This window comes from Marinobacter sp. CP1, from assembly GCF_001266795.1.
GTDB lineage: Bacteria > Pseudomonadota > Gammaproteobacteria > Pseudomonadales > Oleiphilaceae > Marinobacter > Marinobacter flavimaris.
This window is the reverse complement of record NZ_CP011929.1, coordinates 114,051-229,393: the sequence shown is the minus strand read 5'-3', so window position 1 is coordinate 229,393 and position 115,343 is coordinate 114,051. Positions and strand designations below refer to the sequence as shown.

General features: G+C 57.0%; 101 protein-coding genes and 1 pseudogene (2 of these 102 cut by a window edge). 59 read left to right on the top strand and 43 right to left on the bottom strand.

Annotated elements, in window-relative coordinates:
• The 3 genes from lon to ACP86_RS01045 form a co-directional block, all read left to right on the top strand.
• Positions 1–510, top strand: the final stretch of a protein-coding gene (gene lon / locus ACP86_RS01055; RefSeq protein ID WP_008174599.1) for an endopeptidase La. 1,908 nt of this gene lie to the left of the window's left edge; the window shows 510 of its 2,418 coding nt (coding positions 1,909–2,418); its start codon lies off the left edge, out of view; its stop codon occupies positions 508–510.
• A gap of 238 nt (positions 511–748) precedes the next feature.
• Positions 749–1,021: an HU family DNA-binding protein gene (locus ACP86_RS01050; protein WP_008174603.1), complete on the top strand. Its 273-nt coding sequence runs from the start codon at positions 749–751 to the stop codon at positions 1,019–1,021.
• 156 nt (positions 1,022–1,177) lie between these two features.
• The gene (locus tag ACP86_RS01045; RefSeq protein WP_014577520.1) at positions 1,178–3,022 is read left to right on the top strand and encodes a SurA N-terminal domain-containing protein; all 1,845 of its coding nucleotides are present in this window, start codon (positions 1,178–1,180) and stop codon (positions 3,020–3,022) included.
• 112 nt (positions 3,023–3,134) lie between these two features.
• On the opposite strand, the gene ACP86_RS01040 is transcribed toward ACP86_RS01045, so the two are convergent.
• Entirely contained in the window at positions 3,135–4,007 is an 873-nt protein-coding gene (locus ACP86_RS01040) for a MurR/RpiR family transcriptional regulator (protein WP_008174607.1), read from the bottom strand.
• A gap of 211 nt (positions 4,008–4,218) precedes the next feature.
• On the opposite strand from ACP86_RS01040, the gene zwf reads away from it, so the two are divergent.
• The 3 genes from zwf to ACP86_RS01025 are packed head-to-tail and all read left to right on the top strand — an operon-like array spanning position 4,219 to position 7,077.
• Complete coding sequence (gene zwf, locus ACP86_RS01035; protein WP_053112365.1) at positions 4,219–5,694, top strand: glucose-6-phosphate dehydrogenase; 1,476 nt, start codon at positions 4,219–4,221, stop codon at positions 5,692–5,694.
• A complete protein-coding gene (gene pgl / locus ACP86_RS01030; protein WP_082220609.1) occupies positions 5,687–6,400 on the top strand; it encodes a 6-phosphogluconolactonase in 714 nt (237 codons plus the stop codon). Before zwf ends, pgl begins: the two co-directional genes overlap by 8 nt.
• 17 nt (positions 6,401–6,417) lie before the next feature.
• Complete coding sequence (locus ACP86_RS01025; protein WP_176443034.1) at positions 6,418–7,077, top strand: bifunctional 4-hydroxy-2-oxoglutarate aldolase/2-dehydro-3-deoxy-phosphogluconate aldolase; 660 nt, start codon at positions 6,418–6,420, stop codon at positions 7,075–7,077.
• Between the two features lie 423 nt (positions 7,078–7,500).
• Here the strand turns inward: ACP86_RS01025 and pyk are convergent, their stop codons facing one another.
• Together pyk and gap are read right to left on the bottom strand one after the other, a co-directional pair.
• Positions 7,501–8,949: a pyruvate kinase gene (gene pyk / locus ACP86_RS01020; RefSeq protein ID WP_008174617.1), complete on the bottom strand. Its 1,449-nt coding sequence runs from the start codon at positions 8,947–8,949 to the stop codon at positions 7,501–7,503.
• Positions 8,950–9,017: 68 nt separating this feature from the next.
• Entirely contained in the window at positions 9,018–10,022 is a 1,005-nt protein-coding gene (gene gap / locus ACP86_RS01015) for a type I glyceraldehyde-3-phosphate dehydrogenase (protein ID WP_053112363.1), read from the bottom strand.
• 169 nt (positions 10,023–10,191) lie between these two features.
• Here gap and edd point away from each other — a divergent pair, with 169 nt between their 5' ends.
• A complete protein-coding gene (gene edd, locus ACP86_RS01010) occupies positions 10,192–12,012 on the top strand; it encodes a phosphogluconate dehydratase (RefSeq protein ID WP_053112362.1) in 1,821 nt (606 codons plus the stop codon).
• Positions 12,009–12,974 carry a glucokinase gene (locus tag ACP86_RS01005; RefSeq protein WP_053112360.1) on the top strand — a complete coding sequence of 322 codons (966 nt, stop codon included), beginning with the start codon at positions 12,009–12,011 and terminating at the stop codon, positions 12,972–12,974. The genes edd and ACP86_RS01005 overlap by 4 nt, the downstream gene beginning before the upstream one ends.
• 21 nt (positions 12,975–12,995) lie before the next feature.
• On the opposite strand, the gene ACP86_RS01000 is transcribed toward ACP86_RS01005, so the two are convergent.
• Complete coding sequence (locus ACP86_RS01000; RefSeq protein WP_053112358.1) at positions 12,996–13,736, bottom strand: nitroreductase family protein; 741 nt, start codon at positions 13,734–13,736, stop codon at positions 12,996–12,998.
• A gap of 92 nt (positions 13,737–13,828) precedes the next feature.
• On the opposite strand from ACP86_RS01000, the gene ACP86_RS00995 reads away from it, so the two are divergent.
• Complete coding sequence (locus tag ACP86_RS00995; protein ID WP_053112356.1) at positions 13,829–14,437, top strand: uracil-DNA glycosylase family protein; 609 nt, start codon at positions 13,829–13,831, stop codon at positions 14,435–14,437.
• A 51-nt stretch (positions 14,438–14,488) separates the two neighbouring features.
• On the opposite strand, the gene ACP86_RS00990 is transcribed toward ACP86_RS00995, so the two are convergent.
• Positions 14,489–16,240: an ABC transporter substrate-binding protein gene (locus tag ACP86_RS00990; RefSeq protein ID WP_053112354.1), complete on the bottom strand. Its 1,752-nt coding sequence runs from the start codon at positions 16,238–16,240 to the stop codon at positions 14,489–14,491.
• A 430-nt stretch (positions 16,241–16,670) separates the two neighbouring features.
• On the opposite strand from ACP86_RS00990, the gene ACP86_RS00985 reads away from it, so the two are divergent.
• Positions 16,671–17,738: a porin gene (locus tag ACP86_RS00985; protein ID WP_227507793.1), complete on the top strand. Its 1,068-nt coding sequence runs from the start codon at positions 16,671–16,673 to the stop codon at positions 17,736–17,738.
• 303 nt (positions 17,739–18,041) lie between these two features.
• Here ACP86_RS00985 and glpD read toward each other — a convergent pair whose 3' ends face one another.
• Both glpD and ACP86_RS00975 read right to left on the bottom strand, forming a co-directional pair.
• Complete coding sequence (glpD, locus tag ACP86_RS00980; protein WP_053112350.1) at positions 18,042–19,571, bottom strand: glycerol-3-phosphate dehydrogenase; 1,530 nt, start codon at positions 19,569–19,571, stop codon at positions 18,042–18,044.
• A gap of 180 nt (positions 19,572–19,751) precedes the next feature.
• Entirely contained in the window at positions 19,752–20,510 is a 759-nt protein-coding gene (locus tag ACP86_RS00975) for a DeoR/GlpR family transcriptional regulator (protein WP_053112348.1), read from the bottom strand.
• Between the two features lie 203 nt (positions 20,511–20,713).
• Here ACP86_RS00975 and glpK point away from each other — a divergent pair, with 203 nt between their 5' ends.
• Positions 20,714–22,186 carry a glycerol kinase GlpK gene (glpK, locus tag ACP86_RS00970; protein ID WP_053115430.1) on the top strand — a complete coding sequence of 491 codons (1,473 nt, stop codon included), beginning with the start codon at positions 20,714–20,716 and terminating at the stop codon, positions 22,184–22,186.
• Positions 22,187–22,211: 25 nt separating this feature from the next.
• Here the strand turns inward: glpK and ACP86_RS00965 are convergent, their stop codons facing one another.
• A complete protein-coding gene (locus tag ACP86_RS00965) occupies positions 22,212–24,092 on the bottom strand; it encodes a sigma-54-dependent Fis family transcriptional regulator (protein ID WP_053112347.1) in 1,881 nt (626 codons plus the stop codon).
• A gap of 333 nt (positions 24,093–24,425) precedes the next feature.
• On the opposite strand from ACP86_RS00965, the gene ACP86_RS00960 reads away from it, so the two are divergent.
• The 10 genes from ACP86_RS00960 to ACP86_RS00915 all read left to right on the top strand — a co-directional run bounded on the left by ACP86_RS00960 (position 24,426) and on the right by ACP86_RS00915 (position 36,712).
• The gene (locus ACP86_RS00960; protein ID WP_053112345.1) at positions 24,426–25,520 is read left to right on the top strand and encodes an ABC transporter ATP-binding protein; all 1,095 of its coding nucleotides are present in this window, start codon (positions 24,426–24,428) and stop codon (positions 25,518–25,520) included.
• Positions 25,520–26,620: an ABC transporter ATP-binding protein gene (locus ACP86_RS00955; protein WP_053112343.1), complete on the top strand. Its 1,101-nt coding sequence runs from the start codon at positions 25,520–25,522 to the stop codon at positions 26,618–26,620. The genes ACP86_RS00960 and ACP86_RS00955 overlap by 1 nt, the downstream gene beginning before the upstream one ends.
• Complete coding sequence (locus tag ACP86_RS00950; protein ID WP_053112341.1) at positions 26,620–27,486, top strand: carbohydrate ABC transporter permease; 867 nt, start codon at positions 26,620–26,622, stop codon at positions 27,484–27,486. Before ACP86_RS00955 ends, ACP86_RS00950 begins: the two co-directional genes overlap by 1 nt.
• A 10-nt stretch (positions 27,487–27,496) precedes the next feature.
• Positions 27,497–28,303 (top strand): carbohydrate ABC transporter permease, encoded by an 807-nt coding sequence (locus ACP86_RS00945; RefSeq protein WP_053112339.1) that lies wholly within the window; start codon positions 27,497–27,499, stop codon positions 28,301–28,303.
• Between the two features lie 11 nt (positions 28,304–28,314).
• A complete protein-coding gene (locus ACP86_RS00940; protein ID WP_053112336.1) occupies positions 28,315–28,590 on the top strand; it encodes a DUF2160 domain-containing protein in 276 nt (91 codons plus the stop codon).
• 220 nt (positions 28,591–28,810) lie between these two features.
• Entirely contained in the window at positions 28,811–30,553 is a 1,743-nt protein-coding gene (locus tag ACP86_RS00935) for an extracellular solute-binding protein (protein WP_053112330.1), read from the top strand.
• A 214-nt stretch (positions 30,554–30,767) separates the two neighbouring features.
• Entirely contained in the window at positions 30,768–32,774 is a 2,007-nt protein-coding gene (locus ACP86_RS00930; protein WP_053112328.1) for a methyl-accepting chemotaxis protein, read from the top strand.
• 163 nt (positions 32,775–32,937) lie between these two features.
• The gene (eno, locus tag ACP86_RS00925; RefSeq protein WP_053112326.1) at positions 32,938–34,239 is read left to right on the top strand and encodes a phosphopyruvate hydratase; all 1,302 of its coding nucleotides are present in this window, start codon (positions 32,938–32,940) and stop codon (positions 34,237–34,239) included.
• A gap of 23 nt (positions 34,240–34,262) precedes the next feature.
• A complete protein-coding gene (tpiA, locus tag ACP86_RS00920) occupies positions 34,263–35,069 on the top strand; it encodes a triose-phosphate isomerase (protein WP_053112321.1) in 807 nt (268 codons plus the stop codon).
• Positions 35,070–35,080: 11 nt separating this feature from the next.
• Positions 35,081–36,712 (top strand): NADP-dependent glyceraldehyde-3-phosphate dehydrogenase, encoded by a 1,632-nt coding sequence (locus ACP86_RS00915; protein WP_053115429.1) that lies wholly within the window; start codon positions 35,081–35,083, stop codon positions 36,710–36,712.
• A gap of 23 nt (positions 36,713–36,735) precedes the next feature.
• Here the strand turns inward: ACP86_RS00915 and ACP86_RS00910 are convergent, their stop codons facing one another.
• Positions 36,736–37,986, bottom strand: coding sequence for a substrate-binding protein (locus tag ACP86_RS00910; protein WP_053112319.1), 1,251 nt, complete (start codon positions 37,984–37,986; stop codon positions 36,736–36,738).
• A 401-nt stretch (positions 37,987–38,387) separates the two neighbouring features.
• Between ACP86_RS00910 and ACP86_RS00905 the strand changes: the two genes are divergently transcribed.
• Complete coding sequence (locus ACP86_RS00905) at positions 38,388–39,281, top strand: FAD:protein FMN transferase (RefSeq protein WP_082220608.1); 894 nt, start codon at positions 38,388–38,390, stop codon at positions 39,279–39,281.
• Between the two features lie 21 nt (positions 39,282–39,302).
• Here ACP86_RS00905 and ACP86_RS00900 read toward each other — a convergent pair whose 3' ends face one another.
• The 3 genes from ACP86_RS00900 to ACP86_RS00890 are packed head-to-tail and all read right to left on the bottom strand — an operon-like array spanning position 39,303 to position 44,610.
• Entirely contained in the window at positions 39,303–40,865 is a 1,563-nt protein-coding gene (locus ACP86_RS00900; protein ID WP_053112318.1) for a hypothetical protein, read from the bottom strand.
• Between the two features lie 12 nt (positions 40,866–40,877).
• On the bottom strand, positions 40,878–43,343 hold the full coding sequence (locus tag ACP86_RS00895) for a LamG domain-containing protein (RefSeq protein WP_176443035.1): 2,466 nt from the start codon (positions 43,341–43,343) through the stop codon (positions 40,878–40,880).
• 31 nt (positions 43,344–43,374) lie between these two features.
• Positions 43,375–44,610, bottom strand: coding sequence for a hypothetical protein (locus ACP86_RS00890; RefSeq protein ID WP_053112311.1), 1,236 nt, complete (start codon positions 44,608–44,610; stop codon positions 43,375–43,377).
• Positions 44,611–44,780: 170 nt separating this feature from the next.
• Between ACP86_RS00890 and ACP86_RS00885 the strand changes: the two genes are divergently transcribed.
• From ACP86_RS00885 to ACP86_RS00815, 15 genes are all read left to right on the top strand, one after another.
• Positions 44,781–47,483 (top strand): PD40 domain-containing protein, encoded by a 2,703-nt coding sequence (locus ACP86_RS00885; RefSeq protein ID WP_053112309.1) that lies wholly within the window; start codon positions 44,781–44,783, stop codon positions 47,481–47,483.
• A gap of 22 nt (positions 47,484–47,505) precedes the next feature.
• Complete coding sequence (locus tag ACP86_RS00880; RefSeq protein ID WP_014577485.1) at positions 47,506–48,258, top strand: SH3 domain-containing protein; 753 nt, start codon at positions 47,506–47,508, stop codon at positions 48,256–48,258.
• Positions 48,228–48,872 (top strand): outer membrane beta-barrel domain-containing protein, encoded by a 645-nt coding sequence (locus tag ACP86_RS00875; RefSeq protein ID WP_008174661.1) that lies wholly within the window; start codon positions 48,228–48,230, stop codon positions 48,870–48,872. Before ACP86_RS00880 ends, ACP86_RS00875 begins: the two co-directional genes overlap by 31 nt.
• A gap of 11 nt (positions 48,873–48,883) precedes the next feature.
• Positions 48,884–49,387, top strand: coding sequence for a TlpA family protein disulfide reductase (locus ACP86_RS00870; RefSeq protein WP_014577483.1), 504 nt, complete (start codon positions 48,884–48,886; stop codon positions 49,385–49,387).
• A gap of 18 nt (positions 49,388–49,405) precedes the next feature.
• Positions 49,406–49,642, top strand: a complete 237-nt coding sequence (locus ACP86_RS00865) for a DUF4266 domain-containing protein (RefSeq protein ID WP_039882064.1) — start codon at positions 49,406–49,408, stop codon at positions 49,640–49,642.
• A 43-nt stretch (positions 49,643–49,685) separates the two neighbouring features.
• Positions 49,686–50,789, top strand: coding sequence for a DUF3570 domain-containing protein (locus ACP86_RS00860; RefSeq protein ID WP_049784481.1), 1,104 nt, complete (start codon positions 49,686–49,688; stop codon positions 50,787–50,789).
• A 19-nt stretch (positions 50,790–50,808) separates the two neighbouring features.
• On the top strand, positions 50,809–51,360 hold the full coding sequence (locus ACP86_RS00855) for a hypothetical protein (RefSeq protein WP_008174668.1): 552 nt from the start codon (positions 50,809–50,811) through the stop codon (positions 51,358–51,360).
• Between the two features lie 8 nt (positions 51,361–51,368).
• The gene (locus ACP86_RS00850; RefSeq protein ID WP_227507791.1) at positions 51,369–53,312 is read left to right on the top strand and encodes a hypothetical protein; all 1,944 of its coding nucleotides are present in this window, start codon (positions 51,369–51,371) and stop codon (positions 53,310–53,312) included.
• Positions 53,305–56,190 (top strand): tetratricopeptide repeat protein, encoded by a 2,886-nt coding sequence (locus tag ACP86_RS00845; RefSeq protein ID WP_049784480.1) that lies wholly within the window; start codon positions 53,305–53,307, stop codon positions 56,188–56,190. Before ACP86_RS00850 ends, ACP86_RS00845 begins: the two co-directional genes overlap by 8 nt.
• The gene (locus ACP86_RS00840; RefSeq protein WP_053112302.1) at positions 56,177–56,746 is read left to right on the top strand and encodes a tetratricopeptide repeat protein; all 570 of its coding nucleotides are present in this window, start codon (positions 56,177–56,179) and stop codon (positions 56,744–56,746) included. Before ACP86_RS00845 ends, ACP86_RS00840 begins: the two co-directional genes overlap by 14 nt.
• A gap of 15 nt (positions 56,747–56,761) precedes the next feature.
• Positions 56,762–57,067 (top strand): hypothetical protein, encoded by a 306-nt coding sequence (locus tag ACP86_RS00835; RefSeq protein ID WP_053112299.1) that lies wholly within the window; start codon positions 56,762–56,764, stop codon positions 57,065–57,067.
• 139 nt (positions 57,068–57,206) lie between these two features.
• Entirely contained in the window at positions 57,207–57,914 is a 708-nt protein-coding gene (locus tag ACP86_RS00830) for a MotA/TolQ/ExbB proton channel family protein (RefSeq protein ID WP_053112297.1), read from the top strand.
• A gap of 25 nt (positions 57,915–57,939) precedes the next feature.
• On the top strand, positions 57,940–58,452 hold the full coding sequence (locus ACP86_RS00825) for an ExbD/TolR family protein (protein WP_053112295.1): 513 nt from the start codon (positions 57,940–57,942) through the stop codon (positions 58,450–58,452).
• Positions 58,449–58,949, top strand: a complete 501-nt coding sequence (locus ACP86_RS00820) for an ExbD/TolR family protein (protein WP_008174676.1) — start codon at positions 58,449–58,451, stop codon at positions 58,947–58,949. Before ACP86_RS00825 ends, ACP86_RS00820 begins: the two co-directional genes overlap by 4 nt.
• Positions 58,950–58,951: 2 nt before the next feature.
• Positions 58,952–59,953, top strand: a complete 1,002-nt coding sequence (locus tag ACP86_RS00815; protein WP_053112293.1) for an AgmX/PglI C-terminal domain-containing protein — start codon at positions 58,952–58,954, stop codon at positions 59,951–59,953.
• Between the two features lie 24 nt (positions 59,954–59,977).
• Here the strand turns inward: ACP86_RS00815 and ACP86_RS00810 are convergent, their stop codons facing one another.
• From ACP86_RS00810 to ACP86_RS00800, 3 genes are all read right to left on the bottom strand, one after another.
• Positions 59,978–61,342: a sodium:solute symporter family transporter gene (locus ACP86_RS00810; RefSeq protein ID WP_053112291.1), complete on the bottom strand. Its 1,365-nt coding sequence runs from the start codon at positions 61,340–61,342 to the stop codon at positions 59,978–59,980.
• A 99-nt stretch (positions 61,343–61,441) separates the two neighbouring features.
• Positions 61,442–63,244, bottom strand: a complete 1,803-nt coding sequence (locus ACP86_RS00805) for a PHA/PHB synthase family protein (protein ID WP_053112290.1) — start codon at positions 63,242–63,244, stop codon at positions 61,442–61,444.
• A gap of 9 nt (positions 63,245–63,253) precedes the next feature.
• Entirely contained in the window at positions 63,254–63,586 is a 333-nt protein-coding gene (locus tag ACP86_RS00800) for a phasin family protein (RefSeq protein ID WP_008174685.1), read from the bottom strand.
• A gap of 143 nt (positions 63,587–63,729) precedes the next feature.
• On the opposite strand from ACP86_RS00800, the gene ACP86_RS00795 reads away from it, so the two are divergent.
• The 11 genes and pseudogenes from ACP86_RS00795 to ACP86_RS00745 all read left to right on the top strand — a co-directional run bounded on the left by ACP86_RS00795 (position 63,730) and on the right by ACP86_RS00745 (position 76,894).
• Positions 63,730–64,050, top strand: a complete 321-nt coding sequence (locus ACP86_RS00795) for a TraR/DksA family transcriptional regulator (protein WP_008174687.1) — start codon at positions 63,730–63,732, stop codon at positions 64,048–64,050.
• 8 nt (positions 64,051–64,058) lie between these two features.
• Positions 64,059–64,790: an ABC transporter ATP-binding protein gene (locus ACP86_RS00790; RefSeq protein WP_053112289.1), complete on the top strand. Its 732-nt coding sequence runs from the start codon at positions 64,059–64,061 to the stop codon at positions 64,788–64,790.
• A 21-nt stretch (positions 64,791–64,811) separates the two neighbouring features.
• Positions 64,812–67,193 carry an ABC transporter permease gene (locus ACP86_RS00785; RefSeq protein WP_053112288.1) on the top strand — a complete coding sequence of 794 codons (2,382 nt, stop codon included), beginning with the start codon at positions 64,812–64,814 and terminating at the stop codon, positions 67,191–67,193.
• A 32-nt stretch (positions 67,194–67,225) separates the two neighbouring features.
• Positions 67,226–68,431 (top strand): efflux RND transporter periplasmic adaptor subunit, encoded by a 1,206-nt coding sequence (locus ACP86_RS00780; RefSeq protein ID WP_008174693.1) that lies wholly within the window; start codon positions 67,226–67,228, stop codon positions 68,429–68,431.
• 98 nt (positions 68,432–68,529) lie between these two features.
• Positions 68,530–70,278 carry an N-acyl-D-amino-acid deacylase family protein gene (locus ACP86_RS00775; protein ID WP_053112286.1) on the top strand — a complete coding sequence of 583 codons (1,749 nt, stop codon included), beginning with the start codon at positions 68,530–68,532 and terminating at the stop codon, positions 70,276–70,278.
• A gap of 20 nt (positions 70,279–70,298) precedes the next feature.
• Positions 70,299–70,904 (top strand): DUF2238 domain-containing protein, encoded by a 606-nt coding sequence (locus tag ACP86_RS00770; RefSeq protein WP_008174699.1) that lies wholly within the window; start codon positions 70,299–70,301, stop codon positions 70,902–70,904.
• A gap of 51 nt (positions 70,905–70,955) precedes the next feature.
• A pseudogene (locus ACP86_RS00765) lies at positions 70,956–72,070 on the top strand (SLC13 family permease).
• 203 nt (positions 72,071–72,273) lie between these two features.
• Positions 72,274–73,074, top strand: coding sequence for a C39 family peptidase (locus ACP86_RS00760; protein WP_053112284.1), 801 nt, complete (start codon positions 72,274–72,276; stop codon positions 73,072–73,074).
• A 53-nt stretch (positions 73,075–73,127) separates the two neighbouring features.
• Positions 73,128–74,138: a hypothetical protein gene (locus ACP86_RS00755; protein ID WP_053112282.1), complete on the top strand. Its 1,011-nt coding sequence runs from the start codon at positions 73,128–73,130 to the stop codon at positions 74,136–74,138.
• A gap of 38 nt (positions 74,139–74,176) precedes the next feature.
• A complete protein-coding gene (locus tag ACP86_RS00750) occupies positions 74,177–75,802 on the top strand; it encodes an OmpP1/FadL family transporter (RefSeq protein ID WP_053112280.1) in 1,626 nt (541 codons plus the stop codon).
• 36 nt (positions 75,803–75,838) lie between these two features.
• Positions 75,839–76,894, top strand: a complete 1,056-nt coding sequence (locus tag ACP86_RS00745) for a MalM family protein (RefSeq protein WP_053112278.1) — start codon at positions 75,839–75,841, stop codon at positions 76,892–76,894.
• 4 nt (positions 76,895–76,898) lie between these two features.
• Here the strand turns inward: ACP86_RS00745 and ACP86_RS00740 are convergent, their stop codons facing one another.
• The 3 genes from ACP86_RS00740 to ACP86_RS00730 are packed head-to-tail and all read right to left on the bottom strand — an operon-like array spanning position 76,899 to position 79,314.
• Positions 76,899–77,930, bottom strand: a complete 1,032-nt coding sequence (locus ACP86_RS00740; protein ID WP_053112277.1) for a polysaccharide deacetylase family protein — start codon at positions 77,928–77,930, stop codon at positions 76,899–76,901.
• A gap of 45 nt (positions 77,931–77,975) precedes the next feature.
• Positions 77,976–78,650: a DNA-J related domain-containing protein gene (locus tag ACP86_RS00735; RefSeq protein ID WP_053112275.1), complete on the bottom strand. Its 675-nt coding sequence runs from the start codon at positions 78,648–78,650 to the stop codon at positions 77,976–77,978.
• 19 nt (positions 78,651–78,669) lie between these two features.
• Positions 78,670–79,314, bottom strand: coding sequence for a TetR/AcrR family transcriptional regulator (locus ACP86_RS00730; protein WP_053112273.1), 645 nt, complete (start codon positions 79,312–79,314; stop codon positions 78,670–78,672).
• A 72-nt stretch (positions 79,315–79,386) separates the two neighbouring features.
• Here ACP86_RS00730 and ttcA point away from each other — a divergent pair, with 72 nt between their 5' ends.
• The gene (ttcA, locus tag ACP86_RS00725) at positions 79,387–80,301 is read left to right on the top strand and encodes a tRNA 2-thiocytidine(32) synthetase TtcA (RefSeq protein ID WP_053112271.1); all 915 of its coding nucleotides are present in this window, start codon (positions 79,387–79,389) and stop codon (positions 80,299–80,301) included.
• Here the strand turns inward: ttcA and ACP86_RS00720 are convergent.
• The 9 genes from ACP86_RS00720 to ccoN form a co-directional block, all read right to left on the bottom strand.
• Positions 80,298–80,987: a sulfite exporter TauE/SafE family protein gene (locus ACP86_RS00720; RefSeq protein ID WP_053112269.1), complete on the bottom strand. Its 690-nt coding sequence runs from the start codon at positions 80,985–80,987 to the stop codon at positions 80,298–80,300. The genes ttcA and ACP86_RS00720 overlap by 4 nt on opposite strands.
• A complete protein-coding gene (ccoS, locus tag ACP86_RS00715) occupies positions 80,984–81,244 on the bottom strand; it encodes a cbb3-type cytochrome oxidase assembly protein CcoS (RefSeq protein ID WP_041645284.1) in 261 nt (86 codons plus the stop codon). The genes ACP86_RS00720 and ccoS overlap by 4 nt, the downstream gene beginning before the upstream one ends.
• A 36-nt stretch (positions 81,245–81,280) precedes the next feature.
• Positions 81,281–83,728, bottom strand: coding sequence for a heavy metal translocating P-type ATPase (locus ACP86_RS00710; protein ID WP_053112267.1), 2,448 nt, complete (start codon positions 83,726–83,728; stop codon positions 81,281–81,283).
• Positions 83,725–84,240, bottom strand: coding sequence for a FixH family protein (locus ACP86_RS00705; RefSeq protein WP_014577454.1), 516 nt, complete (start codon positions 84,238–84,240; stop codon positions 83,725–83,727). Before ACP86_RS00705 ends, ACP86_RS00710 begins: the two co-directional genes overlap by 4 nt.
• 47 nt (positions 84,241–84,287) lie before the next feature.
• Entirely contained in the window at positions 84,288–85,718 is a 1,431-nt protein-coding gene (gene ccoG, locus ACP86_RS00700) for a cytochrome c oxidase accessory protein CcoG (RefSeq protein ID WP_053112265.1), read from the bottom strand.
• A gap of 128 nt (positions 85,719–85,846) precedes the next feature.
• Positions 85,847–86,737 (bottom strand): cytochrome-c oxidase, cbb3-type subunit III, encoded by an 891-nt coding sequence (ccoP, locus tag ACP86_RS00695; protein ID WP_053112262.1) that lies wholly within the window; start codon positions 86,735–86,737, stop codon positions 85,847–85,849.
• Positions 86,734–86,919: a CcoQ/FixQ family Cbb3-type cytochrome c oxidase assembly chaperone gene (locus ACP86_RS00690; protein ID WP_014577451.1), complete on the bottom strand. Its 186-nt coding sequence runs from the start codon at positions 86,917–86,919 to the stop codon at positions 86,734–86,736. Before ACP86_RS00690 ends, ccoP begins: the two co-directional genes overlap by 4 nt.
• 4 nt (positions 86,920–86,923) lie before the next feature.
• A complete protein-coding gene (gene ccoO, locus ACP86_RS00685; RefSeq protein ID WP_053112260.1) occupies positions 86,924–87,532 on the bottom strand; it encodes a cytochrome-c oxidase, cbb3-type subunit II in 609 nt (202 codons plus the stop codon).
• A 15-nt stretch (positions 87,533–87,547) separates the two neighbouring features.
• On the bottom strand, positions 87,548–88,978 hold the full coding sequence (ccoN, locus tag ACP86_RS00680) for a cytochrome-c oxidase, cbb3-type subunit I (protein WP_053112258.1): 1,431 nt from the start codon (positions 88,976–88,978) through the stop codon (positions 87,548–87,550).
• 220 nt (positions 88,979–89,198) lie between these two features.
• On the opposite strand from ccoN, the gene ACP86_RS00675 reads away from it, so the two are divergent.
• Positions 89,199–89,840: an alpha/beta family hydrolase gene (locus ACP86_RS00675; RefSeq protein ID WP_053112256.1), complete on the top strand. Its 642-nt coding sequence runs from the start codon at positions 89,199–89,201 to the stop codon at positions 89,838–89,840.
• Between the two features lie 9 nt (positions 89,841–89,849).
• Here the strand turns inward: ACP86_RS00675 and ACP86_RS00670 are convergent, their stop codons facing one another.
• Positions 89,850–91,691 carry a diguanylate cyclase gene (locus ACP86_RS00670; protein WP_053112254.1) on the bottom strand — a complete coding sequence of 614 codons (1,842 nt, stop codon included), beginning with the start codon at positions 91,689–91,691 and terminating at the stop codon, positions 89,850–89,852.
• Positions 91,692–91,803: 112 nt separating this feature from the next.
• Here ACP86_RS00670 and rlmM point away from each other — a divergent pair, with 112 nt between their 5' ends.
• Positions 91,804–92,880 (top strand): 23S rRNA (cytidine(2498)-2'-O)-methyltransferase RlmM, encoded by a 1,077-nt coding sequence (gene rlmM / locus ACP86_RS00665; RefSeq protein WP_053112252.1) that lies wholly within the window; start codon positions 91,804–91,806, stop codon positions 92,878–92,880.
• Here rlmM and ACP86_RS00660 read toward each other — a convergent pair.
• The gene (locus ACP86_RS00660; RefSeq protein ID WP_014577445.1) at positions 92,877–93,167 is read right to left on the bottom strand and encodes an antibiotic biosynthesis monooxygenase family protein; all 291 of its coding nucleotides are present in this window, start codon (positions 93,165–93,167) and stop codon (positions 92,877–92,879) included. The two genes, rlmM and ACP86_RS00660, sit on opposite strands and share 4 nt — an antisense overlap.
• An 86-nt stretch (positions 93,168–93,253) precedes the next feature.
• On the opposite strand from ACP86_RS00660, the gene tusA reads away from it, so the two are divergent.
• Entirely contained in the window at positions 93,254–93,493 is a 240-nt protein-coding gene (gene tusA, locus ACP86_RS00655; protein ID WP_053112251.1) for a sulfurtransferase TusA, read from the top strand.
• Between the two features lie 11 nt (positions 93,494–93,504).
• Here tusA and dsbD read toward each other — a convergent pair whose 3' ends face one another.
• The gene (dsbD, locus tag ACP86_RS00650; RefSeq protein ID WP_053112250.1) at positions 93,505–95,400 is read right to left on the bottom strand and encodes a protein-disulfide reductase DsbD; all 1,896 of its coding nucleotides are present in this window, start codon (positions 95,398–95,400) and stop codon (positions 93,505–93,507) included.
• Between the two features lie 187 nt (positions 95,401–95,587).
• On the opposite strand from dsbD, the gene ACP86_RS00645 reads away from it, so the two are divergent.
• Genes ACP86_RS00645 through pdxB form a run of 3 tightly spaced genes read left to right on the top strand, consistent with a single transcriptional unit; the run spans position 95,588 to position 98,601 of the window.
• Positions 95,588–96,142: an elongation factor P hydroxylase gene (locus ACP86_RS00645; RefSeq protein WP_082220529.1), complete on the top strand. Its 555-nt coding sequence runs from the start codon at positions 95,588–95,590 to the stop codon at positions 96,140–96,142.
• Positions 96,143–96,148: 6 nt separating this feature from the next.
• On the top strand, positions 96,149–97,432 hold the full coding sequence (locus tag ACP86_RS00640; protein ID WP_053112247.1) for a DEAD/DEAH box helicase: 1,284 nt from the start codon (positions 96,149–96,151) through the stop codon (positions 97,430–97,432).
• 17 nt (positions 97,433–97,449) lie between these two features.
• On the top strand, positions 97,450–98,601 hold the full coding sequence (gene pdxB, locus ACP86_RS00635; protein WP_053112246.1) for a 4-phosphoerythronate dehydrogenase PdxB: 1,152 nt from the start codon (positions 97,450–97,452) through the stop codon (positions 98,599–98,601).
• A gap of 50 nt (positions 98,602–98,651) precedes the next feature.
• Here pdxB and htpX read toward each other — a convergent pair whose 3' ends face one another.
• The 3 genes from htpX to ACP86_RS00620 form a co-directional block, all read right to left on the bottom strand.
• A complete protein-coding gene (gene htpX, locus ACP86_RS00630) occupies positions 98,652–99,533 on the bottom strand; it encodes a protease HtpX (protein ID WP_053112243.1) in 882 nt (293 codons plus the stop codon).
• Between the two features lie 95 nt (positions 99,534–99,628).
• Positions 99,629–100,099: a hypothetical protein gene (locus ACP86_RS00625; protein WP_053112241.1), complete on the bottom strand. Its 471-nt coding sequence runs from the start codon at positions 100,097–100,099 to the stop codon at positions 99,629–99,631.
• Between the two features lie 11 nt (positions 100,100–100,110).
• A complete protein-coding gene (locus ACP86_RS00620; RefSeq protein ID WP_053112239.1) occupies positions 100,111–101,325 on the bottom strand; it encodes a pyridoxal phosphate-dependent aminotransferase in 1,215 nt (404 codons plus the stop codon).
• A gap of 252 nt (positions 101,326–101,577) precedes the next feature.
• Between ACP86_RS00620 and ACP86_RS00615 the strand changes: the two genes are divergently transcribed.
• On the top strand, positions 101,578–102,069 hold the full coding sequence (locus ACP86_RS00615; RefSeq protein WP_053112237.1) for a glutathione peroxidase: 492 nt from the start codon (positions 101,578–101,580) through the stop codon (positions 102,067–102,069).
• Between the two features lie 9 nt (positions 102,070–102,078).
• Here the strand turns inward: ACP86_RS00615 and ACP86_RS00610 are convergent, their stop codons facing one another.
• Positions 102,079–104,406 (bottom strand): ATP-binding protein, encoded by a 2,328-nt coding sequence (locus ACP86_RS00610; protein ID WP_053112235.1) that lies wholly within the window; start codon positions 104,404–104,406, stop codon positions 102,079–102,081.
• A gap of 53 nt (positions 104,407–104,459) precedes the next feature.
• Entirely contained in the window at positions 104,460–105,227 is a 768-nt protein-coding gene (locus ACP86_RS00605; protein WP_014577434.1) for a hypothetical protein, read from the bottom strand.
• A 235-nt stretch (positions 105,228–105,462) separates the two neighbouring features.
• Between ACP86_RS00605 and ACP86_RS00600 the strand changes: the two genes are divergently transcribed.
• Entirely contained in the window at positions 105,463–106,473 is a 1,011-nt protein-coding gene (locus ACP86_RS00600) for a LysR family transcriptional regulator (RefSeq protein ID WP_039882066.1), read from the top strand.
• Here the strand turns inward: ACP86_RS00600 and ACP86_RS23400 are convergent.
• The 8 genes from ACP86_RS23400 to ACP86_RS23580 all read right to left on the bottom strand — a co-directional run bounded on the left by ACP86_RS23400 (position 106,462) and on the right by ACP86_RS23580 (position 113,511).
• Positions 106,462–107,427 (bottom strand): GNAT family N-acetyltransferase, encoded by a 966-nt coding sequence (locus ACP86_RS23400; protein ID WP_053112233.1) that lies wholly within the window; start codon positions 107,425–107,427, stop codon positions 106,462–106,464. The genes ACP86_RS00600 and ACP86_RS23400 overlap by 12 nt on opposite strands.
• 5 nt (positions 107,428–107,432) lie before the next feature.
• Positions 107,433–108,584, bottom strand: a complete 1,152-nt coding sequence (locus ACP86_RS00590) for a cupin domain-containing protein (protein ID WP_008174755.1) — start codon at positions 108,582–108,584, stop codon at positions 107,433–107,435.
• Positions 108,585–108,601: 17 nt separating this feature from the next.
• Positions 108,602–109,969 carry an adenylosuccinate lyase gene (gene purB / locus ACP86_RS00585; protein WP_053112230.1) on the bottom strand — a complete coding sequence of 456 codons (1,368 nt, stop codon included), beginning with the start codon at positions 109,967–109,969 and terminating at the stop codon, positions 108,602–108,604.
• Between the two features lie 87 nt (positions 109,970–110,056).
• A complete protein-coding gene (gene hflD / locus ACP86_RS00580) occupies positions 110,057–110,701 on the bottom strand; it encodes a high frequency lysogenization protein HflD (protein ID WP_008174761.1) in 645 nt (214 codons plus the stop codon).
• A complete protein-coding gene (gene mnmA, locus ACP86_RS00575) occupies positions 110,698–111,885 on the bottom strand; it encodes a tRNA 2-thiouridine(34) synthase MnmA (RefSeq protein WP_053112227.1) in 1,188 nt (395 codons plus the stop codon). Before mnmA ends, hflD begins: the two co-directional genes overlap by 4 nt.
• Positions 111,886–111,921: 36 nt before the next feature.
• Positions 111,922–112,386 carry an NUDIX hydrolase gene (locus ACP86_RS00570; protein WP_008169205.1) on the bottom strand — a complete coding sequence of 155 codons (465 nt, stop codon included), beginning with the start codon at positions 112,384–112,386 and terminating at the stop codon, positions 111,922–111,924.
• Complete coding sequence (locus tag ACP86_RS00565; protein ID WP_053112225.1) at positions 112,383–113,015, bottom strand: pseudouridine synthase; 633 nt, start codon at positions 113,013–113,015, stop codon at positions 112,383–112,385. Before ACP86_RS00565 ends, ACP86_RS00570 begins: the two co-directional genes overlap by 4 nt.
• 184 nt (positions 113,016–113,199) lie before the next feature.
• Complete coding sequence (locus ACP86_RS23580; RefSeq protein WP_014577425.1) at positions 113,200–113,511, bottom strand: cold shock domain-containing protein; 312 nt, start codon at positions 113,509–113,511, stop codon at positions 113,200–113,202.
• 306 nt (positions 113,512–113,817) lie between these two features.
• On the opposite strand from ACP86_RS23580, the gene clpS reads away from it, so the two are divergent.
• Positions 113,818–114,177: an ATP-dependent Clp protease adapter ClpS gene (gene clpS, locus ACP86_RS00555; protein WP_008169202.1), complete on the top strand. Its 360-nt coding sequence runs from the start codon at positions 113,818–113,820 to the stop codon at positions 114,175–114,177.
• Between the two features lie 18 nt (positions 114,178–114,195).
• A protein-coding gene (gene clpA / locus ACP86_RS00550; protein WP_053112223.1) for an ATP-dependent Clp protease ATP-binding subunit ClpA crosses the window boundary here: on the top strand, positions 114,196–115,343 show its 5' portion. The gene runs 1,123 nt beyond the window's last position; the window shows 1,148 of its 2,271 coding nt (coding positions 1–1,148); the start codon lies at positions 114,196–114,198; the stop codon falls past the right edge of the window.

The following is a 115,343-nucleotide window of genomic DNA, read 5'->3' as shown; positions in this document are numbered from 1 at the left end:
TCCATCCAGACGGCATTGACGGTGGTACGTAGCCGGGCACCCGGTCTTGGAATTGCCGACGATTTCCACGAGAAGCACGATCTGCACGTGCACGTACCGGAGGGTGCGACACCGAAAGATGGTCCCAGTGCCGGTATCGGTATGTGCACAGCGCTGGTTTCTTCTCTGACCAAGATTCCGGTTCGCGCCGACGTTGCAATGACCGGTGAAATCACTCTGCGTGGACGTGTTCTTGCCATCGGTGGGTTGAAAGAAAAGCTTCTGGCAGCGCATCGGGGTGGCATCAAGACGGTGATCATTCCGGATGAGAATGTCAGGGATCTCAAGGAGATACCTGAAAACATCAAGGAATCGCTGGAGATTCGTCCGGTTAAGTGGATCGACGAAGTGCTGGATATTGCACTGGCCTATCCACCCGAGCCCAGGGCTGAAGATTCATCTCCGGAAACGGGTTCTGGCAAGCCGCGTGACGAAGAAGGCGACGCGTCAGAGCGCATAAATACACATTAAAGCCTTGATGAGTTGTTGACATGCCTGAGAGCCCATTGGTATAACTGTTTCGCCGTGAAGCAGCCAATACCAAGGGCTCCCGCGCAGTCAGTCCCTATTCCGAATGCCGGTATAAAGCCGAAAGGAATAAGAAAAGTGAAGAATGGAATTCTCCGACCGCTTATGCGATAGTCGAGAACGTCCGAGAAAAAACAAACCAACCTATAACATCTTCAACCTGAAATCGAAGGGGTTTAGTGTGAACAAGTCCGAACTTATCGATGCAATTGCAGAGTCCGCAGATATCTCCAAAGCCGCCGCTGGCCGTGCTCTGGACGCAATGACCAACTCAATCACCGGTGCCCTGAAAAAAGGCGATCAGGTAACTCTGATCGGTTTTGGTACCTTCTCCGTAAAAGAGCGTGCTGCTCGTACCGGTCGTAACCCGCAGACTGGTGCCGAGATCAAGATTCCGGCCTCCAAAGTGCCTGGGTTCAAAGCAGGCAAGGCCCTGAAAGACGCCGTTAAGTAACGGTTCTTTCTCCGGTGGCTTCTGTCGCAGGAAGCCACCCAAGAAGAATTCAAGGCGCATTCCACACCGGGTGCGCCTTTTTACGTTAGGTCCGCCCTTCGCCGCGCGCTGAAACGAATAAAACTGCACTACCTTGAACAGGGATCCGGGAGAAACATGCTTCAAGATATTCGGAACAATGCCCAGGGCACGATCGCCAAGGTCATCATTGGTCTTCTTATTGTGTCGCTATCCATCTGGGGGATGGACGCCATTGTCGGCGGCTTCTCCGGCGAGCCTGAGGTGGCAACCGTCAACGGCGAGGATATTACCGAGCGGGAGTTTCTCCGCGTGGTCCAGATGGAGAGCCAGCGCCGGCTATCCAGAATGGAAAACCCGGATCCCTCGATGCTTGACGAAGACCAGATTCGCACAGACGTTCTGGATTCCCTGATCCAGGAGCAGGTCCTGATCCAGGATGCCAACGCTCAGGGACTGGAACTCAATGATGCTGATATCGATGCGTTGATTACCCAGATGCCGCAGTTCCAGGTGGATGGCCAGTTCAATCGCGACCGCTTTGTGGCCACAGTCCGTAATATGGGCATGGGCGTGGGCGAGTTTCGGGAAGCCATGCGCAAGCAATATGTGGTGAACCAGATCCGTGCGGGTATCGTTCAGAGTGGCCTGGTGGCGGATGAGAATGCCGAACAGCTGCTCCAGATTCAGAACCAGACACGCAGTTTCCGGGTACTGGATATTCCTGCCAGCTCAGTGGCGGACGCAGTATCGGTTTCTGATGCTGACGTTGAAGCCTTCTATGAAGAAAACTCGGGCGCGTTTCAGCAGCCAGAGCGTGTAGACGCTGCCTACATCACACTTTCGCTGGGTGCCCTTGCTGAGAGCATTGAAGTTGACGATGCGGAGCTTCAGGCCTACTACGAGCAGCAGGCGGCCGATTTGGCCAGTGAGGAGCGTCGGGCGTCCCACATCCTGATCGAAGAGGGCAGTGACGCGGACGAAACCATGGCAACGATCCAGGAGCGCCTGGCGGCTGGGGAGTCATTTGCTGACCTGGCGCGGGAGTACTCCATTGATACCGTTTCGGCCGAAGACGGCGGCGATCTGGGCTATGCCGGTCGTGGCATTTACGCCGAGCCCTTCGAGGAAGCTCTGTTTGCCCTTGAGGAAGGCGAAGTTTCCGAGCCGGTTCGGACATCGTTCGGGGTTCATCTTATTCGCCTCGAGGATGTCAGGGAGTCCGAGGTGCCGTCTCTGGATGAAATGGAAGACCAGCTCCGTCGTGAGCTGGCCCGTGAAAAGGCTCGTGAGCAGTTTGCTGAAGTCCGGGCAGAGCTTGCCGACTCCGCGTATGCCGCCGATGATCTGGCGGGCCCTGCCGAAGAGCTCGGGCTTGAGGTGCGGGAGGCCAACGGCGTTACCCGTGACGGTGGTCAGGCGCCATTTGACCACGCCGGTCTGGTACGACAGTTGTTTTCCGAAGATGTCCTGGACGCGGGTTACAACACCGAGTTGATCGATGTGGGTGACAACGTGTCTGTCGTTGCCCGGGTGAATAAGTATCATGAAGCCGAGCAGCTGCCCCTGGATCAGGTTCGCGATCAGATCCGGACGACGCTGGAGCAGCGCAAGACGCGGGAAGCTCTTTCTGAAAGGGCTGACGCGATTATCGCTGACCTTGAGTCAGGTCAGAGCCCCGAGGGTATTGGTGAGTGGTCCAGCTATGAAGGGCTGGCACGGAACGCCTCCGAGGCAGGTCCCGCCATTCTCCAGCAGGTGTTTTCTTTGCCGCGCCCTGCGGATGGCGCCCGGTTTGGCAAGGCTGTGATGGCCAATTCTGCCGCGGTGATCGCGCTGGACGAGGTCACGGACGGGCAGGTCTCGGAAGATGGTACCGAACTGAACCAGCTTCGGGAATTCCTGGCATCTCTCGAAGGCCAGAGGGAATACGCCGCGTACCAGCAGTTCCTTCGAAATCGGGCAGAGGTCGAGAGACCCTGATATCCGCGTCATGAAAAAGGCGCCGAATGGCGCCCCGCGATCAACGAAAAGCCCGGTGTGAATGCCCGGGCTTTCTTGTATCTGCTGACCTCTTCTATTGTGGCACTGAGGCTCAGGTCGGTGGGAAGCGGGTGGGCTTGAGGCTTTCCTTGATCTTCTTGAGGTGCCCGAGGAAATCCGCGCCGCGTTTGAGGGTTACGCCGGTTGCAAGAATGTCGATAACGCTCAGATGAATGATGCGAGAGGACATTGGCATATAGACCTCAGTGTCCTCCGGCGCGGTGACGCCCAGCACCACCGTGCAGCTTTCCGCCAGGGGGGAATCGGGGTTGGTGATACCGATCACCGTAGCACCGTTGGCCCGCGCAAGTTGCGCGATATCCACGGTTTCCCGGGTGCGGCCCGTGTAGGAAATGAGCACGATAACATCGCCCACGTTTGCCCCGGCCGCCACCATGCGCTGCATCAGGGCGTCGTCGTAGGACATGACCGGGATATTGAAGCGGAAGAACTTGTGCTGGGCATCCATAGCCACGGCAGCAGATCCGCCCATGCCAAAGAAATTGATCTGTTTGGCCTGGATCAGGTAATCGATGGCCGTTGCCAGGGCTTTCGGGTCCAGCGCTTGCCGAGCCTTGTCCAGGCTGGCAATGGTACTGAGCATGATCTTGTCGGCGAATTCGGCAACGGTGTCGTCGGGCTCCACGTTCTGGCCGATATAGGGGGTGCCGGTGGCGATACTCTGGGCGAGGCGAATCTTGAAATCCGGGAAACCTGTTGCCGAGAAACCCCGGCAGAAACGGTTAACGGTGGGTTCGCTGACGTCGGCGGCTCTCGCCAGGGCAGCTATGCTGTAACGGGTGGCCGCGCTTGGGTCACGGAGAATGGCCTCGGCCACTTTCCGCTCGGATTTGTTAAGGGTCTCCAGCCTGGACTGGATGTCCTCAAGCAGATTGTCGTCACGGTGCGCCTGGTTCGCGGCCATCAATGGTACTCCCTGAATCATGGGCGGTCGTTGTCTTGAAAACGCGGTGATTATACCGCTTTTTTACCGGTTTTGGGGTAGTAAAAGTATCACGAAACGCAGTTTTTTCTTGGAAAAACGATTTTTGGATGTCATTATTTGGTTAAAATTACTACATTGAGTTCTGTCGTCGAGTTTTTGCGACGGACTGCCCACCAGAGAGAAGGAACCAATGGTCAACAAGATCAATACCCGTTGTGACCTGATGCTCTTCGGAGCCTTGGGTGACCTTGCCCAGCGAAAACTGTTTCCGGCGCTGTACCAGCTTGAGCGCGCCAACCTCTTGGCGGATGGGAGCCGGGTTCTGGCCATTGCCCGCTCAGATGCCGATACCGAGACCGTGCGCCAGCAGTTGTTTGACAAGCTGAAGCAGCACGTAAAGCCGGAAGAGTTCGATGCTGGACTCGCCGAATCCTTCCTGAAGCGGGTCGATTACCAGATTCTGGATTTTAACGAACCCGACTCTTTTGGTGTGCTCAACGAGTGGCGTGATGATGCCAATAATGAGCTTATTGTTTATATGGCCACCCCGCCGTCCATGTATGGCGTCATAGCCCGAAATCTGCGGGCCGCCAGTTGCTGCACCGAGAAGACGCGGGTAGTGGTCGAGAAGCCGATCGGTCACGACCTGGAGTCGTCGAAGGTGATCAACGATGAGCTTGGCGAGGTCTACAACGAGAACCAGCTGTTCCGGATTGATCATTACCTGGGTAAGGAAACGGTCCAGAACCTGATCGCTCTGCGTTTTGCCAACAACCTGTTTGCCTCCCAGTGGGACCAGAACCACATTTCCCACGTGGAGATCACGGTGGCCGAGAGCGTTGGCATCGAGGGGCGGTGGGGCTATTTCGACAAAGCTGGCCAGATTCGCGATATGATCCAGAATCACCTGCTTCAGCTGCTGTGCCTGATCGCCATGGACCCGCCCTCGGACCTGTCTGCCGACAGCATCCGGGATGAGAAGGTCAAGGTTCTCAAGGCCTTGAAGCGCATAACGCCCGATATGATGGACAGTTACGTGGTGCGTGGCCAATACACCGCCGGCACCAGTAACGGCAGGCCGGTGCCCGGCTATCTGGAAGAGGAGGGGGCAAACAAGGGCAGCGCCACTGAAACTTTCGTTGCCCTGAAAGCAGAGATCGACAACTGGCGCTGGTCGGGTGTCCCGTTTTACATTCGCACTGGTAAACGCCTCCCCGAAAAGCTGTCCCAGATCATCATCCACTTCAAGCCTGCGCCGCATTACATTTTTGATCCGGACCAGAAGCACCTTGCCAACAACAAGCTGATTATCCGTCTTCAGCCTGACGAAGGCATGGCCCTGAAGATCCTCACCAAGGACCAGGGCCTGGATAAGGGCATGCGACTTCGTCAAGGCCCTCTGGAGCTCACCTTTTCTGAGACCTTTGTTACCGATCGGATTCCCGATGCCTACGAGCGTTTGCTTTGGGAGGTAATGAAGGGTAACCAGTACCTGTTCGTGCGCCGTGACGAGGTGGAGTATGCCTGGCGCTGGGTCGATCAGGTTATTCGGAACTGGAAGGATGGCGGCGAGCCGCCAAAACGTTACGCGGCGGGAACCTGGGGCCCCGTTGCTTCCATCGCCATGATTACCCGGGATGGCAGGAGCTGGTATGAAGATGTCTGATCTGCGTCTGCCCGAGGGTGTCAGTGATCGCTCAGGTGAAACGGCTGATGGCGTGGCCCTGGATCTTGCCGATGCCGTCGCGGGATTTCTGGCGGCCCGCCTGAGAGAGGCGCCCAGGGCGAGCCTGGTGGTATCCGGCGGTTCCACGCCGCTGCCATTTTTCAGAGCGCTGTCCGGCAAGGATCTGGACTGGGGCAGGGTAGACGTTCTGCTGGCGGATGAGCGTTGGGTGGAAGAAAACGATGACGCCAGCAATACCCGCCTGGTTCGGGAGAACCTGCTGCAGAATAAGGCGGCCTCGGCCCGGTTCCTGTCGCTCAAACAGCCTGGTGCGACACCCTCAGAGGGTCTTGAGCGAGTGAAGGCCGAGCTCGCGAACCTGGCCCTGCCCATCGACGTGCTGATTCTTGGTATGGGCAACGACGGCCATACCGCCTCACTGTTTCCCGACGCACCCGAATTGGAAAGTGCGATGAATCCTGGATGCCAGGAAATCGTTGCGCCCGCCACGCCCGCGTCGCAGCCGCAGAAACGCATCACCTTGACCTGGCCACCCCTTAGAGATGCCCGGTTCACCGCGTTGCATCTGAAGGGCGAGGACAAACTGCAGACACTGGACCGTGCTATGTCTGAACCGGACAAGGTGCTCGAGATGCCAATCAGAGCTTTCCTGAAACCAGGCCTCCAGGTGTTCTGGAGTCCCTGAAACGCCCGACATTTGTTATGGAGAAAACCGTGAGCCAACTTTCCGATTACCATCGCGAGCGCGTCAGGGCAGTACTGCAATCCTCACCCCTGGTGCCGGTCATCGCCATTCAGGACCTCGACGACGCCGTGCCCCTTTGCCAGGCTCTCGTTGATGGCGGCATCAACGTCCTCGAAATTACCCTGCGCACTGAACACGGCCTAAAAGCCATCGAAGAAGTCCGCAAAGCCATCCCGGATGCGTGGGTCGGGGCGGGCACCGTTACCAGCATTGCCCAGTACCGACAGGTAGAGGCCGCTGGCGCCCAGTTCGTAATCACCCCGGGCGTAACCGAAGCCATCCTGGAATTCGGCCTGACCTCCGAGGCCCCGCTGTTGCCAGGCATTGCCACCATCTCGGAAATGATGGTTGGCTATAACCTCGGCTACCGCGAATTCAAATTCTTCCCCGCCGAAGTCGCCGGCGGCATCCCGGCCCTCAAAGCCTTCAGCGGGCCATTCCCGGACGTCACCTTCTGTCCAACCGGCGGCATACGCCGCAACACCGCAGCCGACTACCTGGCCCTCGGCAACGTCCAGGCCGTTGGTGGCACCTGGTTGACCCCAGCGGACGTGGTGGCGGCCAAAGACTGGTCGCAGATTACGGAGATTGCGCGGGGGAGTCTGGCTGATCTCTGACTTCCGACTTGGTTTCCCAGACTGGAAGTTTTGGAGTGGACGCGCTTTGGGGCAGGGCTCCCGGGAAACGCTACGAGCACATCCATGTGCGCTTGGCGCTGGCCATCCTTGGCCAGAGACATTCCCGGAAACCCTGCCCCAAAGTGCTTGTCATACCTTCCGATAACGCCTGCGGTTAATCCGATCTACATCCTGCTTTCTTAATATTCGAGAAGCTGTCAGACCGAGATAACTGGAAAATTCTGAAGGAGGGAGTGGGGTTCCCCTTTCCAAAAATGTCTGTGGCCAAGGATGGCCACAGCCAAGCGCACATGGATGTGCTCGTAGCGGTTTTTGGAAAGGGGAACCCCACTGCCGCCGGCACAGACCCTCAGGCTACAAGGTCAAGCGCCAAGCGACAGAGGGCTGGAAAGAAAAAGAGAATCAGCGAATATCAGAACCAACCCGAACAATCTTCATAGTATTGGTCCCACCCTGGGCATTCACATAGTCACCCTTGGTAATCACCACCAGATCACCATCCTTGACTGCCCCGCGATTCACCAGCTCCGACACCGCCAACGCATTGGTCCGCTCGTTCGGAATCTTGGCTGAATCGAAAGGCACCGTCTGAACGCCACGGAACATAACGACCCGATGCTGGGTGGAGTGATGGCGCGAAAACGCAAAGATTGGCAGGCTCGACTTGATGCGGGACATCAACCTCGGCGTGGCACCCGTCTCGGTCATGCAGATAATGGCCGAGACACCCTCAAGGTGGTTCGCGGCGTACATGGCGGAAAGAGCGATAGCTTCATCAACTTCCTCCATGCTCTCGTGAATGCGGTGTTTGGACTGATGCATCGACGGATGCTTCTCTGCGCCCAGGCAAATGCGCACCATGGCTTCGACTGCTTCCTTGGGATAATCACCCACGGCCGTTTCCGCAGACAGCATCACTGCATCGGTATAGTCCATCACCGCGTTGGCAACGTCTGAGACTTCGGCTCGCGTTGGCATCGGGCTGGTGATCATCGACTCCATCATCTGCGTGGCCGTGATCACCGCGCGGTTGAGAACGCGGGCGCGGGAGATGATGTGCTTCTGTACGCCCACCAACTGGGCGTCGCCGATTTCAACGGCGAGGTCGCCGCGGGCAACCATGACCGCATCGGATGCTTCGATTACTGCGTCCAGGGCTTCCACATCATCGGCCAGTTCCGCGCGCTCAATTTTTGCGACCAGGCCTGCGTCGGAGCCGGCCTCTTTCAGCAGGCGCCGGGCGATGTGCATATCCTCGGCAGTACGCACAAACGAAACCGCCACGTAATCCGCGCCCAGTTTGGCGGCCGTCACGATGTCCTGTTTGTCTTTCTCCGTCAGCGCCTCGGCGGACAGGCCGCCGCCGCGCTTGTTCAGGCCCTTGTTATTCGAGAGCGGGCCTCCGATAAGCACGGTGGAAGTGATGCTGTGGTCGCTGACCGACTGCACTTCCATCTCAATGCGGCCATCGTCCAGAACCAGAATGTCTCCCGGTTCCACATCTTCGATCAGTTGCTCGTAGTCGATGCCGACCTTTTCCTCGGTACCCGCCTCCTTGTCCATGGCAGCGTCCAGGATAAACGTCTGGCCTGCCTTGAGGGTGACCTTGTTCTCCGAGAACCGTGCGATGCGCAACTTGGGGCCCTGCAAATCGGCCAGCAAAGCGACAAACCGGCCTTGGGCCGCTGCTGCTTCGCGAACCCGGCGAGCGCGGCCGATGTGCTCTTCGGCGCTGCCGTGGGAAAAGTTGAGTCGGGTGACATCCACACCGGCGGCGATAATGGCCGCGAGGGATTCCGGTGAATCGGTGGCCGGGCCGAGAGTGGCGACAATCTTGGTACGCCTGAGCATGGTTGGTGTCCTTTGGTTCTTCAAAATGATCTCGAAAAGAGTAGCGGAATCAGCTGAAACGGCCAGATTTACTGGCCGGCCTCGAAGAGGGCGAGGGCATTATCCAGCATACGATTCGAGAAGCCCCATTCATTATCGTACCAGGCCATGACTTTTACGTGACGACCCAGAACGCGGGTGTGGTTGGCATCATAGATGCTGGAAAGTGCGTTGTGATTGAAGTCGATGCTAACCAGTTTCTCGATATTATAACCAAGAACCGGATTTTTCTCGGCCGCTGTTTTTATCGCCTCGTTTACTTCGTCAACGGTCGTTTCGCGGCTGGCGATAAAGCCAAAGTCCACCAATGATACGTTGATGGTGGGGACGCGAACTGCGAGGCCATCAAGCTTTCCCTCAAGTTCCGGAATAACCTTGCCAATGGCGGCAGCCGCGCCGGTCTTCGTTGGAATCATCGATTGAGTGGCAGAGCGAGCGCGGTAAAGATCAGAGTGGTACACGTCGCTCAGTTTCTGGTCGTTGGTGTAGGAGTGGATGGTGGTCATCAGGCCACTCTCGATGCCGATGGCCTTGTGCAAAGCTTCAACAACCGGTGCCAGGCAGTTGGTAGTGCAAGACGCGTTGGAGATAATGTCGTGATTGGTGGTCAGGGTTTCGTGATTCACGCCGTAGACAATCATGGCATCCGCATCGGGGCTGGGTGCAGAGATGATGACCTTGCGCGCGCCGGCTTTCAGGTGAGCTGCCGCCTTGTCCCGTTTGGTGAAAAGCCCGGTGCACTCGAAAACAACATCGACACGGTGATCTTTCCAGGGCAGTTCTTCGGGGTTGCGCAGTGCTGTGATGGCAATGCGGTCGCCGTTCACTGTCAGCGATTCTGAGTCGTGGCTGACATCGGCCTCAAATCGACCATGAACACTGTCATACTTGAGCAGATGGGCGTTGGTTTCGGCGTCGCCAAGGTCGTTAATGGCAACAACCTGTAGCTGGCTCCGGTAGTTATTTTCATACAATGCTCTGAGAACATTGCGACCGATGCGGCCAAAACCGTTAATTGCGATACGGATTGTCATTGTCTGACTCCTTGGGTGGTCGTTTTTTGTTCGTTTTACCTTAGTAATGTAGTAAATATAACAACAAAAAAAGAAGAAATGAACGATACAACGGTGGAAATGCCAAAAAAAGGAAGTAAAATTACGTCTAAAAACGACCACTCTAATAAATTACGCAATGGAGCCCACCATGCACCCGACCGTAGATAAGGTTACCCAGAGAATCATCGAGCGCAGTCGCCCAACGCGGCAGGATTACCTGAACCGCATGAATGCCCTCAAAGCCCAGTCTCCACACCGGAGCTCTCTGTCCTGCGGCAATCTGGCCCACGGTTTCGCGGCCTGTAATCAGGGCGACAAAGACACCCTGAAATTCATGAACAAGGCCAACGTGGCCATGGTAACGGCCTATAACGATATGCTTTCGGCCCACCAACCCTACGAAAAGTTCCCGGATATTATTCGGGAGGCGGCCCGTGGAATGGGGTCGGTGGCTCAGGTGGCCGGGGGCACGCCGGCCATGTGTGACGGCGTAACCCAGGGCCAGCCGGGTATGGAGCTGAGCCTGTTCTCCCGGGACACCATTGCCATGAGTACGGCCGTGGCCCTCAGTCACAACATGTTCGATGCCACGCTGCTTTTGGGGATCTGCGACAAGATTGTGCCTGGCCTTCTGATCGGCTCGCTGAGCTTCGGCTATCTCCCTACCATTCTGGTCCCCGCAGGGCCGATGCCTTCAGGGCTCCCGAACAAGGAAAAGCAGCGGATTCGCCAGCTTTACGCCGAGGGCAAGGTTGGCAAGGAAGAATTGCTGGAGGCCGAGAGCAAGTCCTATCACAGCCCCGGCACCTGTACGTTTTACGGCACCGCCAACAGCAACCAGCTGTTGGTGGAAGTCATGGGCCTGCATATGCCGGGGTCTGCGTTTGTGAACCCCAATACGCCGCTCCGTGATGAGCTTACCCGGGCGGCGACCGAGCAGGTGATCAGGCTGGCCAAGCCTCACGGTGGCGAGCTGGGTCTGGGCGATATGGTGGATGAAAAGAGCATCGTCAATGCTCTGGTGGCGCTGCTGGTTACTGGCGGTTCCACCAATCACACCATTCACTGGATAGCGATTGCCCGGGCGGCGGGGATCATCATTGACTGGAATGACTACGCCGAGCTTTCCTCCGTGGTTCCGTCCATGACCCGGATCTACCCTAACGGGCAGGAAGACGTGAATGCTTTCCACGAGGCTGGCGGAACGCCGTTCCTGATCAGGGAGCTGCTGAGCGGCGGATACCTGCATAACGATGTGAACACAGTGGTTGGCTATGGCCTTGAGCGCTATACCGAGATGCCGGAGTTGTCGGATGAGCAACTGGTGTGGAAGCCCGCGCCGGAAAAAAGCCTTCGCCCGGATGTGCTCAGCCCGGTTGCCGAGCCGTTTGCACCCGATGGTGGGCTGAGGGTGCTTGATGGCAACCTCGGTCGGGGCGTTATCAAGGTCTCTGCCGTTGCCCCGGAGCACCGTAAAGTTGAAGCGCCGGCCGTTGTGTTCAACGACCAGAACGAACTCAAGGCAGCCTTTGAGGCAGGAGATCTGGACAGGGATTGTATTGTGATCGTGCGTTTCCAAGGTCCCAAGAGCAATGGCATGCCAGAGCTGCACAAGCTTACCCCCTACCTTGGCGTGTTGCAGGATCGCGGATTCAAGGTGGGTCTGGTGACGGATGGCCGTATGTCAGGTGCGTCGGGCAAGGTACCTGCGGCGATCCATGTCTACCCGGAGGCGCTGGACGGTGGCCCGCTGGCCAAGGTCAAGAATGGCGACATGGTTTGTCTGGATGCCGAAAGTGGTGTTCTTGCCATCCGCGTGGATGATCAGGAGTTCGCCGGCCGGGAATCTGAAAAAGCGGACCTGACCGGGTATCATCGCGGCTACGGTCGGGAGTTATTTGGCTGGATGCGACGTGCGGCCAGCAATCCCGAGGAAGGGGCCAGCTTTTTCTGGAATCATGAGGCATGACAGCAACACATTACTCACTGGTCGGTGACATCGGCGGCACCAATGCGCGTTTCGCACTGGTAGAGCAGGGCAGTGTGCAGCCCGGGGCCATCGAGATTCTGCCCTGCGGGGAGTACACCAATCTCGATGACGCCGTGCGGGATTACCTGGCCCGGGTCGGAGTTTCAGAGGTAGATGGAGCCTGTCTGGCCGTTGCCTCACCGGTCCGAGGCACCCAGGTTCGCATGACCAACAATCATTGGCGCTTTGATATCGAAGAGGTCCGGGCGCAGTTCGGCTGGTCCAGGTTCAAGGTGATCAATGACTTTACCGCCATGGCGCTCGGCGTTCCCCATGTTCCGGACGAACACCTTGTGCATGTGTGTGGTGGGCCGGGTGACAGCCGTCGCCCCCGACTGGTTATGGGGCCTGGAACCGGGCTCGGTGTTTCGGGCCTGGTGCCCATTGAGCATGGCTGGGTACCGTTGATGACAGAAGGCGGCCACGTGGATTTTGCTCCGACAGACGATACTGAAATGGCGGTGTTGAGGATTCTCAAGGCCCGGTTCGGCAGAGTGTCGGTAGAGCGGATTCTGTGCGGGCAGGGTTTGCTGAACCTGTATCAGGCCCATGCGGAAATCCAGGGCGTGGCTGCCCCACTGGATGCGCCGGAGAAAATCACCGCGGCTGCGGTAGAAAACACCGACAGCCTGGCTCGTCACACGCTTCGCCACTTTTGTGAAATACTCGGTCGGGTAGCCGGTAACGGGGTTCTGACCCTGGGTAGCACCGGCGGTGTTTACCTGTGCGGCGGAATCCTGCCCCGTTTTCTCGATTTCTTTCTGGAAAGTCCCTTCCGGAACGGCTTCGAGGATAAAGGGCGAATGCGCCCGTTGCTGGAGTTCACGCCGGTCTATGTGGTCACCGAGCCCTACACCGGGCTGCTGGGGGCTGCCGAGGCGCTGGGCAATCCGGAGGTTTGATGCCGGATTGCCTTTGCTGGATCAGAGGTAGTGGACCAGCTGGCTCTGATCGAAACGGTACTGGCGGTTATACACGCCGTTCTCTGCCCTCCGGCCGGCCGCCAGTACCATGGTCACTAGGCCCTTCCCGGGGAGGTTGAGCAACTTCTTCACCCTATGCTCGTCGAAACCCTCCATGGGGCAGGAATCATAGCCATGGGCCCGGAGCGCGAGCATCAGGTTCTGGGCCGCCAGGGCGGTGGATTTGGTGGCCCAGATTTTCATCTCGCAGGTTGAGTAAGGGCCCCGGGGCACGGGCCGGGTGATTCCCACGGCAAGGCCTGCCGCTTTCTTCGCTAAACCCAGAATCCCGAAGGGCCCCTGGTTGTAATGGATGGGGGCGACTTTTCGGTAGTACTTTTCAACGATCGGTGGCAGCGTTTCTTCCGGCCAGTCTGTGAGGGCTTGTTCTGCATGAGCTCGCCAGCTATCCGGTCGGGCCACCACCACGATCAGCGCCGCGGCGGTTTTCGCGGCATTCTGGCCAAGACAGGCGTGGGCGAGTTCTGCCTTGAGCTCCGGCGTGCGGACAACGAAAAATTCCCAGGGCTGAAGGTTACTGGAATTCGGAGCCAGGGTTGCCAGTTCCAGGCAATCTTTAAGCACGGCCTCAGGAATCGGCTCATCGGTGAAGCGCCTGATGGAGCGGCGCGTGCGAACAACTTTCCGGAACTCTTCGATATCGATTTCCGGCAGCGGGAGAGAGCCTGCTTTCGCATTCATGATGTGTCCTTCGAGACTTGTTGTGTCGTGATTGTGCCTCTATCGTTACGGGAAATGACGGTATATGCAATCACCCTGATAACGGAACGCTCATGACAGAGGACCTTTCCCGGCTTCCCTTCGATGACCTGGTTCGGCGCGTGCGGGCGTGTACGATTTGCGCCGACGTTCTTCCACGCGGGCCGAGGCCTGTCATACAGATATCTGAAAGCGCCAGAATTCTCGTAGTCGGGCAGGCTCCGGGTAGGCGCGTGCATGAAACCGGGCTGCCCTTCAACGATCCCAGTGGCGATAGGCTTCGGCAATGGATGGGGGTTACCCGGGATACCTTCTATGACGAGCAGAAGCTTGCGATCCTGCCGATGGGGTTTTGCTATCCGGGCACAGGCAAGTCCGGAGATCTTCCACCACGGCCGGAGTGCGCTCCAGCCTGGCGGAACCTGCTGCTGGATCGTCTGCCGCAGATTGGGCTCACGCTGGTAATTGGGCAGTATGCGCACGCCTGGCATCTGGCCGACTGCCGAAAATCCGTAACAGCCAACGTGCAACATTGGCAGGACTACTGGCCAGAGGTTCTGCCGATGCCTCATCCCAGCCCGAGAAACAACCTGTGGCTGCGTCGCAATCCCTGGTTCGAAAGTGACGTTGTGCCTGAACTGCAGCGTCGGGTGGCTCGTCTTCTCGCACTCGAGTACGGATAGCCGGTGTGCTCAACCGGCAACGTCCGCTGGAGTCTCTAGTTTCATCGGTGTTCATTTGGCAGCAACGTCCCACTGCTTGAGCAGATCCTCGTATCGGATGGTTTTGCCCGGCGGTTTCTCGTTGCGCAGACGTGGTTTGGGCGCGCCCGGCTGCGCCAGCCACCAGTCGGCGTCCTTTAATTGCTCTTCCTTTGCCATTTTCGGGCCGCAATCACCGGCCAGGAAATTACGCTCAATGACCGACAGAGTCCTGTCCTGCGCTGCGGCCAGGTTATCGAGCGCCTGCTGAGGAGTGACTTTGCCTGTTACCGCATCGGCGATGTTAGGCCACCATAGTTTGGCCAATCGGGGATAGTCTGGCACGTTCACACCCGTCGGCGACCAGGCTGTCCTGGCAGGACTCCGATAGAATTCGACCAAACCGCCCAGTGTCGGCGCTTTTTCTTGCATTTGCGGCGACTCCAGGTCTGAGAGGCGAATTGGGGTGAGGCCATAGAGGGTCTTCTGCAGTGATACCGTACGCGAGACGGTAAATTGGGCGTAAAGCCAGGCTGCTTTCTGCTGGTTCGAACCCATGGCCCTGGGTATGGTCCAGGCGCCAACGTCCTGGTATCCCAGTTTCATTCCCTCTTGCCAATAGGCGCCGCGAGGAGAGGGCGCCATGCGCCATTTCGGTGTGCCGTCTTCATTGACGACGGGTAAACCCTCTTTTGCCATGTCGGATGTGAAGGCGGTATACCAGAAAATCTGCTGTGCTACCTGGCCTCTGGCCGGCACGGGTCCGGCTTCTGAAAACGTCATGTTTGCGGCTTCAGGAGGCGCGAAGCGCTGTAGCCAGTCTATGTATTTTGCCAGTGCGTAGACCGCCGCAGGACTGTTGGTGGCGCCGCCGCGACTGACAGAAGAGCCAACAGGATGGCAGCTTTCCATACGAATGCCCCATTCATCGACGGGCAGGCCGTTGGGAATACCCCGATCACCCGCGCCTGCCATGGAAAACCAGGCGTCGGTGAAGCGCCATCCCAGGGAGGGATCACGTTTGCCGTAGTCCATGTGGCCGTAAACCCTTTCACCATCAATTTCCCGAACGTGTACCGTGAAAAACTCTGCAATATCTTCATAGGCAGACCAGTTGACGGGCACGCCAAGCTCGTAACCGTAACGCTCCATGAACCGAACCCTCAGTTCCGGGCGTTGGAACCAGTCGTATCGGAACCAGTAAAGGTTGGCGAACTGCTGATCGGGCAATTGGTAAATCTTCCCATCCGGCCCAGTAACAAATTCCAGCCCAATGAAATCTTCCAGTGACAGGGTAGGCAGGGTAAATGCCTCGCCCGCGCCCTCCATGTAATCGCTGAGCGCGAGAGCCCAGCCGCTGCGGGAGTGGGTGCCGATCATGTCTGAGTCGTTAACGAACGCATCGTATCGGCCCTTGGCAGCCATGATTCGCTGGAGATTGATCTGGCGAATGACTTCGCCCTCTGGCCTTCTATCGTGTGTTACCGGAATCTCCGTCAGCTCGGAAAAAGCAGGTGCCAGGACTTCTGCCTCGTAGTCGTGGGTCGGCAGTTGTTCGGACAGAACCGCGATCTCTGTTCCCTTTAGCTCAGAAGCTGCATGGGCAAACCAGGCCAGCTCTTCCGCCTGTTCATCCTCGGACAGAGTTGAATCCGGGAAATGGTCTTCGATCAGCGTGCGGATCTGCGACTGCTTCTCCCCAGAGAGCGACTCGAAAAGAGGCCCGGCGGTTACCGGTGGGCCAATCAGTAGTGTCAGTCCTATTAACAACGCGAGTTTGTTCATGATCGTCTCTTGTTTTTGTTGCTTTTCGTACAATTTACGATCATATGGTTCGCTAAAAGGTTCGTCAACGAAAAAATTTAGGATTAGGCTATTTGAGTTTTAATACTTTTAATACAACAAGTTAAAGTAATTAAATGGAGTTTTTGCCTATGTGCGGCACGTCTAAACGAAAATTTTTTCGATCATAAACTTTTCATTTGGAATTTTGGGCGCTAAATTTGTGCTGTTTCGAACTGTTTTGTCTTAAAGCGAAAATAAATCGGTTCGTTAACGCAGTTGGCTGCCACCCGCCTGGCCGGGGCTAAGGCTTTTGGCGAGGTGTTTCGGTTGGCTGGCTAAAGTTCAGCGCTAACAAAAACAGGAAATTAACATGATCGAAAATAACAACGTTTTTATATCGTCCAACAACCGCTCTTTCCGGAAAGCCCCAATGGCAGCCGCACTGCTATTGGCGGCAGGTGTCTCCTCTCCAGTCATGGCGGAAGTTTCTTTCGAGTCCGAAAATGGGTGGAAGGCGGGCTTCAACGGCCATATTCCGATCTTTGCGGTGTTCGGAAACTATGACGAGCCAACCGATGAGGATTCTTTCACCATCACAACCGGTTTTAACCCCGCAACACTGCAAACGAACATCTATGCGCCCACCCAGAACGGCTTGGAGGTGTCAGGCCACTTCCAGATGAATGCCAATCTTGCGCCCGGTGATGCCAATACGGAGTTCCGCAGTCGGGTCTCGGAGATTGCAGTGGCAGGTGATTTTGGCAAGGTTAATATAGGAAAAGGCTTCGGGATCTATGGGGTTCCTGCCATTGGTGATAACGGCAGCGCGTTGGGTGTCGGCCTCATTGGCGGGCCAGACCAGGTGGCGGCCACCGCCGGGCGCATCGGTAACGGGTACTTTTACGCCAACTTCACGCCCCGTGTGATGTACACCTCCAACAACTTGGGTGGCCTGCAATTCAAGGTTGGTCTGTTTAGCCCGTCGAAAGTGGATGGCGTTACTGATGCCGAGTACACCATGCCCCGCATCGAAGCGAACGTGGTCTATTCCGGCGACAACTTCTCCCTTTGGTCCAGTGGCTTTACCCAGGATGTGGACTCCAAAACCGGCACCTTCGATGACTACACTATGTCTGGTATCGATTTCGGTGGTTCCGTCTCGCTGGGTGGTCTGAGTGTTCGTGGCAACTACGGCATCACCCAGGGCACAGGCAACGGTGTGTTTGCCGCGCGCCTGGACCCGAACGAAGAAGACGCAAGCCAGTGGTATGTTGAAACAACCTATCAGATCAACCGGACCACACTGGGTGTCAGTTATGGTGAAGGTGAGGACGACTTCATCGCCGGTGATGGTGACGATACCGATCTGACCATGCTGTTTGCCCGCTACGCAGCAACAGACCACCTCACCCTGATGGCGGAATACACGACACTGGGCACGGGGAATGGTCAGGGCGAATACGATGCGATCATCTTTGGTTCGCAACTGACGTTCTGATTGTCTCAAACAGAGGCAAGCATCCTCGGAAGTCGGTGCTCAAAAGGTTGAGGTTAATTCCTCAACCTTTTTTATTGTCCGAGATTCCGGAAATGTATGGGAGGGCAGGCAGAGGAGACTCCTAAAACCGCGCGGAGCCATGGATGGCGGAGCCGAGCGTACAGGGAAGTATTTACAGCGTGTTTTAGGAGTCTCCTCTGCCTGGCCGACTTCTCCCAAGCCAAAAATCCCTAGCCGTGGAAGCGCCGAAAAAAAAGCTCCGGGCGGAATTATCCGGCCGGAGCAAGGATGCCTGAGAGAGCTTCAGGCGCTGTGGTGGAGAGCAGTTTTGCGAGTTTCAGTGGTGACAGTTTTCATCAGATAACGTTCCAGGGATTCGATATCGGAGTCGCTGGCGTATAGCCCCTGTTTGGTCCTGCGCCAGAGAATATCCTCAGACGTCATGGCCCACTCGTTCTTGACCAGGTGTTCGACCTCACGTTCATAGAGAGTTCCGGCGAAATGAATACCGAGGTCTTCCATAGACGTGCAATTTCTGAGAATGTCATAACTGGTTGTGCCGTAAGTGCGAACATAGCGGCTGATGACCTTCTCGGCGAGCCATGGATAGTCGCGACGCAGAGTTTCCTCCAGAGCCTCGTGATTGGCAAAGTCACCGCCTGGTAAAACCCCTTTCTTGGTCCAGCGTCCGCCGGCTTCGGGAAAGAACTGGCACAGTTTGTCAGTCGCGGCTTCGGCCAGCTTGCGGTAGGTCGTTATCTTGCCCCCGAAGACTGAAATCAGCGGTGCCTTGCCTTTCTCGCTGTTGATCTCAAAAGAATAATCCCGCGAGGCTTTCTGAGCGTTTTCCTGCTCATCATCCATCAGAGGGCGTACGCCGGAGTACGACCAGATCACATCTGAAGGTACAAGTTGTCGCTTGAAGTGAGAGTTCACAATGTTGAGAAGATAATCAGTTTCCTCGGGCGAAATCTTGGCTTTTTTAGGGTCACCCTCGTAGTCCACGTCGGTTGTGCCCACGAGCGAAAATTCATCCTCGTAGGGAATAACAAACACTATCCGCTCATCTTCGTTCTGGAGAATATAGGCTTCGGTTCCCTTGTTCAGCCTCGGAACAACGATATGACTGCCTTTAACCATGCGAATCATCTTCGGGGCGGGCATCGACAGCGTTTCTCCGAACAACTGGCTCACCCAGGGGCCCGAAGCGTTCACTATTGCCTTTGCCGAGACGGTTTTCTCGGTCTCATCGGTCATGTCACGGAGGGTCACTTGCCACTCTCGGGAGCCCTGTTCGGCTTTGACGCATTTGGTGCGTGTAAGAATCTGCGCACCGAATTGCTGGGCTTTTTTTGCGGTCAGAACCACCAGGCGGGCATCGTCAACCCAACCGTCCGAGTACTCAAAGCCCTTGGTGATATCGGGTTTGAGCGGATCGTCTGCCCCGAATTTGATCGAGCGAGAGCCCGGCAGGATCTCACGCTTTGCCAGATGGTCATAAAGGAAGAGGCCGGTTCGAATCATCCATGCCGGGCGCAGGTGAGGGCGGTGAGGTAGCCGAAAGCGCATTGGCCACATGATGTGTGGCGAGTTGCGAAGCAGAGACTCGCGTTCAGCCAGTGCCTCCCGGACCAGTCGGAATTCGTAGTGCTCAAGATAACGAAGGCCGCCGTGTATCAGCTTGCTGCTGCTGGATGAGGTAGCCGAAGCCAGATCATTCATTTCACATAGCAGGACTTTCAGACCTCGCCCGGCTGCGTCCATGGCAATGCCGGTGCCGTTGACTCCGCCGCCAACGACAATAACGTCAAACTGTTCGTGCTCCATAGTCATTGTTGGTCATCTCCTGACGCCACTGGAAAAGACGCTTTGTTGTGATGCGCACTTTTCAATGTTCAATAAGCGGTATGGAACTATTATGCGAAAGGCAAGGATATTCGTAAAGGAAAAAATAGAAAAAAAACGAAAAGAACGAGGCGATCACATTTTCGAACAGGAGGGACCGAAAAGAAATCAGACGATATGAAGCTGTACGTTATGCTCGGTCAGCAATTGGCGGATCTCGACAGGAGGTTGCTGGTCGGTAAACACGTGGTCAGCCTGGGAGATGCTGCCGAGACGGACCATGGCGTTGCGCCCGAACTTGGAATGGTCGGCGGCAAGAAGAACCTGGTTGGAGTTGGCAATGATTGCCTGGGCGACGCGGACTTCGCGGTAATCGAAATCGAGCAGGGAGCCATCGTTATGAATGCCGCTGATGCCGATAATGCCGAAGTCCATTTTGAACTGATTGATGAAGTCCCGTGTGGCTTCACCGACGATGCCGCCGTCGCGGTTACGTACTTCCCCACCGGCAATGATGACATGGAAGTCTTCTTTGGCGGAGAGAATAGATGCGACGTGCAGGTTGTTGGTGACGATCTGCAGGTTGTTTTTCTCAAGCAGTGCCTTGGCAATGGTTTCGGTGGTGGTGCCGATGTTGATGAACATTGAGGAGTTATCAGGAATAAGCTCCACGAGTGCTTCGGCAATTCGTTCCTTGGCTTCAAGATCCATGATCTTGCGGGCCTGATAGGCGGTGTTCACGGTGCTGGAGTCAATGCCGGCTCCACCATGGTGCCTGCGGAGTTTCTTCTGTTTGGCGAGTTCATTCAGGTCCCGGCGGATGGTCTGAGGCGTTACCTTGAACTGGTCTACCAGCTGTTCGGTGGTGACGAAACCGTTCTGCTGGATCAGCTCCATAATCAGATCCTGTCGGCGACGCTGTGCCATTAAAATCTCCTCCGCTTTGTCATTTTTCTCATGCGAAATGCTGTGCGTCCGAAAACAGTCTCAAAGTTTAGTAGTTTTCAGCGGGTTATGCAGCTTTTTTCAAAGGTTTGGCTAGTAATATGCGCGCTTGAGGTGAAAATTGCTTGGCATTTATGTTCAAAAAAGTAAAAATGCGAAAAAATAAGAAACCGAGGTCGAACATTATGAGCCAATACATACTTTCCATCGATCAGGGGACTACCAGTTCCCGCGCCATACTCTTTGACCTGCAGGGCAACATACACGCCACCCGCCAGCAAGAGTTTCCGCAACATTTCCCCGCCAGTGGCTGGGTTGAGCACAATCCGGAAGACCTGTGGTCATCGGTTCAGCAAACTTGCAACGCCGTCATGGCCGAAGAGTGTGGTGATCGTGGTGAAGTGGTTGCTGTAGGCATCACCAACCAACGCGAGACCACAGTGGTCTGGGATCGCAAAACCGGAGAGCCCGTCTACAACGCCATTGTCTGGCAGGATCGGCGAACGGCCTCCTATTGCGAGTCCCTGAAAAGCGAGGGCCTCGAACCCTGGGTCAACAGCAAGACCGGTTTGCTGATTGATCCCTATTTTTCGGCCACCAAGATTCGCTGGATTCTGGAAAATGTCTCCGGAGTAAGGGAGCGGGCGGAACGCGGGGAGCTCGCATTCGGTACCGTCGACAGCTTTTTGTTGTGGCGGTTGACTGGTGGTCGCGAGCATAGAACGGACGCCACCAATGCCAGCCGTACGATGCTGTTCAACATCCACAACCAGAAATGGGATCCTGAGCTTCTGGAACTCTTTGATATTCCCGAATCGCTGCTTCCTGAGGTAATGGACTCCGCCGATCAGTTCGGGCAGATCACCGAGGGTGGGGCTCTCAACGGTGCCTCTGTGCTGGGTGTGGCCGGCGATCAGCAAGCGGCCTTGTTTGGCCAGACCTGCTTTGGAATTGGCATGGCCAAGAGCACCTATGGCACTGGTTGTTTCCTGATGCTCAATACCGGTGACAAGGCTCTGCAATCTGAGCACCGCTTGCTTACCACGGTGGCATACAGAGTGAATGGCAAGCCTACCTACGCCCTTGAAGGCAGTATTTTTATCGCCGGGGCCACCATTCAATGGCTGCGGGACGGTCTTCAGCTTATTCGTGACGCCTGTGAAACAGAACCGCTGGCGGAGGGGACGCCCGTCGACCACGGTGTTTATCTGGTGCCGGCTTTTACCGGGTTGGGTGCGCCGTACTGGGACCCCAATGCACGGGGCGCCATCTTCGGTCTTACCCGCGATACCGGGATCAAGGAGATTGTCACGGCAGGCCTGCAATCTGTTTGCTATCAAACCAAGGACCTGCAAAAGGCTATGGAAAAAGACGGGATTCGGCCGGTCAACCTGAGGGTTGATGGTGGCATGGTGGCCAATAACTGGGTACTTCAGTTTCTGGCCGACATTCTCGGTGCCCGCGTGGATCGCCCGTCGCTGGTTGAAACCACGGCATTGGGCGCTGCCTATCTGGCTGGCCTGAAGGCCGGTGTCTATGGCTCTCTCGAGGAGCTTTCCGAACTATGGCGATGTGACCGGAGTTTTGAACCCGTCATGACGAAAGAGAAGCGGGACGCGCTGTATGATGGCTGGTTCCAGGCGGTTCAAAAGCTCTGACACTAGGCTTCTGCGGGTCTGGGTTTTATCGAACCCCAAGTTCCCGCAGACGCTTGTATAGCGTGTTACGGCTGATTGCCAGTTCTCTTGCGGCCTGGGATACATTGCCTGTGCACTTGTGATAGACCCTGAGCGTTCTGGCGAGTGTATCCTCGGGTTCCGCTTCAATGCCCGGAACAGATGGCTGCGGGATAGTCTGATCGGATTCCTCGCCCGAGCTGTTCTCGAATTCTGCAAGGAAGTCTTCCGGCAAATGCCACACCTGCACGTCCTCCCCGTCGGCAATGGCGATAGCCACCCGCAGCACGTTGACCAGTTGGCGAATGTTGCCCGGCCACGGGTGGTTTTCCAGGGCCGAGAGTACCTTGGGAGACAGCTGTTCTGATTGCCCCGGATCACGGTAACGGGAATAGAGTGTCTGTATCAGCAGCAATCTGTCGGCGCGGTCCCGAAGCGCAGGGAGTTCCACGCATAGCCCGTTGATCCGGTAATAGAGGTCTGCCCTGAAATGACCGCTTTCGATCCGTGTGCCCAGTGGTCGGTTGGTCGCCGTGACCAGCAGAATATCAACAGGGACGCTGTCGGTAGAGCCGACTGGAGTAACCAACCGTTCCTGGAGTACCCGTAGCAGCCTTGATTGGGCCGAAAGGGGCATTTCGCCAATTTCGTCCAGAAACAGAATGCCTTTATGGGCCTTTCGGATAAAACCCAGTGAACCTTGCGCTCGCGCGCCTGTGAAGGCGCCCGCTTCGTAACCGAATAATTCCGATTCGACCAATTCCGGGGGAATAGCCGCGCAGTTAACCGCCACCAGTGGTTGATCCTTGCGCGGCGATGCCCGGTGAAGCGCCTTGACCAGAACTTCCTTGCCGACCCCGGTCTCGCCGGTGATGAGAACCGGTAGCCCCCGCTGCAGCACTTTGAGACTCTGTGTCGCACACCGCTTTACGGCTGAATCGCCGTATTCGAGATTGTCGATGCCCAGCAATTCATCGGAATGCCTGCCCTCGTCAGGGAGTGGTAACGGATCATTTTGGGCGCTGTTGTCGACAACCCGGGTAGGGCGCTTGATCCGGGCGCTCAGTCGCACCTTGCTGCGGGTGGTCAGTTGCAGGGTTTCGGTTTCCGGATGGCCAAGAATGTGATTCCGACGGCCGTTGAAAAGCTCATCCAGACGGGCCTCCACGGTATTGATCCCCAGCAACTGGTCCGCTCGCTGGTTACTCGCAATGACCCGTCCGGAATCATCGCACACCAGAATCCCCGACCAGGGACTATCGAAGTTATCCGCCGTGGTATTCAAGGTGATCTGGAAATGATCGGGACCGAACTGGCGATTGATAAGCCGGTTCTCCACAGATTGGGAAAGCAGGCGAACCATGCCCAGGGTGTGAGCCTGGGGGAGGTACGCGTCGCTGAACACACTGAGAACACCGGCAATCTGCCTGTGGGCATCGAAAATCGGTGCCGCAGAACCAATGATGCTCCGGTTCGTTTTCAGGAAATGTTCGTTTCGCTGAATCTGAACGGGGGCGCCGACAGCAATAGAGGTGCCAATGGCGTTGGTACCGCAGTTCTGCTCCTGCCAGTTTGCGCCGGTCTGGAACCAGGGTTTCAGCCGGGTCTCGGTAATGCGTTCATCGCCCCAGCTGTTCAATACCGTGGCGTGCTGATCGGCGAGCAGAATGAGGCAGCGGCTGTTGGAAAGTACGTTCCGGTAGTAGGGCAGAACCTCAGCCTCGGTAACCGAGAGCAATTCGCTGTATTGGCGGTTTATTTCTTCCAGTCTGGCAGACTCCGGCACCAGCGGTGTTGGCTCATGGTCGTGATCAAGGCCCCAGGCAATGCAGCGGTCCCAGGAATCGGCAATAACGCTCCGGTAGTCCGAATATTCGTTTTTTCTCATCAGGCGTCACTCAGGTGTTCGTTTGTTGTTCTGGCAGACGACTCGAGCAGCTGACGTGGGCAACTGTGTCAAATGTGTTGCTCAATCATCTGTGCAAATCCTGTTCACGTCAATGTTCAATTTGAACAAAGTATTGCTAAACGAACATTATGATTTTCGTATAAGAAATTGTGCGGAAAATAAAAGGCTATATAAAACAGTGGAGTAAGTAAGATTACCTACGCAGACGTGCAAGCTGGTATAGCCTTTGCGTAAGGAGATTCGAAATCGAATTTCTGTGGCCGATGTAAACCGGCCCGGAGTGCGTTTCCACAAGAACAAAAAGGAAAGCCTATGTCCTTAACACTGGAGAATCTCTCCCGTGAGGTCGACGGTGTCGACTATATCCGGGATGCCAACCTCACCTTTGAGGCAGGTTCCTTTAACGTTCTGCTCGGCCGGACACTGGCCGGTAAGACCTCATTGATGCGACTGATGGCAGGGCTGGACAAGCCTGACAGCGGCCGTCTGATCTACAACGGTGAGGACGTTACAGGGCAGAGCGTGCAGAGCCGAAATATTTCGATGATCTATCAGCAGTTCATCAACTACCCCAACCTGACTGTCTACGAAAACATTGCCTCGCCCCTGCGGCTTGCAAAGATGGTTGAGTCCGAGATTGATCGGAGGGTGAAAGAAACCGCGTCGATGCTTCGGATCGACCCGTTGCTCAAGCGTTACCCGCTGGAGCTGTCCGGAGGCCAGCAGCAACGAACTGCCATGGCCCGGGCGCTGGTGAAGGATGCCACCCTAGTGCTGTTCGATGAGCCCCTGGTCAACCTCGATTACAAGCTGCGCGAAGAGCTCAGGGCGGAATTGCGGGACCTGTTCCGCGAGCGTCAGTGTATCGCGGTTTACGCCACCACAGAGGCCAACGAGGCACTGGCGCTCGGTGGCACAACCACATTGTTACACGAAGGGCAGGTTGTTCAGACGGGCCCGGTGATGGATGTGTACCGCGCGCCCGTGAACACCCTCGCTGCACAGTTGTTCAGTGAACCTCCGATGAACATGATTCGCGGACGTGTATCCGAAACCGAGGTGACCTTCGACGAGTATTCGCACCACGCGCTGACCCAGGAGCTGGCCAAGCTGCAACCGGGAGACTACTGGTTCGGGATCCGACCCAGCCATATCGGTCTTGTGCCGACCAGCGACGATGATCTGGAAATGTCCATGGAGGTGGAACTCAGCGAAATCAGTGGTTCTGAAACCTTCATGCATGTGGAGAACAGTCATTTCGAAATGGTGTTGCAGTTGATGGGGGTGCATCAGTACCACACAGGCTCACCAATAAAGGTGTACCTGCCCATCAATAAACTGTTCGTGTTCGATAACAACGAACAACTGGTGCACACACCGTCTCAGGTTTCAGGAGGGTCTGTCTGATGGCCGAAATTCAATTGAAATCACTCGCCCACAGTTACAGTGATATGCCCCAGGGCCCAGACGATTATGCCATTCGTCAGCTCGACCATGTCTGGCACAAGGGTGGGGCGTACGCACTGCTGGGTCCGTCCGGTTGCGGAAAAAGCACCATGCTGAACATCATCTCCGGGCTTGTTCAGCCCTCCGAGGGGGATGTCCTGTTTGATGGAAAGCGTGTCAACGAGCTTTCCCCGCGAGACAGGAATATTGCCCAGGTTTTCCAGTTTCCGGTCATCTACGACTCAATGACCGTTTACGACAACCTGGCGTTTCCGCTCAAGAACAACAAGGTTCCGGCCTCCAAGATCAAGGCCCGTGTTCATGAGATTGCCGAAGTCCTGGAAATCGAGGACAAGCTCTACAAGAAGGCAAAGAACCTGACCGCGGATGAGAAGCAGAAGGTGTCCATGGGCCGGGGCCTGGTGCGGGAAGATGTTTCGGCGATTCTGTTCGATGAGCCCCTGACCGTGATCGACCCGCAGCTCAAGTGGAAGCTGCGTCGGAAGCTCAAGCAGATTCACGAGCAGTTCGACATCACCATGGTGTATGTCACCCACGACCAGCTCGAAGCCTCCACCTTTGCCGACAAGATTGCCGTGATGTACGGCGGACAGATTGTCCAGTTTGGCACCCCGACCGAGCTCTTCGAACAGCCCAACCACACGTTCGTGGGTTTCTTTATCGGAAGCCCGGGGATGAATCTCATTGAGGTACAGAGATGCCCCCGCGGCGTGTGTTTCGGTGGCACGGTCGTGGCACTTGAGCCCTGGCAGGTTGATGTCCTGCAGCGGACCAGGTCCACCAACATCAAGATCGGAATCCGGCCGGAGTTTGTGGAAGTGTCCTCCGTAGCTTCAGACGACACCTTCGAGGCGGAGGTCCTGGATGTCGAAGACCTCGGTACCTACAAGATCGTTACCGTGCAGCTTGACCACGAGAAAATGAAAGTCCGGCAGAGCGAGGACTTCGCCGCATCGATTGGTAGCCGGGTTCATCTCTCGTTCCCGAAGCAATGGCTGAAGCTGTATGTGGATGAATTCCTGGTACAGGAGCAACAGTGATGCAAAAGGTACAAAACAACAAAGCCTGGTGGCTGGTGCTGCCAGTATTCCTGCTCGTTGCCTTCTCGGCACTGATTCCCCTGATGACCGTGGTGAATTATTCGGTTCAGGACATTTTCGGACCGGGCCAGGCGTTCTTCGTGGGCACCGAATGGTTCAAGGAGGTATTGACGGACGAGCGTCTTCAGGATTCCCTGATTCGTCAGTTCATCTTCTCCGGTGCGGTCCTGCTGATTCAGATTCCCCTCGGGATCGGAGTGGCGCTGATGATGCCCAAATCCGGTATCAAGGGGTCGCTGTGTCTGATTCTGCTGGCCATTCCCCTGCTGATTCCCTGGAACGTGGTTGGCACCATCTGGCAGATTTTCGCCCGCGGTGACATTGGTCTGTTCGGCTGGGGCATCAACCAACTTGGTATCGATTACAACTACACCGGTGACACTCTTGATGCCTGGTTGACGGTGCTGCTCATGGACGTATGGCACTGGACACCTCTGGTGGCGCTGCTTTGCTATTCCGGGCTGCGTGCGATTCCCGAGGCGTTCTACCAGGCCGCGGAAATCGATCGGGCTTCAAAGTGGGCTGTGTTCCGCTACATCCAGCTGCCCCGCCTCAAGAGCGTGCTGATCATCGCCGTGCTGCTGCGCTTCATGGACAGTTTCATGATCTATATCGAGCCGTTCGTGCTGACTGGCGGCGGGCCTGGCAGCTCGACCACCTTCCTGAGTCAGACGCTGACCACCATGGCGATAGGGCAGTTTGACCTGGGGCGTGCGGCGGCATTCTCGCTGATCTACTTCCTCATCGTGCTGCTGATTTCCTGGCTGTTCTTTACCGCCATTACGCACGCCGACAAAGAAAAATAAGGAGAATGTGATGAGACAGACACGTTCGAAAAATTTTGGGATAACCCTGTTTATCCTGCTGCTGCTGACGCCGATCTACTGGTTGCTGAACATGTCGTTCAAGACCAACCAGGAAATTCTGGGCGGTCTGACACTCTGGCCCCAGAATTTCACCCTGGACAACTATGCGGTGATTTTTACCGACCCGAGCTGGTACAGCGGCTATATCAACTCGATGATCTATGTTTCGATCAACGTGGTGATCACGCTGGTGGTGGCCCTGCCGGCAGCCTACGCTTTCAGCCGTTACAAGTTTCTCGGCGATAAGCACCTGTTCTTCTGGCTGCTCAGTAACCGGATGGCACCGCCAGCGGTTTTCCTGTTGCCGTTCTTCCAGTTGTATTCGTCCATCGGGCTGTTCGATACCCACATTGCCGTGGCCCTGGCGCACTGCCTGTTCAACGTGCCGCTTGCGGTCTGGATTCTGGAAGGATTCATGTCCGGCGTGCCGCGCGAGTACGACGAAATGGCCTATATTGATGGCTACAGCTTTCCCAAATTCTTCGTGAAGGTCTTCCTGCCGATGATTCGTTCCGGTATCGGGGTTACGGCATTCTTCGCCTTCATGTTCTCCTGGGTGGAGTTGCTCCTTGCCCGGACCCTGACGTCCGTGGATGCCCAGCCGATCGGGGCGATCATGACCCGAACGATAGGGGCGAGTGGTATCGACTGGGGCGTTCTGGCGGCTGCCGGTTCACTCACCATCATTCCCGGCCTGCTGGTGATCTGGTTCGTTCGTAACCACGTTGCCAAAGGCTTCGCCCTCGGACGCGTGTAAGGAGACGTTCTATGATTGCCTGGATGAACTGGACACCGACCGTCGCCATCTTCTTTGCCGTGATTGCGGGGATTCTGGCGGTGATGACCGTTTACGAAATTGTCTCCCCGTGTACCGAAAGGAAAGGCTTTCTGCCGATAGCCACGACCCGCGGTGACAGATTGTTTATCGGATTGCTCTCGGCAGCGTATATACACCTGGCTTTCCTGGCTGTAAGCGATATCACGTTATGGGTGGCGCTTGCGGTTTCGGTGGCCTGGCTGTTGGTGCTGCTGCGCTGGGGATGAGTCTTAGGTCGGATGTTCGTTATGTTGTTTTTGCGAACATTCGACTCTAAAAATTCTCTAAAAACACTTGTAATGATTTCGTAAACGAACTATTTTTATTTCAATGATCGGAATCGATCATAGGCGATTCCGGTAAAAGGATAGCGACCAGAGCGCTATAAGTGCGGAAGCGAAACCCGGCTGTTTCGTTCCATTCATAAAAAGACGAACGAGGTTGGATATGTTCAACAACAATAAATATCCGAGGACCCTGTTGCTGAGCGCCGCTGTTGGTGTTGCCAGTATGGGGTTAAGCCTGCATGTCAGCGCCGATCAGTACAGTGAGGCGGCTGAAAAGTGGGTGAATGAAGCGTTCAAGAACTCTACTTTGACCAAGGAAGAACAGCTCAAGGAAATGGAGTGGTTCACTCAAGCGGCTGAGCAGTTCCGCGGCATGGACATCAACGTGGTTTCCGAAACCATCGCGACTCACGAATATGAGTCCAATGTTCTGGCCAAGGCGTTTTCGGAAATTACCGGTATCAACCTGACCCATACGCTGATTCAGGAAGGCGATGTCATCGAGAAACTCCAGACCCAGATGCAGTCGGGACGGAACATCTACGATGGCTACGTGAACGATTCAGACCTGATCGGTACCCACTTCCGGTATGGCAAGGTAGTGGCCGTTGAAGACATCATGAACGGTGCCGGCAAGGATCTTACCCTGCCCACGCTGGATCTTGACGATTTCATCGGGCTCGACTTTACCACCGGGCCTGACGGCAAACTTTACCAGTTGCCTTCCCAGCAGTTCGCCAACCTCTACTGGTTCCGTGCGGACTGGTTCGAACGTGAAGATCTGCAAAAGCAGTTCAAGGAGATCTACGGTTATGACCTGGGTGTACCGGTCAACTGGTCTGCCTATGAAGATATTGCCGAGTTCTTTTCGGTGCACGTGAAGGAAATTGACGGTGAGCGCGTTTACGGTCACATGGACTACGGCAAGAAGGACCCGTCCCTGGGCTGGCGCTTTACCGATGCGTGGTTCTCCATGGCAGGTGCTGGCGACAAAGGCCTTCCTAACGGTTTGCCCGTAGATGAATGGGGTATCCGGGTTGAAGAGTGTCATCCTGTGGGCTCCAGCGTCAGCCGTGGCGGTGCAACCAATGGTCCCGCTGCCGTGTATGCCACCGAGAAATACGTGGATTGGCTGCGTGAGTACGCACCCCCCGAAGCCCAGGGCATGACTTTCTCCGAGGCCGGCCCGGTGCCTGCCCAGGGTAATGTTGCCCAGCAGATCTTCTGGTATACCGCCTTTACCGCAAGCATGATCAAAGATGGTCTGCCGGTTGTGAACGAGGATGGCACGCCCAAATGGCGGATGGCGCCGTCACCACGCGGTCCCTACTGGGAAGAAGGCATGAAGCTTGGCTATCAGGACGTGGGTTCCTGGACGTTCCTGGATTCAACCCCTGAAAAGCGTCGACTGGCGGCCTGGCTGTACGCCCAGTTCACCGTTTCCAAGACCGTGTCCCTGGAGAAAACCATCGCCGGCCTGACGCCAATTCGCGAGTCTGACATCGAGTCCGAGGTGATGACCGAAATGGCACCGAAACTCGGCGGTCTTGTGGAATTCTACCGCAGCCCGGCCCGGGTGCAGTGGTCGCCCACTGGTACCAACGTGCCGGATTATCCGAAGCTTGCGCAGCTGTGGTGGCAGTACATTGCTCAGGCGGCCAGTGGTGAAGCCACTCCGCAGGAAGCACTGGACGGATTGGCCCAGGCCCAGGATCGGGTGATGGAGCGCCTCGAGCGCGCCAATGTTCAACCGACCTGTGGTCCGAAGCTGAACGAGCCCCGGGACCCGCAATACTGGCTGGATCAACCCGGCGCACCCAAGCCGAAGCTGGACAACGAGAAGCCCCAGGGCAAGACCGTTGCCTACGATGAGCTGCTGAAAACCTGGGAAGAAGCCCGCTAAGGCGAACTGATTCCCTCAAGAGCAATGCCTGTCGCAACAGGACCCTTTGGTTGCGGCAGGCAGAGCACCGTTGTCACGGTGGGTTTTGGCCGGTTGCTTATAGTTCCCCCCCTTTCAAGCATTTCAAGGTAGCCCCTCCCGGGGTCAACCCTGCCGGCCCTTTTTCTGCCGTTTGGCCCGTCTTTGCAAGAACATGGCGGGAAGGGTGTGTCCAATGAACAGAATCTCCGTAATTCATCGTTTGTACGCGGGTTTCGGCCTGCTTTGCGTCATTATTGTTTGCTGGGGAGCATTCAACATCAGCATCATGTCCTCGTTCTCTGGCGCAACGGACAGGCTGACGTCGGATGTATTTCCGCTCAGTGGATTGATTCAGGAAATGGAAGCCCATCGATCAGAAACCGCAAGATACTCCGTGGAAGTGGTGGCTGCAGGCGATCAGAAAGTTCTGAGTTCCCAGTCTGCCAGACTTTCCGACGCACTCAACAAACTGGGCGATAGCCTGGATGCCTTCGTTGCGTCCGACAGCACGGCCATGTTCCCGGAGCTGGTTGCGGTCAACGAGTCCGCGAACGCCCGGCTGGCTGAGTTGCAGAAATCCGTCAAGGCGATCTTGGCTCTGAAAGGACAGCTGCTCTCCGTGTCCGATTCGGTCAATTCCGGGCTGAGTGATTTCCTCGCCAACAACGGGGAGATGAAAAGAACCCTGGTCAGGGAGGGTACAGAGCCGGCGGGACAGGACATCTATATTCGTGACCTGTTCACGACGGTAATGGAAAACCTGACAAACATCGAGTTGCTGATCATGCAGATGGTGAGCACTGAAGACGCGAGTGAACTCAACGCCATCGTCCAGAACCTTCGGTTCAATACCAGCACGTTTGAGCAGGACATTTCGGCCCTGGTGAGCGAGGTACCTCGCCTGGAGGGCTTGCCATTATTGGTTGAAAGGTTTCTTGCCGCGGTGAACGATGACGCCGGAATCATCAGCCAGTACTCAGACTATCGCCAGAACCGGTTGGAACTGGAGCTCTTGGCCAGGAAGGTAGACGGCTCTTTTTCGGCAATGGCATCCGAGCTGGATGACGCACGAAAAATCGTTGCCGAGAGGGCAAGCGCCTCAGTGTTCGCGCTGGATGATACCGCGCTGAATTCGGAACAGCTGGTTTACTGGCTGCTGCCCCTGGTGGTTCTGATTGCGCTGGCAACTTCGATCAGACTTGGACGGATGATCAGCCGGCCGCTTCAGGCGACTCAGGAACACCTGGCCGCAATGGCCGGGGGCAACTATTCTCAAGCCCTCGAGTTTCCGGCGTGTGGCGAGTTTATGGACCTGAAGCGTTCCGTTAACCGGTTGTCCGAGGCCATGGCAACGGTCCTGGGGAGCCTGCAACAGGCTGGGGCGGACATATCCGTGATCGCCTCCGGTAACGCCAGGTTTGCCAGAGATTTTAACGAACGGATACGAATTCAGTCCGATGAGCTCGGTTCTATCGCTGCTGCGATGACTCAAATGGAGGCGTCTGCCAGGGAGGTGGCGGGTTCGGTTCGGGATACCCATAGCCTCGTTGGCGAGGTAAACCGGCAGGTTGAAGACAATCTGTCTGCAGCCGAGCATGGGATGGACTGTGTTGAGAGCCTCGGGCGCCAGGCGGAGCAGACTGCAAAAAAGCTGAAGCAACTTGAGCAGGCGTCCTTTGATATCGGCAGGATTACCGAGGCCATTGATGATATTGCCAATCAAACCAATCTGTTGGCCCTGAACGCCGCCATTGAATCGGCGCGCGCCGGTGATGCCGGTCGCGGCTTTGCCGTGGTTGCAGATGAGGTGCGCGGGCTGGCCCGGAAGACCACCGAGAGCACCGACACCATACGGAATCTCGTGGAAGGTCTTCAGCGGGAAGCCTCAGAATCGGTAAGCTCCATGAACTCCAGTTTTGAACAGCTGGGATCCGTGCGTGATTTGATGGCCAGTGTCTCGGAAGGCGCGGGCAGAATTGATTCGGCAGTGGGACGGATCCATCAGGGCGCCGAGCATATTCGTCACGGCATGGATGAGCAGGAGAATGTCAGTCAGTCGGTGGCGCGGCAGGTCAGTGAAATCAGCGCCTCGGTGGCTGAAAGCCTTGAGAGTATCGACGAATTGGTCACGACCTGTGACCGGCTGGAGGATTCGGTGACCAGCATTGAATCATTGATGGCTCGATTTCGCATCCACTGAACCCGTCGCGGACCAACCAATTATCGTTTCCATATAACAAATTTGTCTGATTGATGGGTTTATTTCGCTTGATGATGTTCGTTTACGAATATTACTATGGCTTTAATGTTCGTTATCCAAAAATAAAATTCGCAAACAATAATGATTGAACAGGAACGACGCTATGGAACAGATAAAATCAGTCACTGCCCGGGAAATTCTGGATTCCCGCGGATTTCCCACAGTGGAAGTGGACGTAGAACTCCGAAATGGCGTGGTCGGGCAGGGCCGTGTGCCATCCGGGGCGTCCACGGGAACCCGGGAGGCGCTGGAAAAGCGCGATGGTGATGACAGTCGCTACAACGGCAAGGGCGTCCTGCAGGCAGTTCGGTGCGTTAACGAACGGATTGCTCCGGCGCTGGAGGGGCGCGTGGTATTTGATCAGCTCGTGATGGATCGCCTCATGTGCGAGATGGATGGCACGCCCAACAAGGCGGAATTGGGGGCTAATGCGATTCTGGCCGTATCCCTGGCCACAGCCAACGCCGGCGCCAATTACCGGCAACAGCCCCTGTACCGGTATCTTGCCGAGCTTTATGGCTGCAACGGCCCCAGTATCTTGCCAGTGCCCATGATGAACATCATCAATGGTGGCGCCCATGCCGACAACAACGTTGATATCCAGGAATTCATGATCCAACCGGTCGGGGCGCCCAGCTACAGCGAGGCGCTGAGGATGGGGGTGGAAACCTTCCATGCCCTCCGGTCGCTTTTAAGGAAGAACAGGCTGTCCACGGCGGTGGGCGATGAAGGTGGCTTCGCACCGAATCTGCGTTCCAGCGAGGAGGCACTCGACCTGATTCTGGCCGCCGTTGAAAAGGCAGGTTATCGGCCCGGATCCGATGTGGTCCTTGCTCTTGATTGTGCCGCTTCTGAATTCTATGAAGACGGCCGATACAACCTCAAGGGTGCCGGCAAAGAGTATACCTCTGAGGAGTTCTCGGATTACCTACTCAATCTGGCTATGAAGTATCCCATCGCGTCTATTGAAGACGGCATGGACGAGAGCGACTGGGACGGCTGGAAACTGCTGACCGAGAAATTGGGCGAACGTGTGCAGCTGGTGGGTGACGACCTTTTCGTGACCAACAGCGCAATCATCACAGAGGGCATCCGTAAGGGAATTGCCAACTCGGTACTGATCAAGTTCAACCAGATCGGAACCCTAACAGAAACCCTGGATGCTATCGGAATGGCCCAGGACGCCGGCTATACCACGGTGATTTCCCACCGCAGTGGCGAGACCGAAGATACCTTCATATCCGATCTGGCCGTGGCGACACGGTCGGGCCAGATCAAAACCGGCTCTCTCTGCCGATCCGACCGGGTCGCCAAGTACAACCGTTTGCTGCGTATTGAGCAGGACCTTGGCGCCCACGCGTTTTACCCCGGTGTCGGCGCGATTCGCTGCGCCTTGGATACCTGAAACCGCTTTTCGGGAGAAACACTATGAGGAAACCCATTCTGATTGGAAACTGGAAGATGAACGGCAGCCTTCAGGCCAACCAGGCCCTGATGGTCCGTGTGCTGCCTCGTGTGAGGGCGTTTCGCAAGTCCATTGATCTGGCCGTATGTCCCCCACATCCCTATCTGTTTCAGGTGCGGGATCTATTGGGCTACACCGGCATCATGCTGGGTGCCCAGAATGCGTCCGGATTTGTCTCCGGCGCCTACACCGGCGAAGTCAGTGCCACCATGCTGCAGGAGATGGGGTGTCGCTATGTGCTGGTGGGGCACTCTGAGCGCCGGTTACTGTTTGGCGAAAGCAATCATGAGGTCGCTGCCCGTTACCGTTCGGTTCTTGGAGCCGGGCTTACGCCGGTACTGTGCGTTGGCGAAACACTGGACGACAGGGAGTCTGGCCGCACCAGTCTGATTATTGAACAGCAGCTTCAGGCGGTGATTGACGAGGTGGGGCTGGCTGCGATGGCGAATGGAGTCATTGCCTATGAGCCGGTGTGGGCTATCGGCACTGGCAAAACTGCAACGCCGGAGCAGGTTTCCCAGGTGCACCAGCAAATCCGCCAATTCATTGCGAAGAGTGCACCGGAGGCATCCGAGGACATCAGCCAGGACCTTCGAGTGATCTACGGCGGCAGCGTCAAGGCGGCCAACGCCTTGGAGCTGTTCAGTCTTGCCGACGTTGATGGCGGCCTGATTGGCGGTGCCTCACTGCACGCCGACGAATTCGGAACGATTGCCGGTGCCCTGGCTGAAGCTTCCGGCGTTCTGGCCGGCGAATGCGAAACCAATTGATGGAGATGGAAATGCAGCCAAAACGCTGGATGCAAACGACGTTTTTCCCGAATGAAAGCGACGTACCCGAACAATTTCGACGGGGTGGTGTGGAATTGGCCGATACACTGGTCGGGGGCGAACTCCGCCGTTGGGACGGTCCCTACGCAGACGTTCGCAGCCCGATCTGCACTGTCGCGCAGGGCGAGAGCGAACCTCAGCCCCTGGTGATCGGTCGGACGCCGCTGATGGATGAGACCGCCGCCCTGGATGCTCTGGATGCGGCAGTGCAGGCCTACGGTCAGGGCAACGGAGAGTGGCCCAGCATGTCAGTAGCCAACAGAATCGAACACGTCGAACAGTTCCTCGCGGAGATGCGAAATCATCGGGAGGCCGTGGTAGAGCTCTTGATGTGGGAAATCGGGAAAACCCGTAAAGATGCCTGCAAGGAATTTGACCGAACCTGTGACTACATCAACGATACGATCCATGAGTTGAAGGTGCTCGACCGACGTTCATCGAGATTCGAGATCGTAGGTGGCGTTGTGGCGCAGACCCGTCGCTTACCGGTGGGCGTTGCCCTGTGCATGGGGCCGTTCAATTATCCACTTAACGAGACCTTCACAACGCTGATTCCGGCGTTGATCATGGGCAACACTGTGGTGTTCAAACCCGCCAAATACGGTGTGCTCCTGATTGGTCCTCTGATCGACGCATTCCGGAAGTCGTTTCCGCCTGGAGTCATCAACATCATCTTCGGGCGGGGCAGGGACACCGTCGGGCCGTTGATGAAAAGCGGTAAGGTGGACATGTTCGCCTTTATTGGCACTCACCGGGGTGCGTCCGCACTGAAACAGATGCATCCAAAACCGCACCGGTTGAAGGCTGTGCTGGGCCTTGACGCCAACAATCCGGCCATCGTGTTGCCGGATGCGGATCTCGAGCTCGCCGTCAGCGAGTGCGTCACCGGCGCGCTGTCTTTCAATGGTCAGCGCTGTACCGCCCTGAAACTGCTTTTTGTACATGATTCCCTTGCAGATCGGTTTGTCAGCCAGCTGTCGGAAGCGGTCAATGAGCTGGCTGCGGGAATGCCCTGGGAGCAGGGCGTATCGCTGACGCCATTGCCCGAGCCGGGCAAGATCGGGTTCCTCAGGGAGCTGGTGGATGATGCCATCGCCAAAGGCGCATCGGTGGTCAATCCCGGTGGCGGCGAAGTCAACGGCACGTATTTTCACCCTGCCGTGCTTTACCCGGTCACTGCCGAGATGCGCATCTATCATGAAGAACAGTTCGGGCCGGTCATTCCTGTTGCTGCTTTCTCGGATGAGCAGGAAGTGATTGAGCACGTTCGGGATTCCAGCTTCGGGCAGCAGCTAAGTATCTTCGGTTCGGATTCCGACACGGTGGGCAGGCTGATTGATCTGCTTGCAAATCAGGTGGGTCGGATCAACCTCAATGCCCAGTGCCAGAGGGGGCCCGATACCCTGCCATTTAACGGACGCAAAGACTCCGCGGAAGGCACACTTTCGGTATCGGATGCCCTTCGGGTGTTCTCGATTCGCACAACCGTGGCCACCAAGTCCAGTGAGAGCAATCGGGACCTGGTGACCGGCATTGTGCGGGGACGAAGCTCGAAAATACTGACAACCGACTATCTGTTCTGATCGCCGGACCCTCTGTCTTGGATCTAGAGCTGGAGGGGCTTGCCAGCCTCCCGGCGCCGCTCTTCCCATTCTTCCCGGGTTTGTGCGGCCTGATCACCGGGCATGGAATCAATGATGCTGAAATAATCGGAACTGTATTCGTCAGCAATGATGGTGTTGCGTGGTTTTACTTTCACCACATACACTGTCTGGACATTCTGGTGATCGAATTCGCGCCAGTACTGCTCATCCTTCAGGAACGTGTATCTGTGTCCCTCCAGGGCCCTGATGAGGCTGGCGGTATTGGTGGTTCCGGTACGTTCCACTGCATCCTTGTATTGATAGACGATGCTGTAGGCCGAGGCCGCAGCAGTAGAAGGCCGCATTTCATACCGAGCTGAGAAGGCCTCAACAAACTCTTTTCCTCTCGGATAGTTCAGCTCGTAGGGTACGTTCCATACCCAGGGGGAGCCACCGATAACGCCCTCCATAATGGTGGGGCCTACCTGCCGAGCCATTCCCAGGGTCAGGTTAGGCACAACAATCTGCATTTTCTTGGTAAGGCCCATTTCGTAGGCAACGTTGAGTGCTCTCACCATGTCGTCGCCGAACAGGACCATCATCAGAACCTTGGCGTTACTAGCCTCTGCCTGCTCCAGCGCCTCCCTGAAATCGGTAATCAGTGCCCGGGGGAAAGGCGTTTTCACGCCCTGGTGGCGGTCAGTGTCTTCGGTTCCCGAGAACTTGCGAACAGACTCCTCCACAGACCAGCCCCAGGTGTAGTCGGCGGTAATGTAGAAGTAATCGTCTTCCGCATGATTGGTGGTCAGATACTGACTGAGCGCCTTTGCGGTCATCCAGGCGTTGTAGGGCTCACGGAACATGTATGAATGCCCTTCAGCGCCGGTGGTGGCGTTCGAGTAGGTCAGCGTGCCGAAGTAGATCCGGTTGCGATCGCGAGCAGCTTTGCCTGAGGCAATGGCAACGGCGCTGGACACTCCGCCGAACACCATCTGGACGCCTTCACGGTCGATGAGTTCTGCGGTGTTCTTTGCGCCCTGGGCAGGGTCACCGCGGGTATTTCTGATTACCAGCTCCAGCTGACGCCCCATCACGCCACCGGCTTTATTGATTTCATCAACCGCCAGAAAGGCGCCCAGACGTTGTTGCAGACCCTGATCCTTGTAACGACCGGTTTGGGGATAATTCAGGCCGATTTTAAGGGTTTCGGCATACACAGTGGTGCTCGCCAGCAACAGCAGACAAGCAGAAAAGAGTACTTTTCTGACGTTCATTCAGGTTGGCCTCCGGAATTGCAGCGCCCATGGGGAAAAGGGCTGCCAATCATTGTTTTGATTATTTGTTAAGCAACGCTAGTGTCTCTGCTGATTATGAGGCCAACAATGGGACTAAAGTGGAATTTTGGGTAACAAATTGTAGGTTAGTGATCTGCATCGTGTCTGACCTATGCTGTTCCCACGAATCGGTTCGGCTGCAGTCGAAGAAATGGATATACTTTCCGGACTTGCCTGGTGTGGGCTTTGCGGCAGCTAATGGAGTTTTGTGGGTCTTGGTAACTATAAAGCGCTGGAAATTCGGAATCGGATCGACTCTCTCGTCTCTTGTGGCGGCAATGGGGCTTGTCATTGTCCCGATGTCGGCCAGCGCCGAGTGGTATCGGTTTTCGGATACTGCAATGACCACGCCTATCGAACTGGAGTTCTGGGCGGAAGATGAAGAGCTGGCGAACCGGGTTGGCAAAGAGGTGCTGGCGGTTTTTCATCAGGTTGATGAACAGATGAGTCGCTACCGGGAAGAGTCGGAGGTCTCCAGGCTCAACCGCAATGCACCCGACGGGCCAGTAGAAGTCAGTGACGGGTTGTTCGAGGTGATTGAAAAAGCACGGGAGGTTTCGCTACTCAGCCAGGGCGCCTTCGATATCACCTTTGGCTCAGTGGGTTACCTGTATGACTTCAGGGCCGGCAAAAAGCCCACGGACGAGGAGCTTCGATCCGGCTTGCCGCGGGTGAATTTTCGGGATGTGATTCTTGATGAGGATGATCAGACGGTCGAATACCGGCAGGCAGGGATTCTGGTAGACCTCGGTGGCATCGCCAAAGGGTATGCAGTGGATCTGGGAATCGAGCGTCTGGTCAGTTTTGGCATTCGCCATGCCCGGCTGAGTGCTGGCGGCGACATGCGACTGTTAGGGGACAAGCGGGGCCGGCCCTGGTACGTGGGCATTCGGGACCCCCGTTCAGAAGGGCGCAACGCGGTGGTTTTGCCGCTCGAGGATGTGGCAGTGTCCACCTCCGGCGACTACGAGCGGTTCTTCGTGGATGAGGCGGGAGAAAGGGTTCATCACATCCTGTCGCCTGAGACCGGCAAATCGGTCCAGGGTGTCCAAAGCGTGACCATTATCGGCGAGGATGCGTTAACAACCGACGGCCTCTCCACGGCGGTTTTCGTGCTCGGGCCCAAAAAGGGACTGGAGATGATTGAGCGTTTGAAGGGTATCGATGTTGTGGTTATCGATGATCAGCGCATGATGCATGTTTCAGAAGGCCTCGTTCCGCCCCAATCAGACTAGGGGCGGAACGAGCAGTTTCTGTCAATTTCCGATAGTGCCGTTCACGACATTCGAGAACGCAATCAGGCTGTCCTGAGATGTCCCATTGCCCAGCCCGTGGCCGTTGAAACGGGTACCGAAGTCACCCTGCTCCCCGTGCAATGCCATGTAGTTGAGCAGCACGGTCTGAACCAACTGGTTGACGTTGTTGGCCGCAGGACTGGAGGCAGTTTCCACCGACGCATCAGAGCGCATGAAGCCGATCTGCCTGCGAATCGGAGCGGGGCGGCCCGCCGGGTTGTAAACCAGGAAGAACGAGGCGGCCGTCTGCTGGTTGTCGCCGGTCCATTCGCCCTTGCCACGACCGTCCATGGAATCGTCGATTCGGCCGTTGCTCGACACCGAGCCGTCACTGAACACATAGAGCATCAATGGCATTCCTACCCGGGCGGCGTATTCCAGACAGGCACCCATACAGCGGCCGGCCTGCTCGTCACGACGTTCGCCGGTCCCGCGCTCACCCGTATGGTAGTCGTAGCCGCCCATGGTTATTGTGCCGGCGCCGGCGTAACCATTCAGCACGAGCTTCATCACAGAGGCGGTTTTCCTGAACTCCCGGTTGTTGTCGAACTCATCGCGGCTGAAGATGCCGGTGGGCCCGACGATTTCGAGGTCCACCTCGGGATCAAGTGGATTGGCCCTTTTTCCATATCGATCTGCCAGATCGGCACTCTTCACATAGCCGCAGCGGACTAATTTTTTTACCACCTCATCTGTCGAGATTTCGGTATTTACCCTGTTCATTTTTTCATCGCTGATACGCTGGATGGATTCCATAACTGCCACCGCATCTGATGGATCGAGAATTCCGATCAGGTCGCCTACATCCACTAGCCCGGAAGCATCGCTAGGGCGATCTATTTTCGTGGGTCTTACTTCTGGATTAATAAGGCTCATCGGAGCCATGGAGTTTCCGCCGGATTCGGAGCTTTGGGAACCCACTAACGAGAGCAATTCACCATTAGCTCCGGCCTTATAGATCCCATACATCGGGTTGTGTGGGTTATTGCCGGTGTCGTTTTCCGAGCGAGCTGCAATAATGGCTCCGTCTGTTGCCGCCCGGGTGCCGGGACTAGTACTTTGAAGAATCCCGCGTAGGAAGCCGCTGTCTGAATGGAATGCGAGGCCCAGCTCCGTGTTCACGAACGCCGGATCGTTGGGCAACATGTCACCGGGAAGACCAAGTTTGTTGTAGCCTGCGGTGCTCAGGAAGTCCATTTGCCCACCGGATTTACCCATCAGTACATTGGAGCCGGCAATATTGGCTCCGCCCGCTAGATCAAAGCAGATAAATGGAATCTTGCCTGCGCCCTGCAGCGCTATACCACAGCTTTCTTTCAAGGTTTGTAGGTCTGGAGAAAGCGCGGCGGACGCCATCCGCGGGTTACCGAACAGGCTGAAAAGAGATGCACCGAAAACAGTAGCCGAGCCTGCCATAAGACCCTGCGCGATAAACTCGCGACGTGTCCTGGGCTTGCCGTGGTCGTCATGGAGTAGTGGACTGCCATTGGCCAGAGGCTTCTTTCGTGATTTGCGTATAAACATGATCGACTTCCTTTACTGAACCAAGGTGGTGGCACTGCCAAGCACAGCTGCGCAGCTTGCCTTGACGACCGTTTCGGTTCGGTCAGGGCCGCAGCTTGCACCACAGCTGGTCAAGCCATTGATTAGATTGCTGAGCTCATTAGCGACTGTCTCATTTGTAGGCTGAGATGCCAGATCGTTTCCGACAAACCTACTGAGGAGCGCTCCCACTATGAGATCCTCTCCGCCACCTTCAAATGCGGTGTTTGCCGGTGCCGCAAAATTGAAATTGCCGAAAATCTCCTGCCGAAGGTTGTCGCTGGAAACCAGAGCGTCGCAATACTGAATTGCCAGCTGGGTAATCGCCATCTGATGAGACGAAAGGAAGCCCTCGATTGTTTCCACTGTCGGGAGTTGCTGCCGAACAGTGTTGAATTTCTCGGAAACCTTCGAATGCGTGGTCGGTACACCGGTCATCCGAGACATGGACTCGTTGATCTCGTCAAAAGTTTTCAAGCCGATCTCCGATGACGGCTCCTGGTCTGATGGCGCCGGTTGAGGCGGCAGCGACGGCTCGGAGCGGGCAAAGTTGTTACCGCCCAGCTGGTCGAAGGTCAGGAAAAACTCGTCGTTCCCTGGCCCGTTTTCCAGCGCAATGATGCTGCCCAGAGAGGAGAGCGGTTGCCCGGCGCCGGGCTCATAACTGCCGCTGTCCAGGACAACGTCCAGGTTGGCCCAGGCCTGTCCAACAGTTGCCTCCTTGCCGTTGATGCCCAGTCGCATGCCGCGCAGCGGGATGTTCGATGGTTCGGCCGAGTCATCAAGGCTGATGAAGAAGGGACTGGTGAATCGGTAGGCATAGCTATCGAACTGGCTGACTTCGAACACGATGAAGCTCTCGGGCACGTCGATCAGGTGAGAGACACCGAACAGGAGATAGAACTTCTGGCCAACGCCCACTTCGAAGTTGGCCTGGACCTGCTCCGGTGTCAGCGCACGATTGTGGATGGCGACCATGCGGATCGCGCCCTGCCAGGGCGAGTTACCATCGGTCTCGTTGCCCAGCACCAGGGCAAAGCTGTCGTCCCATTCAGTCAGCAGTCCGCCGTCGTCCGGGTCGACATCCCCGGTTGGGACACCATTTACAAAGATCTGGCGCCCGGTTGCCGGGGTGTAGTTCACCACCACGTGCTGCAGGGTTGCCTGCAGGAGCATGTCGGCGTCCCGGGTCGCGAAAGGCGTATTCTCATCGCTGGTGGTGCTGCGATGCAGCACTTCGTAACGCTGGAGCGACTGGCTGAGCGTAACGTTGCGAGTGGTGGATGAGCCCGAGTAGGTCACGATGCGGGCATCTTCCTGGGTGATGTTGCCGGGGGCGACCCAGGCCTCGATGCTGTACTCGCCGGAGGCGGTCAGCAGGGTGTGCAGCTTCCGGCTTGCGGTGGTACTGCCCTGGGCCTTGCCCGCCGGGATCATGAAACCCTGCTCGTTTTCGCCTGCCGGACCAAGGTCAATACCCCAGCCGCCAACCCAGTCAACGTTTCCGCTCAGGGTCAGATCCAGTGCAGGCGAGACGCCGCTGGTATCAAAGGCAGTCTGGCCTTCACCAAACTTGAATTCGTACAGGGCAATCACGTTGTCTTCAAACCGGCCGCCGGAGTTTGCGAGCAGGCCGTCTGCCTGCAGGTTGAGTGCCTTGCTGGCAACGATTGCCGGGTCCACGGGTTGGGCGCTCAGATCCTGGACCATTTCAAGAATCTTCAGTTCCATCAAATCGGCTGAGGCTTCGCAGTCGTCGTCCCAGCAGTTGTGGAAGTCGTAGCGCAGACGTTCGACCAGTCGGGATGCGCCCGGATTCATAGGATCAATACGGCTTTTCGCCTGATCGTAGGCAGTGGTGACATCGGCGCTGGCAATGTAAGGGGTCTGGCCACCATCAGCATGGCAGTCGCTGCAATACTGTCTGAGTTCGGGGTATACCGTGGTGGAAAACAGGCCAGTGTCAGTCGGAAGGGCAACCGTGGCACCCGGTTCTTTGAGCGCAGGAGCGCGAAGTTCCACGGTTTTGGCAGAGCCTTCTGACCCGCCTGCCCAGTTGGAAATATAGGTGGTGAGAATGTCCACACAGGCTGACGTGCTCTGGAGCCAGCAATTATGGCCACCTGCTACCTTTGTCACCATTGTGGACTGGGATGGATCAGACAGGTTAACAATAGAATTCGCCTGTGCGTAAGCAAGGTTAACGTCCTGCTCATTGACGAACGTGGGTGCCTGGCCATTGGAGCCGTGGCACGCGCCGCATTTATCCTGGGTGACCAGGTTGTCCCACACGGTGCGCTTGAAGTTGGCTACATCATCCGTCGAGGGGGCAGGCCCATTGTAGGTAACCGTGCCGGAATTCTGGGAGGTATTCGGCAGTTGTTCCGTGGATTCGCCCCCGCAGGCAGAAAGCAGAAGGGCCAGGGCAGTGATGGCAAGGACCGACTTGAGGGAGCTCATGGAAATTCCTTTAAATGTTTTCATAGCGTCCTCACTCCCCCATGCAGTACACGGCGGATTCTGCAAATACCTGCTTCAGGTCGTAACCCTGACTTGCGAAGCTGGCAACCATACTGCTTACCTGCGAACGGTCTGCGCTGTCGGAGGGAGGTCGCAGGCAGACATTCTCGAACACCTTCTTGACCTGGCACTCTGCGAAGGCCTCGGAATTCGCGAATTCCATACCCAGGCTCTTGGCACCGCTGCCGGAACCCGGGAGTGAGGGATCCCATCCCAGTCGGCGATTGGCGCCCTGGCGCCAGTAGTTATCCCAGCTGTCGTCAGGTGTCACATAGCCCTGCTCGAAGGTTGCAGAGTTGATGTGGTACTTGGCCTGAACCCTGGAGCCGGTTTCTGGATCTGTTTCGCCAATGGCGTTGTAGACCAGTCTGCCCAGTTCTCCATCGGGGTCGGTGTTGGCGTCATACTCGTAGTCGTAGTAGGCAAACGCCTGGGTCATGGGGTCCATGCCGGTGTGGCAGCCAACGCAGTTGTTCAGGAATACCCGGCTGTCACCACCCGGGCTGCGGGAAACATCCTGGCGAATGCGGTCCGTGGGCAAGGTAACGTCCGCAACCTGCTCCAGGTCGTTGCACATGTGATTGATCAGTGTGAAGCGGAACATCGCCCGGTTGGTGCCGGCACTGAAGAAAGCCCGGGCGGAAGCTCTTGATGTAATGACGCCGGCGGTGGCCGAGGGAGGAAGGCCCGTGTAGGTCGACTGGTTTACCCGCTCCAGGTTGTCCTTAAGGCTGGCTCCACTGTTCTCGAGGGATTCGTAGTGGTTGTTGTTGCTGGTAGAGTAGTTTGGCAGGTTCAGGGATGCATTCCCGATGTAAAGAACATCGTCATACAGAACTTTTCGGAAGTCTTCCCCGTCCCGCACCAGGCCAATCACCGTGGCAATGTAATCATTAAGGGGCACGAACTTTGACATCGCCTCGTTGGTCCAGGGGGCTGCAAAATTCTTCAGGGTGACGTCGTAGAAAGCGCTGTCTTGCATGGCCGTGAAGGCGGCATCAATAGCTCTGCCGGACTCTATGTCGCTCGCCATATCGTCAAGGACGACTTCAGAGGGTGGCACGCCGGCGACCCGATCGTGAATTCTTTTGGCCTGCTCCCTGGGGCCAGCCTGAACAAGGCTGGCCTGTCCAGACACCAATGCGACGAGAACTACGGTACTGCAAGCCTTGCAAAGCAGGCTTCTGATCCTGTTCCGGGCGGTCATGTCCTTTCCCTCGGTGATCGTTAGCATGTGCACATTAATGCTTTTTGACAATTGTTAAAAGTTTACGGCTTGCTATATCCTTCGTTTTGAGTCGTAGGCCACGTTATTACATTGCGTTACGTAAAACCCTTGGAGCCTGCCAGCGGAACCGACTTAATTTATGTCATGGAATGTCATCCGAAACAGGGTTTCTCACGTTGGAAATTAAGTCGCCCACTCTAAACATCTCCCGCAGTACTCGCCTGGCTGTCGCACTCGGCTCGCTTGCAGCTCTGTCTGGCTGTCTTTCGAGCAGCGACAGTCAGCAGGCGGATCCGGTTGTCGTCGAGAACCCTGTGGCTTATGTCGAACGGGCTCTGCTTTTTGACGAAAACACCGGGGCCCTTGTCGAGGACAACCTGGCCGACCCGAGCGCTTTCCGCCCCGGAGCGCGGCTGTTTCTGAAGGCCAGTGCCACTGCGGACGCCGAGACGCGGGATATTGCCTCAAGAGCATTCGCGGGGCCGCAATTCCTTGATGACAATGGTCAGTTGCGTTACGACGTGAAAGATCTCCACGTTTCCCACGACGGCTCCAGACTGCTGTTTGCCATGCGTGCGCCGGAAATCGAGGACGCAGACGACGAGGATCAGCCAACCTGGAATATCTGGGAATACGACGTTAGTACCGACATCGTGCGCCGGATCATCGATTCGGACGTTACCGCCCGGGCCGGGCAGGACGTTGCGCCAGCCTATCTGCCTGATGGCAGAATCGTTTTCTCGTCAACACGTCAGCGGATTTCCAAGGCGGTGCTGCTTGATGAAGGCAAACCCCAGTATTCCGGTCTGGACGAGGAGGGTGATAGCCCCGGGTTTGTTCTGCATGTGATGGACGACGATGGTCAGAACATTGAACAGATCACCTTCAATCAGAGCCACGACCTCGACCCCATGGTGGCGGATGATGGCACCATTGTTTTCAGCCGCTGGGATAATGCCGGCCAAACCCGGAACAACGGTGTGAACCTCTACCGCGTCAACCCTGACGGCACTGGCCTGAGTTATCTTTTCGGACGTCACTCCCACGATTCGGTTCCAGAAGCGAACGACATACAGTACCTGCAGCCACGCAAATCAGACAGCGGCAATCTGCTCGTGCAGCTAAGGCCGTTTGAAACGGATGATTACGCGTCTGTGTTGGCGGAAGTCGATGTTGACCAATTTGTTGAGGCCAATCTTCGTCTCGATGGCACCGAAGGTTCGGGCCAGCGCTCGCTTGTGCCCGGCGTGGGCCTGGATGGCCAACTGTCGCTGAAAGGCAGTTATGCATCGGTTTCACCGCTGCTTGATGGTACCAACCGCTACCTGGTCAGTTGGACACCTTGCCGGTTGCGTGAAACAGCGACCGACCGGATTGTGAACTGCACGGAAGATCGCCTGCAATCCGAAGACTATCAACCCGCAGAGCCCGTCTACGGTTTGTGGCTTCTGGATATCAACAGCGAAACCCAGCGGCCGGTGGTCCCGCCGGTAGAGGGCGTTCAGTTTGATGAGGCGGTCCTGATGAAGGAGCGGCCTCTGGAAGGGTTCATCCCGGAATCCCAGTTCACGGGTGATGAGGGGGCCCTCGGCGATGCCGGCTACGGCGTCCTGCACATTCGAAGCGTCTATGATATCGATGGAGTGGACACCACGCCGACTGGTATTGCTGCAATGGCTGATCCGCTGCAAACGCCGCCGGAAGATCGCCCGGCAAGATTCCTTCGATTGGAAAAGCCCGTGGCCATCCCCGATGAGAACGTCCGGGATTTCGACAACAGCGCCTTTGGCCGCAGCCGGGCTCAGCTGATGCGGGAGATACTGGGCTACGTGCCGATAGAGCCCGATGGGTCAGTGAAGGTGGCGGTGCCCGCCAATGTTGCATTTGCCATCAGTATTCTCGATGAGAAAGGCCAGCGTGTTGGTGGCGCTATGGGCAACCGGCACCAGAACTGGCTCACGGTGCGCCCCGGCGAGACCCTTGAATGTTCAGGGTGCCACAACCCGAACAGTCCGACACCCCATGGCAGACCGGATGCCGGTCCAGCGTCCGTGTGGGGTGGGGCCGCAACCACCAGCCTTCCGTTCCCGAATACCGACCCGGCTCTGTTTGCCGACATGGGTGAAACCATGGCTCAGGTGTTTGCCCGCATCAACGAGATTCGCCGGCCGACGCCGGATGTGATCTATGCCGATGAATGGTCCGGAGATGCCGTGGATCCCAAGCCTGACAGCTTTGCCTACGCCTATGCCGATCTGCAGACACCGCCGCCGATATCCGGCGTATGTGCCACCGACTGGGCGCCGAATTGCCGGATTGTGATCAACTACGAGCAGCATATTCATCCGCTGTGGAGCGTCAATCGGGAGGTATTGGACCCGGACACCATGGCGGTCGTGGATGACTACACCTGTACCAGTTGCCATACGGACACCGATGCGGCGGACGCTCAGCAAGTGCCGGCTGGACAACTGGATCTGGGCGATGGCCCGTCACCCGATGAACCGCTACACTTCAACGCCTACAGAGAACTGCTTTTCCCGGACAGTGAGCAGGAACTGGTGAACGGCGCTCTGATCGATGTGCTCGTGGACTCCGGGGAGGTTTTGAGGGACGAAGAAGGCAATCCCATTCTGGACGCCAACGGAGATGAACAACCCATCCTGGTAACTGTGCCGGTGCAGGCTTCAATGTCCGTCAACGGTGCTCGTGCCAGTCGTTTCTTCGACGTATTCGCCGACGACGGTTCACACAGGGATTTCCTCTCGCCCGCCGAACTGCGACTGATTGCAGAGTGGTTGGATATTGGCGGCCAGTATTTCAACAATCCGTTCGACGCTCCGGAAGACTGATCCAAGGACTGAAATTCGCACCATGCCCATCGCCATTCTTATGTTTCTTTTGTTGTTGCCGGCCCAGAGCTGGGCCGGCTGGCTGTGGGGGCAGGCTGAAGACGATGCATTGAAAGTGCAGGTGGCGGAGCCCTATGTGTCCTGGCGAACCGGACCGGCAACGGGCTATCCGGTTTTTCATACCAGCGAAAAGGGGGAATGGCTGACCATTCTCCAGCGCAAGACAAGTTGGATCAAAGTGACGGATACCCGTGGCCGGGAGGGTTGGATAGCGGTTGCGGATATTGCGCAGACGGTGGATGCCACGGGTAATCGTGTGGATCTTCAGGTGCCGGATTTTGAGGCTTTTGAAAGCCGGCGGGTGGAAGCCGGATTGATGATGGGGGAGTTTGACGGTGCCGCTGTCACGGCAGGCTACGGCGGCTTCTGGATGACCAGAAACCTGTCCGCCGAGCTTTGGGCTTCTCAGATTCTGGGCAGCGCCTCGGAAATTAGAATGGTTAATGCGAATCTGGTGCATCAGCCATTTCCTGACTGGCGGGTATCACCCTTTTTTACCCTGGGGGTCGGGCATATCTGGGTTGATCCCAAGGCCACTCTGGCTCAGCCCGAAGAACGGGATAACAGCATTGGCCATGCAGGGCTTGGCATCCGCGCCTACATCACCGATCGATATTTCATCCGTGCCGAAGTGAAGGACTACAAAGTGTTCACTACCCGGTCCACCAACGAAGAAGCGACAGAATGGAAAATCGGACTAAGCATCTTTTTCTGAAAACGCTGTGTCTCGGGGCAGGGCTATGCATAGCCACAGCAACCCAGGCCCAGGATGATCGGCCGCTGATCGAGCCGGATGTTACCCCGGTGCCGGTCACCGAGGCGCTGATTGACACCGAGAACTTTGAAATTGGCGCTTTTGTGGGCGTGCTCAATATCGAGGACTTCGAGTCGTCGCTGCTTTATGGCGGCAAGCTCACCTACCACCTCAGCGAGTCCTTCTTTTTCGAGGCCGGAGTCGGCTTCGCGGAGGGTGGAGAAACCAGTTTCGAGAAGCTGGCCGGTAACGTGGAGGTGCTTACCGACAGCGAGCGGGATTACAGCTATTACAACATCAACCTGGGTTACAACGTGCTTCCGGGCGAGGCCTTCCTCACCGAGAACTACGCATTCAACACCAATTTCTATCTGATTGCGGGTGCCGGCGCTACCGATTTTGCGGGTGACACCCGGTTTACCCTGAATGCCGGCGCGGGCTATCAGGTTCTGTTGACGGACAGCGTTGCAGTTCAGATTGGCGTAAGACAGCACTACTACCGAATAGATGTTCTTGGGGCCGAGAAAACCTCCATGAACACAGAGGTCAGCACTGGCCTGTCGGTCTTTTTCTGATTACAGGAGCAATGGTTATGAAAGCATCCATAAAATCACTGGCGGTGGCGGGCGTCCTGGCCTGTCTTAGCCCCATGGCGGGCGCCGAGGCCATCAATGTGCCAGCTCCGGATTTCACCCTGGAAAGCCGTTCCGGCGAAAACCTGAGGCTGGAGGACCATCGTGGTGAAGTGGTGATGCTGAACTTCTGGGCATCATGGTGTGGTCCCTGCCGCCAGGAAATGCCGCTGATGGATGAGCTTTACAGCCAATACAAGGATCTCGGCTTCACGATTCTGGCGGTCAATGTGGATGAGAATCGGGAAGAGGCCCATCGCTTCCTGGACAAGGTACCCGTGAATTACCCGATCCTCTACGATCCGGAGAGTTCGGTGAGCGAGCTTTATGAAGTCCAGGCTATGCCAACGACCGTGATGATCGATCGCGATGGTAATGCCCGGTATCTCCACTACGGCTATCAGCCGGGTTACGAAGACGAGTACGAACAGCAGATTCGCGAGCTGGTGCGCGAATAATTTTCGGACGGAACGTTTATGCGTAATTTGTCGATCTTCACTGCCTCTGCTCTTTTGGTCGCGACCTTCACGATCTCTGGATGCAGCTCAATCAAGCCGTGGGTAAAACCCTATGAACGGGATAATCTGGCGGATCCGGTCATGAGTCTCAGCCGCCATGGCAAGGCGGATTCCTATATGCATCACGTCTATCAGGTCCGGGAGTCTGCGCGGGGAGCAGAAGGCGGTTCTGGGGGTGGCTGTGGCTGTAACTGACGGCAAAAGGTTAGTGCGCTCCGTCTGCGCTCTGTTCGTGCTGATGTTGGCCGGGCAACAGGCGATTGCGGCGACCTTGCCAGTGGATAACGTGGATGTTCTCTACCACCGCTATGACGGTGGTGGCATGGTCATCGATGGCCCCTCAGTTTTGGTGCGCAAGGGTATTGGCTCGTCGGTTTCGTTTTCCGGCCAGTACTATGTTGACTCCGTTTCGGCTGCCTCTGTGGACGTTCTGGCCACGGCGAGCCCCTACGAGGAAGAACGCAACGAGTACACCTTTGGTGTCGATTACCTGCACGATAAGTCCATTTTGAGTCTGGGTTTCACCAACAGTTCCGAAAACGATTACGAAGCCAACACCGTTTACTTCTCGCTCAGCCAGGAGTTTTTCGGGGGCATGTCCACAGTAACCATGGGCTATGCCAGCGGCTGGGATGAAGTGGGCCGGGTTGGCAACGATTCCTTCAGCGAGGAAGCTGATCGTCGGAACTATCAGCTCGGACTGAGTCAGGTCGTCACCCGCAACAGCCTGGTAGGCCTGGATCTTGAGGTGGTTACGGATGAGGGCTTCCTGCAGAACCCTTACCGACAGAACCGCTACATCGACCCGAACGATTCCACAGCGTTCCTGTATCAACCGGAACGTTATCCGGAAACCCGAACAAGTACCTCCGTGGCCATGCGAGCGCTTTACTATCTGCCATATCGCGCCTCAATTCGCGGTGAATACCGTTATTTTTCCGATACCTGGGGCATCAACGCCCACACGGTCGAACTGGGATACGTGCACGGATTGAACCAGCACTGGACCCTTGAAGGTTCCATTCGTTACTACAGCCAGAGCGAGGCGGACTTTTACAGCGATCTTTTCCCATTCGAGAACTCCCAGACACACCTGGCCCGTGACAAGGAGCTCAGCTCCCTATCCGGGACAACCCTGGCGGTGGGCGCGGTCTACGAATGGAAGCAGACTTCGCTTCCCGGCATTGATCGCCTGCAGTTCAGCTTACTGGTGGACTGGCTGAATTTTGAATATGACAACTTCCGGGATGTCACCGCAGCAGGTGACTTTCTCCCCGGCGAAGAACCCCTATATTCCTTCGATGCCTACGTAACCCGGGCGTCGTTGATTCTTGAATACTGAGCATGCAGGAAGAACGACCATGGCCACTTGCTTGAACTCCCGATTTCCGGTGCTTTTAGCGGCATTGACCCTCGCCCTGACAGCCCCCGCATTTGCCCAGACCAATCCCGGGGCGGAGAAAGATGATACAGCCGTCGCCGAGCAGGTGGAGGAGCTCAAGAAGAAAGTGATACGCCTGAATCGTGACCTGTTTATCCTTGAGGAAGATCTGCTTTTTCCAGCCAATACCCAGGTTGCCGTGTTTCTCAGCGTTGATGCCGGGAAGTTTTTGAAGCTGGATGCGGTCAAACTGAAAGTCGACGACGAGATTGTTGCTTCCCACCTGTATACGGAGCGACAGGTGACTGCCCTTGAACGCGGCGGCATGCAGCGGCTATACGTCGGCAACCTGAAAACTGGCGTCCATGAGATGACGGCGTTTGTTGAGGGAATCGGCCCGGATCAGCGGCCTTACAAGCAGGCGGCCTCCCTGGAGTTTGAGAAGGGCACTGGAACGGCCGCTCTGGAAATCCGCGTTGAAGATCGCTCCTCCAACTACCAACCCTCCGTATCCATTGTGGAGTGGGAGTAAGCCGCGTCGTGGGATTGAAAGCAAGCCAGTCCTCAGGTCGACGCCCGTTCATTTACGCGGGTGCCCTACTGTTGCTGATGATGACCCCGGTCCATGCCGGTGAGGCGCAACCCGAGCGGGCGAAGGATCTTCGTTATGGTTGGGCGCTGTACGAATACCATCAGGGTAACGCCTTCGAGGCTCTGACCCAGCTCGCCGTGGCGCGCGAACGGGGCGGCATCGAGGGACACGGAGATCATCCGGCTCTCGTCGAGGGCGGGCTCATGCTGTCCTGGGGGATGACCCGAGAGGCGAGCAGGTTGTTTACGCAGCTACTCGGGGCCGATGGCACCGGCAGCAATCTGTCGCCTGATGTTCGCAACCAGGCCTGGTTCTATCTCGGTAAGGTGTTTTACCTCGAGGGGAATCAGGCGCTCGCACGTGAGAACCTCAATCGTGTGGATGGCGAGATACTGGCCGAGGCCGACCACGATCTTTTCCGCGAATGGATTTATCTGCGCTCCCGGCTGGTCATGATGTCTGCCCGCCCTGATGATGAACCCGAACTGGCTTCGCTTCGGGAGCAGCTGGACGAAACGGACATCTGGTCCCTTTACCTCCGGTACAATTCCGCGGTCTCCGCTCTCGATGCGGCAGACGTAGCTGCCGCCGAAGAGGAACTGAAAAAGCTCATCGCCATCCTCGACCAGTCCATTGACTCCGTCGAGCCAGATGCCGAACGGGAGGGCCTGCTGGGCCGCGCTCGCCTCTCGCTTGCGGGCCTGTACCTGCGTGATAACCAGTTTGAGGCAGCTCTGGAGGTCCTGGGAGCCATGCCACTGACCGGCGTGTTCGCCGATCAGGCTCTCTTTGACTACGCCGTTGCCGCGGCGGGCCAGGGCAGGCCGGAGAGGGCTCTCGACGCCCTTGATACTCTCGCGAACCGTGAACTGTTTTTGCCCTGGCGCCAGCAGGTTCCCTTTGCCCGCGCCTATGTTCTTGAGCAGATGAACGCTCCACAGCGAGCATTGCCTGCGTTTAAAAAGGCAGCCGACCATTACGAGGCCCGTATCAGGGAGCTCGACAACATCCGGGATCGGCTGAATGAAGAAAACCTTATGGCCCAGCTTGAGTTCAGCCGTGACAGCGACGGGATTCTTACAGATTCCTATGGCCGGCTGCGCGTGCAGCCCCTCGATTCTGGTATGGCGGAAGTGCTGGCTTCGGAGACGTTCCAGCAGGCGCTTGCCGAATTGAACGAACTCTACCGAATGCAGTCCTTCATTGCCGAGCGGCAGTCCAGGTTTGAATCGTTCCGGATCATGCTGGAGACCCGCGAGCAGCAACGGCAGATTCGTATTGTCGAGACCCGTCGGGCACTCGAAACCCAACAGGCAGACCAGTGGCAGCAGTTGCACGAGGATTTCACGGACAGAATTTCCTCGGCGCTGGCAGACGAAGATGCGGGATTCTTCATGACCTCGCAACAAAAAGCGCTTAGAGACAAGCTCGCTGAGGTTGAGAAAACTCTGGCGGATTTGCCTGACGACGCGACGACCGCCGGGCAGCGTGCGACGTATCGGCGGATGCGTGCCTACTTCGATTGGTGGATTGCGGATGACTATGGAATCAATCGCTGGGCGGCGCAAAAACAGCTCATGCAACTGGATCGCGAGATGCAGAGCTTTCAGGCCCAGCGGCAACGGGTTGAAAGCCTGATGGCCGATGATGCCCGCCATGCGGAACTGGCTCGTCGGATCGCTGCCAGCGAACGGGAGCTCGCGACCCTTGGAACAGAAGTGTCCGATGCATTGGGCAGTGCCCGGAAAACACTCCTGACGCAGGTTGATCGGATGCTGGCTGCCCAGCAACAGGAGCTTAATGGATACCTGCTGGCCTCTCGCCACGCCCAGGCGAGGCTGGCGGACCAGTTGTTCCGCGCATCGCAAAATGCAGGTGCCGGTGATGAATAATCGGATGGCCGGCAGGACTGTTAAAGGCCTCCTCATGGTTGGGGCCCTTGTCATGGCGAGTGGCTGCCAGATGTTGCAGTCGATGATGCCTGCCGGTGGCGAAGAAATGCCGCGAGTCCGTGAGGGCACACTGGCTGCGCTTCCGGCAATCGAAACGCGGCAGGAAAGTGCAGATGCAGCGGCGGTCAGCGACCCCGCAGAAGATGTTTCCATTGAAACGGTAATGGACAGTTACAAGGCGCTTTTGCCACTCGTAGAGGATCCCCGCAAGCAGGTTACCATCAGGCATCGGTTGGCCGATCTGGAATTCCAGCGTGCGGAGCGGAAAATGGCGGATTCGGCTGTCGATGAACTGTCCGGCGCCATCGATGCCTACCAGCGTCTTCTGTCGGAATATCCAGAGCGTGAGGGCAATGACCAGATCTATTATCAGCTTGCCAGAGCCTGGGAGCTTCGAGGCGCGACGCCGCAGCAGCTTGAAGCCCTTAATACTCTGGTTCGCCGCTACCCGGATTCAGAATACTGGGTTGAGGCTCAATTCCGCCGCGGCGATCTGTTGTTTATCGATGGTCGATACGGGGAAGCGGAACAGGCTTTCGACGAGGTTACCCTCGCGAGCCAGGAACGCATGGCCGATCCCTCGTTCCTGGTGAACGCGCATTACATGAAGGGCTGGAGTCTGTTCAAGCAGGCGCAATACCAGGAAGCGCTCTTCAGTTACGTTGAAGTGCTTGATCTTGTCATGCCCGAGGGCAGGCCGGTGGCGGACGTGGATCAGCGGAGCCAGACACTGATCGAAGATCTGTTCAGGGTGGTAGGGCTGTCCCTGTCGTACCTTGACGGAGCGGAAACCCTCCAGGCGCTTTTCCGCCAAACGGGTGGTCGCCCCTACGAAATACTGGTCTACGACCGCTACAGCGAGCTCTTGCTCGAGAGAGAGCAATACAGTGATGCCATCGATGTCTTCGAGGCCTACATAGAAGACCATCCGGAGAGTCCCTGGGCCCCGCGCTACCACATCCGGATCATTGATACCCTTGAGCTGGCCGGTTTCACCCGTACGATCCCTGAACGAAAGGCCGGCTTTGTCAGCCTTTACGGAATCTACAGCGATTACTGGCAGTCAGCGGGCCCCGATGCAATTGGCTTTATCGAGCAACAACTGGAACAACTGTTGCCGGAACTGGCGGACCGCCAGTACCTGCTGGCAGGGGAGGCGGAGGATGATCAGCAGGCGGACGATCACTACCGCAAAGCCGCCAGTTATTACGCCGAATTTGCGGCTACCTTCCCGGACCACCCCCGTACACCGGAGCGGCTGTTCCTTCTGGGTGAGACATACCTGGAGCTGGAAGACTGGCCGGCAGCAATCGCAGCTTTCGAACGCGTGGCCTATGACTATCCGGAAGACACAGTAGCCGATCGGGCAGCTGAAGCCGGGTATGCCTCGGTGCTGGCATTCCGGGAGTACTCGCAAACCTGGGAGAGTGAACCGGTATCGGAGCGGATGGCCTATCAGGAGCTGCAACAACTGAACCGGCTGCGGTTCGCAAATGCGTTTCCCGGCGACGCCCGGGCACCGGCGGTGTATTACATTGCGCTGCAGCGTGAATTTGACCTGAACAACTGGGAAGAGACCGTCAATATGGCGGCCCGACTTGTTACCTGGCAACCCACGCCCCCGGATGAATTGACGACGGAAGCTTTGCTGTTATCCGGGCACAGCCTCTCCGAACTGGCCCGATACGCCGAGGCGGAACAGGCTTATCGTGACGCCCTGGCAACAATGGCCGAAGACGATGAACGCAGAAGCGGCGTTCGTGAAAATCTGGCAGCCGCGGTCTATCGACAGGCGGAGCAGTTAGCTGATGCCGGAAATGTGGAGGCTGCGGTGAGCGAATTCCTGCGAGTCGGCACGGCCGTTCCAGAATCCGCTCTGCGGGCAAACGCCGAATACGATGCTGCCTCACTTCTTATCACCGCCAATCTCTGGGAGCAGGCCATCGGTGTGCTGACCAGTTTCAGGCGGTCTTTCCCCAATCACGAGCTGATTGACACAGTCCCTGCAAAACTGGCGTTGGCCTACCGTGAAACGGAGCAGTGGGAGCGAGCCGCCGACGAACTCCAGCAAATGGTCTCCCTCGCCAAGACGCCGGAAGAGCGAAGGGAAAACCTGTTGATTGCAGCAGAACTGTACGATCAGGCCGGTAACCGGGAGAAGGCGATTGATACCTGGCGAAATTACGCCAACAGCCACCCCGAGCCGACGGACGTCTACATGGAAGCGGCCAATCGGCTGGCTGAGCTCTATCAGGAAGACGGGGATGCCGAAAGCAGGGATTACTGGTTGCGAAAGCAGATGGAAACGGTGGACCGGGACCCGGACGCCGCAGACGATCGCATGCGGTACCTTGCGGCGTCAGCCTCTGCAATCCTCGCCCGCGACGCCCTTGCCAGGTATGACGGCATCAGGCTGACTCTTCCACTCAATCAAAGCATGACAGCGAAGACCGATGCGCTTGAACGAGCGGTCAACGCCTACAAGAAGACGGCCAGCTATGGCCTTTCATCATTTGCAACCGAGGCCGGTTACCAGATCGCCCACATCTATGCACGCCTCGGTGCCGATCTCATGGACTCGGAGCGGCCCACCGGATTGAGCGAGCTTGAACTGGCTCAGTACGAGCTTCTCCTGGAAGAGCAGGCCTACCCGTTTGAGGACAACGCCATCGATATCCACGAGCAGAATATCCGGCGGGCCCGGGAGGGCATTTTCGATGAATGGGTCAAGCGCAGTTACGAGGCCTTGAAAGCCCTGTTGCCCGGACGTTATCGGAAAGAAGAAGTTACCCAGGGGGTTGTCTATGAGCTCGATTAAGGCCTGCGGACTCTGTCTTTTCGTGATGTTTTCGCTTTCGGGGTGTGTAACGGCGCCGGCGCCGCCGGAGTCTGAGGCAGAAGTTGAGCAAGCTGTACTGGAAGCGTCATTCGCCAAGGCCGTGAGTGCCATGGAGGAGGGAAATCTCGCCGAGGCCAAAACCCGATTCGAGCAACTGGCGAGCGACTACCCCGGAAGAGCCGGCCCCATGGCCAACCTTGGCATTATTGCGTTCCAGGAAGAGGATACCGAGACCGCGAAAAGTTGGTTTGAACGCACGCTGGCGGTGAATCCGGAACATGTGCAGGCGCTGAATCATCTGGGAGTAATTGCCCGGAACGCAGGAGAATTCGACGAAGCAGAACGGTATTATCGCGCGGCACTGTCTGCTGATCCGAATTACGCGCCTGCTATCCTTAATCTGGCCTTCCTGCTTGATATCTACCTGGGTAAACCTTCCGAGGCGGTCGACCTTTATGAGCGTTATCAGTCCGCGGCCAGTGAGCCGCACCCCAGACTGGAAGACTGGATCTTCGATGCCAAAAACAGAATCTAATGTGGACTATGTGATATGAAACGTCTCGCGCTAATCGCTCTGGCAGTTTCCGCCCTGTTGCCCACGGCGCCGATGGTCTTCGCCCAGGACGCCCCGGGTGTGGTTACCATTGAAGGCACACGAATCCGTGGCGATCAGGAAGTGCCCACGGTGATGTATCTGGTGCCCTGGCAGCCACCGGAAGTGGACGAGTTGCGTGCGCCAGAAGAACGCCTGATGGTTGATCAGGGCCTTCGGCCCCTGGAGCGCTATGAGTTCCAGCGATTTATCAAGTATCACGAAGCCTTCATCACACAGACCCAGGCAGCAGCCGGGGACTAGAGTGTGATGCCTGTCGCATCCTGAGTGTGTCGCTGCGCAAGATTAAACAAACCCTCACACAGACTTTCGCGAACTTACCCGCACAAGGTCAGGCCGCGCATAGACTGATCTGAAAACCGGACCATGGAGTGCCCAGAAAATGATCGATACCGCCGTTCGCTTCTTCCAGGAAGGTGGCTTTTTTATGTTTCCGATCGCCGTTGTGCTGATCATCGGACTCATTGTTGCCATCGAACGTTACGTCTACCTTTCCGCCCAGAAACTGACCAACCGTCGGGACTTCAACCGCCTGCACCAGATGATCGCCAAGCGTGACCTGAAGGGCGCCCTGAACTACACCCAGGAATCCGGTAGTGCCATGTCGACCATGATCGGCTTCGGCCTTCAGCGCCTGGCCCGCCGCCAGGGTCGTGAAGAGATCGAATACGCGATGGAAGAGGGGTTGCTGGATGTGATGCCGCGTTTGGAAAAGCGCACCCAGTATCTGGCAACGCTGGCCAACATTGCCACGCTGCTTGGCCTGCTGGGTACCATTATCGGGTTGATTGCAGCGTTTACGGCGGTAGCTGCAGCGGATCCGGCCCAGAAGGCGAGCCTTCTGTCCCAGAGTATCTCGGTTGCCATGAACACCACCGCCTTCGGCCTTATGTCTGCTATTCCCATGCTGCTGATCCACTCACTGCTGCAGACCAAGACCAATGAGATCGTCGACAGCTTTGAGATGGCGGGCATCAAGGTCCTGAACCTCCTCAGCGATGGTTCCGGGAGTAAGACCGCTGCTCAACCACAGGGACAGAATGCCGCTTCGCCGGCACAGGTAGCGACTCCGGCCGGTAGCCCGGCCTGATAACCAGCCAGAAGGATGTCAGGCCATGAGACGGAAACATCGTCGCCTACAAAGTGAGGCCGATCTCGACATCACGCCCTTCATGAATCTCATGATTGTGCTGGTGCCGGTACTGCTGCTGAATATGGTGTTCGCCCACACCAGCGTTCTGGAACTCAACTTCCCGACCGGTGAGAGCCTTTCGGCCGAGCAGGCGAAAGAGCTGCAGATCCAGGTGGTGATCTATGAGGATCGCCTGGTCGTTGCGGATAACCAGGGCGGCGTAATCAAGAACATCCCCCAGCGCGAGGGCGAGTATGATTTCGTTCTGCTCAAGGATGTCATGAAGGAAATCAAGAGCCGTGTGCCGGACAAGAAGGATGTGATTATTATGCCGTCCCGGCAGACGTCCTATCAGTCTCTTGTCTCGGTGATGGACACGGTGCGCTCATACGAGGCGGTTGTGGCTGGTAGTGTGGTTGAAGCGGAGCTGTTCCCCGAGATCTCTCTCGGCGATGCGCCCGCACAGCCTTCGGGATCCGCGGAGGTGAGTTCATGAAAGAATCTGCCAAGGCCCGCCGCCAGAAACGCCATTACCGGCGCAATAAAAGCCAGGGAAAGATGAACCTGGTTTCGTTGATGGATATCTTCACCATCCTGGTGTTCTTCCTGATGGTGAACTCCTCCTCCGACGTACAGGTATTGAACCAGAACAACACTATCAAACTGCCGGATTCCACCGCTCAGCAACCCCCCGGTGATGTCTTGGCCCTGACCGTCACAGACCGGGATATCCTGGTGAACGGTCGGCTGGTAGTGAAACGCGACGCCTTCCAGACGTTTGACGGACAGGTGGAGCCTGCCCTGAAGCAGGAACTGGACTATCAGGCCAGTCGCTCATCGGCACCTGCCCCGGATGCGGGTCGACCCATTACCATTCTTGCAGACCGCGAACTGCCCTACGAGCTGCTAAAAAAAATCATGTCCACCTGTGTGGACGCCGGTTACGCCAGTATTTCCCTGGCGGTTAATCAGCGTGCGGAACAGGGAGCCTGACCATGATGGATTTTCGGTACGGATTGCCCTGGAATCAGGAGCGTGGTGAACGTAAGCGGTTGTTGGCCGCCGCTGTTTTTGTGATGCCATTGTTCCTTGCAATTGCAGCTTATGTCAGCTGGGTAGAGCTGCCAGAACGTGACAGGCAGGAACAGGAAGCTCTGCCGCCTCAGCTGGCCAAGCTGATCATCGAGAAAAAGGAGCCCCCAAAACCGGTGATGCCCGAGCCGGAGCCCGAACCGCCGAAGCCTGAGGAAAAGCCGGTGGAACAGGCCAAACCAGAGCCCAAGCCGGAGCCGGTTCCTGAACCGGTGATGCCGGAACCCGAGCCGGAGCCTCAGGTAGCCGAAAAACCGGAGCCCAAGCCAGAACCCAAGCCTGAAGAGGTCGCCAAGGCGCGGGAGAAGGCAAAGAATACCGGTATTCTGGCAATGGGGAACGAACTGAAGAAACTCAGTTCGCTGGCGGAGTCGGTCAAGCTGGATGGCCCGGTTGCCAATACAGCGGAACCTATTGCCCGCAAAACCGGTGATACTTTGGCCTCGCGCGCGACCGCGAGCGCGAAGAGCAGTGGGGTGAACGAAGAAGTGCTCAACCGGGAGGCCGGTCAGGTCGCCTTGGCCGAGCGTCAGCGCGCGGAAGTTGCCGAAGCAGAGAGAGTTGCTGCGGTGAAAGAGGCGGCACGCAAGGAACAGCAGGAAACTGCGGCCAGAACCCGGAGCAAGGAAGAGTTGCGCCGGACCATGGATGCCAACAAATCCGCGATCTACAGCATCTACAACCGGGAGCTTCGGCGCAAACCGTCGCTGCAGGGAAGTATTACCCCGGAGTTGGTCATTGAGCCGAACGGTGCAGTATCGAGTTGTTCGGTGGTGGAATCTACACTCAATGAGCCGGCGCTGGAGAGCAAGATCTGCAATCGTCTGATGTTGGTGGATTTCGGGGCCCGACCGGGCGTTGATCAAACCAAGATCCGTTATCCGATCGAATTGCTGTCCAGCTAGGGCGCTGGACAGCAAGGATGCCGCTTAGCGTTTCCGGGTTGTGGTCGCGATCACGACACTGACCAGTCCGGAGCCTACCAGGGCACCAACGAAAGGCATCAGGGTGGGAATGCTGCCGGGGAAGCTGGCAGCTTCCAATCCGGCCATCAGGCTGCCACCGGTAATCCATCCGGGCAGAATCGCGCCGAAAAGTCCCGCCAGACAGCCCAGGATCGCCGCCCTCGTGGTCATTTTTCCCCAGAGCCCCATCAGTACAGGCAGAACCGCCGTGGCGCAAAGCAGGTCTGCGATCAAAAATAGCCGCAGCACGGAAATCCCCTGAAGTGCCACCAGAACCACAGGAATCATCAGCAGCACGGTAAACCATCGGGCACTGACAATGGACAACCCCTGTTTTTCGGTAACCGCCAGCGACGCAAGTGCGTTCTGCAGGGTATCCACCGAGGATGCCACGAGTGTGATGGCCAGGATCAGGGCCGGTAAAGCGAGCCAGGCCGGCGCACCAGCAAGCAAGGCAAAAAACGGAATCGGCGGGCTGCCAAGGTCGGCGCCGCTCATGGCCGCCAGTATTCCCAGGCCGCCAACCACGGCGACAACGGCGATGGTGACCACGCCGCCCAGCAACGCGCCGCGGCTCAGGGCGTCCGTATCACGAGCCGACCATAAACGCTGCCAGTATCCCTGGTGGAACAGGTTGGCGGCGGTGACGGCAATTACCAGAGTCAGCGCCACGCTCAGGGCTGCCGACGCAGGGATATCCGGTAGCGCTGCGGGTGCTGCGTCCGGAAGCTTGCCTACGGCAACAAAACTGACGATAGCCAGCAAGCCTATCAGTAACAGCGCCTGCCATTGGTCGGTAACGATGCTGGCCCTGAGACCACCGACAGCGGTGTATACCAGTGTGGTTATGGCAACGCCAATGACCACAACGCCGCCGTCAATACCGGAAAGCAGCGACGTTATGGCACCAATGGCAGTAAGCTCCGCGGTGAGAAAGCAAAGCATGTAGAGCACCGAGATCGTCGAAACGTAGCGGCGTACGCCATTGCCATAACAGGCGTTGGCGAATTCGCCGATGCTGCGTCCTTCCGGAAGGAAGCGGCGAATAGCGGGGCCACAGAAAGCGAACACGATAAACGGCAAGGCGGCGCCCAGGGCATAGCCAGCCAGAGCCAGAGGGCCAACCAGTGCGCCAACCTCAGGCGGGGCAAACAGTATCCAGCCGCCCATGCCGGAAGCGAGGAAAGACAGTCCGAGGGCCCTGGCTCCCTGACTGTTTCTTGCCGTTACATAGTCATCCAGTCCGCCGTCGGCGAGACGGGCTCTCAGTCCGAGCCAGGCAAACAGGATCATGGCGACCACGATCGCCGCGAGGGTGGTATAAAACATCGGGAGGTTCTCCGCCGTTCATCAAGCGGGCCATAGTGCCACAACGGCGGAAGCGGGGCGAGATACGTTGGCCCGCAGGAATGCGGGCCACGCAGAGGTCTACTGCTTCACGGCCTCCGCAGCTTTGACTTTGACGTAGCTGCCGGGTGCATCCTCAATCGCAGGAAGTTTCCCTTCGCCGGGGATGCGAGCCGGCACGTCGCCGTCTGAGAAACGGGCAATCCACTCGAGCCAGTGAGGCCACCAGGATCCCGGATGGTGTTCGGACTTCTCGAACCAGGCGTCTGCATCCGGCACCAGGGTGTCATTGGTCCAGTAGCCGTACTTTTCCTTGTAGGGCGGGTTGATCACGCCAGCGATATGGCCGGAGCCGGAGAGCACAAAGCGGACATCACCGCCGTGGGCCAGCGCCCCTTTGTAGGTGGTTTTCCATTTGGCGATGTGATCCTGTCTGGCGGACAGGAAAAAAGAGGGTACATCGATTTCGGACAGGTTGATGGACTCGCCGAGCAGATTCAGGGAATCTGGCTTCACAAGACGATTATTCAGGTACATCTGGCGCAGATAGTAACTGTGCATTCGAGCTGGCAGGTTGGTGCCGTCGGTGTTCCAGTACAGCAGGTCAAAAGCCGCGGGCTTCTGGCCTTTAAGGTAGTTATTGGTCCAGAACGACCAGAACAGCTCGTTTTCTCTCAACAGGTTAAACGTGAACGCCATAGCGCGACCGTCCAGGTAGCCCTTGCGCTCCAGCATTTTCTCAATACCCCGGATCGAGTGATCGTTGATGAAGACACCGATTCCGCCAGGGTCCGAGAAGTCCAGAAGTGTCGTCAGATAGGTAGCACTGGCTACCGGATCACGGCCTTTTTTCTTGAGCCAGGCCAATGTTGAGCCCAGCAGGGTGCCACCGATGCAATAGCCGATCAGATTCATCTGGTCTTCGCCGGTGGCTTCGGTAACCGCATCCATGGCCGCCAGTGGCCCGAGTTCCATGTAGTCTTCCCAGCCTTTGTCCCGCAGGGAGGGCCCGGGATTTCGCCAGGAAATAATAAAAACAGTCTGTCCCTGGTTGACCAACCACTGGATAAAGGAGTTCCTGGCGGTGAGGTCCAGGATGTAGTACTTGTTGATCCATGGCGGAACAATCAGCAACGGGCGTTTGCTGACGGTCTCTGTTGTTGGCGAGTACTGGATCAACTGCATCAGTTCGTTCTGGAACACGACCTTGCCAGGGGTAGTTGCCAGGTTACGTCCTACCTCAAAGGCAGAGCGATCTGTCATCCCAACATTGAACAGGGAAGGATTCTGCCGCAGGTCTTCGATCAGCTGCCGTCCACCGTCGATCAGGTTCATCCCTTTGCGTTCCCAGGTAATCCTGAGCACTTCCGGATTCGTGGCGGGGAAATTCGATGGCGACAGTGCACTGGTCAGGTGTCGGGCGTAGAACAGCATCTGGTCCCGTCCTGCCGGGGGAATCCCTTCCATGCCGGCCGCCCAGTTCAGAAAGGCCTGTGAGTTGATCAGATAGGCCTGGTGGAGGACATCAAAAGGCAGATGCTTGTGCCACTCCTCGGCCTGGAAGCGTCGGTCGTCGGCCTCTGGTTCGACAACGGGCTGCTTATGCTTGCCCACGAGCCGTGCAAGGGTGTAGTGCCCCAGCGCGGCATGTTTGCGGGCCAGATCCAGTTCCGCTCCTGCAAACCGGAGCGGGTGCAGGAGCAGGTCCTCGGCCATTGTGCGGTAGGCATCGGACATTTCCGTTATCGTGGAGAGCGTTGCCGCATCCAGGACGCCAGCATCTCCCAATGCTTTCTCCAGTTGCTGCTGTCCCTGGCGGACGTTGGTTTCGAAGCCGTTGACGAGCTGACCTACGGCTTTCCCGAGCGTATCCAGACCGAACATAACTATCCCTTATTTGGCGGTTTTCGGGCCGGGCTTGGCCGATGCCTCGGGTGCTTTCTCGAACACCTTCTGAATCTGCTCCCTGCTTTCGTTGAAGTAGTCCTGCCAGGCTTTCCAGTCTGCGGTGAACTGCTCGCTCAGTGATTTCAGGGTCTCCGCCTGATCGCCAGTCAGGCTTTTCAGGCTCTCCAGATCACGGACCTCAGACACCTTTTTAGCCTGCTCCATGGTGACATCGGCATAACGTCGGAAGGCGTTCATCTGCATTTCTGCAGCCTTGCCAAATTGCTCGAACAGGGTTTCGTTCAGACGGGTCGCTTTTTCGAAAAGCTCGGTGTTCATGGTCACAACTCCTTTGCGTATGGATTTGATGGAATTCTATTCTGCCTCATCCTGCGTGACGCAATTTTGACAAGCATCAATCCCGGGTTCAGCTTATGCTTTACTGTAGGAACATGTTTTCCCGGCAAGGCAGGAGGCGCCATATGACCAACCGGAAATCCGAACTTGAAACACTGAGAGCCGACCTGACGGCCAGACTTTCCCGTTATGAGGCGCATCAGCATCGGGAAGGGGGTGCGTTAGACAAGGATTTCGAGGAGCAGGCTACCCAGACCCAGAACGACGAAGTGGTCGATTCGCTGGAAACCGAAACCCGTTCCGAACTCGCTCAGATTGAACATGCACTGGCTCGGATTGATAACGGTGTAGGCGACGAATGCGAATCCTGCGGCGAGGCCATTGACCCACGCCGCTTGCAGGTTCTGCCCTATACCACGGTTTGCGTGGACTGTGCCGAAGACTGAGTGACACCATGGAGCCACTGCAGGCATCCACGACCGGTTCGGCCGTATTCCAGACCCGGGGCCTGACGAAAACCTATGATCAGGGGGAGGTTCAGGTTCATGCCCTCCGTGGCGTAGATCTGGATCTCTATGGCGGCGAACTGGTCGTCATGCTGGGCGCTTCCGGTTCTGGCAAATCCACACTCCTTAACATTCTTGGCGGGCTGGATGTGCCATCGACCGGCGAGGTCCGGTATCGGGATTTTGATCTCAGTGCTGCCGGCGACCGCGAACTCACCCGTTATCGCCGTGAACACGTGGGTTTCGTGTTCCAGTTCTATAATCTCATTCCCAGCCTCACCGCCAGGGAAAATGTGGCGGCAGTGACCGAGATAGCGACCAATCCAATGACGCCGGAAGAGGCACTTGAACTGGTTGGGCTCAAGCGCCGCATTGACCATTTTCCGGCCCAGCTTTCCGGTGGTGAACAGCAGCGCGTTGCCATTGCCCGGGCCATTGCCAAACGACCGGATGTACTCCTGTGCGACGAGCCAACCGGCGCTCTCGATTCCGCCACCGGCGTTCTGGTGCTCGAGGCACTGGACAAAGCCAACCGGGAGACCGGCACGACTACCGTCATCATTACCCACAATGCTTCCATCGCCGGCATGGCGGATCGCGTGATAACGCTCTCGGACGGCAACATCAGCGGTGAGCGTCTTAATGAGCGTCGCCAGGATCCCCGTACACTGTCCTGGTAACGGTACTGAAGAGTAACAGCGATGTCCCCGAAGGGATTGAACACGGTTCTGAACGTAAAGTTACGGCGGGAACTCTGGCAGATGCGCGGTCAGGTACTGGCCATCGCACTGGTTATTGCCGGAGGCGTGGGCGTGTGCGTGATGTCTCTCGTGAACTATTCATCGCTGTTGGCAACCAGAGCCCAGTATTACGAACAACACGAATTTGCCGAGGTCTTTGCGCCGGTCAAACGGGCTCCACGCCATACTCTCAAGGACACCGCTGCGCTGCCTGGTATCGCCAGGTACGAGGGGAGGGTCGAAGGCGCTGCGAAACTGGAAATACCCGGGTTTCCGGATCCGGTGTCGGCTCGCCTGGTGTCTGTTCCGCCGGAAGGTCAGCCTGACGTCAACCGCCTTTTTATTCGCCAGGGACGGCTCCCGGCTGCTGGTCGAAGCCAGGAGATCGCAGTTATCGGAAGCTTTGCCGAAGCGCATGAGTTGGTTCTGGGAGATCAGTTTGAAGCCATTATCAACGGCCGCCGGCAGGCTCTTACGATAACCGGCATTGTTGAGTCACCGGAATTCATCTACGTCATTCCTCCGGGCGGTATGCTGCCGGACTATCAGCGGTATGGTGTTCTCTGGATGAACAGAGAGTCCCTGGAATCCGCCATGGATATGCGGGGCGCTTTCAACAGCCTGGTGGTGACGCTCAAACCTGGCCATTCTGCTGCCTCCGTCATTGATGCTCTGGATCGATTGCTGGCCCGGTATGGGGCAACGGGGGCTTTTGGCCGGGACGACCAGTTTTCCCACCGTTTTCTGAGTGACGAGCTCAATCAGTTGAAAACCATGGCGACGGTTTTCCCCCTCATTTTCATGAGTGTCGCCATGTTTTTGTTGAATGTGGTGATTGGCCGTCTGATCAGCACCCAACGGGATATCGTCGCGGTACTCAAGGCCTTCGGCTATAGCAACCGTCAGATCGCCTGGCATTACAGCAAACTGGTCATCGTGATTGCCGTCATCGGTTTGCTGGCGGGGCTTGGCCTTGGCCTATGGCTTGGACGCTCTCTCGGCGAACTGTACATGGATTATTACCGCTTTCCGGGGCTGTTGTTTCGCATTGACCCCGCATGGGTTGTGCTGCTGGGGTTGATGACAATTGTGGTCGCCTGGCTCGGTGCCTGGCGAGCCATCAGGCAGGCAGCGGCACTGCCACCCGCTGAAGCCATGAGGCCTGAGGGGCCCGCCAGGTACCGGGTGACCATAGTGGAAAAGCTGCTCTCGGGAATCCGTTTCGCCCAGCCCTCCCGAATGATCGTGCGCCAGCTCTCCCGTCGTCCGGTTCGGACCCTGTTATCCATGACTGGGGTCGCTATGGCCACTGCCATCGTGATGGTGGGAAACTTCCAGTTCGACTCGGTGTCCCTGATGGTCCACACGCAGTTTGCACGGGTTCAGCAACAGGATCTGTCCGCGACCTTTATTGATCCGGTGAACAGCGCGGCGTTGTTCGGCTTGCAGCGGCAAGCCGGGATACGTTACGTGGAGGGGCGACGCTCGGTCCCGGCACGTCTTGTTTCCGGCCATCGGGAGTGGCGAAGCGCAGTCACCGGAATACCCTCCGAGGCGCGCCTGCAATTTGTCATCGACAGTGACCTGCAGCCGGTTCCGCTCCCCAGGGAGGGGTTGTTGTTGACCGATTTTCTGGCCGATGAACTGGGTGTCGGTCCGGGAGATGTTCTGCAGCTGGAGCTCCTGGAGGGCGACCGCCGAACGGTTATGGTTCCGGTCGCCGGTATCACCAGCGAGTTTCTCGGGGTTGGTGCCTACATGGATCTGGATGCCCTCAACCGGGCACTGGGGGACGGGCCCCTGATCAATCAGGCCCTGATCAACCTGGACCCGGACAAGGCTTCGGAAGTTTATAACAGTCTTCGCGAAACCCCGGGAGTGCTTGGCCTGAGCATCCGGCAGGCCATGCTCGACAGCTTCTACGACACCCTGGCGAGAACCTTCCTGACGTTCACCTTTTTCAACAGCCTGATGGGCGGAATCATCGCTTTTGGAGTGGTCTACAACATGATCCGGATTTCACTGGCGGAAAAAGGTCGGGAGTTGGCGAGCCTGAGAGTGCTGGGATACACCCAGAATGAAGTTGCGCATATATTGTTGGGAGAGGTTGCGCTCTTGCTGTTTCTGGGTATTCCCCTCGGTTGGCTGATTGGCCAGGGTCTGGCGCTCATGATCGTTACTGCCATGCAAACCGAACTGTATCGGGTGCCCTTGACGATCACCAGCCAGACACTTGGCATGTCCGCGTTGGTCGTGGTGGTATCGGCGATCGCTTCCGGGGTTATTGCCTGGTGGCGCCTGAAACGGCTGGATCTTGTAGCGGTGTTGAAAACACGGGAATAGGTGCGAAAGCAACCGGGGAGTGAACTGAGGTTATGGCGAAAAAAGGGTTTGCCGGAAAATGGTTGTTCTGGGGGGTGTTCGTAATGCTCGCCAGTGTTGCAGTTGTGGTCACGATCCGACCCGATCCGGTCTGGGTGGATCTGGCGCCGGTAACCCGTGGCCCCATGGAAATCACTATCAAGGAGGAGGGCAAAACGCGGGTGCGTGACCGATACGTGGTTTCATCACCGGTTGCCGGCTATCTGCACAGGGTATTGCTGGAAGTGGGGGATCCGGTGATTCCGGGAGAGCTGCTGACGGAGGTTGACCCCATGCCTGCCAGCACCCTTGATGCCCGAAGTCGGGCCGAAGCGGAGGCCAAGGTGCAGTCGGCCCGCTCGGCGCTGAACTCCACTCGTCAAAAAGTGGCGGCGGCCGAGGCTGAAGCAGACCTCGCCGTGCGTGAGCTGGCCCGCCTCCAGGCACTCAGTGATGATCGTTTTGTTTCCGACGAGCGTTTGCAGCAGGCCCGGGCCACTGCGGCCAGAACCCAGGCCATTCTGCGTTCCGCGCGCTTTGACGAAGAAGTGATGGCCCACGAACTGGCAGCGGCCCGAACGCGCCTTGAGGTGTCTGCCGCGCGTGCGAACGGCGATGGAGCGGTTGAACGTGTGCCGGTCAGGTCCCCTGTAAACGGCTCTGTTTTGGGAATTGTTCGAAAAAGCGAGGGTGTGATTCAGGCCGGTGAAGCCATTCTGGAACTGGGGGATCCCGGGGCGCTTGAGGTGGTTGTGGATGTATTGAGTTTTGATGCCGTGAATCTCCAACCCGGTATGGTGACGCGCCTCACCGGGTGGGGTGGCGGCACCCTGGACGCTACTGTCCGGCGCGTTGAGCCGGTTGGATTCGAGGACGTGTCGGCCCTGGGTGTGGAAGAAAGGCGGGTACAGGTGGTTGCGGATATCACCAGTCCTGCTGATGCCTGGCAAAGCCTGGGGGACGGCTATCGGGTAGACGCCGAGTTTCTGCTCTGGCGTTCCGACAATGTCCTTCAGGTTCCGGAATCCGCCATCTTTGTCACTGATGGGCAGCACCAGGTATTCCGCGTTGTCGATGACATTGCGGTTCTGACAGACGTGTCGGTCGGTCGCACAAACGGATTTCATACAGTTATCCAGGAAGGATTGACTGAGGCAGACAACGTCGTCCGACACCCGGATCGTCAGCTTGAAGACGGCAGCCGTATCCGTCTTCGTTAATGGCCTGCATTGCACGGTCCGCCGGCTAAAATGAGAGGACATATCACGTTTGGCTGGCTAGACTGACGGCACATAAAAACAAAAAGGAGACTGGCACGGTGAACCAGTTCGATACGCTTATTGTCGGCGGCCGCTACTTTGACGGTACCGGCGGCCCCTCACGCATCGCCCATGTCGGCATCAAAGATGGGCGGGTTGCCGAAGTCTTTGACCAGCAGCCCGAACCCGGCCTTGCGACGCGCACGATTGACGCCAGCGGTTGCTGGGTAACGCCGGGATTTCTCGATACCCATACCCATTACGATGCCGAGTTGCTGGTAGCGCCGTCCCTGTCTGAATCCGTGCGTCACGGTGTCACCACGGTGCTGATCGGCAGTTGTTCCCTGAGCATGGTCTGTTCCGATCCGGAGGACGCCTCGGATATTTTTACCCGGGTGGAAACGGTCCCGAGGGAAAAAGTGCTGCCCATTCTGAAGCAGCACAAGTCCTGGCAGACACCAAAAGCGTGGGTGGCGTTCATGGACCAGCATCCACTGGGGCCCAATGTCATCAGCTTTCTCGGCCACAGTGATCTGAGAACTGCCGTTATGGGGCTGCATCGCGCCACCGACCGGGGCGTGACTCCGACATCAGAAGAGCAAAGACAAATGGAAGCCCTCCTTGAGGAGGCTCTGCAGGAGGGCTTTCTCGGTCTTTCCACCATGTGCCTGAAATGGGACAAGGTGGATGGTGACCGGGAGTGGTCCAAGAGTCTGCCGAGCACCTACGCCCGATGGCGTGAGGTCAGCCGCCTGAATGCTCTTTTGCGCCGATACGGACGGGTGCATCAGGGCGCGCCCAATGCGGCCAATCCTCTGCAGGTAACCCAGTACCTGAAAGAGACCCTGGGTTGGTTGAGAAAGCCCCTGAAAACAACTCTGATTGCCATGATCGATCTGAAAGGCAATCCCACGGTCAAACCCATGGCCAGCCTTGTGGGGTGGCTGGCCAACAGCTTTGGCGGCAACTTCCGCTGGCAGCTCCTGCCAACGCCGTTCACGGTCTATGCCGATGGTATGGATATCGTACTGTTTGAAGAATTCGGCGCCGGTGAAATGGCCCTCGATATCCGCGATCAGCTTGAGCGCAACGAGCTTCTGAAGGACGAACAGTACCGACGGAAATTCAGGAAATTCTATAAGGAAAAGCTCTCGCCCCGGGTATGGCAGAGGGATTTCGGCGATGCCGTTATTCTCGACTGCCCGGATAAAAGCGTGGTTGGCCGCAACTTTGCTGAGCTGGCGGCCGACCGTGGCATCCATGTGGTCGATTTCTTTCTCGACATGGTGGTTGCCCATGGCCGTTCACTGCGCTGGTTCACCACGGTAGGCAACCACAGAAAGGATCGGCTCCGGAAAATGGTCACCAATCCCGGTGCCCTGATCACCTTTTCCGATGCCGGCGCCCACATCCGTAATATGGCCTTCTACAATCTGCCTCTGCGGTTTCTCAAGCTGGTTTACGAAAGCCATGTGGAGAGTGAGCCGGTCATGTCGCTGGAACGTGCCGTACATCGACTGACCGGCGAACAGGCAGACTGGCTTGGTGTTGATGCCGGTCATATCAGGAAAGGTGACCGGGCGGATATAACGGTACTGGACCCCCGTGGCCTTGATCAGGATCTGGAACAGGTTGAGTGGGCCGAGATGGAAAACTTCGGACTGGAGAGAATGGTCAACCGGGTGCCTGGTTGTATCAGAGAGGTGCTGATCAACGGCCGACCCGCGGTAACGGATGGTGAGGTTGAAGCTGCCCTGGGCCGGGAGCCTGGCTATGGCCACTTCCTGCGCGCCGGTGCGTCTGGATAACCACGTACAAAAGGAAACCTATGAACCTGCGATTTGCGCCCGCCGTCTGGGTGGTGGTCTTTCTTGCAGTCTTTGTCTGGTCTGCCATCGGACCCAGGGATCGGGCCACCTGGGCGCTGGAAGTCCTGCCCGCTGTCATTGGTTTTGTGCTGGTTGTCTGGTGTTTCTTCCGTTATCCCCTGACGCCTCTTGTCTATTTCCTGATTCTGGTCCACGCCGTCATCCTGATGGTTGGAGGGCACTATACCTACGCGGAAGTACCTTTGTTCGACTGGTTTCGGGACTGGTTTGACTGGGAGCGCAATAACTACGACAAGCTTGGCCACCTGGCACAGGGGTTTATACCGGCAATCATTGCCAGGGAAGTGGTCATTCGCTTCGACGTGTTCTCCAGTCGCCGCTGGGCGGCGTTTTTCATCGTCTGTTTCTGTCTGGCGCTAAGCGCCTTTTACGAGCTGATTGAATGGTGGGTGGCCTTGCTCAGTGACGAAGCGGCCGAGGCCTTTCTGGGCACACAGGGCTACGTCTGGGATACCCAGTCGGATATGGCCTGGGCCTTGTCCGGCGCCATTCTGGCTCTTATCCTGCTCGGGCGTTTTCATGATCGCCAGCTTCAGGCGCTCTGACGTTTCGCCCGCCTGCTGATGTTGAATGTCTGAATGATGGAATAGAACTGTATGTCCGAAGAGCTCAACGCTGACAAACAGGCCGAGGGGCTGCCCCGCAGCCAGGTCATTGGACTGATCCTCGGGGCTGCCTTTCTGCTGGCAACCATCATACTCCCACCTCCGGAAACCATGGCCGCGGAAGCCTGGGCGGCGCTGGGGTTGATGCTGCTGATGGCTACCTGGTGGTCTACCGAAGCCATTCCGATTCCCGCCACTGCCTTGCTGCCAATCGTGCTGGTTCCCGCGCTCGGGCTCGGGACGGTTGGTGAAGCCACCGAGCCCTATGCCAATCCGATCATTTTCCTGTTCCTGGGGGGGGGCTTCACACTCGGGCTTGCGATGCAGCGATGGAACCTGCATCGCCGGATCGCCCTGATGACGCTGAAGGCCGTTGGCAGTAAACCCCGGCGGCAGATTGCCGGGTTCATGTTGGCAACCGCGTTTTTGAGCATGTGGGTCAGCAATACTGCAACAGCCATCATGATGCTGCCGATTGGTCTGTCGGTGGTGGCGATGATGAACAGCAATGACAATCCCGAGGGCATTCGGCGTTACGCCACGGCCCTCCTTTTGGCTATCGCCTATTCCGCCAGTATCGGTGGTATTGCCACACTTATCGGCACACCGCCAAATGCCTTGCTGGCGGCCTACCTGAGCGAAAACCAGGGTATTTCTGTGGGCTTTGCCCAATGGATGTTGCTGGGGGTTCCAGTGACGGTTGTCATGCTGGCCCTGGCCTGGTGGTGGCTGACCCGGCGCGACTTCGGGCTGGGCATGGCCGGCGCCCTGCCAACCCTTGTCATGATTGTTCTGGTGGCGGGTATCATCATCTTTCTGACCGAAGTTACCAGCAATACCGCAACCGCGGCGGCGTTTCTGCCGTTGCTGGGGCGCTGGCCCTGAGTCAGGGCGTGTCACCGTTACTACTCACTGTGCCTGCCGCCATCGCGGCCAGCTGTGCCTTCATGATGCCGGTGGCCACGCCACCCAATGCCATCGTGTTCTCCAGTGGTCACATGCAGATCAGCGACATGATCAGAGCCGGGTTTGCTCTCAATCTGATGGGCATTGTCGTGGTAACTGCCCTGAGCTACCTGTTACTCGGCGTGGTCTTTACCTTTTGAACGGCAGGCCCGGCAACCGGGCCTGCTTCCCGATTCCCATCCATGTCATGAAACAGTTCTCAAATTCCCTTCCTAAGGCCCCTCCTGCAGCGACAGATTTGAGGCACAGTTATCTTTAAGGGCGCAGGCTTTTCGGTATCTTACCGTAACAACATGTAACCCGCTTAATAACGTGGCCAATAAAAACAGGGACTTCGTCTGACATGCTGCTGGTGCTCGCTGGATCCATTCTTACATTCACCATGGTGCAGGAAGCGACCGTGGTGGAGCCTTTTGAGAAGGGCCAGATCGTCATTGAGCAGGATGTGGATTCCAGTCCTGTTGAATTGCGCTCCGACGTCAGGGTGGAGCCTCTGGTTGAACAGAAGTTCCGGAATATCGTGCGTCAGGCCTATGACTACAGCTGTGGAAGCGCGGCGCTGACCACCGTGCTGAACTTCTACCTGGGTCGGACCCTGTCGGAACGTCAGGTCATGGAGGGGCTGCTTCATTACGGCGAAAGCGAACGTATCGTGGAACGTCGCGCCTTTTCCATGCTGGATATGAAGCGACTGGTGACAGCGCTCGGTTATCCCTCAGGCGGCTTCCGGGCAACGATTGATGACCTCAAGGATCTTGATCACCCGGCGATCGTGCCCATCCATCACGCGGGTTTCAAACACTTCGTGGTGTTGAGGACGATTCGCGACGGGCGTGCCTATCTGGCAGACCCCTCGGTAGGGAATATCTCCTTCACGCTGGCTCAGTTCGAGGAAAAGTGGGACGACAATGTGCTCTTCATTGTCTTCCCGGGCAGCGATAAACCACTGGACAACCTCGAGCTGAAGGAAGAAGACCTTCGCTTTGTGGATGACCAGACAATGACCCTTCTGGCGCTGGAAAGGATACCGGCGTTTCACGAGTCCACCCAGCGGCGGATCCAGAATCTGCTTGAACGCCAGAAAAACAATCCCGACGGCAGTGTGGAGAACACCCGCAAGCAGTTGCACTACCGTCGGAACTAATTTACCGGGTAGCCCCGGGTCAGGAACACTACAAATAAAATAAGGGAGTCAGGATGAATCGTTGGTTTGTGCGAGGTTTTATCCTTGTTTCCACGGCAGGTCTGCTTCCGGGCATGGCCCTGGCGCAGGAAGGGAGTGTGGATCAGGCGCGGGAAGCCCTGGCCAAACAAGAGGGCGACGAAGATGCTTCGCAACAACTGGAGGAAGTGTTCCAGGCTGCCGAAAAGAACTATTCGTTGCAGAAAAAGGGCTCTCATTCCCTGAATTACTCGTTCGATTATTCCTATACCGCGGACCAGCGTCTTGACCTGGCCATTACCAATGGATCGGTGAGAAACCTGGATGTGGTGCCATCGGCGACCCACAGCTTTACGAATTCCTTTTCCTACGATTATGGCCTGCTGGACAACCTGACGGTCGGAACCCGAATTCCGCTGGTGGTCAAATACGACACTCAGGATGAGCTCAACGTCTATGACTTTGGCGATATTTCATTTACCGGGCGCTGGCAGCCGTTCGCCTATGTGCCCGGCAAGATGTCGACCACACTGTTTGGAACCCTGTCCACCAAGACCGGCGTCAGTCCCTACGAGATCGATATCAACGAGCAGCTGTCTACTGGTAGCGGTTACTATTCGATCGGAGGCGGCGCAAGCCTTTCCAAAGTCCTCGATCCGGTGGTGATCTTTGGGTCCGTCAGTGCCACCTATAACTTGCCGGCTGAAAACCTGCAGCAGGTAAGGGGTGCACGGCTTCTTGAAGAGGTGGATCCAGGGTTCGGGCTGTCCGGCTCGGCGGGTTTTGCCTATTCCCTGTCTTACGATATTTCACTGAGTATTTCCGCTCAGCTCAGCTACAGCGATGAAACCATCCTGACTTTCTCCAATGGCGATCAGGCCGTTGCCCAGGACCAGATGACCGGTTTCCTTAGCATGTCATTGGGAACGCGCATCAGCGATACCACTATCGTGAATACCAGTCTCGGGATTGGTCTCACCGAGGACGCCCCGGACTTTTCTCTTGGGGTCTCCCTGCCCATTAACTTCTCCGGTCTCAAAGAGTGATTGGTGTCGTTGACGATCTACGGGAAGGGAAGGACTTCATGGGACAGAAAATCTACAACCGTCAGATTCTCGCGGCGCTGATTGCCACGACCCTATCGTGTGGTGCCCAGGCCCAGCTGGCGCAGAACCTGACCATTCACCCCAAGGCGCTGGCGCTCGGCAATGCCGTGACTGCCGATCCGCCGGGGATCATGGCCATTCACTATAATCCAGCGGGCCTGACCAAACTGGACGGGCGCCAGCTGGAAGTAAACCTGATGAGCGTCTATCTCGACATTGACGCGGACTTCACAGCGCCGGAAGGGTATGAAATTTTCGGTATCGACGGCCTCGAAACGGATCCGCTGACCGGAAAGCAACGGGACCCTGTTGCCAATACTCACAGCCACACCAACAACGTGGCCCTGTATTTGCCCGGATACGGTATTCTTCGCGCGCCTCCGGGGCCGGCCCTGGCCCCTTCGGCGGGGATCAGTATCAACCCGCCGGGCTCGAAACTGACCTTTGGTAATGCGTTCTACCTGCCGCTGGCGGCCGGCTTTTATCGCGACAAGGACGACCCTGGCCGTTACCAGCCCCAGGCCACGGCGCTGCAGCGCACGACTTATCTCTCACCCACGGTCGGTTATGAAATCAATGACGACTGGTCCGTGGGTGCCGGTATCCACCTGTCCCATATGGGTATCGCGGCAGACCAGTACATGCGGGCGCCCAACCTGCTGCTGGGGGTGGCTGAAGTTTTGCAGGATGCCTTCAACTGCGAGAGTGGTGACGAGCCCCTGCAGCCCTGGTTGGCGCTTTGTGGCGGTAATGTCGGTCCCTGGGATGATATTGGTGCCCTGAACATCAATGTTCAGGAAACCCTGTCACCCACCTATGCACTAGGGGTGATGTGGGAGCCAACTGATTGGTTCAGCTGGGGGGCGAGCTATACCTCTGAAGCTGAAATGAACATGAAGGGCACCTTCGAAATCCAGTACACCGATGACTGGTCCGGCTTCTGGCAGAGCGTTAACGGATCCGTGCTGGGTGCGATTACCTCGGCGATCCTGAGTCTTCCGTCAGGTGCGCCCAAGGAATCCGGCAACGTCAGTATGGATCTGGTCTACCCCCAGCACTTCCAGACCGGCATCAGCGTTGATGTGCATCCAAAGCTGACCCTCAACGCTGACATCGGCTGGACCGATTACGAACAGTGGGATGCCTTCGTTTTCCGGTTCGACCGCAACTTGGAGTTCCTCAATGCGGCGCGGATCCTGTCACCGGACAATGCCACTCCAAATACCCTGAGGCTGCCTCTGGGTTTCAAGAGCCAGTGGAACTGGGCGTTTGGCATGGAGTTTCATGCGTCTTCCCGTCTGGACCTGCGTGCCGGCGTGGAAATACGGGATTCCGTTATCCCGGATGATCAGCGACAGGTCATGGCGCCGTTTGGTGGGGCGAATCTCTATAGCATTGGTATGGGGTACCAGTGGGACAAGGACACCGAGATTGACATGAATCTCAGTTACCTTCACTCGGTGGAGTCGATTCCCGCGGACACCAGCTGTAACGTAAACTGCGACAACATCACCAACATTATTTATAACCCGTATGCGGGGCTCGATATCAAGACATCGCTGCGGGTCGTCATGGCTGGCTTGAGTTTCCGGACCAGGTTCTGAGTGGTGCCATTAACCTGAAGGTAGTCATTTGCAGTGATGAACGCTTCGCTATTGAAAGCCGCTTCGTGCCTTTTCCTGGCCGCCTTGCTCGGAGGCTGCCAGATAGGGGGCTCCACGATCACCGAAAGGGAAGGCTATTTTACCTGGGTAGACGAGCAGGGCAGGGTTCGATATTCGCCGATCGTTGAGTCAGCAACCAGGGGGACGGCTGACCATGCCGGGGCGTCCCGTGATCAAGCGTCCGCTGAGGGACCGGCCCGCTCAGAGAGTGACGCGAGCCCCGAGACAGGGCTGGAAGAAGAAACCGAGTACACGCTTGAAAACTATCCGGATGCCGAAGCGCTTGCGAAAGACGGTTACGTTCGGCCGGGCGAGCGGCAGCCCTATTTCACCTGGCGCGACGCCGAGGGCAATGTTCGCGTTAGTTATTACCGACCAGATACCCGCTCTGACCTTGAGAAAGGGCTGGTTGAACCGCCTGTCCAGATCACTGAAGCCAGCGTTTACCAGACAGGCCCCGCTGTAGCGGGCGCAGCTCCCGTAGAGGGTTATGACCCGGACGCCTTCGCGATACTGGGTATTGAAGCTAGAACCGATGACTTTTTCGCCCGGTTTTCAGCCAGCTGTTGTGAATCCATGGATGTCACTGATCGGCAAAGCTGGCAATCGGGAAGGGAGTTTGGCATTTCCCTCTCTGACGACTCAGCCACCCATCCGTTTCTCACCGGCACCAGCCCCTATCAACTAATTGAACTCCCGGACGCGGGCGCGCATCGCAGTCTGGTTATCCGCCTGCGCTCCTATGCCAAAGACGGCGTGTTCGTGCCCTCGCTGGTGTTTCTCGATGAGTCGATGGCACCGTTGAGACTGGTAACAGACCTGGTGATGGATTTTACCCCGGAGAACTGGCATCGGCGCGGTTACCTGGAAGCATGGGTGCCCGCTTTCCCGGGACAGGACGAGCGTTGGCTGGTCCTGTTTACACGAGATGAAGACCTGAACGGTCAGACTGTTATCGAAACCCCCGCCGGCCCCCGCAAAATCCCCCACATCAGGCACGGTGAAATCGGCCTGATGCAGGTGGAGGAATGAGGTTTCAGTCCTCTGGCCTGCTAAGATCCAGCCACTGTTGCGACAGCCAGTAGTAGCTGCCATCGCTTGCAGGGTGGGTGCAGTTGTAACGGAATCTTCTGCTATTGAAGGCTTTAGGGGCCTCTACCGCTACATTGCCATCAGTCACGTTAAAGTCGATACGTCCCTGACCGGAGGCAAAGCAGGTCAACCTGTTGGCATCAATGGGATCAACCAGCGGGAAAACCAGGGTCGGCGGATTCTCCGAAATCACCCCGTCCGGCAGCGTGCCGGTATCAACAGGGAAGGCTTTGCTGCGAAGCTTGTTTTCAAGGCTTCCCAACTGGCCGTAGGCGTTTGCCATCGGGAAACGCGGCAATCGGGTTTTCTCGGTTTGTTGGCCGATGGCGCCGGATTGCTGGCCAAAACCGTACCAGCCCCGCTCAGCCACTTTGCGCTCCAGTGCTTCGTCGAACTCGCCATAAGGGTACGCAAACATGGGGGCAGGCGCCTTCAATTCCCTTGAGAGGGTCGCCTGGGCTGAGTCGAGACTGCTGTTAACCCTGGCTTGCCAGTCACTCTGACTTTCGTTCGGTTTACGGGCAAGATGCCCATGGTCAGCGCTGTGGTTGGCAATGGTTACGCCCGGTCGTTCGGCCAACTCCCGAATCTGATCCCAGGTCATGTAGCCGGTTCGGCCAACGGCTTCTGTATTTACAAAAATCGTGTAGGGGTAGGCCTTTTCGGCCAGCAGCGGTGCCGCCGTATGGTAGACGGAGTCGTAGGCGTCATCGAAGGTAATGGCGATGCGATTACCTTGTTCATCGGTACCGGCCAGCGTTTTTTCGGTGCCTTCCTGTAGATCCACAAAGTCCAGCTGCAGATCCGAGATCATGTCCAGCTGGCCCTCGAACAGGGATACAGACGTGCTGGTCGCGGGCGGCGTTGAATCACTGACATGATGATACTGCAGGACAACGAGGTCTGCCCGGGCCGAGGTTGCGGTCGACATAACCGCGACAGCCAGGGTAATTTTCAGGAATGCTTTGAGCGGCATATCGTCTCCTGTGTTTCTTCGCTCCGACGCGATCAAACCGGCCGGTCAGATGTTGTGACGGAAGTGTGCTTTGAGTACGGCAAAGGCCTGATTCAGATCCTGAATGGTTTCGGTCTTGCCTCCGCGATCCGGGTGGGCGTTCATAACCGCCCGGCGGAAACGCTTCTTGACGGTCGGGAAATCAGAAGGGACAGCCTGGAAGCCCAGTATTTCCGCTGCTTCCCGTGTTTCGCCCTGGGCCGGTGCCTGCCCGGGCGCACCGGCCCAGAAATCATTCATCATCCGTTGGATCGCTTCCTCCGGCAGACGGTATTTGGAGAGATCCAGATAGAATTGACGAAGCGTGTCGACACTGTCCGGAACGCCCTCGCCACTGACCACACTCTGCTTTTCGATGCGTATATTGAGAGGCGATATCTGGAGGCTTTCGCCGGCCTCGGACAACTGGTCCCGAAGACGGTAGAGTACGTGGAACAGCAGAAAATGAACCGGGTAGAGCTTTTCGGGTTCGCTGAAAACAACGTCTCCAAGCAACTCCCACGGTTGCCCCTGGAGCGCCTTGATCAGCGACAGCTCATTCATGCCCGCCGGTGTTGACCGGATTTCATGCTCAACAGCCACCAGCAGGTGTTGAATCTGCTGCTCCAGGCAGTCATCTTCGTTCACCGCTCCAGGGTAGGACATTTTGATCGGGGCTTGGCTTTCGGTCATGGAGTCCATGGTAGGGTACTCCCGGCCATCAGGGAAGTGCAGCCAGCCGCGGAAGCCCGCCCATGAATAGGGCGGTCGAGAATCGGGTTGCGGTCAACGCTTCAGCTTCCGCTGAATCCGGGTTCCTGTGGGCCCGCCTGGCAAGCGTCAGGCTGGTCTCATAGGCGACGCCGAAGAAAGCGGCACACAGGTATTCATGATCGATCTGCGGAAGCAGTCCCCGCGCCATCGCCTCGCGCACATCGTCTTCCAGGGACAGCATGGTCAGACCGAGAATATCCGAACCAAACAGCTCCCGTAGCGCTCGATCATTTCGGTGTGCGAGCTCGTAAACCAGCGGATCCCGGGCGGTCGCAGTGAATAAAGCCATGTAGGCGTAGTGGATAAAATCTTCTGTGGTGTCCGCAGCGCGCCGATGGCGCGTGAGGTTGTTATTCAGGTTGGTCATGAAGTCAGTTAGCAGGGCGGCGAAGATGTCCTGCTTGCTGGAGAAATAATTGTAGAAGGTACCGGCGGCAAGACCGGTGCGGCGGACGATGTCGCGGATGGTCGATTTTTCATATCCCCGCTCGCGAAAACATTCCCTCGCCGCGAGCAGGATAGCCCTCCGGTTCCGGATGCGGTTCTGTTCCCGTTTACCAGCGGCTTCTTCACTCGATTGCAACGTATCCATGTTGGTATCCTGTCCCTGAATCCATGTGACGCGTATAATCCCACGTCCATTTAACCTGTGAACGTAGTTGGTATGTCCGAAGCAATGATCGCCAGTGCCGAACAATCCCTCAACTCAGAGCGGGAGCGCCGCCAGAAGCTGGAGTTGAACAAGCTGCAGAAACGTCTGCGCCGCGAAGTCGGGCAGGCGATTGCCGATTTTTCGATGATTGAGGCCGGTGACAAAGTCATGTGCTGCCTCAGCGGCGGAAAAGACTCTTACGCCATGCTCGATATCCTGCTTAACCTGCAGAAGAGCGCGCCTGTCTCGTTCGAGCTGATTGCCGTCAACCTTGACCAGAAACAGCCCGGTTTCCCGGAAGAGGTGTTGCCCGAGTACCTGTCCTCCATGGGTATCGAGTACCACATCATCGAAAAGGACACTTACAGTATTGTTAAGGAAAAAGTCCCCGAAGGGAAGACTACCTGCGGTCTGTGTAGCCGGCTACGTCGCGGAATTCTCTATAATTTCGCCGAAGAGCACGGAGTAACCAAGATTGCGCTCGGTCACCATAGGGACGATCTGCTGGAAACCCTGTTCCTGAACATGTTCTATGGCGGCAAACTGAAATCCATGCCGCCAGTTCTGCACAGTGATGATGGCCGCAATACCGTTATCCGGCCGCTGGCTTACAGCCGCGAAAAGGATATCGCCCGCTACGCCGGTCTGAGAGAGTTTCCCATTATTCCCTGCAACCTGTGTGGTTCACAGGAGAACTTGCAGCGCCAGGTTATCAAGGACATGTTCCAGAGCTGGGACAAGCAGCACCCCGGCCGGTTGGAGACAATGTTCCGGGCCATGTGCAATGTGGAGCCGTCGCACCTGGCTGATACCAGCCTCTATGATTTTCGGGAAGGAAAGCGCCTCGGCGGTAAACGCCAGGCCGTTCACACTGCCGAACCTGAGGCCACTACTGACTTCGGTCGCCTGGACGTGTTGAATATCTAGGTAGCTAGCATATGCAGGAATGGCAGGGTCCATAGCCCGAAGAGGATAAGCAGTCCACCGGTGACCTTCCGGAACAACTGGTGGCTCTGCAAGCCTCGGATCCAGTTGGCCGCAAAACCTGTTGCGAGCATGGAAGGAAGGGTACCAAGCCCGAAAAACAGCATGGTTAGTGCGGCCGAGCCCACCGTCGGTTGTAGCGCTGCCCATCCGAGAGTGCTGTAGACCAGCCCACAGGGCAGCCAGCCCCAGAGTGCTCCGAGGGCGAGCGCCTGTCCTCCGTGATTTACCGGCAGGAAGCGACGGGTCAGGGGAGAGAGACGAGCCCAGACTGGAGCGCCGACCCGTTCGACGTAACGAATACCCTGCCACCATTGCCCCATGGATAATCCCATGAAGATCAGCAAAACCCCGGCCAGGCTGCGAAGCACAAGACCGGCCGTGCTCCACTGACTGGCCGCCGTGGTACTGGCCAGCGCGACCAGTGTGGCGATCAGCACATAGCTACCGATGCGCCCAAAGTTGAACGCCAGCAGCATGACCGTCTGTCGTACCCGGAAACCCCGGCCTACAGGCAGTGCCATTGAGAGGGAAGCGCTGATGCCGCCACACATGCCAAGGCAGTGCGTGCTACCAAGGAGTCCTATGAGAAAGGCGCTCGGATAGCTGAGGTAAAGTTCCGGGCTCATCCTTTTTGAGGTTTATCCTCATCCGGATTGCCTGCCTCGCTGACCTCAACGGCTTGCTCTGGGGGAGAAGCCTCTTTCGCGGTCTTGTCAGTGCGGGCGTCGTCCGGAATCATATCTTTATCGTCATCGTAAAGTATCCGATGGGCCGGGCCTTCCAGGTCATCGTACTGGCCGTTCTTGACCGCCCATGAAAAAAGCACGACACCCAGAGTTACCAGGATGAGCATCACCGGAACGAGGAACATTACGATTTTCACAGCGAACCCTCAAAAAACGAGTATAAAGCTACGGTATCAGGACAGCGCCTGTGCGCCAACCGGGGGATTATCCTGATGCGGTTGTGCAGGCGCTTTGCCAAGCCGAAGTGCATTTAACACCACCACCAGGGAACTGAGGGACATCCCGATCGCTGCCAGCCAGGGTGGCACCATGCCTGCGGCAGCCAGGGGCAGCGCACAGACATTGTAGGCCAGGGCCCACCAGAGATTCTGGCGGATGATGCGCCGGGCCTGGCGGCTGGTTTTCAGGGCCTCAACCAACTGCAGCAACTGGCCATTCAAAAGTACCGCATCGGCTTTGAGCTGGGTCAGGTCCGCAGCAGTGCCCATGGCGACCGAGATTCCCGCTCCGGCCATGGACGGAAGATCGTTCAGCCCGTCGCCGACCATCATGATGTGCCTGCCTTCAGATTCAAGTTTCTGCAGTACCGCCAGTTTTTCTTCGGGAGAGGCCTGCCCGATCGCTTCGTCAATGCCCAGCATGCCTGCTACCTGCTCAACATGTCCGGACCGGTCGCCACTCAGGAGCAATGTGCGAATACCAGCGTCCTGAAGAGCTCTGATCGCCGCACGGGCATCGGCTCGGGGTTGGTCGTCCAACCGAAAGCAGGCCAGCCACTCGCGATCCGAAGCGAGCCAGATCTCCATGCCCTGGTGAGGTTCGGCGCTGGGCGCGGGTGTACTGACATGCTGTTGGACAAAACCCCGGTGGCCGATGAACAACGGCCTTTCTCCCAGCTGGCCAGAGAGACCCCCACCGACGTGGTTTTCCACGTTTTCGACGGCTGCGGTGTCACGCCGATGGAATACGCGGGCGATGGGATGCTCGGAATATTTCTCGAGCCCGGCGGCGAGCTTCAGGCAGGTTGTTTCATCCATGCTGCCAACAATATCGATTCCGGTCAGGCTGAGTTCGCCGCGGGTCAATGTCCCGGTTTTGTCGAACACCACGGTATCGATGGTGTTCATTGATTCGAGGGTGTGGCCCCGAGTGGGCAGAAACCCGAGACGGCGCAGCCTGACGGTGGCGGAGGTGATCGCGGTGGGCGTTGCCAGCGACAGAGCACAGGGGCAGGTGACCACCAGTACCGAAAGGGTGATGTCGAAGGCATTATCAGCGCCTGCCAGCCACCAGCCAATCCAGACAACGGGTGCCAGTATCAGTACCCGTCCCACAAATTTCCCCGCCATCCGGTCCGCCATCATTGCGACCTGGGGCTTTTCGGATTGCACCCGATCCAACACCCGGAGAATACCAGACAGCCGCGTTTGAGCACCCGCTTTCACCACCCGGACATCAAGCGGGTTCTCGCCGTTCACACTGCCGGCATGAACCGTATCCCCGGGGTAACGGGTTTCGGGCAGATACTCTCCCGTCAACGCGGCTTCGTTCAGGGTGGACTCGCCCCGCACGATTTCTCCATCCACTGGCAAAGTTTCACCGGGTCGAACCCGAACGATATCTCCCGGGCGAATCTGATGCGCCGGGACTATGTCCGTATCGTCACCGCTCACCAGTGTGGCAACGGTCGGCTGGAACCCCGCAAGGGCGTTTCCGGTCAGGCCGGCTCGGTAGCGGGCCTGCACTTCAATATAACGACCCAACAGCAGGAAGAATGTAAACATGCACACGGACTCGAAGTAGACTTCGTCCCCGCCAACTATCGTTACCCAGGCACTGGCGAGGTAGGCCAGTCCGATTGCAATGGCAACCGGTACATCCATGGTCAGGTGTCGGCTCTGGATGTCCCGGCGAGCGTTCCGGAAAAAGGGGGCGGCGCTGTAGAGAACCACTGGGGTCGCGACCAGCAGACTGAACCAGCGGAAAAAACTGACAAACTCCGGTGAGAGATCATTGACCAGTTCAAAGTACAACGGAAATGCCAGCATCATGCTCTGGAAAGAGCCGATGCCCGCGATGGCGACCCTGATCAGCATAGAACGGTGTTCCGCCTTCAGGGCCTGTTCTGCCTCGTCTGCCTGGTAGGGGCGAGCCGTATAGCCAAGCTCATGGATGGCAATCAAAAGGTCGCTCAGCGGCGCTTGATCCTGGGACCAGACCAGGCGGGCACGCTGTGTGGTGTGATTCACCGAAAAAGATACGACACCAGTTTGCTGCTTCATGTGATTTTCAAGCAGCCATATACAGGCAGCGCAGGTGATGCCGCCAATCAGCAACTGAGCTTCCTGTGCGCCTTTTACTGGCGCCACGAAGGACTCCTGAACCAGGGGGTGATCCAGTTCCCTCAGGCGGTTCACTTCGGCGTTGGTCAGTTGCTTTGGCGTGACTGCCGGCTCAGTCCGGAAATCGTAAAAACCGGTCAGACCCTCGCTGTGAATCGTCTGGCAAACCGCTTTGCAGCCCTGACAGCAGAAGTGATGGGTTGTGCCATCAAGCTCGAGGGTAATGGGCGGCTCACCGTCAGCCGGCTCACCGCAATGGAAGCAATCCAGGTGCGTCAACCTTGGGCAGACTCCCCGGCCTTGATGGTAATGCCGCTTTCAGAAGGTAGCCAGGTTTCACCCTTAAGGCGCCACTCATTGGCGGGACCTCTGAGGTCATAGTACCAGCGACCATCGATGTCACTGTGCAGTTTCCCGGCAAACCGGCCCGGAGCGATCTGCTGGAACTGGACAGTGCGGTCTTTGTCCGAGAGGGTCGGATGGAACAGGTTGAGAATCAGATACGGGAAGTCGGCAGGACCTTCCACGGTACTCAGGTTGACCGTGACGTTTCGGTTCTGAAAGTCAATCTGGGCTTCCATGCCAAGGTCCGCGGCCTTCTGGTCCCTCGCGATGGACATGTTGATCCCACGGCCTTCCTTGGACCAGTCGTCTGTCACCATTGAGTTTTCCGTGTTGATAGCGATGGTAATCGCAACGGCGCAATAAATGATGGACGCACCCGGGAAAATCAGGAGGAACCAGAACCAGGGCTGGCGATACCAGGGTGCAACGGGTGTTTCAGTAGTCATATATCTCTATCTCATTTAGACGTTCGGATGCGCACGCTGATCAATGATCAGCGCGTTGGACCGACGAATCGACTTTCGGTTTCCAGGCTCAGTGAAGAATCTGACTCTGATTGAGCCCTGAACAGAATGTCGTTATTGGATTCGGTAATGGATTCCGGCGGCACATCGACAACAGTGGGCAGCGCGCGGTTCTCGCCACTCTCTACGGTCACCGAGCTGTCAGTCAGGATACGAATTCCCTCCATTCCGGTCACCGACAGGGAGAAGGTTTGAGGAACCTCTGTCATGTTGGCGATTTTGAGGGTGTAGGAGTTCTCGATACGACCCTCGCCATTGAAGCTGAACAGCGCGCCGCGATCACGCAGAGCATCCATCTGGGCCGGGACCCGGGTGGCAATCGTGAATATGATTGCTGCAATCATCAAAGACAGCACGGCGCCGTAGCCAAAGGTTCTGGGCCGCAGGAGCTTCGAGGTTTTGCCCTCCAGCTCGTTTTCCGTGGTGTAGCGGATCAGGCCCCTGGGGTATTTCATCTTGTCCATGATCTCGTCACAGGCATCGATGCAAAGGGCGCAGCCGATACACTCGTACTGGAGGCCATCTCTGATATCAATGCCGGTGGGGCAGACCTGAACGCACTGACCACAGTCGATACAGTCCCCCAGGCCCGCTTCCGCAGGATCCACGCCTTTCTTTCGTCCGCCCCGGGGCTCGCCGCGGTTGGGATCGTAAGAGACCACACGGGTATTGGGATCGAACATGACCGACTGGAAGCGGGCATAGGGGCACATGTACAGACAAACCTGCTCACGCATCCATCCGGCGTTGAGGTAGGTGGCTACGGTGAAAAAGGCAACCCAGAAATAGGCCCAACCATTGGCCTGCAGGGTAAACAGATCGGTAATCAGTTCCCGAATCGGGTAGAAATAGCCGACAAAGGTTAGCCCGGTAGCCAGGGCTATGAGCAACCACACCGCGTGCTTGGCGGATTTCTTGGCGATTTTGTTTGCTGAGCTGGGAGCTTTATCCAGCTTCATCCTTTTGTTTCGGCTGCCTTCAATACGCTCCTCAACCCACATGAATATGAAGGTCCATACGGTTTGGGGGCAAGTGTAGCCACACCAGACCCGGCCAAATAGCGTGGTAATGAAAAACAGACCAAAAGCGCTGATAATCAGCATTCCCGAGAGCAAGATAAAATCTTTCGGGTAGAAAGTCGCCCCGTAAAGATGGAATTCACGGGCCGGGAGATCGAAATGAATCAGTGGTTGTCCGTCCAGGGTGAACCAGACAAACGCAAAGTACATCCCCATCAGCAGCAAAAGACTGACATTGCGGATGCGTTGGAAGAAGCCTTTGACTTCCTTGACGTAAATCTTCTTACGGCTGGCGTATAGCTCGACGGTTCCGGATTTATTGTTGTTGTCGGAGGGGTCAGAGGATGGGTCAACCTGTTTGACCGGAATCTCACTGCTCATCGTTACCTCCAGGAAAATGGTAATGCGGGGCAACAGGCCGTTAGGCTGCTGATCTTTTCAAGCCTGTGCCCGCATCGCAGACACAGGGTTGAAAAGACCGGGCCGGGGCTTGACCCCGGCCGGCTGACTCAGTTCGAGAGGCTGTAGACGTAAGCCGCGAGAATCTGAATCTGATCGTCCGAAAGCAGGCGATCCTGAGCGGGCATCATATTCTGACGACCGTTCACGACAGTTTCCTTGATCCACTCATAGGTAGAACCGTAGAGCCAGGTGTTGTCTGTCAGGTTGGGTGCGCCAAGGGCCTGATTACCCTTGCCGTCTGCGCCGTGGCAAGCAACGCAAGCCTGGGTAAACACCTGTTCTCCGGCTTTGGCTGCTTCGGCATCCTTTTCCCGTCCACTGAAACTGAGAACATAGTTAACCACCTGGTCAACTTGTTCACTGGTCATATTTGGCATCGTTCCCATGGCAGGCATGGCGCCCATACGGCCGTTGTGAAGCGTACTCAGAATAGCCTCGGGAGTTCCACCATAAAGCCAGTCGTCGTCCGTCAGGTTGGGGAAGCCCACCTGGCCGCGAGCGGCCGAGCCATGGCATACCGCACAGTTGTTGGCAAACAGGCGCTGGCCGATTTTCATGGCATCGCTGTTTTCCGCCAACTCGGGCACCGGGGTCTGTCCGTACTGGGCGTAAATCGGCCCGTACTTCTCTTCAGCCTCGGCTACCTCGGCTTCCCATTGGTTGGTCGACGTCCAGCCCAGCAAGCCCTTGAAGCTGCCGAGACCCGGATAGAGCGCGAGGTATCCCAACGAAAATATGCAGGTAGCCAGGAACAGATAGAACCACCACTTGGGGAGTGGATTGTCATATTCCTCAATGCCATCAAAGGAATGGCCCATGGTGCGGTCGGTTTCGGTATCGCTCGTCTGGCTCTTGCGGGTCGCCCAAAGCAGCCACCAGCAGCCAAACACAGTACCCAGCGTGATCACGCTGATCCAGATGCTCCAGAAGGTACTCATTGTTTTTTCTCCGCTTTTTCCTGTTCGAGCGTACGCTTTTCCACGTCGTCATCATCGAAGGGCAAGTGTGCGGCCTCGTCATTGGCTTTCTTGCGGTGGGCGCTGTACGCCCACCAAACGATGCCGAAAAAGGCTGCCATCACCAGAAGTGTGTGAACTCCGCGTAACTCATTGATATCCATTAAATCACCGTGTTTCTGAAATCACTGTGCCCAGTTGTTGCAGGTAAGCGACCAGAGCCTCGATTTCAAATTTGCCTTCCACTTGAGCGGACGCCTCGGCAATCTGCTCATCGGTGTAGGGCACGCCAAGTGTTTGCAGTGTCTCCATCTTCGCAGCAGTCTTGGTGTGGTCTACCTTGTCCTCAAACAGCCATGGGAAGGCCGGCATGTTTGATTCGGGAACCACGCTGCGCGGGTTATAGAGATGCTGGCGTTGCCAGGCGTCCGAATAGCGACCGCCTACACGGGCCAGATCCGGACCGGTGCGCTTGGATCCCCACAGGAACGGGCGGTCATAGACAAACTCGCCCGCAACGGAGTAGTGGCCATACCGCTCAGTCTCCGCACGGAACGGACGGATCTGCTGGGTATGACAAACGTGGCAGCCTTCGCGAATGTAGATGTCCCTGCCTTCCAGCTCAACAGCACTGAGGGGCTCAAGGCCTTCGACAGGCTCATTCACACTCTTCTGGAAGAACAGCGGCACTATTTCCGCCAGAAAGCCGCCACTGATGACCAGGACGATCAGTACGATCATCAGACCAAGGTTCTTTTCGACTATTTCATGTTTCATTCTGATTCTCTCCCGTTACGCCGGCTGTGTTGCCGCGTTGTCCTGCGCAACCGCATCTTTCTGGCGAACGGTCATGTAGACGTTATAAGCCATGAGCAGCATGCCGCTCACAAAAATGGCGCCGCCGATGAAGCGAACAAAGTAACCGGGGTAGGAGGCCTCCAGGGCTTCAACAAAGCTGTATGTCAGGGTGCCGTCTTCGTTGACAGCGCGCCACATCAGGCCTTGCATGATGCCGTTTACCCACATTGCGACGATGTAAAGTACGACACCGACAGTGGAAAGCCAGAAGTGCACGTTGATCAGGGCAGTGCTGTACATCGCCTGAACACCCCAAAGCTTGGGTACCAGGTGATAAACCGCACCGATACTGATCATGGCAACCCAGCCGAGAGCACCGGAGTGAACGTGGCCGATGGTCCAGTCAGTATTGTGGGAAAGCGCGTTGACTGTCTTGATGGCCATCATCGGGCCTTCGAAAGTGGACATGCCGTAGAACGACAGGGAGACCACGAGGAAGCGCAGAATAGGGTCAGTGCGCAGTTTGTGCCATGCGCCTGACAGAGTCATCATGCCGTTGATCATGCCGCCCCAGGAGGGTGCCAGCAGAATCAGAGACATTACCATGCCTGCAGTCTGTGCCCAGTCTGGCAGTGCAGAGTAGTGCAGGTGGTGACCACCAGCCCATACGTAGGTTGCGATCAGCGCCCAGAAGTGGACGATTGACAGGCGGTAGGAGTAAACCGGGCGGTTGGCCTGCTTGGGAACGAAGTAGTACATCATCCCGAGGAAGCCGGCGGTCAGGAAAAAGCCAACGGCGTTGTGGCCATACCACCACTGCATCATGGCGTCGGTGACACCTGCGTATGCAGAGTAAGACTTGAAGGCGCTCGCTGGCAGGGCCAGGTTATTGCCGATATGGAGTGCCGCAACCGTAATAATGAAGGCACCGTAGAACCAGTTGGCCACGTAGATGTGCGGGGTGCTGCGCTTCATTACGGTTCCGAAGAACACGAGTGCGTAGGTTACCCAGACAATGGCTATGGCGATATCGATCGGCCATTCGAGTTCGGCATATTCCTTGGAAGAGGTAAGGCCGAGCGGCAGGGTAATGGCTGCCGAGACAATGATCGCTTGCCAACCCCAGAAAGTGAACGACGCCAGTCCATCTGAAATCAGACGGGCCTGACAGGTGCGTTGCACAACATAGTAGGAGGTAGCGAAGAGGGCACTTCCACCAAAGCCGAATATGACGGCGTTGGTATGCAGCGGCCGGAGACGGCCGAAGTGGGTGAAGGGCAGGTCGAGGTTGAGGGATGGCCAGACCAGCTGCGCTGCGATCAGCACACCCAGGGACATACCTACAATACCCCATACCACTGTCATGATGGTGAACTGCCTTACCACCTTGTAGTTGTATGTCAGGTTTGCATTTACTGTGCTCATAGCCTTACCAATGGGTTTAAAGTGGGGAAATATGCGGGCGCAAGTATGGAGAAACGATTAGCTGTTTGCAATGACTCAGGTCAAGTCCTGACATCCGTCAAATGCGCCGAAATCAGCAACATAGCTTCCTTTTCAGTGCCGTTATTGGAGTTGTTTCAGCGAAGGGAATGTGTGTTGCCTGAGTGCAATGATAGTCGCTTAACTGAATGAGGTGAATTCTGTGGAGTTGATTAAGACCAAAGGCTATGAGGGTGAGCCGAAAGTTGTACTGATTTTGGCACACGGCGCCGGCGCGCCGGCCGATTCGAGCTTCATGGAGGAGCTTTCGGCAGCGCTGGAGCAAGAGGGCATTGAGACAGTACGTTTTGAGTTCCCGTATATGCAGAAAAGGCGTCTGGATGGAAAGAAGCGACCGCCCGACAGAGAGCAAGTGTTGCTGGACTGTTTTACCCGGGTGGTCGACCAGGTTCGATCAGATTGCGGATCTGGCAGCAGGGTACTGGTGGGTGGCAAATCCATGGGTGGACGCATGGCAAGCATTCTGGCGAGCCGTCGGGAAGGTATTGATGGTGTCGCCTGCTTTGGTTATCCCTTCCATCCGCCCGGTAAGCCCGACCGCTGGCGTACCGGGCACTTCCAGGATGTGAGCTGCCCTATGCTGGTGCTTCAGGGGACAAGGGATCCGTTCGGGAAACCGTCCGAGATGGCTGGCCATGAGCAGGAGTTGGAGGGAATCCGTTTGCTCTGGCTGGAAGGGGGTAATCATGATTTCCAGCCGCTGAAAAGCCAGCCACAGACCCAAAAGGAGCTGATCGTGGCGGCTGCCCGGGAAACCCGGATCTTTGTGGACGAGCGGCTTTGAGCCTCATCTCTACTGCACCCCGACAGCCTCAGAGAGCTCAGCGCGGTTGCGGCCCCGGCTTTTTGCACGGTACAGGGCCTCATCGGCCCGCTCGAACAGTTGGTTCTGGGTCTCTCCGGAGTCGAGTGATGCGATACCTGCGCTGAGGGTTATTCTCACTTTGGTGCCGTCTGGGGAGAGTAGTGGCGTCCTGGCGATGTCTTGCAGCAATGCAGAACAGACATTCAAAGCTCCGTTTGCATCGGTTCCGGGCAGCAGTAACGCAAACTCCTCACCACCGAATCGGATGGCAACATCCCGGGGACGTTTCACGTGCCGGGTCAGCATTTCGGCGATGAACTGAAGGCAGCTGTCCCCAAAGCCATGGCCCCAGGTGTCGTTAATGTTCTTGAAATGGTCGGCATCGACCAGCGCCAGGGTCAGTGGCTGGGACGTGCGCCGCGCTTCGGCGCACAATTCCGGGAATATGTTGTTCAAGTGCCTTCGATTGTAAAGGCCGGTCAGGGCGTCGTTCAGGCTCAGTGTCGATAGCTTGCGGTTGGCCTTTTCCAGTTCCCGCATGGTATTCCGCAGCTGCGCGGTACGTTCATGCACTTTGAATTCCAGTTCTGTCCTCGCATTATGTTCCACGTCCAGAAGCTTCTGGTTCAGCAGGCGCCACCTCTGCACCATCGCATAGTTCAGCAGGATCACCTGTCCTCCCACTGCTGATTGCATCAGCGCCTCCCGTGCAAGAAAGTCATGCAGATAACCAAAAGCCGCCAGAGCATAGATCAGACCACCAACGAGCATGATCAGCCAGGCCAGCAGGTACCACATGGCCGGCTGATACCCCTGTTTCCAACGAACCGCTGCGATGATGAACAGGCTTGAAATAACCGTCAGTGCTAGAACGGTATTGAGCAGAATGGTTTTGTTGTAGGGCAGTATCAGTGTCAGTGCCAGGAAGCCAATGCAGAACCAGGCCTGCCCTTTGAGGACCGTTTCCGAGATGGTTCCGCGGTCTACTTCCAGGAAGGACCGGCCGAAAAGGATCATGGCCAGGGCGCAAAGGGACAAAGACAGGGGGATGGATGTATTGGCAAAGCCCGGGTTGTCTGGCCAGAAGTACTGGTTCGCGAAGCCGCCCATGGCGAACAGAAACAGTCCGAGTGCTCCCAGGTAAAACGCGTTGTAGAAGTAATAGCCGGTGCCGGAGCTGAAAAACAGCAGCAGGTTGAAGACCGCAAATACCAGGAGCGCGCCGTAGAATAGCCCGTGGGTCAGTGTCAGATGATTACTGCGGGCAATGACTTCCGCCGGGGTTTCAAAGCTGAGCGGCACGTTCAGAGCGCCATTGCTGTGGATCCGGATCGTCAGGGACCGGGTTTCACCGCCATCCAGTGTGACGGGAAGCAGAAAGTACCGGTAGTCTACCGCCCTGGACCCGAAAGGCCGCTGATCTCCGGTAACCAGTGTCTCTGTAGTATCATTACCCGCCTGCCAGAATGTGACTTCGTCCAGCAGCGGGTAGTTGAGTTTCAGGTACCAGGCGGCCCGCTCAGCGCCGGAGTTCCTGACGTGCAGGTGTACCCAGTAAACGGATTTGGTGTGGCTGAATACCAGGTCCCGGCCGTTTGCCGGGGTCCAATCGATACTTCGGGGGAGTTGGTCCGGATTCCTTGCTTCATGTCCGGGCGCGCCCGGCGGCGCACTGTAATAGCAAACGTATTGCATCAGGGAAGCGCGGGCAGCAGTATCGGTGGCCTCGAGGACAGGGCAGTCCGACGCCATCGAACCCGTGTCTGGCAGCGCCAGGGCAGGGGCCAGCAAAAGGCAGAGAATGGCAATCAAACGCAAAACGGACGACATTCATGGCTTCCCGCGGTTATCAGAGCGGGAAGTGTAGCCAGAGAAGACAATCTAAGCTGTTAAACAGTTTCAACTTTTACGGGTTGGTCTCCGACCCTGATTCAGGAAATGCATGGAACAGATTCTTGTGTTTTGCCGGCCAGGCTTTGAAACCGAAGCCGGCCGTGAAATGACCGACTCAGCCACGGAGCGAGGTATTTTCGGGTATTTCGAGCCCCTGAAAGACCAGGGGCTGGTGCGCTTCTACCCGGCAGCTCCGGAAACTGCCGATGATGTGATGGCTCGTCTGTTTCTTGAGGAGCTGGTCTTCGTCCGTGACTGGATTGTCGTTCTCGGGCAATTCAGCCTGCCAGAGACTGACAGGGTCGGTGCTGTTATCGAGGGAATCCGTGGACTTGGGCGCGGTTTTCCGGGTTGTGCGCGGCTGGAAGTCCGGTTACCGGAAAACAACGCGGATGGAGACCTTGGAAACTTTGCCCGAAAGTGGGTGTCTCCGCTCTCCCGCGGTTTGCGAGGAGCCGGCCTCCTGAAGGCTGACCAGAATGCTCCTGCGCCGGCTCGTCTGGAGGTTTTCCTCCCCGATTTTACGTCGGCGGTCGTCGGTTTCAGTCTGGCGGATAACCGGGCACGTTACGTTGGTGGCATCCCGCGCCTGCGGCTGCCGGCATCAGCGCCCAGTCGTTCTGCCCTCAAGCTCGAAGAGGCCTGGAAGGTGTTTCTGCCCCCGGAACAGGAACTGGACTACCTTGGTGGTGGCAAGAAGGCCGCGGATCTTGGGGCCGCTCCAGGCGGATGGACCTGGCAGCTTGTGCGTCAGGGGATGATGGTAACCGCAGTGGACAACGGCCCAATGAACCCTGAATTGATGGCCTCTGGACAGGTGGAGCATGTTGAGGCGGATGGTTATGGTTGGCGGCCCAGGCGCGGCATCGACTGGATGGTCTGCGACATTGTGGATCAGCCCCGGAAAACGGCAAAATTGGCTGTGACCTGGCTAGGTGAAGGCCTTTGCCGTTACACGGTGTTCAATCTGAAGTTGCCTATGAAAAAGCGCTATGACGAGTGGCTGATTTGCCGGAACATTCTCGTTGATGGCTTGAAAGAGGCGGGCATCGGTTTTCGCCTTAAAGCCCGCCACCTTTACCATGACAGGGAAGAAATAACCTGTTTCATCGAGCGGACGGGTTAAAAGGCGCTTTGCTCCAGCACTGTAATGTGCTCTTCTTCGTCCATCATGGGGATAAGCTCCAGCATGAGTTCACGGCGCTCATCGGAGTGAAACCATCGATCCCAGTCTGCTTCGGAGCGCCAGTTCGCCAGTGTTATCCGGTGATTGGGGTCGTGGCTGTCGAGCAGGGTTTCGCCAGAAATGAAACCGGGGGCACTGACAGCCTGCTGCAGAACCTTGCGCGACCGTTCTTCGTAGGCTGTTTCAAGGGTTTCGGCAATATGGCGTTCGATCAGAACCCGGATCATGAGAAACCTCCAAGTGGTTTAACTGTTATAAACAATAATTTAGCAGGTTTTTACGAAAAATCAGGTTCATTGACAGGAGACGACGTGTGACCGCAACTGACTACGACCTTGAGCTGGACGCCCGGGGCCTTTTCTGCCCGGAACCGGTCATGATGCTTCATAATCGAATCAACGATGTCCAACCTGGTGGCGTGTTGCGGGTTTTGGCGACAGACCCCTCTACCACCCGGGACATACCGAGGTTCTGCCAGTTTCTCGGCCATGAACTGGTGAAACAGCTGGAAGAGGACGATCTGTTTATCTACCTGATACGCCGGGGACAATAGCGATTTGTCAGTCAGACTTCCGGCTGCAGCGTCTGCAGGTGGCCAAGGAATTCCTCCCGATCCATTTCGCCCAGCACTCTTCGTTGGGCAATTTCTTCCCCGTTGCTGCCATAAAATAGTATGGCTGGAGGCCCGAACAGGCCCAGTTCGTCCAGCATGGCCTGCTGCTCGGGCGTGTTGTCCGTCATGTCGATCTGAAGCAGGGTGAAGGGGCTGAGCGCCTGGATTACATCCGGTTTGCTGAAAACATTGCGTTCCATCACCTTGCACGAGATGCACCAGTCGGCGTAGAAATCGAGCAGCACGGGCCGGCCCTGCTCACGAGCCTGTTCTAGCATCGCCTGAATATCCGCTGGCCGTTCGACCCGCACGAAATCAGCGTGCTGAATGCCAGCGGTCCCAATGCCGCCTGACGATGCCGAGGCAATGGTGAATGGTGCCAGGGGTTTTAATGGGTCATTGGCGCCACCCACGGCGCCTGCCAATAACGCCAGACCATAGGCGAAGAGGACCAGGCCCAGACCTTTACGAGTGCGCTCCCAGCCCGCCTTGGCAGCGTCAAAGGCCCCCAGTTGAACGCCGGTGATGGCGACCAGGAGGCCCCACAGGGTCAATGCCAGCCACCCCGGCACCAGGCGCTCTACCAGCCAGATGGCTACGGCCAGCAACATCACACCATAGAAGTGCTTCACGGCGGTCATCCAGTGGCCGGTTGTTGGCAGGAGTTTCCGGCCACCCACCGCCACCAGAATCAGAGGAATGCCCATTCCAAGTCCAAGCGCAAACAGTGCAACCCCGCCGATTACGGCGTCCTGGGTCGTCGAGATGTACAGCAGGCTGCCAGCGAGTGGCGCAGATACGCAGGGCGATACGATCAGCGCTGACAGGGCGCCGATACCGAAAATACTGACTACCCGACTCCCCGTGAGCCGGTGACTGGCATCATTGAGTGGTTCGCGAATAAAGCGAGGCAGCTGGATTTCGAACAGATCGAACATCGACAGTGCGAAAACGACAAACATCAGCGCAAAGACGCTCAGAACCCAGGGTGACTGCAATTGTGCCTGAAGATTGAAGCTGGCCCCCAGCAGGCCGGTCAGCACGCCGGCCGCAGCGTATGTGAGTGCCATGCCCAGCACATAGCTACCGGACAGGAGCAGGGCATGGCCGGTTGTCCGGGTGTTTCTGCCGGAAACCAGTGAGGAAATAATCGGGACCATGGGCAACACACAGGGGGTGAAGGTGAGTCCCAACCCGAGGAGCAAAAATACACCGGCAATGACCAGGGTGGATTGCTGGGCCAGAAAGCCGGCGAGGCCGGTGGCGGTTTCCGTGTCGACGGGAACACTGTCGCCTGACGCAAAACCAGGTGTTGCGGCGGTCTGTGAGCCGGATCCGCCGCTACCCTGGTAGAAGAGTACATCCCGGGTCTGGGGCGGGTAACACAAGCCTGCTTTGGCGCAGCCCTGGTAGGTTACCTGAAGTTCGGCTTCCCGAAGGCCAGCAGGCAGTGCGACAGGCACACGGGCGTCAACGGGATCAAAGAAAACGGTGGTTTTTCCGAAGAATTCGTCCTCGGTCACCGTGCCTGGCGCCGAGAAAGCGGGTTCGCCCAGGCTTACCTCGGGATTTGTCGCGGTGATGCTGATCCGGTCGCGATACAGGTAGTGCCCGGGCGTGATATTCCAGGAGAGAACCACGGTGTCAGCGTCGGTCGAGAAACTGAAGGGCAGCGCTTCGTCGACGGGCAGAAAGTCGCTACCCTGGCCACCGAAAAGCGAGCCTCCATTGCCGCCGAGTGCCCAGGCGGAGGGGGAACTCAAACACACAAGGGCGAGTGCCAGAATCAGGCCCAGAGGATTTGCCCATGGGCGTTTTATTGTCGTTACTGCAGCAAAAGCCATCATTGATTGTAAGATTTCCCGGTTGGTGTCTCTCTGTTCAGAGTCTTTTCAATTGCGACTGTTACACCGCAATCGGCGCCGGCGCACGCCAGCCATGGACACGACGTGACTGTCAAAGTTCCCTCTGGTATTGGGGGCGGTAAAGTCGCACAATAGCCACCCAATGAATCACAGTCCAAATGATCTTATCATGCTGTTTAATGACCTTTTCCGGGAAGCATACCGGACAGTTCTGGTCAAAGGCAGTGATGAACCTGAATACTTGCCTGCCAGCGATCCGGAAGGTCTCGCACAGGTCGTTTTCGCTCATGGCTATTATGCCAGTGCTTTGCATGAAATAAGCCACTGGTGTATTGCTGGTGAGCACCGGCGCACACTTCATGACTATGGTTACTGGTACTGTCCGGATGGCCGGACACTGCAGCAGCAGCAGGCTTTCGAGCAGGTTGAGGTCAGGCCCCAGGCCATTGAGTGGTTGTTTTCGGTGGCCGCAGGAGCCCGTTTTCACATCAGCGTGGACAACCTCTCCGGCGTTGGCGCCGCCGATGAGGAGCGGTTTCGGCAAAGAGTCAGAGACCAGGCAGGTGAGTATCTGGAACAGGGGTTGCCGCCCCGGGCCCAGAGATTTTTTGACTCGCTGGCCACATTTTACGGTACCGGAGAAATCCTAGAAGAACGCTGGCATGAAGATGCCCGACGTATCGCTCCGCTATATTCTGAATCAGGACATTCCCAGGAAAACTGAGACTTTATGACATCTGACCCAAAACACACCGGCGATCTGAGATTCAGCGATCTGAACCTCGACAAACGTTTGCTGGATGCCATTACGGCCATTGGTTTTGAATACTGCACACCCATTCAGGCCGAAACACTGCCCTGGACACTGGCCTGCGAAGATCTGATTGGTCAGGCGCAGACGGGCACCGGCAAAACCGCTGCGTTTCTGATTACGGCGATCCAGAGTTTGCTGGAAACCCCGATTCCCGAAAAGGACCGTTTTGCCTCCGAGCCGAGGGTTCTGGCCCTGGCGCCAACCCGGGAACTGGCGATGCAGATCGCGAAAGACGCTGAGCAACTGTGCCAGCATACCGGCCACAACGTAGTAACCGTTGTCGGTGGCATGAACTATGACAAGCAGCGCGATCAGCTGCAGAATGAGATCGTCGACATTCTGGTTGCTACCCCGGGCCGTCTGATCGATTTTCTCGGATCCCAGGACGTGTTTCTGGACCAGCTCGACATCCTGATCCTTGATGAGGCTGATCGCATGCTGGACATGGGCTTCATTCCCGATGTGAAGCGCATTATCCGCAAATGCACACCCAAAGAGGAGCGCCAGACCCTGCTGTTCAGTGCCACGTTCAACCAGGACGTGCTGAACCTCGCCTCCATGTGGACCAGCAACGCGGAGTTTGTCGAAATTGAACCGGAGCAGAAAACGGCGGAGCGGGTTGAACAGACCGTCTACCTGGTGGGCGACGATGAAAAGCTGCCGGTGCTCGTCAATTTCCTGAAGCGGCCGGAAGTGGAAAAGGCGCTGGTATTTGCCAACCGCCGGGATCAGTGTCGCGACCTGGAAGAAGATCTGAGGAACCAGGGCGTCAAAGTTGCCCTAATGTCGGGCGAAATAGCCCAGAACAAGCGCCTCAAAACCCTGGACCAGTTCAAAAAAGGCAGCATCCAGGTCCTGGTGGCCACCGATGTGGCTGGCCGTGGTATTCACGTCAACGGCGTCACTCACGTTTTCAACTACAATCTGCCTGATAATGCCGAAGATTATGTGCACCGGATTGGCCGCACAGGCAGGGCTGGCAAACACGGGGTTTCCATCAGTTTTGCCGGTGAGGATGACTCGTTCGCGCTTCCCGCCATCGAAACCTATATCAGCCAGAAGCTGAAGACTGCCGTGCCCGATGAGGCGCTCATGGCGCCGATGGACAATCCGCCAATTACCCGCAAGCGCGGTCGTCGCCCGCAGGGTGGCGGTGGACGTGGTCAGGGTGGGCGCAATCAGCGTCAGCGCAGGAACTGACAGGGCCGAATATCATCATGTTGATCGTAGCAGACGAAAACATTCCCTTACTGGATTCCTTTTTCGGCGATATCGGAGAGATTCGCCGGGTATCCGGCCGTTCCATGTCGAACGAGGATGTCCGGGATGCCGATATCGTGCTGGTTCGTTCCGTCACCAGGGTAAATCGTGAGCTCCTGGAGGGCAGTCGGGTTCGGTTTGTCGGCACAACCACCATCGGTACCGACCATGTCGATCTTGACTGGCTCGAGGGCGCGGGTATTCGCTTCTCGGCGGCGCCCGGCTGCAACGCCAACAGTGTTGCCGAGTACGTGTTGTCTGTGCTTTCGCTGCATGCCGAGCGGCGTGGCCTTACTGACTGGTCCCAGCTCAGTGTTGGTATTGTCGGAGTCGGCAATGTCGGTGGTGAATTGGCCCACAAACTGGAGCGCCTTGGATTTGATGTGCGCCTCTGTGATCCGCCCAGGGCGGATCGGGAAGAGGACGACCAGGAATTTGTGTCGCTGGAAGAGGCCATGAAGTGTGATGTGGTGTCCCTGCACACACCTTTGACACGAGAAGGCGACCATCCCACGCTGCATATGATTGGTCATCCCGAGCTTGAGGCTCTGGGCGCAAATCAGCTCCTTATCAATGCTGGTCGTGGAGAAGTCATCGACTCGTCAGCATTGCTGGCCCGGCTTGACCAGGGTAACGCGCCGACCGTGGCGCTGGATGTCTGGGAACAGGAGCCGAGGATTCACCCCGAACTGGTTGACCGGGTCTGGCTGGCGACACCGCACATCGCCGGATACAGCCTCGAAGGCAAGGTTCAGGGGACGGAAATGATCTACCAGGCGCTTAGCCAGTTTCTGGGCTTACCGGTTCGCAAGAAAGCCGGCCAGTTTTTACCAGAGCCGGCGCTCAGCAAGATTTCCTTTACCAGCTCGGCCGACGAAGAGGATGCCATCCGCATTGCGCTGAGGGCTTGCTATGACCCTCGTCCCGACGATGCCCGGCTGCGGAATGCCATGACCGGATCCGTTGAAGAGCGAGGTGCGGCCTTCGACAGGCTCCGTCGTGATTACCCGGTACGTAGGGAGTGTTCCAGTCTCAAGATACAGCTCAAGGGCACCAGCAAATCGCTGCAGGACAGTTTCCGGGCCATTGGGTTCAAGTTGAAAATCTGAGTGAGTCTCACCTGTACAACAAAAAAACGGGGCCCGAGGGCCCCGTTTTTTTACAGCTTGGCGTGCTGCAATGCCTGTATCCGGTCTTCCAGGGGCGGATGCGTCATAAACAGGGCGCTCAGGCCGCCCCGGGCTCCGCGATTGATGCCGAATGCCTGGAGCGAATCCGGCATCTGATCCGGCACTTCACTTTCCTGTTTCAGTCTTGCCAGCGCGCTGATCATGGCTGTGCGCCCCGCCAGTTGGGCGCCAGCGATGTCGGCCCGGAATTCCCGCCGGCGGGAGAACCAGAACACGATCGTGCTGGCCAGAATGCCCAAGACAATCTCGGCAACGATGCTGACGGCGAAAAACCCAAGGCCATGCCCACTTTCGTTCTTGAATATCACCCGGTCAACAAACGAACCGATGACCCGGGAGGCGAAGATCACGAACGTGTTCACCACACCCTGAATCAGAGCCAGGGTCACCATGTCGCCATTGGCCACGTGGCCGATTTCGTGGCCCAGAACTGCCCGGATTTCGTCCTTGTTGAAGCGATGCAAAAGGCCCTCGCTGACGGCAACCAGGGCATCGTTCTTGTTCCAGCCCGTTGCGAAGGCGTTGGATTGGGACGCCGGGAAAATAGCCACCTCCGGCATTCCGATACCGGCGTTCTTCGCCAACTCGGCTACGGTATCCACCAGCCAGCGCTCGGCAGGTGTTCTCGGGGAATCAATAACCCGGGCCCTGGTGCTCCACTTGGCCATTCGTTTGGATATCAGCAGAGACACGATGGCGCCGGCAAATCCGAAGACCGCCGCGAAGGCCAGCAAAGAGCCATACTGAATACCATTCTGGGCGAGGTAGCTATCCACGCCCAACAGCCGCAGTGTAAAGCTCGCGACAAGGATGACAGCAAGGTTGGTTGCCAGAAACAGCAGAATACGCATGTTGGTGCCCTGATCAGTTCGTCAAAGAAAATAAAGCCGCTATTCAGACCGTTATATGCGGTCGCGGTTCAATCAATCAACGAGCTTACGGTGATTTAATAATTGCCGCGGTCGGCAAAAAAGGTTGCCTGCATGATCTGGCTGATTCGGGCGGAGTTCCCCCCGCGCAGCGCCCTGCGAATCAGGTGGATGTGAGTGGAAAGATCCTCCTGAACGGAAGGGGGCAGATTACCGGCAGCCGTTTCCTCGGGGATTCCGAATTCGCTGGTCAGAGTCTCTGGCGCCGGCGCGCTCAGGCGGATAAAGGCGTCTCTGGTCAGAACCGCCTGGTCCAGAGCCTCCTGGCGGATGGTGTCGACGTACCGGAGCAGGCCTTCCTCTGCGAGCCAGAGCAGGGCGCCGAAACAGGCCATGTGTCGCTTGCTGTGCAGGCCAAATTCGTCCGGCTCATCCGGGCCGGCAATGTCCTCGACAAACAGGTTGATGCGCCTGGGGAAGGCGCCATACAACTGCACCAGGGCAATGGCCGCATCCTTGTAGAATTCCTCGACGTGAATATCCGCCATGGTTTTCCCCGTTATTGCTGGTATTGGCCAAGGAAATTGCCGAGCCGGCCCATGGCATCCTCGAGGGTATCTTCCCTGGGCAGGAACACGACTCTCAGGTGCTGCCTGTCATCGATATTGAAGGCCGACCCCTGCACCAGGAGGATCTTCTCCTGCAACAGCAGGTCCAGAACCAGTTTCTCGTCGTTCACGATAGGGAAGTGCTTGGGATCCAGTTTCGGAAACAGGTAAAGCGCACCCTGGGGTTTGACGCAGCTCACGCCCGGAATGTCGTTAAGCATGCGCCAGGCGGTTTCCCTTTGCTCGTAGAGCCGCCCGCCTGGCGCCACCAGATCGTTGATGGACTGGTAGCCTCCCAGGGCTGTCTGAATGGCCAGTTGGGCCGGAACGTTGGCACACAGGCGCATATTGGAGAGCATGTCGATGCCTTCGATCAAATCTTTCGCCCGGTGTTTTGCTCCACTGACGATCATCCAGCCCGAGCGGTAACCCGCTGCCCGGTAATTCTTGGACAGGCCGTTATAGGTAAAGAACAGCACGTCGTCGGCCAGTGAGGCGGTCGAGATGTGCTGGGTACCGTCATAGAGGATCTTGTCGTAGATCTCGTCCGACAGAATAATCAGGTTGTGCTTGCGGGCCAGTTCGATGACCTGCTCGAGAAGCTCCTTTGAATACACTGCCCCGGTCGGGTTGTTGGGGTTGATCAGAACAATGGCACGGGTCCGCCGGGTGATCTTCTTGCAAATATCGTCAATATCCGGAAACCAGTCCTGCTGTTCGTCGCAGCGATAGTGCACGGGCTTGCCGCTGGAAAGTGTGACGGCTGCGGTCCACAAGGGGTAGTCGGGGGCCGGGATCAGGACTTCGTCGCCGGTATTCAACATGGCCTGCATCGTCATAACGATCAACTCGCTGACGCCGTTGCCCAGGAAAATATCGTCGATATCGACCTTGTCGATACCCCGCTGCTGGCAGTAGTGCATGACCGCCTTGCGGGCGGAGAACAACCCCTTCGACTCCACATAGCCCTGGGCCTGGTGCATGTTGTAGATGACGTCCTGCTGGATTTCTTCCGGGACATCCAGTTCGAACGCTGCAGGGTTGCCAATATTAAGCTTGAGTACCCGGTGACCCTCTTCCTCTAGCCGGCGTGCCTCCCGCAGAACCACGCCACGGATTTCATAACACACGTTATCCAGCTTGGCGGATTTGTAGTAGTTCTGCATAAGACCCGGACGTCCTTCTTTTGAGATCGAAAAATGGCACCTGCCAATACGAGAGGCCTTTATTCTAGCGGAGCGAGGCCCGGCGGCAACAGGGGAATTATGATGAATTGTGTCGTGTTAAGGCAGATTTAGCACACAAACCTGAACCGGTTTTTAAAAATGATCGCCGTAGAGCCTGCATTGCCATGGTTTTTTGGTCTGTGTTGTGAACAATGGAGTCACGACGAACACAAACATCGAAGGGAGAGCTCCATGGCAGGCGAGACGGTCTACGATTTTACGGTAAGGGATATCAAGGGTAATGAACAAAGCATGGCAGAGTACCGGGGCAAGGTGCTCCTGATCGTGAATACCGCGAGTAAATGTGGTTTCACACCGCAATTCGAAGGCCTGCAGTCCCTGCACAACGAATTGGGGAGTAAGGGGTTTGAGGTTCTGGGTTTTCCCTGCAACCAGTTCCTTAATCAGGACCCGGGCGACGAGGATGCAATTAGCCAGTTCTGCAGTCTCAACTACGGGGTCGACTTCCCCATGTTTTCCAAGGTCGAAGTCAACGGTGATGGCGCACACCCACTGTTTCGTTTTCTCAAGCATGAAGCCAAGGGACTGATGGGGTCGGAAAAGATCAAGTGGAACTTCACCAAGTTCCTGGTAGCTCCCGATGGCAAGGTAGTCCGTCGCTATCCGCCTACAACCAAGCCGGAGGATATTCGGGCCGACATCGAGAAACTGTTACCGGCCTGAAGGCCGCGGTCAAATCGCGGGGCGCCAGCGGTCGATGACCGTCCTGAGCTCTTCGCGCTTGTACGGCTTGGTAATGTAGTCGTTCATGCCTGAGGCGAGGCAGTCCTCGCGGTCGCCCTGCATCACATTTGCGGTAACAGCGATGATCGGCAGGTTTTTCCATTCGGGGTTTTGCCGAATCCTCTGTGTTGCTTCGTAGCCGTCCATAGCCGGCATCTGGCAATCCATCAGCACCAGGTCATAGTGGTTGCTTTCCAATGCCTGTATGGCCTTGAGGCCGTTCTCTGCGTGATCTGTGCGATGGCCGAGTTTCTTGAGCAGGCTGGCGGCCACCATCTGGTTGACCTGATTGTCCTCCACCAGAAGGATTTTCAGGGAAGCCTCCGCGCCGGTTTGCTCATCGTCTTCCACGGCGTTGGCCGTTTGTTCCTCGCTGTCCAGCAGCCCTGCGGCCAGAAGCAGGCAACGTAGCAATTCATCCCGACGCAATGGCAACGAGAGCAGCTGTTGCTGCCCCAGGGCAGGGGGCAGGGTGCCGGAAGAGTCCACCAGTACGACGCCGGCGCCTTGCCAGTTGTCGGCGAATGCCAGGGTTTCTTCGTCTCCGGCGTTGGCAAGGGCAAGTAGAATTCCATCCGGGTGTCTGCTCGCGCCGCGTATCGGGATGCCCCATTTACGAAGTTGGGCTTCGATCGCAGACCGGTGTGGGTTGTCCGGTGGTATTGCCATCGCTATGCCAATGTCCTTGAGCCGGGAATCCACGCGGGGCAGATCATAATCTTCGCTGGCTTCATGAACCGGCAGGGGCAGGGTAACGGTGAAGTGTGTGCCGCTGCCCTCCCGAGAGTCCACCAGAATCTGGCCATGCATACGTTCGACAAGTTGACGGCAGAGCGTCAGGCCGAGACCGGTGCCCCCATAAAGCCGCGTGGTCTCTGCATCAGCCTGGGAGAAGGGTGAGAAAATCCGGTGCAGGCCCTCAGTAGACATACCGATCCCGGTATCCACGACATCGATTCTCAGGCTACCCCCGGAGTAGGCTGCCTTTAGTTTCACGCTGCCTTCGTCCGTGAATTTGATGGCATTGCTCAGGAGGTTGTTGAGCACCTGGCGTACCCGTGTCGGGTCTCCCAGGAAGTCTTCAGGGAGATCCGGATCGATTTCGGTGACCAGGTGAATACGCTTGCGCCGCGCCTGTTGGGCATGGAGTGTCGCGCACTCTTCGATCAGGTGCCGGACACTGAAGGGGATGTTTTCCAGACTGAGTTTGCCGGCCTCCACTTTCGAGATGTCCAGTATGTCGTTAAGCAGCCCGAGCAGGCTTTCACCGGCGTTCAGGGCAATTTCTATCCTGTTGCGCTGGGCAGAATCCAGCTCGCCCTCGAGTGCCAGGCCGAGCATCCCGAGAACTCCATTGAGCGGAGTCCGGATCTCATGGCTCATGCTGGCCAGGAAATTGGCCCGTGCCCGCGCCCGGCGAACTGCATCTTCCTTGGCTTTGACCAGGGCGCGATTACCACGCTGCAAAGCATCGTTCTTTTCGGAGATCTCCCGGGTCCGGTCCGCCACCTCCTGCTCAAGCTGGGTGGAGTAGTTTTTCATGGCACTCTCGGCGTGCCGGAGTTGTGCAAGGCTCGAATCGATGGTTTCCAGGTGCTGGTTGATGATACCAACCATGGTCCCGATCTCGTCTTCCCGATGGTTTGCCGGGATCGGAAGCCTGACCTTTTCCGGAGAGGTAGCCCGCACCTGGCTCAGTGCGCTGATCACATTGAGCATGGGACGGGTCAGCACAAAATAGAAAATGGCAAGGAGAGCTGCAGACAGGATCAGGCTTTTCAGTAGCCCGCTGATCAGCGTGTATCCGGCTCGTTGGAGGAAGAGCGCCCCATAGTGATAGGTGTCAATGGTGACAATCAGATGCCCAAGTGGCAGATCCTCAAGCTGCGGAACCCGGAGCTCCTGTCTAAATACGCGATCCGGCCCGAACAGCAGATCGCTGACCCAGCGATAGGGCGAGACCGGGCTGCTCTTGCTGGATGCTGCCATGGTTTCGTTGTCATTATCGGTAATCCGGGCATCAATGGTCGCGGGATGGCGAAGCAGGCCGTCGAGCAATTCTTCCGCCAGACGGACGTCGATGTTGTAGGCAATCTGGGAGGCCGGGCTGTTGCTGATATCGATCAGCGCATGAATTTCCTTCTCCATGGAATCCTTCGCGCTGAAGTAGTCCAGGGTAATCTGGATCACATTCAGCACCAGCCCGAGGGCCATGGCAACGAGGACCGTGTCTCGAGTCAGTCTATAGGAAAGCCGTTGTTTGAAGCCGTTGCTCACGGGTTTGCACTGTCCCTGTTGGCGGGCCTTTGACAGCGACCCGTTCGGTACCTTCAGTCGTCGTAATCGGCCTTTTTCTTCCACTCATCGTCGTGGAGAAAAGTATCCCACTCTCGGTCCAGTTTGGACTCTCCCTGCGGGCTTTCCTTACCCTCTGCACTCATGGCCTCAAGTTCCTGAATGCGCGTCCGGAAGCTCTTCACTGCTTTCATGGCAAGTGGATTGTCGCGGGATTTACCCATTTCGGTACTGGCCAGGTGATAGGCATGAATGGCCTTCCGGATCTGGTTCTGGCGAACATAGTCCCGGGCCTGAAACACATGAAGATCCGCGTGGGTCTTGTGGACAAGGAAGAGCACATACTTGAGGTTTTTCTTGGCGGTGGCCGAATCAATCCGCCCGCTCTTGTGCATGGCTTCAATCATCTTGAACAGATTCTGAAGCAATTCCTTGACGTAATTCGATTTTTCCGCGGAATCAATCTTGACTGGCGTGGTGGTGTCGCGCTTTTCAACGATCTGTGTTTTCAGTTCTGCAGCGGACTTCTGCCATTCCTTGACCGGCAGGTTCGACTTCAGGCCGGCCAGCTCCGCGCAAGCTTCTTCCATGCGTTTAATCAGAAGCAGTTTCAGATCCGCTGTCAGGTATTGGCCTGGAATTTCGGTCAGCAGGCGATTGGCCCTGTTATAGGCGTCTTCCTGAGCGGTAATCTTGCGCGCCCGTTCAATGCGGGCGCGTTCCCGCATCTGACTGAGCACAATAATGACAATCGAGACGGTAACGATGGCCGCCAGCAGAAGGACGATCGTAGTGGTATCCATTTTGTCAGTAACGACTCCGGCTTCAGGATCAAATGATGGCGGGTGTACAAACCGGCCTCAAAACACCGATATTATTCAGCAAGTATCCGAAAGACTAGCAGAAATACCGCTCCAGATCCGTTTTCAAATGTGAAAGTTCGTGTTGCTGATTGATTACGTGAATCCTCGCTATCATGTATATTGCTCTCGTGAATGAGCCTCGCTTTTCCTGTTGTTCTGGCGTTCCGGAGTTTTTGTGGATATTTCCCGTGTTGATCTGAACCTGCTCGTGTACCTGGATGTCTTGCTGCGCGAGCGGAATGTGACCAAGGCAGCGAACCACCTGGGTATTACCCAGCCTGCCATGAGCAATGGTTTGAAGCGATTGCGGGATCTGTTCAGTGATCCGCTCCTGGTGCGAACCAGTGAGGGTATGACGGCCACGGAGCGCGCGCGTGAACTACAACCGCTGGTGCGGGGAATCCTGTCGGATATTGAACAGGCCGTGCAAGATAAGACACCCTTTTCAGCTCTTGAAAGCCAGCGCGTGTTCCGGATTATGGCCAGTGATTATGCCGAATCCTGCCTGATGCCCCGGGTTCTGAGGCGGATCCGTCAGGAAGCGCCGCACGTCACCCTGGATGTGCTCACGCCCAGTGACGTCAGCTTCCTGGATGTCGAGCAGGGGCGGTTGGATATGGCGATCAACCGGTTCGACAAGATCCCCCAGTCTTTCCATCAGAAGACCCTCTGGACCGAGTATTTTGCCTGCCTGATGAACGCCCGTAACCCGGTATTGAAGGAGCCCTTCACCCTGGACACCTATCTGGACGCCAGCCATATCTGGGTCAGCAAGACCGGGTTTGGTGTTGGTGTTGGTGTAAACCCAAAGGATGTCCAGCGACTGGGCTGGGTTGATGAGGCGCTGTCGAGAATGGGGCGCAAGCGACAGATTTCCGTTTTCACCCGTCACTATCAGGTTGCAATGCTGCTGGCCGAGCAGCATGACCTGATTGCCACGCTGCCATCCCGGGCAGCCTGGCTGCAGAAAGACAACCCGAATCTTGTGGTCAAGGTGCCTCCGTTCGAGATTCCACCGTTCGAGCTGAAAATGGCCTGGAGCCCACTGTTGCAGCACAACGCGGACCATCAATGGCTGCGCAAACTGATTGCTGAGGTGGCTACTGAGGTGGATACCGAGTTTGCTCCGTTCGGGGCCAGGTTCGAAGCGCCGGACGCGCCCCAGGCCCATCACTCAGAGCGGTAGTTCCCGAAGCTCCAGGGAAGGGCGGGCTGCATCCCACATGCGTTGGAAGTTTTCCGACAAGAGCTTTACGCGGCCGCCGTCCGAGAACTTGGCGAAACCCTCTGGCTTGTAGAAATCATGTCGGTACACCACGCCTTCACGGTCCGCAATAATGAAGGGCTGGTCCTCAACCGGGTAGTCCTCGTTGACCAGTCGAAGTTCCATGCGGCTCGGCAGCCGGCGCATCAGTTCGACCAGTGTGTGTCGACGTTTCACCAGCGGCTTGTCGTCATGGATCAGCAACCTGACTTCGCTGAGCCGATGCCGACGAGCCAGGGCGGAGATCAGCTCCCGGAAACGATGCCGGTCATACAGATCGTGTTCTAGCAGGCGGTCATACAGCCAGATGCGCTGGCCGGCCTGGCCAACCACCGAATCCATTAGCCCCAGTAGCCTGGCCTCGGTATCAAACAGCCAGGAGTCTGTGTCGCTGCCCAGAATCATCGGCCGGTCCCGGGAGCCAAGGCCCTCGGCCGCGAGTCCCGGTGCCAGGCTACGCATGTCAAAGTGGGGAATGCCGGCGTCGTCGTAAACGCCCGAACAGACGTGGAAGCCTGACCGTTGATAAAAAGGAATGGCGTGCTCCTGGGCACACAACCTGAGCTCGGCAAAACGGTCAGCCGATTCTGCGATCAGGTGCCGGAGCAATGCTTCCCCGATACCCTGTCCGCGGTATTGGGGCAGGATCGCCATACGACCGATGTGGCCGGTCTCTTCAAGGGTTGAAAACAGTCGTGCCACGCCTGCCGGGGTATTGTCTGGCAGCACTGCCAGATAGTGATCGGCAATTTCGTCGGTTTCATCCCACTCCAGCTCCGGCGGGACTTTCTGTTCCTCAATAAACACCTGCTGGCGGATATCCCGGATGGATGCCGGGGCCAGTTGCCAGCTGTATTTGCGAAACCGGATGCTCATAAAGCTTATTCGAAGTAAATCGAGCCTTGATTGTAGAGGGTGGTCAGAAGCCCAAGCAATGCTTCGTCTTCGGAGAGCCGGGCGAGGGTCGGCATATCGACGCGGGCCCCCGAGCAGAGAAGCGGAGCAAACGGTTGGGCATCGCCCTTGAGCAGGAACTGCTCGCCGTCCACAAACAGGGCGGTTTCGCTGGCAAACTCGTAGTACGCGAAACGTGAGCCTTCGTTCCACCGCAGCTGCTCGCCCGCGTGTATTGCTTCGGCGACGTCTCCGGTGGACGCAGGCTCCTCCGCGGGCACGACAATATCCATGCTCTTGGGCGCCGTTGAGAACTGGCCAAACCAGAGGGCCAGTTGCCGGCGGTCCTCAAGTTTTTCCCGAATAACGGTCTCGAGGCGGTCAACCACATCCGGCTGAATCGTGCCCGGATTGTCCTGTATTTTCAGATCCGGATCGTTCAGGTGATCTGAGGCGTCAGACTGGCTGCAGAGGAAATCGGTAAATCCGGTCAGAATGTCATCCACGGTGGGTGCACGGAAGCCAACCGACAGCGTGATACAGTCATCCTCGGCCACTCCATGGTGGCCAATACCCGGCGGCAGATACAGCATGTCACCGGGTGCCAGAGTAACGGTTTCTTCGCCATCCCAGCTGCTCAGAATGCGCAGCGGAGTGCCCTCCACGCGGGGAGAGGTATGATCGCAATGGCCTCCAAACGTCCACCGGCGGTGGCCCTGGGCCTGGAGGAGGAATACATCATACTGGTCGTAATGGGGGCCAACGCTGCCGCCTTTCGGGGCAAAACTGGCCATAATGTCATCCAGGCGCCAATTGGGGATGAAGCGGAAGTGTTCCAGCAAATCTGCAATATCGGGCACCCAGTGGTCCAGCCCCTGCACCAGGAGCGTCCAGTCTTGTTCGGGCAGGCTGCTGAACCGGTCCGGCGAAAAGGGGCCGTTGTGGAGCTGCCAGGGCTTGCCATCGTCATTTTCGATCACAATCCGGGACTCGACGCCCTCCTCACAGGCCAGGCCGGCCAGTTCATCAGCGCTGACCGGGCACTGGAAGTCGGGAAACGCCTGACGGATAACCAGCGGCTTTTTCTGCCAATAGTCCCGCAGAAATTCAGAGGGTGTGAGTCCGCCAAGCATGTCCATGGGTGTTACTCCCGGTTTCAGATGTTTTGTGCCTGATCGACTGCGTTACCGATGTAACGGCCCGGCGTCAAAGCCATCAGTTCGGCCTTGGCCTGATCTGGAATGTCGAGGCTGTCAACGAAATTCTTGATCACTTCCGGCGTCATTGCCTTGCCACGGGTCAATGCCTTGAGTTTTTCATAGGGCTTTTCGATATTGTAACGGCGCATCACCGTCTGGATCGGCTCGGCAAGCACTTCCCAGGCATGGTCCAGGTCTTCAAACAGTCGGGCCGGATTGATTTCCAGTTTGCCCAGGCCTTTTAGGGTGGCTTCGTAGGCAATCAAGCTGTGCGCAAAGCCAACACCCAGGTTACGCAGTACTGTGGAGTCGGTCAGATCCCGCTGCCAGCGTGATATAGGCAGTTTGGCAGAGAGGTGGCTGAACAGCGCATTGGCGATGCCAAGGTTGCCCTCGGAGTTCTCGAAATCGATGGGATTGACCTTGTGGGGCATGGTCGAAGAGCCTACTTCGCCTTCTACCGTTTTCTGCTTGAAGTAGCCGAGGGAAATATAGCCCCAGACGTCACGGTCCAGGTCGATCAGGATGGTGTTGAAGCGAGCGACGGAGTCATACAGCTCGGCAATGTAATCGTGCGGTTCGATCTGGGTGGTGTAAGGGTTCCAGTCGAGCCCGAGGCTCTCGATGAACTCCCGTGCGTTCTGGGCCCAGTCGATTTCCGGATAGGCGGAGAGATGGGCGTTGTAATTACCCACGGCACCGTTGATCTTGCCCAACAGCTCGGTTTCCCGAATCTGTTTTACCTGGCGACGCAGACGGTGAACGACGTTTGCCAGCTCTTTGCCCACGGTCGTGGGCGAGGCGGTCTGGCCGTGAGTGCGCGACAGCATCGGCTGTTCGGCGTGGTCATGAGAAAGCTGCGCCAACTTGTCGACAACACGGTCCATGGCCGGCAGCAGGCCGTGGTCCAGGCCTTCCCGCAGCATCAGCGCATGGGAGAGGTTATTGATGTCTTCAGAAGTGCAGGCGAAGTGAACAAATTCCGTGACAGCGTGCAGCTCAGGAACGCTGGCGATCTTTTCCTTGATGAAGTACTCCACCGCTTTCACATCGTGATTGGTGGTGCGTTCGATGTCTTTGATACGCTCTGCGTCTTCCAGGCTGAATTCGCCCACCAGACGGTCCAGGAAGTCGTTGGCGTCGGCGGAAAACGGAGGAACCTCGGCCACGCCAGGGTGAGCGGCCAGTTTCTGTAGCCAGCGGATCTCGACGGTCACCCGATTCCGGATCAGGCCATACTCACTGAAAATTTCACGGAAGACGCTGACCTTGTTGCCATAGCGTCCATCGACCGGGGAAATGGCGGTCAGGGCGGTGAGTTCCATCGAAAACCTCTCAAGTCATCAAAGAATCGGATCAAAAGAAAATAGGGGTACATATCATACACCACCGCCGGCTCTGAATCAGCGCCGTCAGTGGTAGAGGGAGCGATTGGCTTCTTCGGCAAGCTCTTTGGCAAGCCCGATCACTTTCTTGCGGGCAAAGATCAGTTGCCAGCGTCGGCCGCCGGTCTGGCGCCAGAGCACGGCGGAACGGATACCCGCCAGCAGCAGTGCCCGCACTTTCGCGGCATTCTCCTCGCGCTGGAGCACAGAGGGGTTACCGCTCACCTGGATACGCTGGCGAAAGGTGCTGATGGTATCGGCGTAGACGGAAGCCAGATTGCTGATCAGGTTCGGGTGTGTGTACCCGAAGTGGCTGGCGGTGTGCCTGGCCTGATCAATGCGACTGCCAATCACGTCCAGCATGTCAGAGCGGCGATTCAGTTTGGATTCGAGCTGGATCAGGTTGAGGGCGTAGCGCAGAACTTCGATGTCCTGCTGCCGTGACTGCTGGCTGAGCACCGAGGACAGGGTGACGAGGCCTTCGCGGATATCGCGAAGCTCGCCTCCGTAGACGTCCAGTGTGTTCTCGGGGTTGGTGGCAAACAGGGAACGGATAGATGTTTCCAGGCTGGCCTCGTTGCACTGGCCATTGTGGGCAATCTGCTGGACCAGGTTGGCGGCCTGGAATACCCCGGCCAACGCCAGGGTCTGATCCTTGAGTGAGCGGCTCATGCGGTCTGTTCCTCGGAACGTGTGCCGGTCAGACGGTCTGGAAGTGGTTCGTCGTCACGCCAGGTCTGCTCAATAACGCCGCCACCAAGGCACACCTCGCCGTCGTAGAAAACCACGGACTGCCCGGGCGTGACAGCCCGCTGGGCGTCGTCAAAATCGACGCGGACACCGCCGTCGATCAACAGAACCTGGCAATCCTGATCCGGCTGGCGATAACGGGTCTTGGCCTTGCAGCGGAAACGTCCAGCTGGTGCCTCTCCGGCAACCCAGTCGATCGGGCCGGATACTAGGCCACGGGAAAAGAGCAGGGGATGGTGTTTGCCCTGAACCGCAACAAGCACATTGCGGCTGAGGTCTTTCTCCGCCACATACCAGGGCTCGTCCCCGAATTCACTGAGACCGCCAATGCCCAGGCCCTGTCTCTGGCCGATGGTGTGATACATAAGGCCCTGGTGCCGGCCAATTTTCTGGCCGTCCGGTGTTTCAATGTCGCCGGGCTGGGCCGGAAGGTATTGCTTCAGGAAGTCTTTGAACTTGCGTTCGCCGATAAAGCAGATACCGGTGGAGTCTTTTTTATCATGGGTAACGAAACCCTGTTGCTCGGCAATACGGCGGACTTCCGGTTTTTCCAGCTCGCCGACCGGGAAAAGGGTCCGCGCAATGCGGTCGCCGGAGACGGCATGCAGGAAATAGCTCTGGTCCTTGTTCGGATCCAGTCCCTTCAGGAGTTGGGCCTTGCCCGTTGAACCAGCAATCGGCCGTTGCCGGGCGTAGTGGCCCGTTGCAATATAGTCGGCACCAAGGGTGATGGCATAGTCCAGAAAAGCCCGGAATTTCACTTCTTTGTTACAAAGAATATCCGGATTGGGTGTTCGTCCGGCCTGATATTCAGAGAGGAAGTGCTCAAAAACCCGGTCCCAGTACTCGGCCGCAAAACTGGCGGTGTGCAGTTTGATGCCGATGGCATCGGCAACGGCCTGGGCGTCGGCCAGATCTGTCATGGCTGTGCAGTACTCGGTGCCGTCATCCTCGTCCCAATTTTTCATGAACAGGCCTTCAACCTGGTAGCCCTGGTCTTTCAGAAGCCAGGCGGCCACTGAAGAATCCACGCCGCCGGACATGCCGACGATCACACGCGTGTTGGCGTTACTGTTTGGAGAGGAGGCTTCGGGTGCGTTGGTCATGACAGCTTCGTTACCGGCTAAAAAACCGCGAGTTTATCATCTTTCCGAGGGTGTCGTCTGCGCGTCCACCACCACGTCCAGCGGGTATCGCCGGCCGTTTCGGTAATCTTCTATGCACTGGATGACCAGCGGACTGCGCAGTTTGTCCCCCAGCGCGCGGATTTCATCCAGGGTGAGCCAGTGGGCGGCGATGATGCCATCGTCCAGCTGTTCAGTAACCCGGTCGCCAGCACGCGCAGCGTAGCAGAAACGATAGTAGGTAACGCCGTTGGCCGGAGCCTTGTAGGTGTAAATGCCAAGGAAGTGTATGGGCTCTATGTTCCAGCCCGTCTCTTCAAGGGTTTCCCGTCGGACGGCATCCAGAATGGCTTCATCTTCTTCGATATGGCCAGCCGGCTGGTTGAAAACAACCTTGCCGCCGCTGATCTCTTCAACCATCAGGTAACGGCCGGCTTCATCCTCGACTATAACGGCCACGGTAGCATGGGGTGTCCAGGTCATGATTTCCGGTTTCTCCTGGTTCGGGCGCCAGCGGCGTTGCCGCGGCGGGTTGGTTTTGGTGAAGCGGGTAAATTGACGGTGACCGTTCGATGGGCTCCGGATTCGAGGCCGTCAAGGGTCCAGTCACCAATCCGATACCGGATCAGGCGAAGTGTCGGAAACCCGACGGCAGCGGTCATTCGACGTACCTGCCGGTTCTTGCCCTCGGTTATCGTCAGTTCAATCCAGCTCGTCGGAATGTTATCCCGATGACGCACCGGAGGCACTCTCGGCCAGACCGTCGGGGCAGGCATTCTGTCGGCTTTTGCCGGCCGGGTCAGACCATCCTTGAGCTGCACACCGCTAGCCAGGTGTCTCAGTGCTTCTTCAGAAATGTTTCCTTCTACCTGCACCCAGTAGGTCTTTGGCATCTTCAGTGATGGTGACGCTATGCGGTGTTGGAGGGAGCCTTCCGCGGTCAGAAGGAGCAGGCCCTCGGAATCGTAGTCCAGACGTCCCGCCGGATAAATGCCCGGGATGCGTACGTAATCTGCCAGGGTAGCGCGAGGTGGTTTACTTCCGGAAGCGCCATCGTCTGTGAATTGGCTCAGAACATGAAAGGGTTTATTGAAAAGCACGAGTTCTGCCATGCGAAGGACTTTCCCGGATATCCGCTGTCTTTGAGCAGTGCAGCGTACTGCAAACAGGAAGGCTGGCAAAGTAGGGCGGGCGCCACCGCCCAGGGGGACCTGTCACCCGACGTTTTTAAGGACAAAAAAAGATACCCCCACCAGCAGACGACCGGTGGGTGTGATTTTGCGTTACCAGAACAGGTCAGGCGTTGACTGCACGGGGCGGATAGCCGTCCCTGCCTGATTCCTGCTGGCCGGATTGTCCGGCAGAGTCGCTGCTGGCGTCAGTTTGCGCCTTGCTGGCAGGCAGCTCGTCGGGAACGATGTTGACTGCGTGAATGCCCTTGTCGCTGGGCTTTTTGTCGAAGGTTACGGCCTGGCCGGCTTTTAAGGTCTTGTAGCCGTCCATTTGCACCGAAGAGAAGTGCGCAAACAGGTCGTCACTGCAGCCATCCTCGATGATGAATCCGTACCCTTTGGCATTGTTGAACCACTTGACCTTGCCTCTTGGCATGATGAACTCCCCTGTTCTTTTGCTGTCTCTATTCTTGTTAATTCTCTGTGTGCCTATCGGCGCCGTCGCACAGTCGGTCCGAATCCTGTTACACAAACCTTGCATGGATTTACATTATTTTACATTGCAACTTAACTTTCGGCCAATCATTGCGGTGAGTCAATAGTTTCTATGCCGGGAATGTGTGGTTGAACGCAGTCTGGAAGCGGTATCATGTTCGTATTGATAAATATCTCATGCCCCGCTTGAAAACCCCGGGGCGGACATCCACATTTAACAAGGGCACCGATAAACCGGTAAGGAATGATGCGGACTATCGAAAATTCTCTACTAGTATTCAATCAGGGGGAGGACGAACAACCGGGGCGACAGGATGACCTCAGCGTTGCTCCCGAGAAGCCCGCTCTCAAGCGCCCGGCGCGATACAGGGTGGTGCTTCTGAACGATGATTACACGCCCATGGATTTTGTGGTCGATGTGTTGATGAAGTTCTTCGGAATGAATGAAGAAAAGGCGACGCAGGTGATGCTGCTCGTCCATACACAGGGAAAAGCTGTATGCGGGGTATATACCCGGGACATCGCGGAAACAAAGGCGGCACAGGTGAACCAGTATTCTTCGGAATGCGAACATCCGCTCCTTTGCGAGATTGAACGTGCGGACTGATAGACGTTGGGGTGGCCCATGCTGAGCAAAGATCTAGAAATTACGCTGAATACGGCCTTCAAGAATGCCCGGGACAAGCGTCATGAGTTCATGACTGTGGAGCATTTGTTGCTGGCCCTACTGGATAATGAATCGGCAGTGGGCGTCCTGAAAGCCTGTGGTGCAGACCTCAAGCGGCTTCAGGAAGAGCTTGTCGAATTCGTGGACTCCACCACACCTTTGATTCCGAGCAGCGACAGTGAGCGCGAGACCCAGCCAACACTGGGGTTCCAGCGAGTCCTGCAAAGGGCTGTGTTCCATGTGCAGTCCTCGGGCAAGAAAGAGGTGACCGGTGCCAATGTGCTGGTGGCCATCTTCAGTGAACAGGAAAGCCAGGCGGTGTATGTGCTCAAGAAACAGAGCATTGCCCGCATTGATGTGGTCAACTTTGTTTCCCACGGCATTTCCAGGGTTCAGGGCGCAGAAGATCAGGAAAGTCACGATCAGGCGTCCCACGAGGAGGCTGGCGAGGAAGGCGGACAATCCAAGCCGCTTGAAAGCTACGCCACCAACCTGAACGAGCAGGCCCGTCAGGGCCGCATTGATCCGCTGATCGGCCGTGAACACGAAGTCGAGCGGGTGGTGCAGATCCTTGTACGCCGCCGGAAGAACAATCCGCTGCTGGTCGGCGAGGCCGGGGTTGGCAAAACCGCCATCGCAGAGGGGCTCGCCAAGCGTATCGTCGACGGACAGGTCCCCGATATTATTTCCGATGCGGTGGTGTACTCGCTGGATCTGGGTGCCCTGTTGGCAGGAACCAAGTATCGCGGCGATTTCGAAAAGCGTCTGAAAGGTCTGCTTGCCGAACTCAAGAAAGAAAACCACGCGATCCTGTTCATCGATGAGATCCACACCATCATCGGAGCGGGCTCTGCCTCCGGCGGCGTGATGGATGCGTCGAATCTGTTGAAGCCCATGCTCAGTTCGGGTGAAATCCGGTGCATTGGCTCTACAACGTTCCAGGAGTTCCGGGGTATTTTCGAGAAAGACAGTGCCCTGGCGCGCCGTTTCCAGAAAATCGATGTGAACGAGCCCAGTGTTGAGGACACCTACCAGATCCTGAAGGGCCTCAAGCCGAATTTTGAAAAGCACCACGATCTCAAATACACCGACAAGGCGCTTCGGGT

Coding starts and splice junctions, on each gene's coding strand:
- ACP86_RS00750 (WP_053112280.1), top strand. CDS start 74,177: ATGGGACAGAAAATCTACAACCGTCAGATTCTCGCGGCGCTGATTGCC.
- ACP86_RS00830 (WP_053112297.1), top strand. CDS start 57,207: ATGATCGATACCGCCGTTCGCTTCTTCCAGGAAGGTGGCTTTTTTATG.
- ACP86_RS00945 (WP_053112339.1), top strand. CDS start 27,497: ATGAGACAGACACGTTCGAAAAATTTTGGGATAACCCTGTTTATCCTG.
- pgl (WP_082220609.1), top strand. CDS start 5,687: ATGTCTGATCTGCGTCTGCCCGAGGGTGTCAGTGATCGCTCAGGTGAA.
- ACP86_RS00950 (WP_053112341.1), top strand. CDS start 26,620: ATGCAAAAGGTACAAAACAACAAAGCCTGGTGGCTGGTGCTGCCAGTA.
- eno (WP_053112326.1), top strand. CDS start 32,938: ATGGAACAGATAAAATCAGTCACTGCCCGGGAAATTCTGGATTCCCGC.
- clpS (WP_008169202.1), top strand. CDS start 113,818: ATGCGGACTATCGAAAATTCTCTACTAGTATTCAATCAGGGGGAGGAC.
- purB (WP_053112230.1), bottom strand. CDS start 109,969: ATGGAACTCACCGCCCTGACCGCCATTTCCCCGGTCGATGGACGCTAT.
- ACP86_RS01025 (WP_176443034.1), top strand. CDS start 6,418: ATGGAGAAAACCGTGAGCCAACTTTCCGATTACCATCGCGAGCGCGTC.
- tpiA (WP_053112321.1), top strand. CDS start 34,263: ATGAGGAAACCCATTCTGATTGGAAACTGGAAGATGAACGGCAGCCTT.
- ACP86_RS00910 (WP_053112319.1), bottom strand. CDS start 37,986: ATGAACGTCAGAAAAGTACTCTTTTCTGCTTGTCTGCTGTTGCTGGCG.
- ACP86_RS01005 (WP_053112360.1), top strand. CDS start 12,009: ATGACAGCAACACATTACTCACTGGTCGGTGACATCGGCGGCACCAAT.
- pdxB (WP_053112246.1), top strand. CDS start 97,450: ATGTTGATCGTAGCAGACGAAAACATTCCCTTACTGGATTCCTTTTTC.
- ACP86_RS00855 (WP_008174668.1), top strand. CDS start 50,809: ATGGCCACTTGCTTGAACTCCCGATTTCCGGTGCTTTTAGCGGCATTG.
- ACP86_RS00880 (WP_014577485.1), top strand. CDS start 47,506: ATGCCCATCGCCATTCTTATGTTTCTTTTGTTGTTGCCGGCCCAGAGC.
- ACP86_RS00570 (WP_008169205.1), bottom strand. CDS start 112,386: ATGACCTGGACACCCCATGCTACCGTGGCCGTTATAGTCGAGGATGAA.
- dsbD (WP_053112250.1), bottom strand. CDS start 95,400: ATGATGGCTTTTGCTGCAGTAACGACAATAAAACGCCCATGGGCAAAT.
- ACP86_RS00760 (WP_053112284.1), top strand. CDS start 72,274: ATGCTGCTGGTGCTCGCTGGATCCATTCTTACATTCACCATGGTGCAG.
- ACP86_RS00755 (WP_053112282.1), top strand. CDS start 73,128: ATGAATCGTTGGTTTGTGCGAGGTTTTATCCTTGTTTCCACGGCAGGT.
- ACP86_RS00865 (WP_039882064.1), top strand. CDS start 49,406: ATGCGTAATTTGTCGATCTTCACTGCCTCTGCTCTTTTGGTCGCGACC.
- mnmA (WP_053112227.1), bottom strand. CDS start 111,885: ATGACCAACGCACCCGAAGCCTCCTCTCCAAACAGTAACGCCAACACG.
- ACP86_RS23580 (WP_014577425.1), bottom strand. CDS start 113,511: ATGCCAAGAGGCAAGGTCAAGTGGTTCAACAATGCCAAAGGGTACGGA.
- ACP86_RS01040 (WP_008174607.1), bottom strand. CDS start 4,007: ATGGCCGCGAACCAGGCGCACCGTGACGACAATCTGCTTGAGGACATC.
- ACP86_RS00660 (WP_014577445.1), bottom strand. CDS start 93,167: ATGATCCGGGTTCTGATCGAACGCCATATTGCCGAAACCCTTGAAACA.
- glpD (WP_053112350.1), bottom strand. CDS start 19,571: ATGACTATGGAGCACGAACAGTTTGACGTTATTGTCGTTGGCGGCGGA.
- ACP86_RS00960 (WP_053112345.1), top strand. CDS start 24,426: ATGTCCTTAACACTGGAGAATCTCTCCCGTGAGGTCGACGGTGTCGAC.
- ACP86_RS00745 (WP_053112278.1), top strand. CDS start 75,839: ATGAACGCTTCGCTATTGAAAGCCGCTTCGTGCCTTTTCCTGGCCGCC.
- ACP86_RS00790 (WP_053112289.1), top strand. CDS start 64,059: ATGGAGCCACTGCAGGCATCCACGACCGGTTCGGCCGTATTCCAGACC.
- ACP86_RS00965 (WP_053112347.1), bottom strand. CDS start 24,092: ATGAGAAAAAACGAATATTCGGACTACCGGAGCGTTATTGCCGATTCC.
- ACP86_RS00885 (WP_053112309.1), top strand. CDS start 44,781: ATGTCATCCGAAACAGGGTTTCTCACGTTGGAAATTAAGTCGCCCACT.
- edd (WP_053112362.1), top strand. CDS start 10,192: ATGCACCCGACCGTAGATAAGGTTACCCAGAGAATCATCGAGCGCAGT.
- ACP86_RS00640 (WP_053112247.1), top strand. CDS start 96,149: ATGACATCTGACCCAAAACACACCGGCGATCTGAGATTCAGCGATCTG.
- ACP86_RS00900 (WP_053112318.1), bottom strand. CDS start 40,865: ATGTTTATACGCAAATCACGAAAGAAGCCTCTGGCCAATGGCAGTCCA.
- ACP86_RS00795 (WP_008174687.1), top strand. CDS start 63,730: ATGACCAACCGGAAATCCGAACTTGAAACACTGAGAGCCGACCTGACG.
- ACP86_RS00845 (WP_049784480.1), top strand. CDS start 53,305: ATGAATAATCGGATGGCCGGCAGGACTGTTAAAGGCCTCCTCATGGTT.
- ACP86_RS00625 (WP_053112241.1), bottom strand. CDS start 100,099: ATGGCGGATATTCACGTCGAGGAATTCTACAAGGATGCGGCCATTGCC.
- ACP86_RS00615 (WP_053112237.1), top strand. CDS start 101,578: ATGGCAGGCGAGACGGTCTACGATTTTACGGTAAGGGATATCAAGGGT.
- ACP86_RS00785 (WP_053112288.1), top strand. CDS start 64,812: ATGTCCCCGAAGGGATTGAACACGGTTCTGAACGTAAAGTTACGGCGG.
- ccoP (WP_053112262.1), bottom strand. CDS start 86,737: ATGAGTACCTTCTGGAGCATCTGGATCAGCGTGATCACGCTGGGTACT.
- ACP86_RS23400 (WP_053112233.1), bottom strand. CDS start 107,427: ATGAGCATCCGGTTTCGCAAATACAGCTGGCAACTGGCCCCGGCATCC.
- ACP86_RS00805 (WP_053112290.1), bottom strand. CDS start 63,244: ATGTTCGGTCTGGATACGCTCGGGAAAGCCGTAGGTCAGCTCGTCAAC.
- ACP86_RS00810 (WP_053112291.1), bottom strand. CDS start 61,342: ATGTTTTATACCACCCTCGCGGCGATCGTGGTCGCCATGATCCTGTTT.
- glpK (WP_053115430.1), top strand. CDS start 20,714: ATGAGCCAATACATACTTTCCATCGATCAGGGGACTACCAGTTCCCGC.
- ccoG (WP_053112265.1), bottom strand. CDS start 85,718: ATGAGCAGTGAGATTCCGGTCAAACAGGTTGACCCATCCTCTGACCCC.
- zwf (WP_053112365.1), top strand. CDS start 4,219: ATGGTCAACAAGATCAATACCCGTTGTGACCTGATGCTCTTCGGAGCC.
- ACP86_RS00690 (WP_014577451.1), bottom strand. CDS start 86,919: ATGGATATCAATGAGTTACGCGGAGTTCACACACTTCTGGTGATGGCA.
- ACP86_RS00895 (WP_176443035.1), bottom strand. CDS start 43,343: ATGAGCTCCCTCAAGTCGGTCCTTGCCATCACTGCCCTGGCCCTTCTG.
- ACP86_RS00930 (WP_053112328.1), top strand. CDS start 30,768: ATGAACAGAATCTCCGTAATTCATCGTTTGTACGCGGGTTTCGGCCTG.
- ACP86_RS00890 (WP_053112311.1), bottom strand. CDS start 44,610: ATGACCGCCCGGAACAGGATCAGAAGCCTGCTTTGCAAGGCTTGCAGT.
- pyk (WP_008174617.1), bottom strand. CDS start 8,949: ATGCTCAGGCGTACCAAGATTGTCGCCACTCTCGGCCCGGCCACCGAT.
- ACP86_RS01045 (WP_014577520.1), top strand. CDS start 1,178: ATGCTTCAAGATATTCGGAACAATGCCCAGGGCACGATCGCCAAGGTC.
- ACP86_RS00935 (WP_053112330.1), top strand. CDS start 28,811: ATGTTCAACAACAATAAATATCCGAGGACCCTGTTGCTGAGCGCCGCT.
- ACP86_RS00620 (WP_053112239.1), bottom strand. CDS start 101,325: ATGCAGAACTACTACAAATCCGCCAAGCTGGATAACGTGTGTTATGAA.
- ACP86_RS00825 (WP_053112295.1), top strand. CDS start 57,940: ATGAGACGGAAACATCGTCGCCTACAAAGTGAGGCCGATCTCGACATC.
- ACP86_RS00955 (WP_053112343.1), top strand. CDS start 25,520: ATGGCCGAAATTCAATTGAAATCACTCGCCCACAGTTACAGTGATATG.
- rlmM (WP_053112252.1), top strand. CDS start 91,804: ATGGAACAGATTCTTGTGTTTTGCCGGCCAGGCTTTGAAACCGAAGCC.
- ACP86_RS00820 (WP_008174676.1), top strand. CDS start 58,449: ATGAAAGAATCTGCCAAGGCCCGCCGCCAGAAACGCCATTACCGGCGC.
- ACP86_RS00645 (WP_082220529.1), top strand. CDS start 95,588: ATGCTGTTTAATGACCTTTTCCGGGAAGCATACCGGACAGTTCTGGTC.
- ACP86_RS00565 (WP_053112225.1), bottom strand. CDS start 113,015: ATGGCAGAACTCGTGCTTTTCAATAAACCCTTTCATGTTCTGAGCCAA.
- ACP86_RS00780 (WP_008174693.1), top strand. CDS start 67,226: ATGGCGAAAAAAGGGTTTGCCGGAAAATGGTTGTTCTGGGGGGTGTTC.
- ccoN (WP_053112258.1), bottom strand. CDS start 88,978: ATGAGCACAGTAAATGCAAACCTGACATACAACTACAAGGTGGTAAGG.
- hflD (WP_008174761.1), bottom strand. CDS start 110,701: ATGAGCCGCTCACTCAAGGATCAGACCCTGGCGTTGGCCGGGGTATTC.
- ccoO (WP_053112260.1), bottom strand. CDS start 87,532: ATGAAACATGAAATAGTCGAAAAGAACCTTGGTCTGATGATCGTACTG.
- ACP86_RS00905 (WP_082220608.1), top strand. CDS start 38,388: ATGACCACGCCTATCGAACTGGAGTTCTGGGCGGAAGATGAAGAGCTG.
- ACP86_RS00915 (WP_053115429.1), top strand. CDS start 35,081: ATGCAGCCAAAACGCTGGATGCAAACGACGTTTTTCCCGAATGAAAGC.
- ACP86_RS00770 (WP_008174699.1), top strand. CDS start 70,299: ATGAACCTGCGATTTGCGCCCGCCGTCTGGGTGGTGGTCTTTCTTGCA.
- ACP86_RS01000 (WP_053112358.1), bottom strand. CDS start 13,736: ATGAATGCGAAAGCAGGCTCTCTCCCGCTGCCGGAAATCGATATCGAA.
- ACP86_RS00975 (WP_053112348.1), bottom strand. CDS start 20,510: ATGGCACAGCGTCGCCGACAGGATCTGATTATGGAGCTGATCCAGCAG.
- ttcA (WP_053112271.1), top strand. CDS start 79,387: ATGTCCGAAGCAATGATCGCCAGTGCCGAACAATCCCTCAACTCAGAG.
- htpX (WP_053112243.1), bottom strand. CDS start 99,533: ATGCGTATTCTGCTGTTTCTGGCAACCAACCTTGCTGTCATCCTTGTC.
- ACP86_RS00705 (WP_014577454.1), bottom strand. CDS start 84,240: ATGACTACTGAAACACCCGTTGCACCCTGGTATCGCCAGCCCTGGTTC.
- ACP86_RS00730 (WP_053112273.1), bottom strand. CDS start 79,314: ATGGATACGTTGCAATCGAGTGAAGAAGCCGCTGGTAAACGGGAACAG.
- ACP86_RS00860 (WP_049784481.1), top strand. CDS start 49,686: ATGTTGGCCGGGCAACAGGCGATTGCGGCGACCTTGCCAGTGGATAAC.
- ACP86_RS00800 (WP_008174685.1), bottom strand. CDS start 63,586: ATGAACACCGAGCTTTTCGAAAAAGCGACCCGTCTGAACGAAACCCTG.
- ACP86_RS00670 (WP_053112254.1), bottom strand. CDS start 91,691: ATGTCGTCCGTTTTGCGTTTGATTGCCATTCTCTGCCTTTTGCTGGCC.
- ACP86_RS00735 (WP_053112275.1), bottom strand. CDS start 78,650: ATGGACTCCATGACCGAAAGCCAAGCCCCGATCAAAATGTCCTACCCT.
- ACP86_RS00605 (WP_014577434.1), bottom strand. CDS start 105,227: ATGGATACCACTACGATCGTCCTTCTGCTGGCGGCCATCGTTACCGTC.
- ACP86_RS00875 (WP_008174661.1), top strand. CDS start 48,228: ATGGAAAATCGGACTAAGCATCTTTTTCTGAAAACGCTGTGTCTCGGG.
- gap (WP_053112363.1), bottom strand. CDS start 10,022: ATGACAATCCGTATCGCAATTAACGGTTTTGGCCGCATCGGTCGCAAT.
- ACP86_RS00835 (WP_053112299.1), top strand. CDS start 56,762: ATGAAACGTCTCGCGCTAATCGCTCTGGCAGTTTCCGCCCTGTTGCCC.
- ACP86_RS00985 (WP_227507793.1), top strand. CDS start 16,671: ATGGCAGCCGCACTGCTATTGGCGGCAGGTGTCTCCTCTCCAGTCATG.
- ACP86_RS00720 (WP_053112269.1), bottom strand. CDS start 80,987: ATGAGCCCGGAACTTTACCTCAGCTATCCGAGCGCCTTTCTCATAGGA.
- ACP86_RS00815 (WP_053112293.1), top strand. CDS start 58,952: ATGATGGATTTTCGGTACGGATTGCCCTGGAATCAGGAGCGTGGTGAA.
- ACP86_RS00590 (WP_008174755.1), bottom strand. CDS start 108,584: ATGGACATGCTTGGCGGACTCACACCCTCTGAATTTCTGCGGGACTAT.
- ACP86_RS00940 (WP_053112336.1), top strand. CDS start 28,315: ATGATTGCCTGGATGAACTGGACACCGACCGTCGCCATCTTCTTTGCC.
- ACP86_RS00740 (WP_053112277.1), bottom strand. CDS start 77,930: ATGCCGCTCAAAGCATTCCTGAAAATTACCCTGGCTGTCGCGGTTATG.
- ACP86_RS00995 (WP_053112356.1), top strand. CDS start 13,829: ATGACAGAGGACCTTTCCCGGCTTCCCTTCGATGACCTGGTTCGGCGC.
- ACP86_RS00840 (WP_053112302.1), top strand. CDS start 56,177: ATGAGCTCGATTAAGGCCTGCGGACTCTGTCTTTTCGTGATGTTTTCG.
- ACP86_RS00990 (WP_053112354.1), bottom strand. CDS start 16,240: ATGAACAAACTCGCGTTGTTAATAGGACTGACACTACTGATTGGCCCA.
- ACP86_RS00870 (WP_014577483.1), top strand. CDS start 48,884: ATGGTTATGAAAGCATCCATAAAATCACTGGCGGTGGCGGGCGTCCTG.